113 protein-coding genes, 1 rRNA gene and 1 pseudogene (1 of these 115 running past the window's edge) are annotated in these 114,533 nt (G+C 68.6%); 48 read left to right on the top strand and 67 right to left on the bottom strand.

Going from position 1 to position 114,533, the window contains the following annotated elements:
• Positions 1–712, top strand: the 3' portion of a protein-coding gene (locus GV790_RS09540; protein ID WP_163812703.1) for a phosphatase PAP2 family protein. The gene continues 650 nt to the left of window position 1, outside the view; 712 of the gene's 1,362 nt are visible here — the last part of the coding sequence; its start codon lies off the left edge, out of view; its stop codon occupies positions 710–712.
• A 33-nt stretch (positions 713–745) separates the two neighbouring features.
• Here the strand turns inward: GV790_RS09540 and GV790_RS09535 are convergent, their stop codons facing one another.
• Complete coding sequence (locus GV790_RS09535) at positions 746–1,699, bottom strand: DNA polymerase domain-containing protein (protein WP_163812701.1); 954 nt, start codon at positions 1,697–1,699, stop codon at positions 746–748.
• 389 nt (positions 1,700–2,088) lie between these two features.
• Between GV790_RS09535 and GV790_RS09530 the strand changes: the two genes are divergently transcribed.
• A complete protein-coding gene (locus GV790_RS09530) occupies positions 2,089–2,448 on the top strand; it encodes an MmcQ/YjbR family DNA-binding protein (protein WP_163812700.1) in 360 nt (119 codons plus the stop codon).
• A 137-nt stretch (positions 2,449–2,585) separates the two neighbouring features.
• Entirely contained in the window at positions 2,586–3,503 is a 918-nt protein-coding gene (locus GV790_RS09525; RefSeq protein WP_163812698.1) for an alpha/beta hydrolase, read from the top strand.
• Positions 3,504–3,613: 110 nt separating this feature from the next.
• Here the strand turns inward: GV790_RS09525 and GV790_RS09520 are convergent, their stop codons facing one another.
• On the bottom strand, positions 3,614–4,612 hold the full coding sequence (locus GV790_RS09520) for a HEAT repeat domain-containing protein (RefSeq protein ID WP_163812696.1): 999 nt from the start codon (positions 4,610–4,612) through the stop codon (positions 3,614–3,616).
• A 14-nt stretch (positions 4,613–4,626) separates the two neighbouring features.
• Positions 4,627–5,289, bottom strand: a complete 663-nt coding sequence (locus GV790_RS09515; RefSeq protein WP_375139381.1) for a HEAT repeat domain-containing protein — start codon at positions 5,287–5,289, stop codon at positions 4,627–4,629.
• A gap of 149 nt (positions 5,290–5,438) precedes the next feature.
• On the opposite strand from GV790_RS09515, the gene GV790_RS09510 reads away from it, so the two are divergent.
• Entirely contained in the window at positions 5,439–5,849 is a 411-nt protein-coding gene (locus tag GV790_RS09510; protein ID WP_163812692.1) for a hypothetical protein, read from the top strand.
• Between the two features lie 457 nt (positions 5,850–6,306).
• Positions 6,307–7,440: pseudogene (locus GV790_RS09505) on the top strand (transcription termination factor Rho, short form); the annotation flags it as partial.
• 210 nt (positions 7,441–7,650) lie between these two features.
• Here GV790_RS09505 and GV790_RS09500 read toward each other — a convergent pair.
• The 4 genes from GV790_RS09500 to GV790_RS09485 all read right to left on the bottom strand — a co-directional run bounded on the left by GV790_RS09500 (position 7,651) and on the right by GV790_RS09485 (position 10,988).
• Positions 7,651–8,565 carry an alpha/beta hydrolase family esterase gene (locus GV790_RS09500; protein ID WP_163812687.1) on the bottom strand — a complete coding sequence of 305 codons (915 nt, stop codon included), beginning with the start codon at positions 8,563–8,565 and terminating at the stop codon, positions 7,651–7,653.
• A gap of 245 nt (positions 8,566–8,810) precedes the next feature.
• A complete protein-coding gene (locus tag GV790_RS09495; RefSeq protein ID WP_163812685.1) occupies positions 8,811–9,662 on the bottom strand; it encodes an LLM class F420-dependent oxidoreductase in 852 nt (283 codons plus the stop codon).
• Between the two features lie 30 nt (positions 9,663–9,692).
• Complete coding sequence (locus GV790_RS09490) at positions 9,693–10,568, bottom strand: SDR family NAD(P)-dependent oxidoreductase (protein WP_228805911.1); 876 nt, start codon at positions 10,566–10,568, stop codon at positions 9,693–9,695.
• A gap of 195 nt (positions 10,569–10,763) precedes the next feature.
• Positions 10,764–10,988, bottom strand: a complete 225-nt coding sequence (locus GV790_RS09485; protein WP_163812683.1) for a hypothetical protein — start codon at positions 10,986–10,988, stop codon at positions 10,764–10,766.
• Positions 10,989–11,533: 545 nt separating this feature from the next.
• Here GV790_RS09485 and GV790_RS09480 point away from each other — a divergent pair.
• Both GV790_RS09480 and GV790_RS09475 read left to right on the top strand, forming a co-directional pair.
• Positions 11,534–12,016 carry a LysR family transcriptional regulator substrate-binding protein gene (locus GV790_RS09480; RefSeq protein WP_306042921.1) on the top strand — a complete coding sequence of 161 codons (483 nt, stop codon included), beginning with the start codon at positions 11,534–11,536 and terminating at the stop codon, positions 12,014–12,016.
• A gap of 6 nt (positions 12,017–12,022) precedes the next feature.
• The gene (locus GV790_RS09475) at positions 12,023–12,658 is read left to right on the top strand and encodes a DUF1345 domain-containing protein (RefSeq protein ID WP_163812681.1); all 636 of its coding nucleotides are present in this window, start codon (positions 12,023–12,025) and stop codon (positions 12,656–12,658) included.
• Between the two features lie 15 nt (positions 12,659–12,673).
• Here the strand turns inward: GV790_RS09475 and GV790_RS09470 are convergent, their stop codons facing one another.
• The 5 genes from GV790_RS09470 to GV790_RS09450 all read right to left on the bottom strand — a co-directional run bounded on the left by GV790_RS09470 (position 12,674) and on the right by GV790_RS09450 (position 18,620).
• Positions 12,674–13,171 carry a hypothetical protein gene (locus GV790_RS09470; RefSeq protein ID WP_163812679.1) on the bottom strand — a complete coding sequence of 166 codons (498 nt, stop codon included), beginning with the start codon at positions 13,169–13,171 and terminating at the stop codon, positions 12,674–12,676.
• Between the two features lie 184 nt (positions 13,172–13,355).
• Positions 13,356–14,168 (bottom strand): MerR family transcriptional regulator, encoded by an 813-nt coding sequence (locus GV790_RS09465; protein WP_280213398.1) that lies wholly within the window; start codon positions 14,166–14,168, stop codon positions 13,356–13,358.
• Between the two features lie 29 nt (positions 14,169–14,197).
• Positions 14,198–14,698 carry a VOC family protein gene (locus GV790_RS09460; protein WP_163812675.1) on the bottom strand — a complete coding sequence of 167 codons (501 nt, stop codon included), beginning with the start codon at positions 14,696–14,698 and terminating at the stop codon, positions 14,198–14,200.
• Positions 14,699–14,743: 45 nt separating this feature from the next.
• Entirely contained in the window at positions 14,744–17,896 is a 3,153-nt protein-coding gene (locus tag GV790_RS09455; RefSeq protein WP_163812673.1) for an acetyl-CoA carboxylase family protein, read from the bottom strand.
• 79 nt (positions 17,897–17,975) lie between these two features.
• The gene (locus tag GV790_RS09450) at positions 17,976–18,620 is read right to left on the bottom strand and encodes a DUF1579 family protein (RefSeq protein WP_218586392.1); all 645 of its coding nucleotides are present in this window, start codon (positions 18,618–18,620) and stop codon (positions 17,976–17,978) included.
• Between the two features lie 496 nt (positions 18,621–19,116).
• On the opposite strand from GV790_RS09450, the gene GV790_RS09445 reads away from it, so the two are divergent.
• From GV790_RS09445 to GV790_RS09430, 4 genes are all read left to right on the top strand, one after another.
• Positions 19,117–19,824 (top strand): cyclase family protein, encoded by a 708-nt coding sequence (locus tag GV790_RS09445; RefSeq protein WP_163812939.1) that lies wholly within the window; start codon positions 19,117–19,119, stop codon positions 19,822–19,824.
• Between the two features lie 102 nt (positions 19,825–19,926).
• Positions 19,927–20,073: a DUF1059 domain-containing protein gene (locus GV790_RS09440; RefSeq protein ID WP_104361371.1), complete on the top strand. Its 147-nt coding sequence runs from the start codon at positions 19,927–19,929 to the stop codon at positions 20,071–20,073.
• Positions 20,074–20,198: 125 nt separating this feature from the next.
• Positions 20,199–20,621, top strand: coding sequence for a YciI family protein (locus GV790_RS09435; RefSeq protein WP_163812670.1), 423 nt, complete (start codon positions 20,199–20,201; stop codon positions 20,619–20,621).
• A gap of 15 nt (positions 20,622–20,636) precedes the next feature.
• On the top strand, positions 20,637–21,923 hold the full coding sequence (locus tag GV790_RS09430) for an RNA polymerase sigma factor (protein ID WP_163812667.1): 1,287 nt from the start codon (positions 20,637–20,639) through the stop codon (positions 21,921–21,923).
• Between the two features lie 105 nt (positions 21,924–22,028).
• Here the strand turns inward: GV790_RS09430 and GV790_RS09425 are convergent, their stop codons facing one another.
• Positions 22,029–22,916, bottom strand: coding sequence for a LysR family transcriptional regulator (locus GV790_RS09425; RefSeq protein WP_163812665.1), 888 nt, complete (start codon positions 22,914–22,916; stop codon positions 22,029–22,031).
• Between the two features lie 70 nt (positions 22,917–22,986).
• Here GV790_RS09425 and dapA point away from each other — a divergent pair, with 70 nt between their 5' ends.
• From dapA to GV790_RS09410, 3 genes are all read left to right on the top strand, one after another.
• Positions 22,987–23,883 carry a 4-hydroxy-tetrahydrodipicolinate synthase gene (gene dapA, locus GV790_RS09420; protein WP_163812663.1) on the top strand — a complete coding sequence of 299 codons (897 nt, stop codon included), beginning with the start codon at positions 22,987–22,989 and terminating at the stop codon, positions 23,881–23,883.
• A gap of 40 nt (positions 23,884–23,923) precedes the next feature.
• Positions 23,924–24,631, top strand: coding sequence for a TetR/AcrR family transcriptional regulator (locus GV790_RS09415; RefSeq protein ID WP_163812660.1), 708 nt, complete (start codon positions 23,924–23,926; stop codon positions 24,629–24,631).
• A 179-nt stretch (positions 24,632–24,810) separates the two neighbouring features.
• Positions 24,811–25,791 (top strand): AurF N-oxygenase family protein, encoded by a 981-nt coding sequence (locus GV790_RS09410; RefSeq protein WP_163812658.1) that lies wholly within the window; start codon positions 24,811–24,813, stop codon positions 25,789–25,791.
• Between the two features lie 13 nt (positions 25,792–25,804).
• Here GV790_RS09410 and GV790_RS09405 read toward each other — a convergent pair whose 3' ends face one another.
• Positions 25,805–26,776 carry a pirin family protein gene (locus GV790_RS09405; RefSeq protein ID WP_163812656.1) on the bottom strand — a complete coding sequence of 324 codons (972 nt, stop codon included), beginning with the start codon at positions 26,774–26,776 and terminating at the stop codon, positions 25,805–25,807.
• Between the two features lie 222 nt (positions 26,777–26,998).
• Entirely contained in the window at positions 26,999–28,051 is a 1,053-nt protein-coding gene (locus GV790_RS09400; protein WP_163812654.1) for an alpha/beta hydrolase, read from the bottom strand.
• Positions 28,052–28,278: 227 nt separating this feature from the next.
• Here GV790_RS09400 and GV790_RS09395 point away from each other — a divergent pair, with 227 nt between their 5' ends.
• Positions 28,279–29,784: an FAD-dependent oxidoreductase gene (locus tag GV790_RS09395; protein WP_280213782.1), complete on the top strand. Its 1,506-nt coding sequence runs from the start codon at positions 28,279–28,281 to the stop codon at positions 29,782–29,784.
• Positions 29,694–30,557, top strand: coding sequence for an SRPBCC family protein (locus GV790_RS09390; RefSeq protein WP_306042884.1), 864 nt, complete (start codon positions 29,694–29,696; stop codon positions 30,555–30,557). Before GV790_RS09395 ends, GV790_RS09390 begins: the two co-directional genes overlap by 91 nt.
• On the opposite strand, the gene GV790_RS09385 is transcribed toward GV790_RS09390, so the two are convergent.
• Positions 30,503–30,952, bottom strand: coding sequence for a hypothetical protein (locus tag GV790_RS09385; protein ID WP_163812648.1), 450 nt, complete (start codon positions 30,950–30,952; stop codon positions 30,503–30,505). The two genes, GV790_RS09390 and GV790_RS09385, sit on opposite strands and share 55 nt — an antisense overlap.
• Before the next feature lie 88 nt (positions 30,953–31,040).
• Positions 31,041–31,487, bottom strand: coding sequence for a MarR family winged helix-turn-helix transcriptional regulator (locus tag GV790_RS09380; protein ID WP_163812646.1), 447 nt, complete (start codon positions 31,485–31,487; stop codon positions 31,041–31,043).
• 69 nt (positions 31,488–31,556) lie between these two features.
• Here GV790_RS09380 and GV790_RS09375 point away from each other — a divergent pair, with 69 nt between their 5' ends.
• Positions 31,557–32,027, top strand: coding sequence for an NUDIX hydrolase (locus tag GV790_RS09375; protein WP_163812644.1), 471 nt, complete (start codon positions 31,557–31,559; stop codon positions 32,025–32,027).
• A gap of 4 nt (positions 32,028–32,031) precedes the next feature.
• Here GV790_RS09375 and GV790_RS09370 read toward each other — a convergent pair whose 3' ends face one another.
• The 4 genes from GV790_RS09370 to GV790_RS09355 form a co-directional block, all read right to left on the bottom strand.
• Positions 32,032–33,015, bottom strand: coding sequence for an NAD(P)H-dependent flavin oxidoreductase (locus tag GV790_RS09370; protein ID WP_163812642.1), 984 nt, complete (start codon positions 33,013–33,015; stop codon positions 32,032–32,034).
• A gap of 198 nt (positions 33,016–33,213) precedes the next feature.
• Entirely contained in the window at positions 33,214–34,440 is a 1,227-nt protein-coding gene (locus GV790_RS09365; protein WP_163812640.1) for a cytochrome P450, read from the bottom strand.
• A gap of 148 nt (positions 34,441–34,588) precedes the next feature.
• Positions 34,589–35,527, bottom strand: coding sequence for a serine hydrolase (locus GV790_RS09360; RefSeq protein ID WP_163812638.1), 939 nt, complete (start codon positions 35,525–35,527; stop codon positions 34,589–34,591).
• Positions 35,524–36,408 (bottom strand): LysR family transcriptional regulator, encoded by an 885-nt coding sequence (locus tag GV790_RS09355; RefSeq protein WP_175585839.1) that lies wholly within the window; start codon positions 36,406–36,408, stop codon positions 35,524–35,526. Before GV790_RS09355 ends, GV790_RS09360 begins: the two co-directional genes overlap by 4 nt.
• A gap of 229 nt (positions 36,409–36,637) precedes the next feature.
• On the opposite strand from GV790_RS09355, the gene bla reads away from it, so the two are divergent.
• Positions 36,638–37,501, top strand: coding sequence for a class A beta-lactamase (gene bla / locus GV790_RS09350; protein WP_178127749.1), 864 nt, complete (start codon positions 36,638–36,640; stop codon positions 37,499–37,501).
• Between the two features lie 125 nt (positions 37,502–37,626).
• Here bla and GV790_RS09345 read toward each other — a convergent pair whose 3' ends face one another.
• Positions 37,627–38,133, bottom strand: a complete 507-nt coding sequence (locus tag GV790_RS09345) for a nuclear transport factor 2 family protein (RefSeq protein WP_163812634.1) — start codon at positions 38,131–38,133, stop codon at positions 37,627–37,629.
• A gap of 200 nt (positions 38,134–38,333) precedes the next feature.
• Between GV790_RS09345 and GV790_RS09340 the strand changes: the two genes are divergently transcribed.
• Positions 38,334–40,028 (top strand): alkaline phosphatase D family protein, encoded by a 1,695-nt coding sequence (locus tag GV790_RS09340; protein WP_163812632.1) that lies wholly within the window; start codon positions 38,334–38,336, stop codon positions 40,026–40,028.
• A gap of 46 nt (positions 40,029–40,074) precedes the next feature.
• Here GV790_RS09340 and GV790_RS09335 read toward each other — a convergent pair whose 3' ends face one another.
• The 4 genes from GV790_RS09335 to GV790_RS09320 all read right to left on the bottom strand — a co-directional run bounded on the left by GV790_RS09335 (position 40,075) and on the right by GV790_RS09320 (position 46,300).
• Complete coding sequence (locus tag GV790_RS09335) at positions 40,075–41,184, bottom strand: mechanosensitive ion channel family protein (RefSeq protein ID WP_163812629.1); 1,110 nt, start codon at positions 41,182–41,184, stop codon at positions 40,075–40,077.
• Positions 41,185–41,310: 126 nt separating this feature from the next.
• The gene (locus GV790_RS09330; RefSeq protein WP_163812627.1) at positions 41,311–43,770 is read right to left on the bottom strand and encodes an ATP-dependent Clp protease ATP-binding subunit; all 2,460 of its coding nucleotides are present in this window, start codon (positions 43,768–43,770) and stop codon (positions 41,311–41,313) included.
• Between the two features lie 333 nt (positions 43,771–44,103).
• Positions 44,104–44,955: an SDR family oxidoreductase gene (locus GV790_RS09325; RefSeq protein ID WP_163812624.1), complete on the bottom strand. Its 852-nt coding sequence runs from the start codon at positions 44,953–44,955 to the stop codon at positions 44,104–44,106.
• Between the two features lie 133 nt (positions 44,956–45,088).
• The gene (locus tag GV790_RS09320) at positions 45,089–46,300 is read right to left on the bottom strand and encodes a pyridoxal phosphate-dependent aminotransferase (RefSeq protein ID WP_163812935.1); all 1,212 of its coding nucleotides are present in this window, start codon (positions 46,298–46,300) and stop codon (positions 45,089–45,091) included.
• A gap of 92 nt (positions 46,301–46,392) precedes the next feature.
• Here GV790_RS09320 and GV790_RS09315 point away from each other — a divergent pair, with 92 nt between their 5' ends.
• Positions 46,393–46,974: a winged helix-turn-helix transcriptional regulator gene (locus GV790_RS09315; RefSeq protein WP_163812622.1), complete on the top strand. Its 582-nt coding sequence runs from the start codon at positions 46,393–46,395 to the stop codon at positions 46,972–46,974.
• 419 nt (positions 46,975–47,393) lie between these two features.
• Complete coding sequence (locus GV790_RS09310) at positions 47,394–48,392, top strand: alpha/beta hydrolase (protein ID WP_163812620.1); 999 nt, start codon at positions 47,394–47,396, stop codon at positions 48,390–48,392.
• A 27-nt stretch (positions 48,393–48,419) separates the two neighbouring features.
• Here the strand turns inward: GV790_RS09310 and GV790_RS31740 are convergent, their stop codons facing one another.
• Positions 48,420–49,178: an AraC family transcriptional regulator gene (locus tag GV790_RS31740; RefSeq protein WP_163812618.1), complete on the bottom strand. Its 759-nt coding sequence runs from the start codon at positions 49,176–49,178 to the stop codon at positions 48,420–48,422.
• 137 nt (positions 49,179–49,315) lie between these two features.
• On the opposite strand from GV790_RS31740, the gene GV790_RS09300 reads away from it, so the two are divergent.
• Positions 49,316–50,191 (top strand): NAD(P)H-binding protein, encoded by an 876-nt coding sequence (locus tag GV790_RS09300; RefSeq protein WP_218586391.1) that lies wholly within the window; start codon positions 49,316–49,318, stop codon positions 50,189–50,191.
• Between the two features lie 168 nt (positions 50,192–50,359).
• On the opposite strand, the gene GV790_RS09295 is transcribed toward GV790_RS09300, so the two are convergent.
• The gene (locus tag GV790_RS09295) at positions 50,360–50,875 is read right to left on the bottom strand and encodes a cupin domain-containing protein (RefSeq protein ID WP_218586390.1); all 516 of its coding nucleotides are present in this window, start codon (positions 50,873–50,875) and stop codon (positions 50,360–50,362) included.
• Here GV790_RS09295 and GV790_RS09290 point away from each other — a divergent pair.
• Positions 50,869–51,360, top strand: coding sequence for a MarR family winged helix-turn-helix transcriptional regulator (locus tag GV790_RS09290; RefSeq protein ID WP_163812614.1), 492 nt, complete (start codon positions 50,869–50,871; stop codon positions 51,358–51,360). The genes GV790_RS09295 and GV790_RS09290 overlap by 7 nt on opposite strands.
• Positions 51,361–51,680: 320 nt before the next feature.
• Positions 51,681–52,451 carry a polysaccharide deacetylase family protein gene (locus GV790_RS09285; protein ID WP_256673153.1) on the top strand — a complete coding sequence of 257 codons (771 nt, stop codon included), beginning with the start codon at positions 51,681–51,683 and terminating at the stop codon, positions 52,449–52,451.
• A gap of 103 nt (positions 52,452–52,554) precedes the next feature.
• On the opposite strand, the gene GV790_RS09280 is transcribed toward GV790_RS09285, so the two are convergent.
• Positions 52,555–54,021 carry an AAA family ATPase gene (locus tag GV790_RS09280; RefSeq protein WP_163812609.1) on the bottom strand — a complete coding sequence of 489 codons (1,467 nt, stop codon included), beginning with the start codon at positions 54,019–54,021 and terminating at the stop codon, positions 52,555–52,557.
• 638 nt (positions 54,022–54,659) lie between these two features.
• On the opposite strand from GV790_RS09280, the gene GV790_RS09275 reads away from it, so the two are divergent.
• On the top strand, positions 54,660–54,935 hold the full coding sequence (locus GV790_RS09275) for a hypothetical protein (protein WP_163812607.1): 276 nt from the start codon (positions 54,660–54,662) through the stop codon (positions 54,933–54,935).
• A 332-nt stretch (positions 54,936–55,267) separates the two neighbouring features.
• Here the strand turns inward: GV790_RS09275 and GV790_RS09270 are convergent, their stop codons facing one another.
• The 5 genes from GV790_RS09270 to GV790_RS09255 form a co-directional block, all read right to left on the bottom strand.
• Positions 55,268–56,686, bottom strand: a complete 1,419-nt coding sequence (locus tag GV790_RS09270; protein ID WP_175585838.1) for an outer membrane protein assembly factor BamB family protein — start codon at positions 56,684–56,686, stop codon at positions 55,268–55,270.
• Positions 56,686–58,011 carry a hypothetical protein gene (locus GV790_RS09265; RefSeq protein WP_163812605.1) on the bottom strand — a complete coding sequence of 442 codons (1,326 nt, stop codon included), beginning with the start codon at positions 58,009–58,011 and terminating at the stop codon, positions 56,686–56,688. Before GV790_RS09265 ends, GV790_RS09270 begins: the two co-directional genes overlap by 1 nt.
• A gap of 188 nt (positions 58,012–58,199) precedes the next feature.
• Positions 58,200–58,334 (bottom strand): hypothetical protein, encoded by a 135-nt coding sequence (locus GV790_RS31030; protein WP_256673152.1) that lies wholly within the window; start codon positions 58,332–58,334, stop codon positions 58,200–58,202.
• A gap of 18 nt (positions 58,335–58,352) precedes the next feature.
• Complete coding sequence (locus GV790_RS09260) at positions 58,353–59,600, bottom strand: RNA polymerase sigma factor (protein WP_163812604.1); 1,248 nt, start codon at positions 59,598–59,600, stop codon at positions 58,353–58,355.
• On the bottom strand, positions 59,597–59,989 hold the full coding sequence (locus GV790_RS09255; protein WP_163812602.1) for a YciI family protein: 393 nt from the start codon (positions 59,987–59,989) through the stop codon (positions 59,597–59,599). The genes GV790_RS09260 and GV790_RS09255 overlap by 4 nt, the downstream gene beginning before the upstream one ends.
• A gap of 224 nt (positions 59,990–60,213) precedes the next feature.
• Between GV790_RS09255 and GV790_RS09250 the strand changes: the two genes are divergently transcribed.
• Positions 60,214–61,239, top strand: coding sequence for a hypothetical protein (locus GV790_RS09250; protein ID WP_163812600.1), 1,026 nt, complete (start codon positions 60,214–60,216; stop codon positions 61,237–61,239).
• A gap of 105 nt (positions 61,240–61,344) precedes the next feature.
• Here GV790_RS09250 and GV790_RS09245 read toward each other — a convergent pair whose 3' ends face one another.
• Positions 61,345–61,905 carry a PadR family transcriptional regulator gene (locus GV790_RS09245; RefSeq protein WP_163812598.1) on the bottom strand — a complete coding sequence of 187 codons (561 nt, stop codon included), beginning with the start codon at positions 61,903–61,905 and terminating at the stop codon, positions 61,345–61,347.
• A 64-nt stretch (positions 61,906–61,969) separates the two neighbouring features.
• Here GV790_RS09245 and GV790_RS09240 point away from each other — a divergent pair, with 64 nt between their 5' ends.
• The gene (locus tag GV790_RS09240; RefSeq protein WP_163812596.1) at positions 61,970–62,767 is read left to right on the top strand and encodes a class I SAM-dependent methyltransferase; all 798 of its coding nucleotides are present in this window, start codon (positions 61,970–61,972) and stop codon (positions 62,765–62,767) included.
• Here GV790_RS09240 and GV790_RS09235 read toward each other — a convergent pair.
• The 3 genes from GV790_RS09235 to GV790_RS09225 form a co-directional block, all read right to left on the bottom strand.
• Positions 62,764–63,114: a hypothetical protein gene (locus GV790_RS09235; protein ID WP_163812594.1), complete on the bottom strand. Its 351-nt coding sequence runs from the start codon at positions 63,112–63,114 to the stop codon at positions 62,764–62,766. The genes GV790_RS09240 and GV790_RS09235 overlap by 4 nt on opposite strands.
• Before the next feature lie 19 nt (positions 63,115–63,133).
• Positions 63,134–63,595 (bottom strand): ArsR/SmtB family transcription factor, encoded by a 462-nt coding sequence (locus GV790_RS09230; protein ID WP_280211015.1) that lies wholly within the window; start codon positions 63,593–63,595, stop codon positions 63,134–63,136.
• Between the two features lie 200 nt (positions 63,596–63,795).
• On the bottom strand, positions 63,796–65,412 hold the full coding sequence (locus GV790_RS09225) for a hypothetical protein (RefSeq protein ID WP_163812592.1): 1,617 nt from the start codon (positions 65,410–65,412) through the stop codon (positions 63,796–63,798).
• 309 nt (positions 65,413–65,721) lie between these two features.
• On the opposite strand from GV790_RS09225, the gene GV790_RS09220 reads away from it, so the two are divergent.
• Positions 65,722–68,262 (top strand): MFS transporter, encoded by a 2,541-nt coding sequence (locus GV790_RS09220; RefSeq protein WP_163812589.1) that lies wholly within the window; start codon positions 65,722–65,724, stop codon positions 68,260–68,262.
• A gap of 38 nt (positions 68,263–68,300) precedes the next feature.
• On the opposite strand, the gene GV790_RS09215 is transcribed toward GV790_RS09220, so the two are convergent.
• Complete coding sequence (locus GV790_RS09215) at positions 68,301–70,280, bottom strand: heavy metal translocating P-type ATPase (protein WP_163812926.1); 1,980 nt, start codon at positions 70,278–70,280, stop codon at positions 68,301–68,303.
• Positions 70,281–70,391: 111 nt separating this feature from the next.
• Here GV790_RS09215 and GV790_RS09210 point away from each other — a divergent pair, with 111 nt between their 5' ends.
• The 9 genes from GV790_RS09210 to GV790_RS09170 all read left to right on the top strand — a co-directional run bounded on the left by GV790_RS09210 (position 70,392) and on the right by GV790_RS09170 (position 75,357).
• On the top strand, positions 70,392–70,979 hold the full coding sequence (locus GV790_RS09210) for a hypothetical protein (protein ID WP_163812588.1): 588 nt from the start codon (positions 70,392–70,394) through the stop codon (positions 70,977–70,979).
• Between the two features lie 16 nt (positions 70,980–70,995).
• Positions 70,996–71,217 (top strand): DUF6480 family protein, encoded by a 222-nt coding sequence (locus GV790_RS09205; protein ID WP_014350467.1) that lies wholly within the window; start codon positions 70,996–70,998, stop codon positions 71,215–71,217.
• Positions 71,218–71,262: 45 nt separating this feature from the next.
• The gene (locus GV790_RS09200; protein WP_163812586.1) at positions 71,263–71,826 is read left to right on the top strand and encodes a nucleotidyltransferase family protein; all 564 of its coding nucleotides are present in this window, start codon (positions 71,263–71,265) and stop codon (positions 71,824–71,826) included.
• Entirely contained in the window at positions 71,826–72,098 is a 273-nt protein-coding gene (locus GV790_RS09195) for a BON domain-containing protein (RefSeq protein ID WP_163812584.1), read from the top strand. Before GV790_RS09200 ends, GV790_RS09195 begins: the two co-directional genes overlap by 1 nt.
• A gap of 35 nt (positions 72,099–72,133) precedes the next feature.
• Positions 72,134–72,886 carry a metallophosphoesterase family protein gene (locus GV790_RS09190; protein ID WP_163812582.1) on the top strand — a complete coding sequence of 251 codons (753 nt, stop codon included), beginning with the start codon at positions 72,134–72,136 and terminating at the stop codon, positions 72,884–72,886.
• A gap of 45 nt (positions 72,887–72,931) precedes the next feature.
• Entirely contained in the window at positions 72,932–73,900 is a 969-nt protein-coding gene (locus GV790_RS09185; protein ID WP_163812579.1) for a TIGR03557 family F420-dependent LLM class oxidoreductase, read from the top strand.
• A gap of 90 nt (positions 73,901–73,990) precedes the next feature.
• Positions 73,991–74,323: a DUF6766 family protein gene (locus GV790_RS09180; protein WP_014350462.1), complete on the top strand. Its 333-nt coding sequence runs from the start codon at positions 73,991–73,993 to the stop codon at positions 74,321–74,323.
• 56 nt (positions 74,324–74,379) lie between these two features.
• A complete protein-coding gene (locus GV790_RS09175) occupies positions 74,380–74,706 on the top strand; it encodes a plasmid stabilization protein (protein ID WP_163812577.1) in 327 nt (108 codons plus the stop codon).
• Between the two features lie 9 nt (positions 74,707–74,715).
• The gene (locus GV790_RS09170) at positions 74,716–75,357 is read left to right on the top strand and encodes a UdgX family uracil-DNA binding protein (protein ID WP_163812575.1); all 642 of its coding nucleotides are present in this window, start codon (positions 74,716–74,718) and stop codon (positions 75,355–75,357) included.
• A gap of 267 nt (positions 75,358–75,624) precedes the next feature.
• On the opposite strand, the gene GV790_RS09165 is transcribed toward GV790_RS09170, so the two are convergent.
• The 6 genes from GV790_RS09165 to mbp1 form a co-directional block, all read right to left on the bottom strand.
• Positions 75,625–76,437, bottom strand: a complete 813-nt coding sequence (locus GV790_RS09165; protein WP_163812573.1) for an RNA polymerase sigma factor SigF — start codon at positions 76,435–76,437, stop codon at positions 75,625–75,627.
• The gene (locus GV790_RS09160; protein WP_163812571.1) at positions 76,427–76,861 is read right to left on the bottom strand and encodes an anti-sigma factor; all 435 of its coding nucleotides are present in this window, start codon (positions 76,859–76,861) and stop codon (positions 76,427–76,429) included. The genes GV790_RS09165 and GV790_RS09160 overlap by 11 nt, the downstream gene beginning before the upstream one ends.
• 79 nt (positions 76,862–76,940) lie before the next feature.
• Positions 76,941–77,636 carry a PAS and ANTAR domain-containing protein gene (locus GV790_RS09155; protein ID WP_280213826.1) on the bottom strand — a complete coding sequence of 232 codons (696 nt, stop codon included), beginning with the start codon at positions 77,634–77,636 and terminating at the stop codon, positions 76,941–76,943.
• A 93-nt stretch (positions 77,637–77,729) separates the two neighbouring features.
• Positions 77,730–78,140: an STAS domain-containing protein gene (locus GV790_RS09150; RefSeq protein ID WP_163812567.1), complete on the bottom strand. Its 411-nt coding sequence runs from the start codon at positions 78,138–78,140 to the stop codon at positions 77,730–77,732.
• Positions 78,141–78,341: 201 nt separating this feature from the next.
• Entirely contained in the window at positions 78,342–80,435 is a 2,094-nt protein-coding gene (locus tag GV790_RS09145) for a catalase (protein ID WP_163812924.1), read from the bottom strand.
• A 208-nt stretch (positions 80,436–80,643) separates the two neighbouring features.
• Positions 80,644–80,886 carry a microaggregate-binding protein 1 gene (gene mbp1, locus GV790_RS09140; protein ID WP_163812565.1) on the bottom strand — a complete coding sequence of 81 codons (243 nt, stop codon included), beginning with the start codon at positions 80,884–80,886 and terminating at the stop codon, positions 80,644–80,646.
• 199 nt (positions 80,887–81,085) lie between these two features.
• Between mbp1 and GV790_RS09135 the strand changes: the two genes are divergently transcribed.
• A complete protein-coding gene (locus GV790_RS09135; protein ID WP_163812922.1) occupies positions 81,086–81,316 on the top strand; it encodes a hypothetical protein in 231 nt (76 codons plus the stop codon).
• Between the two features lie 5 nt (positions 81,317–81,321).
• Positions 81,322–81,555, top strand: coding sequence for a hypothetical protein (locus tag GV790_RS09130; protein WP_163812563.1), 234 nt, complete (start codon positions 81,322–81,324; stop codon positions 81,553–81,555).
• Positions 81,556–81,568: 13 nt separating this feature from the next.
• Here GV790_RS09130 and GV790_RS09125 read toward each other — a convergent pair whose 3' ends face one another.
• Positions 81,569–83,035 (bottom strand): aminotransferase class I/II-fold pyridoxal phosphate-dependent enzyme, encoded by a 1,467-nt coding sequence (locus tag GV790_RS09125; RefSeq protein WP_163812561.1) that lies wholly within the window; start codon positions 83,033–83,035, stop codon positions 81,569–81,571.
• A 72-nt stretch (positions 83,036–83,107) separates the two neighbouring features.
• Between GV790_RS09125 and GV790_RS09120 the strand changes: the two genes are divergently transcribed.
• Positions 83,108–84,217, top strand: a complete 1,110-nt coding sequence (locus tag GV790_RS09120) for a glutamate--cysteine ligase 2 (protein ID WP_163812559.1) — start codon at positions 83,108–83,110, stop codon at positions 84,215–84,217.
• Between the two features lie 47 nt (positions 84,218–84,264).
• Here the strand turns inward: GV790_RS09120 and ptsP are convergent, their stop codons facing one another.
• Positions 84,265–85,950 carry a phosphoenolpyruvate--protein phosphotransferase gene (gene ptsP, locus GV790_RS09115; RefSeq protein ID WP_163812557.1) on the bottom strand — a complete coding sequence of 562 codons (1,686 nt, stop codon included), beginning with the start codon at positions 85,948–85,950 and terminating at the stop codon, positions 84,265–84,267.
• A gap of 143 nt (positions 85,951–86,093) precedes the next feature.
• Between ptsP and GV790_RS09110 the strand changes: the two genes are divergently transcribed.
• The 4 genes from GV790_RS09110 to GV790_RS09095 all read left to right on the top strand — a co-directional run bounded on the left by GV790_RS09110 (position 86,094) and on the right by GV790_RS09095 (position 90,299).
• Entirely contained in the window at positions 86,094–86,861 is a 768-nt protein-coding gene (locus GV790_RS09110; RefSeq protein ID WP_163812555.1) for a DeoR/GlpR family DNA-binding transcription regulator, read from the top strand.
• Positions 86,858–87,805 carry a 1-phosphofructokinase family hexose kinase gene (locus tag GV790_RS09105; RefSeq protein WP_163812553.1) on the top strand — a complete coding sequence of 316 codons (948 nt, stop codon included), beginning with the start codon at positions 86,858–86,860 and terminating at the stop codon, positions 87,803–87,805. The genes GV790_RS09110 and GV790_RS09105 overlap by 4 nt, the downstream gene beginning before the upstream one ends.
• A 13-nt stretch (positions 87,806–87,818) precedes the next feature.
• Positions 87,819–89,972: a PTS fructose transporter subunit IIABC gene (locus tag GV790_RS09100; RefSeq protein ID WP_163812551.1), complete on the top strand. Its 2,154-nt coding sequence runs from the start codon at positions 87,819–87,821 to the stop codon at positions 89,970–89,972.
• 69 nt (positions 89,973–90,041) lie between these two features.
• On the top strand, positions 90,042–90,299 hold the full coding sequence (locus tag GV790_RS09095; RefSeq protein ID WP_163812549.1) for an HPr family phosphocarrier protein: 258 nt from the start codon (positions 90,042–90,044) through the stop codon (positions 90,297–90,299).
• A gap of 58 nt (positions 90,300–90,357) precedes the next feature.
• On the opposite strand, the gene der is transcribed toward GV790_RS09095, so the two are convergent.
• The 12 genes from der to steA form a co-directional block, all read right to left on the bottom strand.
• Positions 90,358–91,770 (bottom strand): ribosome biogenesis GTPase Der, encoded by a 1,413-nt coding sequence (der, locus tag GV790_RS09090; protein ID WP_163812547.1) that lies wholly within the window; start codon positions 91,768–91,770, stop codon positions 90,358–90,360.
• The gene (gene cmk / locus GV790_RS09085; protein WP_163812920.1) at positions 91,767–92,444 is read right to left on the bottom strand and encodes a (d)CMP kinase; all 678 of its coding nucleotides are present in this window, start codon (positions 92,442–92,444) and stop codon (positions 91,767–91,769) included. Before cmk ends, der begins: the two co-directional genes overlap by 4 nt.
• A gap of 65 nt (positions 92,445–92,509) precedes the next feature.
• Positions 92,510–93,625: a pseudouridine synthase gene (locus GV790_RS09080; RefSeq protein ID WP_163812545.1), complete on the bottom strand. Its 1,116-nt coding sequence runs from the start codon at positions 93,623–93,625 to the stop codon at positions 92,510–92,512.
• A 9-nt stretch (positions 93,626–93,634) separates the two neighbouring features.
• Positions 93,635–94,291, bottom strand: a complete 657-nt coding sequence (scpB, locus tag GV790_RS09075; RefSeq protein WP_163812543.1) for an SMC-Scp complex subunit ScpB — start codon at positions 94,289–94,291, stop codon at positions 93,635–93,637.
• Positions 94,288–95,160: a segregation and condensation protein A gene (locus GV790_RS09070; protein WP_163812918.1), complete on the bottom strand. Its 873-nt coding sequence runs from the start codon at positions 95,158–95,160 to the stop codon at positions 94,288–94,290. Before GV790_RS09070 ends, scpB begins: the two co-directional genes overlap by 4 nt.
• 158 nt (positions 95,161–95,318) lie before the next feature.
• Positions 95,319–96,269, bottom strand: a complete 951-nt coding sequence (locus GV790_RS09065) for a ParA family protein (protein WP_228807037.1) — start codon at positions 96,267–96,269, stop codon at positions 95,319–95,321.
• 326 nt (positions 96,270–96,595) lie between these two features.
• On the bottom strand, positions 96,596–97,525 hold the full coding sequence (xerD, locus tag GV790_RS09060; protein WP_163812541.1) for a site-specific tyrosine recombinase XerD: 930 nt from the start codon (positions 97,523–97,525) through the stop codon (positions 96,596–96,598).
• Between the two features lie 12 nt (positions 97,526–97,537).
• Positions 97,538–98,191, bottom strand: coding sequence for an NUDIX domain-containing protein (locus GV790_RS09055; protein WP_163812538.1), 654 nt, complete (start codon positions 98,189–98,191; stop codon positions 97,538–97,540).
• Positions 98,192–99,916, bottom strand: coding sequence for a CTP synthase (locus GV790_RS09050; protein WP_051016407.1), 1,725 nt, complete (start codon positions 99,914–99,916; stop codon positions 98,192–98,194).
• Between the two features lie 207 nt (positions 99,917–100,123).
• Positions 100,124–100,987, bottom strand: coding sequence for a hypothetical protein (locus GV790_RS09045; RefSeq protein ID WP_163812536.1), 864 nt, complete (start codon positions 100,985–100,987; stop codon positions 100,124–100,126).
• Positions 100,988–101,225: 238 nt separating this feature from the next.
• A complete protein-coding gene (locus GV790_RS09040; protein WP_163812533.1) occupies positions 101,226–102,170 on the bottom strand; it encodes a copper transporter in 945 nt (314 codons plus the stop codon).
• Positions 102,167–103,381: a putative cytokinetic ring protein SteA gene (gene steA / locus GV790_RS09035; RefSeq protein WP_163812531.1), complete on the bottom strand. Its 1,215-nt coding sequence runs from the start codon at positions 103,379–103,381 to the stop codon at positions 102,167–102,169. The genes GV790_RS09040 and steA overlap by 4 nt, the downstream gene beginning before the upstream one ends.
• 178 nt (positions 103,382–103,559) lie before the next feature.
• Between steA and GV790_RS09030 the strand changes: the two genes are divergently transcribed.
• The 3 genes from GV790_RS09030 (at position 103,560) to GV790_RS09020 (ending at position 105,916) form a co-directional block, all read left to right on the top strand.
• Entirely contained in the window at positions 103,560–104,906 is a 1,347-nt protein-coding gene (locus tag GV790_RS09030; protein ID WP_163812529.1) for a GntP family permease, read from the top strand.
• On the top strand, positions 104,864–105,403 hold the full coding sequence (locus GV790_RS09025) for a gluconokinase (RefSeq protein WP_163812527.1): 540 nt from the start codon (positions 104,864–104,866) through the stop codon (positions 105,401–105,403). Before GV790_RS09030 ends, GV790_RS09025 begins: the two co-directional genes overlap by 43 nt.
• A 93-nt stretch (positions 105,404–105,496) precedes the next feature.
• The gene (locus GV790_RS09020; RefSeq protein ID WP_163812525.1) at positions 105,497–105,916 is read left to right on the top strand and encodes an SRPBCC family protein; all 420 of its coding nucleotides are present in this window, start codon (positions 105,497–105,499) and stop codon (positions 105,914–105,916) included.
• Positions 105,917–106,063: 147 nt separating this feature from the next.
• Here GV790_RS09020 and recN read toward each other — a convergent pair whose 3' ends face one another.
• Genes recN through GV790_RS08995 form a run of 5 tightly spaced genes read right to left on the bottom strand, consistent with a single transcriptional unit; the run spans position 106,064 to position 110,769 of the window.
• Positions 106,064–107,836 (bottom strand): DNA repair protein RecN, encoded by a 1,773-nt coding sequence (gene recN, locus GV790_RS09015; protein ID WP_163812523.1) that lies wholly within the window; start codon positions 107,834–107,836, stop codon positions 106,064–106,066.
• Positions 107,814–108,785 (bottom strand): NAD kinase, encoded by a 972-nt coding sequence (locus tag GV790_RS09010; protein WP_375139380.1) that lies wholly within the window; start codon positions 108,783–108,785, stop codon positions 107,814–107,816. Before GV790_RS09010 ends, recN begins: the two co-directional genes overlap by 23 nt.
• Complete coding sequence (locus GV790_RS09005) at positions 108,782–109,603, bottom strand: TlyA family RNA methyltransferase (protein ID WP_163812521.1); 822 nt, start codon at positions 109,601–109,603, stop codon at positions 108,782–108,784. Before GV790_RS09005 ends, GV790_RS09010 begins: the two co-directional genes overlap by 4 nt.
• A 1-nt stretch (position 109,604) precedes the next feature.
• Positions 109,605–109,880 carry a hypothetical protein gene (locus GV790_RS09000; RefSeq protein ID WP_163812519.1) on the bottom strand — a complete coding sequence of 92 codons (276 nt, stop codon included), beginning with the start codon at positions 109,878–109,880 and terminating at the stop codon, positions 109,605–109,607.
• Positions 109,881–109,893: 13 nt separating this feature from the next.
• A complete protein-coding gene (locus GV790_RS08995) occupies positions 109,894–110,769 on the bottom strand; it encodes an HAD-IIA family hydrolase (protein ID WP_178127732.1) in 876 nt (291 codons plus the stop codon).
• 189 nt (positions 110,770–110,958) lie between these two features.
• Here GV790_RS08995 and GV790_RS08990 point away from each other — a divergent pair, with 189 nt between their 5' ends.
• Positions 110,959–111,564 (top strand): SDR family oxidoreductase, encoded by a 606-nt coding sequence (locus tag GV790_RS08990; protein ID WP_163812517.1) that lies wholly within the window; start codon positions 110,959–110,961, stop codon positions 111,562–111,564.
• A 14-nt stretch (positions 111,565–111,578) separates the two neighbouring features.
• On the opposite strand, the gene GV790_RS08985 is transcribed toward GV790_RS08990, so the two are convergent.
• From GV790_RS08985 to rrf, 3 genes are all read right to left on the bottom strand, one after another.
• Positions 111,579–112,505 (bottom strand): tetratricopeptide repeat protein, encoded by a 927-nt coding sequence (locus tag GV790_RS08985; RefSeq protein WP_163812515.1) that lies wholly within the window; start codon positions 112,503–112,505, stop codon positions 111,579–111,581.
• Between the two features lie 380 nt (positions 112,506–112,885).
• Positions 112,886–114,361 (bottom strand): hypothetical protein, encoded by a 1,476-nt coding sequence (locus GV790_RS30725; protein WP_218586389.1) that lies wholly within the window; start codon positions 114,359–114,361, stop codon positions 112,886–112,888.
• A gap of 58 nt (positions 114,362–114,419) precedes the next feature.
• A 5S ribosomal RNA gene (rrf, locus tag GV790_RS08980) occupies positions 114,420–114,533 on the bottom strand; the annotation flags it as partial.

The following is a 114,533-nucleotide window of genomic DNA, read 5'->3' as shown; positions in this document are numbered from 1 at the left end:
GCTTCCGGTGGCCGCCATCGTCGTCGCCGTCTGGCAGTTACGCGGCGTGACCACAGGTAGGTGGCCGCAGCACCACCTGGTGCGGACATTCTTGGCGATCGGTCTCATCGGCCCGATCTTCTACGTGATCTTCCCGGTCGTCGGGCCCGTGCTCGCGTTCGGACCATGGGGAAACGGCATGGAACTCGCCGACGTCTGGCCGAATACCGTTCCCGCGCTCCCCATCTCGGTCGAATCGATGCCGTTCGACGCCATCACACCGCGTAACTGCATGCCGTCGCTGCATACCGCATGGGCACTCGCCCTGTTCATCCATTCACGTCGCGGACCTGTCTGGTTGCGCTGGGGTGGCGCCTTCTGGCTGGTATGCACCCTCACCGCGACCCTCGGCCTCGGCGCCCACTACGGCCTCGACCTCGTGGCCGGCGCCGCATTCTGCCTGACCATCGAGTCCGCCCTGCGCGACCCCGGCCGAGGCTGGGACCGTCAGCGCGTGCTGGTGGTGGCGATGGGAACAGCCACTTTCGCCGCAGTGCTGCTGTGCATCCGCTACTTCGCGATGCCGATGGCGACCCACCCGCTCCCCTTCGGTATCGCGATCCTTGGCGCGCTCACCGCATTGTCGATCGTGTTCTACCGAACCTGGTTCGCTCCGCAACGTCCGGAGGTCGTTGCAGGCGAGGCGGAGCAGGACGCACTCGAGCGTCGTTGAAGCGAACTGCCATCGAGGCCACCCATCGCCAGGTCATTCCTGCCGTCGGGCCCGCGCCCGTCGCTTACCCTCGTGCATGGCCTGCACTCGGGCCACCGGGATCGTGTGGCCCTCGTCGATCAGGTCTTGTGGAAGTTCCTGCGGGGCAGGCATTTCCGACTGCCATGGGTCGGTGTCGCCGATCAGGGCGGGGACGGTGCGGAGCGTGAAATCCGCCGGTGTCACGTTGTCCAGTTCCGACCACGGCAGCGGGAAGGAGACGGTGACGCCGGGGCGGATGCGCGGGCTGTATGCCGCGGCCACGGTGGCGCCGCCGGATCGGGTGGCGTCGAGGAAGACCTTGCCGTGGCGGTCCTCGCGGATGAAGGCGGTGGTGGCGATCGAGGGGTCGATGCGTTCGGCGCGGGCCGCGACCGCCCGCGTGGCCGCGGCGGCGTCCTCGACATCGATACCCGCCACGACCGGCACGAAGACGTGCAGCCCCTTGGAACCGCTCGTCTTCACCGCGCCCGCCAGCCCGTCGGCGGCCAGCGCCTCCCGGATCAGGCGGGCACCGGCTACCGCGTCGGCGAAGGTCTGGCCCGGTGCGGGATCGAGATCTAGCACCAGGTGCGTGGGTTCGGGCGCGGACTCGGCGTAATACAAGGTCGGATGGTATTCGACCGCGCGCTGATTGCCGAACCAGATCAACGTCCGCAGATCGTCGCACAGCGCGTAGCTGATCTCGCGCCGCGAACTCTCCGCCCACACGGTCGTTCGCGCCACCCACTCCGGCGTGTATTTCGGGAGATTCTTCTGCATGAACGGCTCCTGCCCCGGCCGCACTCGCACCACCGAGAGTGGCCGCCCGCGAAGCACTCGGAGTAGCCGCTCACCGGCGAACTCCAGGTAGTTCAGCAGATCGCCCTTGCTCGCGTCGGCCCGATCGAACAAGGGTTGATCGAGGTTGGACAGTTCGACACCGTGACGCGTCAGATCTCCCGTCATCGCTCCACACTCCCCCGCCACCGGCCGGCCGTCAACGAAGCCGCGCCGACCCCACCCGTTCGACGCCACCGCTGTGCGGCGCACCGTGTTGCGGGAACTCGAACCCGAGCACGTCATCCTCGGTTGCGTGTTGACGACGGCCTGGCCGGACAAATGCCGGCTAGCCGACTCAGGCGGATACTTATCCGGGAGCACTAGGCCACGGGATGCGTGGCCACCGATCCACACACCTCATGGCCGACGGGCGCACCGATCCACCGTCGGCTGGGCCTGACCTCGACGGCGCACCGCGGGTCTCTCGATATGGTCATCGACAGGGAGAGCCCGGTGTGCCGCGGGTAAGGACGGCCTGCTGTGATCGCTCCCGACTGCCGAAGGAAGGCCCGAGCATGGCACTACTCGACGACGTTCGGCCGCTGGGCACCGAGCTCGAGCGGTCGTACGAGGTGTATGTGCGCGGCAGGTTGAAGTTCCGCGTCGGGCAGATCGTTTATGTCGCGTTCTCCCTGGATGAGACGGAGATGGGCTTCGCGTTCCCGAAGGAGGAGCGGGCGGCCCTCGTCGCGAGCGAACCGCACAAGTTCCAGCTGCCGTCTGCGGCGGACATGCGGTTCAACTGGGTGCACGCCGATCTCGCCGCCCTGGACCGAGCCGAGGCGCGCGAGCTGGTCGTGGACGCTTGGCGCATGGTGGTCCCCCAGAAGGTTTCTCGCGCCTATGATCTCGCGCATCCCGACGGTCCGGGGTGACAGTGAGCATGCACGCGCGGTACATGCGCCTCGGACTGGGGCGGGACGAGGTGTGGCCGAAGCTATCGCGCGCGCGAATGGCCGGGTCGCCGCTTCGGGGCCGATGGATCGCGTCGGCTCGAGTACCGTGAGTGTTCATGCGACTCGCACTAGACCATCTGATCGATCCCCGCCTGCGGCCTCTCGTCGACGAGTCGCGTGGGTTCTACGAAAACCGAACCCCGGGACGAGGGCCGAGGAATGTCGAGGAGCTTCGTGAGGTCCGGGCCGGTGCCGGTGGCCATCCTTCAGTGGATCCACCAGCGGTCGACGAGGTGGTGGAGGCCGAAGGGCGCTCGGTGCCGGTGCGGATTCATCTGCCCGTGAGCGCGACGGTGAACGGAGTGTTCTTGGAGTTCCATGGGGGCGGGTTCTACATGGGGTCGGCCGCCGGCAGCGATGTGCGGAATCGGCGGCTCGCGGATGCGCTGGGGATCGCGGTGGTGAGCGTGGATTACCGGCTCGCCCCGGAGAATCCGTGGCCGGCCGCGCCCGATGATGGCGAAACCGCCGCGCTGTGGCTGGTGGAGCACGCCGAACGGCGCTTCGGCACCGAGAAGCTCGCGGTGGGCGGGTTCTCGGCGGGATCGACGCTGGCGATGACGACGCTGTTGCGGCTGCGCGAGCGCGGGATCGACGCATTCGACTGTGCCGTATTGCAATTCGGGACGTACGATCTGAGCGCCCAGACACCGGCGGGGCGGCTGATCGCGGACGAGTACTTCCTCGAGGCCTATGCGGGGGCGGCGCCGGACCGCACCCATCCTGATATCTCGCCGATCTACGCCGAACCAGCCGGTCTGCCGCCCATTCTCATGGTTGTCGGCGAGCAGGACATTCTGCTGCACGATAATCTCGCCATGGCAGCCCGGCTGTCGGCGTCCGGGGCCGAGGTCGACCTGCGTATCTATCCCGGTGCACCGCACGGGTTCACCGGACATCCGACGCCGATGGCGCAGGCCGCGCTGGACGATATCGAGGCGTGGCTCGGCAGTCGACTCGACCGAGCAGCCTGACACCGGCGACAACAGGCGGGGCACGTCATCCGGGGCGGGTGTGGTCGAGGACTTCGCAAGGCGTTACACCCTCGGAGGCCGCGGGGGCGCGAGCTCCCGGTGCCAGCGACTCATTCTTCCGGGCCGGACGTTCCCCGCAGGACGGCGACGGCCGTTGCGGCGACCCACCCATCGTCGTCCCCGCTCAATTCGGTCAGCGCCTGACGGGCGGCGGGCGCGGGGATCTCGCCCAGCGCCTGCGTGATCCGCAGACGCGTCGGCCGGTCGTCGGTGTCGAGGCGGTGTCGCAGGGCGGCGACGATGTCGTCGGCCGCGGTTGCCGCCAGCACGCCGAGCGTCTCGGCCGCCTCGACGTCGGCGCGGCCTTCGGTCACCATCTCCAGCAGGCGCGGCATCGCCTCGGTGATGTGACGGGAACCGAGAACCACGGCGGCACGGTCCCGGACCGCCACATCGGGATCGCCCAGCGCGCGGCGCAGGACGGCCGTGGCCTCGGCGGTCGGCACGTCCGCGATCGCGGCCACCGCACGGCGCCGGACCTCGGGTTTCGGCGAATCCAACCCTGCGGCGAGATCGTCGAGGCCGGCACCGGCTGCCCGCGCCAACGACCAGCGCAGGGCGCCCGCAACGTTGAGGTCCTCCTCCGACAGTGCTGCCGCTACCAGCGCGTCGACCGGTAACGTCGCGCCCTCGTACTGGGCCAGCACCGCTTGTTGCCGGTCGGCCCCCGATTCCGACTCCAGGGCATGCAGCAGGGTGACGACGCTCAGCACCGCCTCCCACTGCTCGGGTGCGGCCGCGTCCACGCGCTCGAGTTTCCTGAGCAGATCCTGCTCGGCCGCGATCCTGGCGCGGGTGCGCCGGACCAGCTGCTCGACCATGTCTCCGGGCGTGAAGCCGGGATCGTCGAGGGCGCGTTTGGCTTCGGTCAGCGACAACCCGAGGGTGCGCAGGCATTCGACATGGAAGAGGCGACGGATGTCGTCGGCGGAGTACTCGCGGTAGCCGCTCGCGGTGCGCACCGATGGCGTCACCAACCCCAGCGCGTCGTAGTGACGCAACATCCGGGTGCTGACGCCGGAGCGCCGCGAGACCTCACCGATCAACATGCCGTCGCCTCCTGTCATGCGTTCTGGCCCAGCGCGGCGGCGCGCTTGGCCAGCTCGACCGACGACGCGAACCCGCTGTCGGGGTCGAGCCGCAACTGTTCGCTCGCCTCGGCGTGGGCGCGCACGTGCGGGTCGGGATGCGTCATCGCCGCGGCCAAGGCGGGTGCGGCGGCGTCGCCGAGCGCGGCGAAAGCGCGGCTGAGACTCAACCACATCTGGTGGTCGCCGCGGCCCAGAGCAGCTGCCAGGTCGTAGGCCAGTCCGCTCTCCGCGCCGGACGGAACCAGCACCGCGGCCGCGCGCCAGGCACTCACCGCCACGTCGTCGTGCTCGTCGTGCAGCAGGGCCGACACCACCGGCCAAGCACTCGGATCGCCGATCTTGGACAGGGTGTGCAGCGCCTGGCTGCGGGCCTGCGGGGTCTCGGAATCGAGCTCGGCGAGCAGCAGCGGCAGCGTGAGCTCGGCAGGCAGGCGGCACAATGCCCAGGTCAGCATGTCCCGGACGAAGAAGTCCGGTTCGATCGCGCACCGATCGATGAGGATCCGGGCCAGCCGTGGATCGCCGACTGTGCCGGCCGACAGCGCCGCTCGCAGTCGAACCGACGAATCGGGGGCGGCGAGGGCATCGACGAGGCGGACATCCACCTCATGGTTGGTTGTGTTCACGACAACCACCTCCTTCGCCGAATCACTCAAGTCCTTGTCACAGTGTCAAGGTCAAGGCGGGAAGTCACGCGCCGCCCTGGCGCGCCGCGGTCCGATCGTCACCGGCACCGAGTCGACTCCGCCGAGGCGGGTACTCCCTGGTCGAAAGGAGGTTCGCCATGAGCACTTCCCCGTCGGGCCGCCGGATGTCACGCACATGGCTCGCCGCGGTGATCGCCGCGGCCGCCGTGCTGGGTGCGTGTTCCGACGATTCCGGTGACGAACCGGCGTCTCAGCCCCCACCACAACCGTCCGTCGAGGAGGTCGGCCCGGTCGCCGCCGGTTATCTGTGCGACATGCTGCTCGTCGACACCGCCACCTGGCGGGAGCACCCGGATGTCGGGCTGATCTCTTTCGAGGGTCACGTCCGGACCTGGGCCGCCGAATACCAGAACTTCGAGGGCGCCATCATCCGGGACCATTCCTTCATCGACGCCGTGACGATCCACTACTGCCCCGACGTGCGCGACCAGACGCTGGAAGCCCTCCGCCTGGACAGCTTGTCCTCCGGGCTCATCGGCTACACCTGAGCGCATGCGCGAACCGCTCGCCGTCATGGCGGAGCGAGTGATATCGGTGTGGCCGATGACTCGGTGATTGGCTCCGACAGCCGCGCCACGCCGTCGTAAGTCGCCGAGGCCGGACCGGTGACCGTCGTGATATCCGGTCATGACCACGGCCGCCCAAGAGCGCGCGATATCCGTGGGCTACTGGGCCTCGGCGCGGCGAATGCGACGCCGGGAACAATCGGGCAGCCTTGCGTGTTATCACGATCAGCGCTACGGTAGGCGCGTCTCCATCTTGTGGATGCAGGTGACTGGTCCCTCCCACAAGAGTTCGATTCATCTCCACGGATTCGTATCCCGTGCCCTCGGCATCATGGCCCTCCGAACAGGGCCGGCCGCGCGCTCCATTCAGCGCGATTGCGCAGGCGATTCTCGTACCGGCCTGCCTCCACCGATCCACTCCTCTAGGAGAAAACCCATGCAGAACAACCATATTCAGGAACCCGAAGCTCAACACGCAGCGGTCTCCGGAATCCTCGACATCACCGATAAACATGCCACGCTGCGCGTCGACGGCTACCTGCCCGGACCGGGCGACGTCCACGTGCCTGCGCGCCTGATCCGCGAATACGGGCTCCGCCCCGGCGATACCGTCATCGGCGTCGCCGGTTCCAGCGACGGTGTGAAACTCGCACCACTGATCCGCATCGACGCCGTCAACGGCCTACCGCCCGGCAAGGCCAGGTCTCGGCCGCACTTCGGCGACCTCGTCCCGATCTACCCGCGAGACCGGCTGCGACTGGAGACGGAGGCACACGAAATGACCACGCGTGCCACCGATCTCGTCATGCCGATCGGCAAAGGACAGCGCGCCATGATCGTCGCCCCGCCGAAGGCAGGCAAAACCTCTGTCCTGCAATCCATCGCCCACGGTATCGCCAAGAATCATCCGGAATGCCACCTGATGCTCGTGCTGGTCGGCGAACGCCCGGAGGAGGTGACCGACCTCTCGCGCGCCGTGCCCGCCGAGGTCGCCGCCGCCACCTTCGACCAGCCCGCCCGCGAACACATCGCACTCGCCCAACTGGCCATCGAACACGCCAAACGCCTGGTCGAAATGGGCCGCGACGTCGTCGTGCTACTGGATTCGCTGACCCGCCTCGCCCGGGCCTACAACCTGGCGGCCACCGGTTCCGGCCGAATCCTCTCCGGCGGCGTCGACGCCGGCGCGCTCGCACCACCGAAAAAATTCCTCGGCGCGGCCCGCAACATCGAGAACGGCGGATCCTTGACCATCATCGCCACCGCACTTGTCGAAACCGGATCCCTCGCCGACACCGTCATCTTCGAGGAATACAAGGGCACCGGCAATGCCGAACTGAAACTCGACCGCCACCTCGCCGACCGCCGCACCTTCCCCGCCATCGACATCGACCGCTCCAGCACCCGCAAGGAAGAACTCCTGCTCACCCCCGAAGAACTCACCGCCACCCACTCACTGCGCAAAACGCTCGCCACCCGAGAACCCCAGCAAGCCCTGGAACTGCTGCTCACCGGGCTCAGGCAGACCGACTCGAATGCCGAATTCCTCCACCAGATCCGCACTTCCAGTTGATCCGCGCCGCGGGTGACGACCGCCCGGCCGGGCAAGGCGAGAAGGCAACGCGGCCCCGCCTCCCGCGGTGCGACTCCCCTGGCGGCCGCCGCAGCCACGTCGCCGCGCACGGTACGTCCCGACGCCACCGCGACGACGACTGCCCTGCGCCGGAACACCGAGGTGGCGGTCGTCGGCGCGAACAGCGACGCACCGGCGACCGCCGCTCCCCTACGGAAGCCGGTTCCCGTCGAACAACTGCCACATGCGGTTGCGCACGGACGCTCCGGCGGGATCGGCGGGCCAGTCGTGGGCCTTGCTCACGTCGTCCGGACCGTCGTAGAGGCGGTAGACGACTTCGGTTCCCGCCGCACAGTCGAAGCGCTGGCCGCGCAGCACGCCCGCGCCGGATTCGGTGTGCTCGGCGCCGCAGTCGTTCATCATCAGCCAGTGGTCGCGGTGTTGTTCGGCGAGCCACTGCCAGATGATCGGGTCGTTGTCGTTGACCATGACGGCGTAGGAGATCGGGCGCGAGGCCGGGCAGTCGGCGGCGTCCCATGCGCCTTTCGCGCCGGCCCAGACCGCGGCCGAGGCGATCCACGCGGCGCCTTCGCAGGCCATCCGGGTGGTCATCTGGCCGCCGTTGGAGTGGCCGACGACATGGACGCGGTCAGGGGCGACGCAGTAGGTACCCGCGATGTGTTCGGCGACGCTGCGGAGATAGGCGACGTCCGGGCCGACGTTGCGCGCGAACTCCCACGCCCATTTGCCCGCACCGCCGTCGGGTTTGCTGCCGCGCGGGTAGGCGACGATGACCTTGTTGGTCTTGGCGAACCCGGTCCAGCCGGACTCGCCCTCGAATTTGGCCGGATTGCTCTGGCCACCGTGCAGGGCGATGATCAGCGGCGCGGGGCCGGTGAGGCCCGCCGGAACGAACAACCGGTAGGTGCGAACCGCGCCGGTCGAGTCGGCGAGGTCCACTTCCTTGGCTTCGTTACCGGTCGGTGTGGTGGAACAGGACGGACCGGGCGGCGGCAGCGGCCCCGGACCCGCCGCGTGGGCCGGCGGACCGGTGAGGGTGACCGCGAGCATCGCTCCGGCGGCGGCCACGACCAGTCTGCCGATTCTCGATGTCCATGACTGCATAGTCGAACTCCCTTGCGCAGCCGAGTTTTTCCCGACTACAACACAATCACACCCGACGGCCACGCAAGACCACAATGTCGGCGGCAGGTGGACACCGGCTCCCCCTCGGCACACAACGTCCGCGAGCGCCCGTCATTGCGTCGGTGCCCTCGTCCGGGAGACGACACGGAGCCGGAGGTGCCGACGCGATGAGCCCGCAGCCGCCCGAACCGGACGACTCGCCCGGTCGGACGGCGCAATGCCTGCTAGCGCTGCCCCTGGAGTTTCCCGGCGAGCTGTTCGATGAACGCGCGCACCTCGTCGGTGTCCGCGTCCGGTAGCGAGAACACCACCTCGGCAACGCCGATATCGCGCCAGTGGCTCAGCGTGCCGGGGTCGGGTTCGTCGGCGAGCACGACGACGCGTGGGTCACCGGTGCGGCCGGCGTCGCGCCACATCTTCGCCAATTGCCGCACGCCCGAGTCGATATCGCGCTCGATAGGTGTGGTGATCCAGCCATCGGCCGAGCGCACGATCCACGCGAAGGTCTTCTCGGTGCCCGCGGCCCCGACCAGAATGGGCGGGCGCGGCCGTTGTTTCGGCTTCGGCCAGGCCCAGCTGGGCCCGAAGCCGACGTATTCGCCGTCATAGGCCGCCTCGTCCTCGGTCCACAGCGCGCCCATCGCCTCCAGGTATTCGCGCAGCACGGTGCGCCGCTTGTTCGGCGGCACACCGTGATCGGCGAGTTCTTCGAGATTCCAGCCGTAGCCCACACCGAAGACCACTCGGCCGCCGGACAAGTGATCCAGCGTCGCGACGGTCTTGGCGAGGGCGATCGGATCGTGTTCGAGCGGCAGCGCCACCGAGGTGCCGAGACCGATCCGGGTGGTGACGGCGGCAGCCGTGCCCAGCGCGACCCACGGGTCGAGAGTGCGCATATAGCGGTCGTCGGGCAGGGTTTCGTCGCCGGTGGCGGGGTGGTCGGAGGTGCGGGCCACCGGAATATGGGTGTGTTCGGGGACGTAGAAGGTGTCGAAACCGTGGTCCTCGGCCGATTTCGCCGCGTCGGCGGGCGAGATTCCGCGATCGCTGGTGAACAGCGACAGACCGAACTTCATGATGCTCCTACCGGTCGGGTTGATCGTGGCTCAGTCGATGACCGCGTCGGAGAACACCGGCGGATCGCCGAGGAACGGGCGGTGCGACGGTGGCCGTTGCCCTTCGGTGTCCGTGACGCCGAGATCCTGCGCGATCTCGGCGCCGATGAGCACCTGGCCGCTGCGCTTCATCAATTCCGGGTCGCGAGCCAGCGCGTCGATGACGCGGCCGGTGAACTCCGGCGATTCGGCGGTGGCGGCCAGACCCTCGTAGGCCCCCGGGTCGGCGGCGAAACCGGCAAGCGTACGTTCGGTCTTCAGCAAGCCCATCCAGATGGAGACCACCGCGACATTCCACGGCCGGAAATCGACGGCCATATCGTGGGCCATCTTGTCCACCGCCGCCTTGCCCGCGCCGTACGCCGGGCCGTGCATGTAGCAGGTGCCACCGAACGACGAGGTGTTCACCACCAGTCCCGCGCCGTTGGCGACCAGCAGCGGCGCCGCGTAATAGCTGGTGACGTAGCTCGAGCGCATACCGACGTCGAGCAGGTCGAGCAGGGTCAGCGGTTTCTCCCAGAACGGGCCCTTGTCGGTCAGGCCGTCGGGCACCGTGAGGGCATTGTTGACCAGGATGTCCAGCCGCCCGTGCTGATCGCGCAGGTCGGCGAAGAATGCCTCGACCTGCGCGTCGTCACCGTGGTCGAGCACCACGGGCACGCCACGGCCGCCGCGCCGGGTGATCTCCTCGGCGGTCGCGAACACGGTGCCGGGCAGCGGTGCCTCGCCCTCGGTGCGAGTGCGACCGGTGACGTACACCGTGGCCCCGGTCTCGCCCAGTGCCAACGCGATTCCTTTACCCGCGCCGCGACTGGCACCGGTCACCACCACGATCCGATCCGAATTCAGGCCCACCATCGACTCCATCCGCCGCCGGAGAAACCACATCCGAGTATGCGGTCCACGTCTCATGCACTGAACCGTGCCTGCCCGGCATGGCGGGTACCGCGTCCCGCTGGGCGGGAGGTGGAACGTCTCCTCGGCGCCTGCGCAGCTGCTATCACTGTGCGGCGACGGACCTTCGGCCCGGTCGGTTTCCGGTCGGCCCGCGGCGGTTCGCCCCTACCCTGTACCTCCGGCCTCCGATTCGGTCGATTCGGTATCGGTGACCGAGAGTGGATCGACGTCGATGTACGGGCCGACGAGCTCCCCCGACGACGGTGCGGCACCGAGCATTTCGGTCAACCTGACCGGCTCGCCGGTCCAGCCGTCGGCATACACCGGCGCCCAGGATCCGTCCGACCATTGCACCCAGCTCTGCGGCTCGGGTTCATCAGGGGCCGTCATGAGAGCGTCGCCAGATACAGACGGGCAGCGCGCAACCGCGGACAGGTGTCGAAGCCGCATCCGAGACGTTCATGGATACCGACGATTCCGCGCGCGTGCCGCTCGGTGAGCAGAATGGGCACCTCATGGCAGTGTTCGTACGCGGGATCGTCGGCTGAGCGGTGCGTAGCGGTGCTGTCGGAATTGTTCTCCGGTGGCTCTACCCCCTGCACTGATCACCACCCGGCAGGTCGGCCGCGTGATCGGAACCAGCTGTAGCCGAGGTCGGCATGTTCGTAACGGCCTCTCCCGCACGGACATCGAGCGCACGTCCGAGCGTTGTCGTCGAGAAACTCACGAGCGGATCGGCCGCCGTCGGCGATGGCATACTGGAGCCCATCGCCTCCGCCGACCGGGCGCGTCCCCCTCAGGGGCCGCAAGAGCACAACATCGACTAGCGTTCGCTCAAGAGTAACTGAGTATGCCGCGATTCGGGAGAGTTCCTGCAAATAGTGGCTAATGATGGATTGCCAGAAGATTGCCATGGCTAGCGCGGAGTCACCGCACTGCGCACCGGCCTGACCGGGGACCTGGGGATCAGCGCGATACCGGAGGCGTCGAGCACCGTCGCGCCGCTCACCGACCCGTTCTGCACCCGACATCCGCTGGTTCGGGTGCGCTCGGAGACCAGTCTCCGGTCCTCGGACATCGTCGACCGAATTCGCCGCTTCGAACTCGACGCCGGGATCGTCTATCCGCACGGCCTCGACATCGGTGATCTCACCGTCGCCCCGCTCTACCAGGAGCGGCTTGTTCTGGCATCGGGCGCTGAGCTGCTCGCCGGGCGCACCGACGCGATCACCTGGGCAGAAGCACTGGACATGCCGATGTACCTGCTGTATCGCACTGGTCACCCACGCCGACGAACCGAGGTCGGTGCTGACCCGGGCGCTGACCGAGACCGTGGGTTCGGCGGGAATCGAGGACGCGCTGCGGCGGATTCCCTGACCCGGTTCCGACTGAACCGACCGGACTCATCAGTACAGTGATCGAGCATGAGGGCTCGGCTTCTGCGCTCGGCTGTCGGTCGGCTCATCGCCTCGGCGCTGGTCGGCGTCGTGATCGGCGCGCTCGTCGGAGTGCTGACCGAATGGCCGCTCGGGGTCCTCGCCGGTATCGCCACGGCGGATACGCTGTTCGTCATCGGCGGATGGTTCGCCCTGTGGCCGATGACGGCCGAGCAGACGCGGGCGAACGCGCGCCGCGAAGACTTCCAGCCCGTCATCGAGGAACTGGCGGTGGTCGGCGCGGCCTCGAGCGGGCTGATCGGGATCGTGGTGATTTTAGCGCTCGGCAGTTCCGGAGCGGGTGAAGCGGCAGCCGCCCTCGCCTTGGGCGGGGTGTTCATGGCGTGGGCGGCGCTGCACCTGATGTATGCGGCCCGCTACGCCTACCTGTTCTACGAATCACCCACCGGCGGTATCGATTTCAACTCCGATGAGGCACCGGCCTACCGCGATTTCTTCTACTTCAGCTACAACCTCGGCATGACCTACCAGGTCTCCGACACCGACGTCGCCAGCTCGCGGATCCGCGCCATCACCCTGCGCCACAATCTGCTGTCCTACGCCTTCGGCACCGTCATCCTCGCGACGACGATCAACCTCGTCATGGATATCGCCACCGGATGATCGCCCGGCGGCGGCTCAGGCAGCGGTACCGGCGCGCAGCAAGGCCAGGGCCGCGTCGGGTACGAGCTCGCGCGGCAGGATTTCGCGACGCTGATCGGTGTAGCCGAGCACCACGAGTTGTTCCGTGCGAACGTCGACGGACTCGACCTCGTCGTATCGGTGGCTGTCGGCGTCGCCGTCGACGCCGGTGGTGAAGAAGTCCTCGAAGTATCGGGCGCGGATCACGGCGCCGGATCGGGCGTGCAGGGTCGTGGTGCGCAGGGCCGGGCCCAGCGGGAGGGCCAGCGCCATGAACGTCATGAGCACCGAGAGGAACACCGGCAGATACAGACCGCCGACCGGCGCGACGACCACCCAGATCCCGAGCCAGATGATGACGAGCGCGACCAGGACGGGCCGGCCGATCGCCGACCGGAGAAAGCTCAGCACCATCCGCCGCGACATCGCACCGTCCACGACCTGCTCCAGGTCGAGCCACGGCGTGCGGGTCGGCACCGGCTGCTGCGCGTCCATGTCATCCTCCGTATCAATGCACCCAGGACCCTACCGACACCAGGAACCGGGACAAAACGGGCATCACTCCCCCACCCCGCCGCCGCCGAGCGCAGGCCGTCGCGCCATGACGCGACCGTCCGGATCGTCCGCGATCCCGCAGACACCCACGGCCCGTCCAGCTGGACGACCGGACCGGCCCCGCTCATTCCCAGGTCGCCGTCGCGGGATCGACACCGTGGTGGCGCGCATTCGCATCAATGATCTCTCGCAACCACACCGTCAAGCCGGGCGCCAACCCGTCGTAGAACTCGGTATATCCCGTCTCGGCGACATACCTGCGTCCCAGGCAGACCTGCATCGCATGGGTGCAATCGAAATAGGCCCCGATCGAGGCCCGATGACGTTCGGCCAGCGCATCGGCTTCCGCGCTGCCGGGCCGTACGCCCCGGCGGCAGGCCGCGGCCAGGTCCGCGTTGAGCGCGTGGACGGAGTCGGCGATCTGCTGCCAGTGCTCGGGCCCGCGATCGGCGGCCCGCTCGGCGTACTGCGCCCACTGCTCGGTGTCACCCCACCGTTCGCGGGCCCGGCCGACCCACTCGGGCCGCCAGTGCCTGCCGAACATCGCGACCTGCTCCTGGGCCGACAGCAGGATGCCGGAGTCCCTGGCCTCGATCATGCGGTCGAGCGCCGCGCCCATCCGTTCCAGCTCAGCGATGCGTTCGCGCAGGTCGTCGCGTTGGCGGCGCAGCGCGTCCAGCGCGTCGGCCGACGGCGCGTCGAGCAGTCCGGCGATCTCGGCGAGCGGCACGCCGAGCTCCCGGTAGACCAGCACGCGGTGCAGCCGGGTGAGATCCGCACCGGTATAGAGCCGGTAACCGCCGTCGGTGCGGGCGGAGGGGCTGACCAAGCCGATCGCATCCCAGTGGTGCAGGGCGCGGACGGTGACGCCCGCCCGCGCCGCGACCGCACCAACGGTGAGTCCTGCCTCGACGTCGTGAGCTCCCGGATCGGCCACACCGCCCAGTGTCCCAGCGCCGCCGCGCCTCACTCGCGGGTGATGCCGATCTCGCGCAGGTGCTCGGCCTCGGCGCTGTCCGGGTCCCAGGGCCGCGCCGCCGTCATGATGACGCGGGTGTTCTCCGGCGTGCGGACCTCCACCTCCACCGAGTTCCACGGCATCTGCCTGGGCCCGGTGGTCGAACCGGGGGCGAGCTGTTCGCAGGCCGCGGCGATCTCGTCGAGCTGGCCGAGCACGCAGGAGAAGCTGACGGTCGGTCCTGCCGCGTCGCCTGCCCGCTCGCCTGGCACGAGCAGCACATCCTGGAAGGCCCATCGGCGCAAGTGGGTGACGCGCCCTGGCGCGGTGAAGAAGTCCATGAAGCCGAGGCCGCGGACCCAGAAGTCCACCGATGCCGCCATATCGGGCGTCGGGGCGATGACGAACATGGGCATCCCGTAGATGCCGCGGTACAACTCGGGTGGTTCGGCGTCGGGTCCGGGGACGGGAACGGGGCTGATCTCGAAGGCGTCGTAGCGGTCGGTCATGACGTCATCGTCGAGCCTGACGCTACGTGAGGGTCAAGTCGCGGTTCAGAGCGTGCTGATCCAGCGGCGGGTGTCGGCGGGATCGATGACGTCGTCGAGCTCGAGCAGGGTGGCGGCATTGAGCGCCTTGCCGTTGGCGTAGGCGAGTTCGACGAGGTTGTCGAAGGTTTCCCGGCGCTGCTCGGGATCCTCGATCGCGGCCAGTTCCTTGGCGAAGCCGAGCCGCACCGCCCCTTCCAGGCCCATGCCGCCGATCTCGCCGGTGGGCCAGGCGACCACGAATCGCGGCGCCCGGAACGATCCGGCGGCCATCGCCTGTGCACCGAGCCCGTATCCCTTGCGCAGGATGACGGTGCCGAAGGGGACGGTGAGGGCGGCGGCATCGATGAACAGGCGCGCGAACCGCGTCACCACTCCCTCCTTCTCGATCTCCGGCCCGACCATGAAACCCGGTGTGTCGCAGAGGGACACGATCGGCAGGCGGTGGGTGCCGCAGAGCCGCAGGAATGCGCTGAGCTTGTCGGCCGCGGCGGCGTCGATGGCACCGCCGAGGTGGTGGCAGTCGTTGGCGATGACGCCGAACGGCTTGCCCTCCACGCGCATGAGGGCGGTGACCATGCCGACTCCCCAGTCGCGGCGCAGTTCCAGGACCGAGCCGAGGTCGGCGATCGCCTCGATCGCCGCGCGAATGTCGAAGGCACGCAACCTGTTCTCGGGCACGATGTGCCGGGCCAGACGCGGGTCCGGCGCTTCCCACTCCTCGATCGCGCCTTGGAAGTACGCCAGGTACTGCCGCGCCACCGCGACTGCCTCGGCGTCGTTCGCCGCGACGATGTGCACGACGCCGTTGCGGCGCTGCACCTCGATAGGTCCGATGTCCTCTGGCTTGTAGACGCCGAGCCCGCCGCCTTCGATCATGGCCGGACCACCCATGCCGATATTCGCGTCCGGGGTGGCGATGACGACATCGCACATCCCCAGCAGCGCGGCGTTTCCGGCGAAGCAGCGTCCGGACACGATGCCGATCAAGGGCACTCGTCCCGAGAGCGCGCCCATGGCGCGGAAGGTGGTGACGTCCAGGCCGGACACCCCGGCGTAGTCGGTGTCGCCGGGGCGTCCGCCGCCGCCTTCGGTGAAGAACACCACGGGCAGTTCGCGTTCGCGGGCGAGTTCCAGCATGCGGTCGGTCTTGGCATGGTTGCGCATGCCCTGAGTGCCTGCCAGGACGGTGTAGTCGTAGGACATCACCACCGCGCGCGAGTGCTCCGGTCCGAATCGGTCGGCGTTGATGGTGGCGATGCCGGCGACGAGCCCGTCGGCGGGAGTGTTCGCGATGAGGTCTTCGATGCTGCGACGGCGGCTCTGCGCGGCGACCGCCAATCCGCCGTATTCGACGAAGCTGTCGGCGTCGACCAGGTCGGCGATGTTCTCCCGGGCGGTGCGACGGCCGAGGCGATGCCGTTTCGCGACGGCGTCGGGGCGGGCATCATCGCGCAGCGTGTCGTGCCGCAGCCGCACTTCGGCGAGGTCGTCGCGCACCTGATCGAGGTCGATGACGGCCGCCTCCTCGCCGGTGCCGTCACGGTCGGCGTCGGTGACGATCAGCAGCACGGCATGCGGGTCGACCACATCGCCGGCGGCCACGGCGGGCCGCTGCACGCGCAGCGCACGCTCGGCGCGCACCACATGCTGCATTTTCATCGCCTCCAGCACCGCCACCTCGGCGCCGGCGGGCAGCACGGCGCCCGGCGCGGCCACCGATGTCACGGTGGCGCCCATCGGCGAGCGAACCACCCACTCGTCCGCACCGAGATCGAGAGCCTCCTGCTGCTGATCCGGGCCGGCGTGTGATGCGTAATCGGCTGCACGAGTGAGCAATTCGCCGGTGGTGCGTTCGAACCATCCGGTCGATACCGGCCCGTCCAGGGTGTCGAGGACCGCGCGCAGCAACGCGATATTGGTATCGACGCCGGAGATGGTCGTCTCGGCGAGCGCGTCGCGGCAGCGGCGCATGGCGCTGTCCAATGCCGGGCCGCGCGCGATCACCTTCGCCAGCAACGAATCGAATCGGGTGCCGTGCCGCATGCCGGCGTGGACGGCGGTGTCGACTCGGACGCCGGCGCCGGTCGGCGGGCCGAACTGGGTGATGGTGCCGCTGGTCGGCAGCAGATCGCCGTCCACTCCGACGAGTTCGGCGTTGACGCGCGCCTGCACCGCGTAGCCGCGCGCCGGATGACCGAGGTCGAGTTCGGTCAGCGTGCGGCCCAGCGCCAGGTCGAACTGGATGCCGACGAGATCGGTGCCGATGATCTCCTCGGTGACGGTGTGCTCGACCTGGAGCCGCGGGTTCACCTCGAGGAACCATCCGTCCTCCCCCGCGACGAGGAATTCCACCGTGATCACGCCCCGGCAGCCCACTGATTCGGCGATCCGCACCGCATCGCGATGCAGCCGTTCCCGCAGGGTGGGCGCGAGCGCCGGTGCGGGCGCGATCTCGATGAGTTTCTGATGACGGCGCTGCACACTGCAATCCCGGTCACCGAGCGCGACAGCGTGCGTTCCGTCGGCGACGACCTGCACCTCGACATGCCGGGCGTCGGCGATGAGCGCCTCGGCGTAGAGCGTGGCGTCGCCGAAGGCGTTGCGCGCCTCGGACCGGCAGCGTTCATAGGCCACCGCGACCTCGTCGGCCGCGAACACCATCCGCATCCCGCGCCCGCCCCCGCCCGCGGCGGCCTTCACCATCACACCGTCCGGATGCTTCGCCAGCAGGTCCGCGATCTCGGCTGGGCCGGCCGCCTGCGTCGCGGGCAGCACCGGCACGCCCGCCCGCTCCGCTGCCGCGCGTGCCGCCACCTTGTCACCGAAGGTGCGCAGCACCGCCGCGTCCGGGCCGACGAAGATCAACCCCGCCTCGGCGCAGGCCAGCGCCAGATCCGCACTCTCGCTGAGGAATCCATACCCCGGGTGCACGAGCGCACCCGGCCCGGCGGCACCGGCCGCCGCGACGACGGCGCCGACGTCGAGATAAGCCGCCGCTCCTTCGCCGGCCAACCGCACCGCCTCATCGGCCAGCCGCACAGCCGCCGATTCCGATTCCGCACCGGTGTGCAGCACGTGCGTGCGATATCCGCGCTCCCGGGCGGTCCGCACGATACGAACGGCGATCTCGCCCCGGTTCGCCACGACGATATCCATGACACCGGATAGTCGTTAATCTTGACGTCAATGTCAATTATTCGTCTTCGTGCCGCGACCCTGGGGACGAGCGCGCAGTTCACGCCCGACGGGTCAAGATGACGCGGTCGGCGAGGCGCTCGGGCAGGCCCGTGGGTGCGAAGAAGATTTCCATGACCACTCGATCCGATGATTCGATCCGGAGCTCGGTGCGCATCGCCGTCGGCTTACCCGTGTTCTCCGCGCCGAGAACACCGGGGTCGGTGAATTCGCCCGACATCGTGATGACCTCGCCGCCCGCGCTGCCCTTATCGCTGCGGTAGGCCATCGTCATGGGCGTAATGCTGTCGACCGTGGTCCATTCGTAGCGATCGTCGAGCGGGGAATAGCCGAGCAGGCCCATCCGGAAGTAGGGCTTGCCGCTGAGAATCCCGGACACTTCCTCCTGAAGGAAGTTGCCGCCGGTCTCGGCGATCCAATGCCACCGCGAGACCAGGTCGCCGCGCAGCGGCGCATCAGGGGTTCCGCCGGCCACATACGTGTATTTGTCGGCCCGCCACTCCCCGGCCAGCACGTTCAGCCTGGCATGGCCGGCGTCCTGGTGCTCGGGCATGTTCGTCGCGACGACAGACGTTGCCGGGGCGGAGGATGCCTGTCCGGCGTCGGGCGATCCGCATGCCGTGCCGAGCACCGCCACCGCGACCAGTGTGGCGGTGAACAGCCGGCGGAACTTGTTCGATATCACGGTGTTTCCTGTCCTGCTCGACCACCGGTTCGACGGAACGAGCGCCTCGAGTCGCCGGGCTCGGCGACGGCCGTCACCGATCTTGCGCGCCCCGGGACACACCGTCCAATACCCGTTCTGAGAACCGATGGTTATCGGTCTGCGGTTGATGAGCCGTCCGAACGAGTAGTCCACTACGCGTGATTCGCGCCGACGCTGGATGCACCGTGGATCCGGCCGCCCAATCGGCGGCGCCGAGACGGCCCGCGGAACCGTCTCGGCGCCGGACTCTCGGTGTTCCCGGCTCGAACGGCAATGTCCGCGCACCCGCGGCCGAGCCATGGACCACCGAGACCCCAGGCCTCGACGCCGGCCACGGCTTCGGCGATCGTCACCGGAAGACCGGCGACGCAATCGACGATGACCAGGCCGGCGTCGAGGTCCGGGCGCATCATGGTCCGGTGAGTACGGTGCTGGTGTGCCGCTGGTTCGGTGGGTCGATGCGGTCGGAGGTGCGATGAATCCGTTCGGGCGGCTGGTGAATCTGTCGCATGTGCATGATCCGGCGACCACACCGGTGTATCCCGGTGATCCTGCCTTCGAGGTCGATACGGTGGCGACGATTGCCTCGGATGGTTATTACCTGCGGCATGTGCGGCAGGGTGAGCACACGGGGACCCATTGGGGCGCGCCGATCCATTTCGACCCCGCGGGTGCGGCCGCCGATGAACTGGACCTCGACGATCTGCTGTTGCCTGCGGTCAGGATCGATGTGCGCGCCGAGTGCGCGCGTGACCGGGACCATGCGATCACGGCCGCGGAGCTGCGCGGCTGGGAGCGGCGGCACGGGCGGATACCCGACGGTGCGGCGGTGATCGCCTGGACCGGTTGGGACGGGAAATGGGGCACCCCCGACTTCGCCGGCACCGGGACCGACGCCGGCCATATGCCCGGTTTCGCGGTCGACGCCGTCGAATGGCTGCTCGAGACCGGGCGGCTCGGGCGGCGCGGCGCTCTCGGCATCGATACCTTCGGGCCCGACCTCGGCACCGACCACGAGTACACGGTGTCGAAGCTGCTCTACCGCGAGCATCGGATCAGCCTGGAATGCCTGGCCAACCTGGCCGCGCTCCCGGCCACCGGGGCGTGGGTGCTGGTGGGTGGGCCGATCTACCGTGGAGGTTCCGGCTCGCCGGCAACCGTTTTCGGCATCATTCCGCCGTAAGCCCACCGGAAGTGAAACCGATTTACTAAATCCCGTTCACATATAGCGGCCGCCGTGGTTCACTCGACACAACCGTGTTCCATGAGGACGAAGGGCACTCGCGTGAAGACCAGACTGAACTGCCCCTGCGGCGAACACATCACCGGCACCGACGAGGACGACCTCGTCGCCAAGACCCAGGCCCACCTCGCCGCCGAGCACCCCGGCCACGACTACACGCGCGACGAGATCCTCTTCATCGCGTACTGACCTGCGCGAACAGCGCCGGAAAAATTCTCGGAAAAATTTCACGGTCGTGTCGATCGGTTGCACCTCCCGTTCGACCTACGAATGAGAGGGTCACAACGACCCGGACCACACCGAGGAGACAGACCATGAAATACATGCTGATCATGCGGGCCACCGACGAGACCTTCGAGGCCTTCCAGAACGCCGACTTCACCGAAATCATGGAGTCGATGGGCAAGTTCAACGACGAGATGATCCGGGCCGGCGTGCTGGTCGCCGCCGAGGGTCTCGATCCCGACCCGGAATCAGGCGTCGTGGTGGATTATTCGTCGGAGACCCCGGTGGTCACCGACGGTCCGTACGGTGAGACCAAGGAGTTGTTCGGCGGCTTCTGGATTCTCAATGTGGCCTCGCGGGAAGAGGCGATCGAGTGGGCCAAGCGGGCGCCGATGGCGGGCCCGGGCTCCAAGTGCGAGATCCGCCGGGTCACCACTATCGATGAATTCCCGCAGGACAACGTGTGGATCGAGAAGGAACGGGCGTGGCGCGAGGCCACCGGTCAGCTCTGAGCTAGCACGCCGAGGATGGTCGAGCACACCGGCCGTGAGGCCGTAGCCGCCGTCTGGCGGATCGAGTCCGCGCGGATCGTCGGTGCGCTGGCGCGCTACACCGGCGATTTCGCGCTGGCCGAAGATCTCGCCCAGGAGGCGTTCGCCGAGGCGCTGGTGACCTGGCCGCGGGAGGGCGTGCCGCAGCAGCCCGCCGGCTGGTTGCTCACCGTCGGTAAGCGGCGCGCGATCGACGCCTTCCGCCGCCGCGCGCTGCGCGACGACAAGTACGCCGTCCTCGCCCATGGTTTGGGCGAGGGCGGCGTCGTCGCGGGCAGCCCGCCCACCGACCCGATGCGTGCGGCCGATGACGTGTTGTGGGACCCGGACCAGATCGACGACGATCTGCTGGCGCTGATGTTCGTCTCCTGCCATCCGGTCTTGTCGCGCGAGGCGCGAATCGCACTCACGTTGCGCGTGGTGGGCGGTCTGACCAGCGACGAGATCGCCCGCGCCTTCCTGGTGCCGACCGCGACCGTGCAGGCGCGCATCACCCGCGCCAAAAAGACACTCGCCGCGGCGCGGGTGCCTTTCGAAGTGCCGGCGTCGGCCGAGCGCGGCGCCCGGCTCGGTTCGGTGCTGAGCGTGATCTATGTGATCTTCACCGAGGGCTCTTCGGCCAGTTCCGGCACCGCGTGGATGCGGCTGGACCTGGCCGGTGAAGCGCTGCGGCTGGCGCGGGTGCTGGCTCGACTCATGCCCGAAGAACCCGAGACGCACAGCCTGCTGGCGCTGCTCGAACTGACCGCGGCGCGCTTTCCCGCCCGCACCGACGCCGACGGCCGGCCGGTGCTGCTGGAGCAGCAAGACCGGCGCCGCTGGGATCGTTCGGCGATCCGGCGGGGACGGGCCGCGCTGGCCCGCACCGAACAACTCGGACGCGGCCTGGGCGCCTACGGTTTACAGGCCGCGATCGCCGAATGTCATGCCGTCGCACCCTCGGTGGAGGAAACGAACTGGGAGCGCATCGTGCTGCTGTACGAAGCGCTCGGCCGGCTGGCACCGTCACCGGTGGTGGAGTTGAACCGGGCGGTGGCGGTGTCGATGGCGGACGGTCCGGCCGCCGCGTTACCGATCGTCGACGAGCTGGCGGCGGGCGGGGCGTTCACGAATTCGCATCTGCTGCCCAGTGTGCGGGGCGAGCTGTTCATCCGCCTCGGCCGCCGGGAGGAAGCCCGCGCCGAACTGGAAACGGCGATGCAGCTGTGTGGCAACGACCAGGAACGGGCGGTCCTGCACCACAAGCTCGCCGATCTCGGCTGATGAGTCCGGGCACGCCAGGTACTGCGCTCACCGGGTGACGCCCGCCGCCGGTGACCCATCGGAGCACGGCCACCGACGAGCATAGGGTCGTCGCAACGCCCCCGGCTAGGGCAGCGCCTGCGGGAATTCCCCTGCCGCACAGTCGTGCAGGGCGGCGCGGGCCGCGCTCACCATGGGATGGGCGCGGGTACCACGACGGTAGGCCAATCGAGTATGGCGCCGAGTCGGCAGCGGAGTCAGTACCACGCCCTCGGGTGGGGTGCTGGCACCGAGTTCGGGGACCAGGCTGACCCCGCGACCGGCGGCCACGAGGGCGAGCACGGCGCTGAAATCGTCGATGTGGTGGCGGATTCGCGGCGTGAAGCCAGCGGCTTCGCACACCCGGATCGTCATCGTGTGGCACAGGGTGCCCGGCGTGCCCGCGATCCAGGCGGATCCGCGGTGGGCGTCGAGCGGATCGTCGCCGCGTGCGGCCAGGTAGATCGTTTCCGCGAGCAGCGGGTCGGTCTCCAACGCGGCGTCCGGCGCGACGGGCACGTGGTCGTATTCCTGCACCAGGGCGAGGTCCACCGATTCGCTGCGCAGCGCGGCCGGGGCGGTGGCCGGATCGAGCTCTGTGACAATCAGCTCCAGCCCCGGATGTGCGCCGGTGAGGGCGATCAAGGCGGGCGCGAGGATCGTCGGAACAGCGGTGGGGAAGGCGCCGATGCGCAGGGTGCCGGTGAGTTCTGCGCTCGCACTGGTCAGGTCGGCCGCCGCCCGCTCGAGGGTGGCGAGGATGGTTTCGGTGTGGTCGACCAGGGTCAGCGCGGCCGGAGTCAGGGTGACCCGGCGGCCGGTCCGTTCCAGCAGCGGCACGCCCGCCTCGCGCTCGAGGGCGCTCAACTGCTGCGAGACCGCCGAGGGCGTGTAGTTCAGCGCCTCGGCGACGGCGGCGATCGTCTGCCGGTGGGCCAGTTCCCGCAGCAGCCGAAGCTTCCGAACATCGAGCATCAGCTCAGCTTACGCTCGGCAATAGAAATGTGAACTGGACCTGAAGGTAGGACGCGCGCACGCTGGGCCCATGACCCTGACCGGACTGTTCGTCCCGCTCATCACGCCCTTCACCACCGACGGCGAGCTCGCGCTCGACGCCCTCGAGCGGCACGCCCATCGGGTGCTCGACGACGGCGCCACCGGCATCGTCGCACTCGGCACCACCGCCGAACCCGCCACCCTGAGCGCCGAGGAACATCACCGAGTGCTCGATGTCTGCCTGCGGGTGTGCAGCGAACGCGGCGCGCCGCTGATCGCCGGCGCCGGCACGAACTCGACCACCGGTTCTCTCGCGGCGCTGCATGCCCTGGACGAGCGGATCACCGCCGCGCTGACCGTCGTCCCCTATTACACCCGGCCGTCGGAAGCCGGGGTGCTGGCGCATTTCCGAAGGCTGGCGGCGGGACCGGTGCCACTGATCGTCTACAATATTCCGTATCGCACCAGCCGCACCCTCGGCCTCGACACCGTGCTCGAACTGGCCGATATCCCGGGCATCGCCGGGTTCAAGCACGCCGTCGGCGCGATCGATGACACCACCATCGCGATGATGGGCAAGCTTCCGGCCGAGGTGTCCGTGCTGGCCGGTGACGACCTGTACGCCGCGCCCCTGCTGGCGCTCGGCGCCCACGGCGCGATCCTCGCCTGCGCCAACCTCGCGACGTCGGCCTACGCCGAACTGGTCCGTGGCTGGCGCGACGGCCCGATCGATGCGGCCAGAATCCTCGGACATCGACTGTCCGAGGTGGCCGAAGCTGTTTTCGCGGAACCGAATCCGGTCGTCATCAAATCCGTCCTTGCCGCGCAAGGACACATTCCCAGCTCGACCGTCCGGCTGCCACTGCTGCCCGCTTCCGCGGCGGCGACGGCGGCCGCGCTCCGCGCACTCGACGCGGTCGACACCCGGTGCGGGCTGCGCGGCTGATCCGGCGTATTTCCCGCCGCGCACGCCGAGGTGGGATGCTGTGACCATGGTGTCGCAGCAGACGGACGTCGGTGGTGGACGGTGGGGTGACCACAATTCCGAACGCAGGCGCGCCGTCATGGAGGCATTGATCGCCCTGATCGAGGAGTCCGATCCCGGCGCCGATATCCCGTTGCAGCTCATCGCCGAACGCGCCGGAATCCGCCGGTCGGTGATCTATCGGCATTTCACCGATCGCAAGGACCTCGACGCCAAGACCCGTGAATACGTCGTCGAGTCCAACATCGACCGGGTCATGCCGACGCTGGACCTGGACGACACCCTGCACGACACCCTCGAGCGGATCATCGGCACCTACGTGCAGCTGGTGTCGGCGCGGCCGCGGCTGCATCTGTGGGTCGAGCACGGGCCGGGCAGCCACGATCCGGCCGGGCTGGCCGTCGTCGGCGGCACCAAACTCGCTGTCTCCCAGCGCATCACCGACCTGTTCCTGATGGCGACGGCCATTTTGGGCATCGAGGAGCCCGGGCTCGATGTGGCCGCCTACTCGGTGGTCTCGATGGTCGACGGCGCGGTGACGCGGTGGCTGCAGACCGACTCGCCCGGCTTGAACGCCGAGGAAATGGCGCGGCTGCTCACGCAATCGCTGTGGTTCCTCATCGACGGGCACGCGCGCCTGCGTGGTGTGGCGGTGGATCCGGATCTGCCGCTGCGCGAGCTGCTGGTGCGGGCCACCGCCGACGCCTGATTCGCACCGCCGCCGCACCTGAGATCGTGGCCGGTCAGCCGGTCCGAGCCGCTGCCGCGCGCCGCGACACTGTGTGTGACACTCCGTCACGCTCACCTCTTGCCCGTCGCCGGCAGGCGCTGTACCGTCGACAGTATGAGCGTGACACGCTGTCACAGTCATCCGACGAGGAGTGCAGGATGAAGTCGACGCCCCTTGGCACCGATCCCGATATCGATCACTACGCCGACGTCCTGGCAACGCTGTCGCACGGCTCGGTGACCCGCCGTTTCGACCCGTATATCGATATCGATTGGGACGACCCCGAATTCACGATCCGCTCCGACGACGATCGGTGGATTCTGCCCGCCTCCGACCCGTTCGGCGCGCATCCTTGGTACCGGGCCCTGCCCCGCGAGCGCCAGATCTCTATCGGCATGTGGCGTCAGGCCAATGTCGCCAAGGTCGGCCTCCAGTTCGAGAACCTACTGATCCGCGGGCTCATGCAACACGTCTTCGCCCTGCCCAACGGCTCCCCCGAATTCCGTTATTGCACCCACGAAGCCATCGAAGAGTGCAACCACACGATGATGTTCCAGGAGTTGGTGAACCGCATCGGCGTGGAAGTCGGCGGGATGCGTGCCTGGGTGCGGATGATCGGTCCGGCGATTCCGCTGGTGGCCTCGATCTTCCCGGAATGGTTCTTCACCATGGTGCTGGCCGGCGAGGAGCCGATCGACCACGCCCAGAAGACCATCCTCCGGGCGAACACGAACCCGCACCCGCTGCTCGAGCGGGTGATGTCGATCCACGTGGCCGAGGAGGCCCGCCACATCAGCTTCGCCCATGAATATCTGCGCCATGCGGTACCGAAGCTCGGCCCGGTGCGCCGGTTCGTGCTTTCGCTGCTGTTCGCGCCGACCATGCGGATCGCCTGCGACCTGATCGCCGTACCGACCCGCGAGTTCCGCAAGGAATGCGGTGTACCGAGACGCGTGGTGCACGAGGTCTTCTGGGGCAGCCCGGAGTCACGCAAGGTGCTGCGCGGCTATTTCGCCGACGTCCGCATGCTCGCCGACGAGCTCGGCCTGATGAATCCGGTGGCCCGGCCGCTGTGGAAGCTGTGCCGGATCGACGGGCCCGCCTCGCGCTATCGCAGCGAGCCCGCCCGCGCCGCGTGAGGCGCGGCCCGCGTCAGTGCGGGCGGTGCGGCATCAGCGCGTTCTCGGGAACCACGCCCAGCTTGCCGGACTGAAAATCCTCGATGGCCTGGATCAGTTCGGCGCGGGTGTTCATCACGAACGGACCGTAGTGCGCGACCGGTTCCCGGATCGGCCTGCCGCCGAGCAGCAGCACCTCGAGTGCGGGACGGTTCGAATCCTGCGCGGTGTCCGCCGCGATGGTGATTCGGTCGCCTGTGCCGAGCACCACCAGCTGGCCCTGCTCGACCGGCCGGCCCTCGGCGCCGACGGTGCCGCGCCCCGACAGCACGTAGACCAGGGCGTTGTAGTCGGGCTGCCAGGGCGTCGACAGCTGGGCGCCGGGAGCGATGGTCGCGTGCGCGAAGGTGATGGGGGTATGGGTCGAGCCGGGCCCGTCATGACCGTCGATGGAACCCGCGATCACCCGGACCAGGGCACCGCCGTCGGCGGAGGACAGCAACCGCACCTGTCCGCCCTCGAGGCTCTGATACTTCGGCGGAAGGAACTTGTCTTTCGCGGGCAGATTCACCCACAGTTGCAGGCCGTGGAACAGGCCACCGGAATCGACCAGTTCCGCGGGCGGGGTCTCGATGTGCAGGACACCCGAGCCGGCCGTCATCCACTGGGTGGCGCCGTCTTCGATCAGCCCGCCGCCACCGTGGGAATCCTGGTGCTGGAAGCGTCCGTCGATCATGTAGGTGACGGTTTCGAATCCGCGATGCGGATGCCAGTCGGTGCCCTTGGGCTCCCCCGGCTCGTATTCGACCTCCCCCATCTGATCCATATGGATGAACGGGTCGAGCTCGGCGGTCGGCACCCCGGCGAAGGCCCGGACCACCGGGAAGCCTTCGCCTTCGTAACCGCGCGGGCCGGTGGTCACCGAGCGCACCGGACGTTCGGTGGCCTCGGGGCCGGCGGACGCGATCCGGGGCAGGGTCAGCGTATCGGCCGTGACAGCAGGCATTGCGTCTCCATTCTCTGCCACAACCCCGGTGTGCACCAGGGCGTGGGCGGCGCTGCTCGGTATCGGATCGAACTGGTTAAACTTTTAACCACCTTCGTGCGCGGTTTCTTCCCCGCGTGCCACCTGGGCGGTCTTCCCGCACGTCACAGCCCCGAAACGCAGCACCGGCGAAGCGATCCATGATCGCTTCGCCAGTGGATGCGCGAGGTCGGCCGCGCTACCTCAGCCGATGGATGACGACAGCGCGGGCAGCATCCGGAAGACCTGGTCCTGCCAGTTGTTCCAGGCATGGATGCCATAGGCGGGGAAATCGAAGGTGGCGTTGCGCGCACCGAGGGTGGCCATGCGGACCTGGAAGGCGCGCGTGTTCACCAGTGCGAGCGCCTCCAGCGCCATGCCGTTGAGAGTGCCGACGCTCGGGGCGTCGGTGGCGGTGGGCAGGCCGCTGGCGGCGGAAACCCAGAGCCGGGTGTTGTTGCCGATCAGTCGCGGCGCGAACACGAACGGGTCCATGCGCAGCCACTTCGGATCCCACGGTGCGGCCATGGAGTCGACGTTGTAGCCGCCGGCGTCGATCATCGCGACGCGGATCGCCTCGCGCATACCGGGGGCGGAGATATTGAGGTAGCCGGAGAACGAACCGGCGAAGCTGAACTGATCGGGGTGGTAGGCGGCCAGGGTGAGCGCGGCGCTGCCGCCCATCGACAGCCCGAACACGCCGTTGCGGTCGGGGTTGAAACCGAGCCGGTCACGCAGGGCGTAGCGCAGTTCCCGAGTAAGGAAGGTCTCCCAGCGGTAGGTGTAGTCCTTGCCGGGGCCACCGGAGAAGATGTTCAGGCCGCCGGATCCACTGGAGGATCCGGCCGCACCGGGCGGCACGCCGAGGAAGCTCGACGGGGCATTCCAGTCGATATAGAAGCTGGACTGGCCGCCGACCGGCATGACGACGTTGATGTTCCACTTCGTCAGCTCCCTGGCCACCTCGGTTTCGATCTCCCAGCCGTTGAGATCTTCCCGCGCGCGCATGCCGTCCAGGGCGTAGACCACCCGATCGGTGTTGCCGTCGGCGGCCCGGAACACCCGCGACTTGATCGGACCCATGCTCGAATCGACCCAGAAGTCGAATCCGGCGGGGTTGAACGCCGCCGAAGCGCTGGGCGCACCGACGAGGACGGCGCCTGCCGCCATGAGCAGGGCGACCAACGGTGCGAGCAGAGCCCGGCCGAGGCCGGAGCGGGAGGATTCGGGCCGGGGGCCTTGGCGGCGAAACCGCATCGATGAACCTTTCTCGACGTCACAGGGGTATCCACGCGGCCATCGGTCCGCGGCCCCCGACACCGCCGGACCGACCGGCCACATGAGTCGTCCCTCTGTCGGCTCCGGAACCCGTTCCGTTACCTTGCTGTGACATTTGCCTCGCAGCCCTGCACCACCCCATGACCGCCGCAGGCGCGTTTGAGCACGTCCGGACGGGGAAGCCGCCGAGTGTGAGCCTGCGAGTCGTGAACGAATCGTTCTGGATGGAAACCAGCGAACCCACCGCGTACCCCGCGCTGGACCGCGATGCCGAGGTCGACGTCGCCGTGGTCGGCGCGGGGATCGCCGGCTTGAGCACCGCCTGGGAGTTGCTCGGCACCGGTCGCTCGGTCGCGGTGGTCGAGGCCGGCCGAATCGCCGCGGGCGTCACCGGCTACACCACCGCGAAGGTAACCGCCCTGCACACGCTCATCTACCAGCGCCTCACGAAGTCGTTCGGCGAGCCCGCCGCTCGCCTCTACGCCGCCTCGCAACAGGACGCGCTCGGCCGGATCGCGCAAATCGTCGACGAACTCGGCATCGATTGCCAGCTCGAGCAGTGCCCGGCCTACACCTACGCCGAATCCGCCGACGGCGTGGCCGCGATCCGCCGCGAAGTCGATGCCGCCGTGGCAGCCGGCCTGCCCGCGCAGTTCGTCACCGAGACCGACCTGCCGTTCCCGGTGGCGGGCGCCGTCCGGGTCGAGCAGCAGGCACAGTTCCATCCGCGCCGCTATCTGCTCGGGCTGGCCAGGGCGATCACCGAACGCGGCGGGATGATCTACGAGAACAGCCGGGTGGTGAACCTGAACGAAGGCCGCGCGCCGGTCCTCACGGTCGAGTCGGGTGCCCGGCTGACCGCCGCGGACGTCGTCGTCGCCACCCACTATCCGGTCTTCGACCGATCGCTGCTGTTTCCCCGCTTGACGCCGCATCGCGAACTGGTCGTCGCCGCGAGCATCCCCGAAGACCAGGCGCCACAGGGGTGCTACATCACGCCCCAGGGCACCACCCGCTCGGTGCGCACGGCCCCGCTGCCGGACGGGCAGCGCCTGCTCATCGTCACCGGCGAGAAATTCACCCCCGGACAAGGTGGAGTCCGCCGCCGATTCGACGTCCTCACCGACTGGACGAGCCGGCACTTTCCCGCCGCCGAGATCCGCTATCACTGGGCGGCGCAAGACAATTCGACCACCGACGACCTGCCCTTCATCGGCAGGCTGCATCCGCTGAGCACGCACGCCTACGTGGCCACCGGGTTCAACTCCTGGGGCATGAGCAACGGCGTGGTGGCCGCCCGGGTCCTGACCGGACGCATCACCGGTGACCGATTGCCCTGGACCGACCTGTACGAACCCACCCGGATACACCCGATCACCGAGGCCGTCCCGTTCGTGCGCGCGCAGACCGAGGTCGCCAAGCATTTCGTCGGCGACCGGCTGCGTACCGTGCGCACCGGCTCGGTCGCCGATATCGCGCCGAGCACCGGCGCCGTCCTCCGGGTGGCGGGCTCGCCGTGCGCGGTCTACCGCGACGAGGACGGCGAACTGCATGCGGTGTCGGCGACCTGCACCCATCTCGGCTGCCTGGTCGCCTTCAACGATGCCGAGCGCACCTGGGAATGCCCGTGCCACGGTTCCCGATTCACCGTCGACGGTGCCGTCGTCCAGGGTCCCGCTACCCGCCCGCTCGAACGCGAGCAGATCGATTAGGGACGACCCGCCACGAGCGTGCCGCCGGAAACGTCAATTGCACCTGCACGGTACAAATGTTCTTGCATTCGCACAATCGCATTCGGAAGTTTCGAATTCGGCACGCGCAGTTCATAATCCACCTGAATGAAATATGGCGAGTCCGGCTCCCCATACCCATACGATGCTGTAACCTTCAACTCCCAGTCGATGGAGAGGCAATAGCCGTGGCCCTGGCCCGCAGTAGCGCTTCGTGTGCGGTGAACGCGACAAGAGAAAAAGTGTGGGCGTTGATCTCGCGCCCGGACCAACTGAAGACATGGGTGCCCAATCACGACTTCTGGATCGGCGAGGTACCAGCGACATTCACGCTCGGCGTCACGGTTCGCGCGCAGGCAACCATCACCAGCATCATCCACGAACTCGATCTCACCGTCACCGAATGCCTCCCGCCCGAACGACTGGAACTCAGCGGTATCGGCCTCACCGGCAACCATTTCACCTATTCGATTTCCCTTGCCGAGGCCAGGAACTCACCGACGGTGGTCACCCTCGAAACGCGCTACACCGGTGCCCCGCGCCACGACACCGACTATTCCGCGATCATGCCGATCGTCGCCGATGAGATGAACCGCAGCGCAAAACTTCTCGCTGCCCAATTCCCGGCGGGCGACGTCCGTGGTTACCGAACGGGCCCGGCCCCCGCCTCCGCGCCGCGGGTTCTCCCCGAGGACGACGATCAGGTGGGCCGCACGATCATGAGCACGACCACCACGGTCCACAGCAGGTTGTAGATTCCGGCCAGCATCGACAGCGTCCGCAGACGGCGTCCGTCATCCGGTGCCCGCAATGCCTCGCGCTGCATCGGGTAGATCTGCGCGCCGAGCAGGCCGCCGGCGACCGCGGTGAGGATCATGGCCGCGGTGATCCACCCCTCCCCCATGCGTCCCTGCACCGCCGCGAGCACGATGCCGACCGCCGGGACGATGATCGCGCAGGCGGCGTAGCCGCCGGTGATGCGGTGTAAAGCGCTCGCTACCGCCGGATTGCGCTCCGCGGAGGCCGCGCTACTCTGCGCCGCCCCGGCGGCGACGGGCGCGTAGCGCGGGAACAGGCTCGTCGCGATGGCCGAACCACCGACGAACACGATGCCCGCGAGAATATGCACCGACAACAACACATGCTGCACCGACCGACTCCATCCTTCAGACTGATTGAAGCATAACCGCAGCCTTCAACCTGTCTGAAGCTAGGGTGGCGCAACTCACCCCGGATGGCTACGACGACATGGCCTCGGCGAAGGCCGCCAGAATGGCCGCGCCGACCTTGCGCTGAATCGGATCGGCTTCCGGGCCGAACATCCGCTCGTCCACGGTGGCCACCGCCGTCCGCGCCTGCGCAAGCAGCCGTTTGCCCTTGGCGGTGAGCTCGATCGTCGACGCCGACCCGGCGCGGGCCGTGCGATCGCGCACCAAGCCCGCACCGACCAGCGCCTTCACCGCGGTGTGCACGCTCTGCACGCTGATGCCCGACATGCGCGCCAACTCACTGAACGACGCACCGGGCACACCCGAAATATGGCCGAGCAGACCGAGTCTGCCGACGGTGAGATCCCATGGCGCGAGCGCGGCGTTGAGCTCGGTCTCCACCCGGCGCGCGAGTGTCAGCACCAGGATGGAGGCACTGGTCACGGGTGGGTCGGGCCGGTCGTTCTCGGATGTCACCGACCCATCTTCGCGCACGCCGGGTCGGGGCCGGGGCACGGCGTACCGGCATTTCGCTACCCTGCGTGGATGACCGAGCGATTCCGGCTGGTGCCCGCCGTGTACGTGCTGTTCCGGCGGAACACCGCCGACGGGGAGGAAGTGCTGCTGCAATTGCGGCACAACACCGGCTTCATGGACGGATTCTGGGCGCATGCGGCCGCCGGGCACGTCGAGCTGGGCGAATCGGTGTTCACCGCGGGCGCGCGCGAAGCCGCCGAAGAACTCGGCGTCGGCGTCGACCCGTCGGAACTGTTGCCGCTCACCGTCCTTCACCGCCGCTACGGCGACGGCGCCGCAGACATCGATCACCGCGTCGATTTCTTCCTCGAATGCCGCACCTGGTCCGGTGAGCCCCGGCTGATGGAACCGGACAAGGCCGCCGATCTGCGCTGGTGGCCGATCGAAAAGCTGCCCGAACCGCTGGTCGAGCACGAGGCGTTCGTGATCGAGGGCTGCCGCACCGGCGAGCTACCACGACTGGCCGCGATGGGGTTCTGACGCCTCAGCCCGGGGTGGCGTCGGATTCGACGATGGTGGACCGGGCGGTGAGATACCGCGCGGCCGCGGTGCAGATGTCGTCGAAAACCTCGGCGACCGGCTGACTGCTGGTGACCAGGCCGATGCCCTGGCCGGCGTCGATCGGCTCGATTCGTGGGTCGTCGGCGTCGACGGCGGCGGCCAGTTCGGCACGGGCGCGCCGGTCGGCGGCCAACGCGGCTTCGGCGCCGTCCCATCGGTCGGTGAAGTCGTTGCGCAGCACTCGCGCCGGATATCTGTCCGGCCACGGCAGGCCCTGGCCGATATCGAAGACGCGGGTGGTGATGGTGTCGGTCGCGTCGGCGCGCAGCAGTGCCGCTCGCGCGCGTTCGGTGGTGAGCGCTTCCGGGCACACCGCCAGCCGGGTGCCGAGCCAGGCTCCGGACGCGCCCGCGCCGAGGACCGCCGCCAGCGCATGCCCGGTCGCGATGCCGCCGGCCGCCAGCACCGGCACCTGGACGGCCTCGCAGACGATCTCGAGCAGCGGCAGGGTGGCCAGCGTGGGCTCGCCGTGGCCGCCGCCCTCGGCTCCCCTGGCCACGATGACGTCGATGCCCGCGGCCTCGGCCCGCAAGGCCTGCTCACGGTCGTAGACCTGGGTGGCCGCGCGAATCCCGGCGGCATGCACCCGCTCGACCCAGGACAGGTCGGTGGTGAAACTGATCGAGATCAGCACCGGACGCGCGGCGAGGGCGGTGTCGAACAGATCGGGTTCGCGGGCCAGCACCCAGTCGATCATCCCGATGCCGAACGGCCCCGGATCCGGCCCGAGCTCGTCCAGTTCGGCCGTCAGCCGTGCCGCCGACCCCGCGCTGCCCATCCCGATCATGCCGAGTCCACCGGCCGCGGTGACCGCGGCGGCCAGCCTGCCGCCGGCCACGCCGCCCATGGGCGCGTTCACGATCGGGACCCGCAGGCCCATCTCGCGTGACCACGCTGTCGACAACATTCGGGTTCCACCTCCACTGTTTCCGGTCCGGGGCCGGGCCGGCTCCCTCGTGACAGTAACGCGCACGCGGCCCGGCCCTCCCGCCCGGCTGATGGCGGCACGCCGCGACCGGCTCGGCACACACACGAACGCGGCACCGCCCATCGAACGGTGCCGCGTCGTGCTCGATCGCGCGTCGTGCTTATGCGTGCCCGGTGCTCACTCGTAGGCGACTTCCCAGCGCTTGATGCCGTTGAGCCACCCCGAGCGCAGCCGCACCGGCTCGGACAGCTCCCGCAGGTTGGGCATGACATCGGCGATGGCGTTGAACATCAGGTCGATCTCGAGCCGGGCCAGGTTGGCACCCACGCAGAAGTGGGTGCCGGTGCCGCCGAAGCCGACGTGCGGGTTGGGGTTGCGCAGGACGTTGAACTGGAACGGATCCTCGAACGACGCCGGATCGAAGTTGGCCGCGCTGTAGAACATGCCGATGCGCTGGCCCTTCTTGATCTGCTGACCGCCGAGTTCGGTATCGACCGTCGCGGTGCGCTGGAACGCGGTGACCGGGGTGGCCCAGCGGACGATCTCGTCGGGCGCGGTGCGCGGACGCTGCTCCTTGTAGAGCTCCCACTGGTCGGGGTTGTCGACGAAGGCCTTCATGCCGTGGGTGATGGCATTGCGGGTGGTCTCGTTGCCCGCCACCGCGAGCAGGATGACGAACCAGGCGAATTCGTCGGAGCCGAGCGCTTCACCGTCGAGGTCGGCGTTGACCAGTGTGGTCACGATGTCGTCCATCGGACACTTGCGCTTCTCCTCGGCCAGGTTCCAGGCGTACCCCATGACCTCGGCGGTGGCCATCTTGTGATCGCCCTCGAAGTCCGGGTCGTCGTAGGAGATCATCTGGTTGGTCCAGTCGAAGATCTTGCCGCGATCTTCCTGCGGTACGCCGATCAACTCGGCGATGGCCTGCAGCGGCAGCTCGCAGGCGATCTGCTGGACGAAATCGCCGCGGCCCTCCTTCTTGGCCTCGTGCACGATGCGCTCGGCGCGCTCGGTGAGGGCCTCGCGCAGGCTGTTGACCGCGCGCGGGGTGAAGCCCTTGGAGACGATCCGGCGCATCTTGGTGTGGTTCGGCGGATCCATGTTGAGCATGAGCATCCGCAGCATTTCGATCTCTTCGCGGGCGATATCGCCGTTGAAGCGGATGATCGCGGTGTTCTCCTCCGAGGAGAACACCTCGGGGTTCTTCGAGATCTCCTTGATGTCGTCGAGCTTGGTGACCACCCAGTAGCCGCCGTCGTCGAACCCGCTACGGCCCTTCTCCTGCGGGCACCACCACACCGGTGCCACCCGGCGCAGCTCGGCGAATTCCTCGATCGGCAAGCGCTGGGCGTACAGGTCGGGGTCGGTGAAATCGAACCCGGCGGGGATGGACGGTGCGGCCACGAGTACCTCCTTGCGGCCTGCTCCGGTGCAGACCTCACAGCGTTGTGTAGAACACGTTCCACCCCGATTAGACCATAAGAACGGAGTCGGTGAACAGGATTTAGTAATACCTGTTTATCAGACTTCCCGTGACGCCCGCCGGTGCGCGTCAGTCCTGCGTGAGCGGGTGCCGCAGCGCGGTGACGGCGATGCGGGCGGCTTCGGCGATCGCGGCGTCGACCACGGCCAGCTGCGGATCGGCCCGCGCCGCCCGGGTGAACACCGCAACCGCCACCGGATACTCGGCGGGAAACTCCACGACGGCGACCTCGTTGCGGATGACGCCGATGGTGCCGGTCTTGCCCGCAACGCTGACCCCGCGATGCGGAAACGCCGCGGCGATGCGGTGCGGCCACACCTGCTTGCCCATCACCGAACGCACGAACCCGGTTTGCTCCGGCGACAGTACGCCGCCCTCCCAGACCAGGTGCAGAAACCGGGTCATCTCCTCCGGGGTGGTGGCACTGGCGTACGAGGGGTCGTAGGCCGAGACCGACCAGGCCTCGTCGTTGTCGGCGAGCGCGGCGAAGGCCTCGGCGGTGCTGTGGGTATCGGTATCGCGGACCAGGCTGCGGTGCACATCGGCGGTGCCGCCGACGATCCGGGTCTCGGTGAGCCCCAGTTCGTCCAGCAGGTCTTCCACCGCACCGAGTCCGATCTCGCCGAGCAGGACGTCGGCGGCGGCATTGTCGGAGACCGTCATCATCGAGGTGGCCAGATCGCGCCTGCTCATCGTTACCGGATCGTGCAGTGCGGCAAGGCCGGTGGGGCCGGGTGTGCAGTCGGCGGGATCGACGGTGAGCTGCGCGCGCGGATCGATCAGCCCGGCGTCGACCCGGCGGCAGAACGCTACGAACAGCACGAGTTTGTAGACCGAGGCGGTGACCACCCGGTCACGGCCGTCGACCGAGATCTCGGCCGCGCTTCCGCAGCGGCGGGCGTGCAACCATCCGGTGCAGCCCGCGTCGGCGAAGACCGCGCGGATCCGGTCGGTGACGCCGTCCGCGTCCGCACCGAGCTGCCGCGTGTCGTAGCGGATGCGGCTCATCGCAAGCGCTCCCGGTACAGCACGCGGTCGAGGGCATCGGCGTGCGGCTGGGCGTCGGGGCGGTGGACCACGCGCACCCGCAGCGCAAGGGCCTGCGGGGCCATGGTCAGCCAGGTCACGCCAGGAGTGGGTGTCGGCGCCATTGCCGTGAGCCCGAAACTGGTGCCGGCAGCGACCGCGGCCAGGACGGCGCGATCATCGCGGGCGGTGCCGAGATGTACGTCGAGCCCGCGTTCACGCAGCAGGTCGAGCGTCGTGTCGAATGCGGGTGGATTGCCCGCGCGCGGCGGGTGCACGAACATCAGGTCGGCGAGCATACGGAAGGTGGGACGTTCGGCGGCGGCGCTGCGATGATCCGAGGGCACCACCAGCCATCGCGGCAGCTTGACCACCGGCCCGGCCTCGACGCCGTCGACCAGGGCCGGATGCTCGATCACCGCCACATCGCACAGGCCCGCCCGCAGATCGCCGAGCAGATCGGCGGTCGCCCCCACGGTGGTGGCAACGGTCGCGCCGGAACCGGCCGATCCGCGCAACGCGGTCACGCAGGCGGTCACCAGCGGATCCGGTACGGCAGCCGCCACGCCCCAGTGGACGTCGCCGCGGGCGTGGGCGATGCGCTGCGATTCGGCCAGCAGCCGTTCGGCGTCGTCGACCAGCAGCCGGGAGCGTGGCAGCAGCTGACGTCCGGCGGAGGTGAGCACCGCGCCCTGTGGGGTGCGGTGCACGAGTTCGACGCCGAGGAATTGTTCGAGCCGCCGCAGCCCCTGCGAAAGCGGCGGCTGGGTCATCTCCAACGCGGCCGCCGCCCTCCCGAAATGCCCCTCGTCCGCGACGGCGACGAAGAAGCGGAGGTGGCGGATCAGGTCCATGGCGGTCATTGAACCAGCCGGCCGTCAGGTCCCCGCCGCGTCGCGTCGCGACGCCGCGCATCTGCGCCCGGACAGGGCCGGTGAACTGCGGTGATATCGAGTGCGACTGGCCACTGCCGATACCCGCTATTGGCCGCGAGGAGCGCAGCGATGATGTTGTTCAGCGGTGACTTTCCCAGCTCCCTCCCACCGCCGCCGACGTCTGCTCGCCACCGTCCTGGCGATCTCCGCGCTGACGATGAGCGCGGCCTGCGACTCCGGCTCCGGTTCCGGTTCCCCGAACGCATCACCCACCGGCGCGGCGACCACCTCGGCGGTAGCCGATCCCCGATTCGCCGCACTGGAAACGACCGCGGGGGCCCGACTGGGCGTGTTCGCCGTCGACACCGGCTCCGAGCGCACCGTTGCCTACCGGCAGGACGAGCGTTTCCCGATGGCATCCACCTTCAAGGGCCTGGCCTGCGGCGCACTCCTGCGCGAGCATCCCTTGTCGACCGGTTATTTCGACCAGGTGATCCATTTCTCCGCCGCGGAACTGGTCGAGTACTCGCCGGTGACCGAAACCCGCGTCGAGTCCGGCATGACCGTCGCCGAACTGTGCCACGCCGCCATCACCGTCTCCGACAACACGGCAGGCAATCAGCTGCTGAAGCTCCTCGGCGGACCCCAGGGTTTCACCGCGTTCCTGCGCTCCCTCGGCGACGAGACCTCCCGGCTGGACCGCTGGGAGACCGAGCTGAACACCGCGATTCCCGGCGATGAACGCGACACCACCACCCCGGCGGCGCTGGCCGCCGATTACCGCGCGCTCGTCGTCGGCGATGTGCTCGGCGAACCCGAGCGCGCTCAGTTGACGTCGTGGTTGGTCGCCAACACCACCGGCGGCAGCCGGATCCGCGCGGGACTGCCCGCGGACTGGACCGTCGGCGACAAGACCGGATCCCCGGCCTACGGGTCGGCGCTCGATGTCGCCGTAGCCTGGCCGCCCGGACGCGCGCCGATCGTCATCGCGGTGCTGTCGACGAAGTCCGAGCAGGACGCCGAACCCGACAACGGGCTGCTCGCCGACGCCACCCGGGCGGTCGTCGACGCGCTCGGATAGGGCTCGACCGCGCCGGGTGCATCGGGCACGGTCACTCGGCTCGTCCACCGCCACCCGCGACTGCCGTGGCGACGACTCGGGCCGTCGCCACGGCACCGCGGCGACGGTGGCGGGCCAGGTGAGGCCTACTGGGTGATCCGGCAGGAATCGTCGATCGGCCGGGTGATCGACCAGATCCGGTCGAATCGGCAGGTCGCGATCTTCCAGGCACCGTCCTCGATGACGTATTCATCGGTGTATTCGCCGGTGGAGACGGTTTCGGTCTTGTCGATCAGGTTCACCTGCCGGAATTGCAGGGTCCAGCGGCCCGCGGCGGTGGTGTCGTCGATGATCGTGATGTCGGGGTGCAGACCGTGATGCATATCGAGGATGACGTGCTTGCCGTCGACCTGTTTCAGGGCGATGGATTCGAACACCACCGCCATGCCGTCCGCGTCGAAGGCGCCGAGCTCGCCGTAGTCGAGTGCCGAGCCGGAGGCGATGAAGCAGTCGCGGAAGCCCTTCGGGTCCTTGGCATCACAGGCCCGGAAATACCGGTGCTTGAGCGCTTTGATCGACTCGACGGCCTCCATCCGGGCCAGGCGGGCCGCCAGATCGGCGTCCAGTGTTTCCGGCGACGGTGATACGGACATCGGTGTCCTCCTTGTCGGCTGCTCGGCCACGGCCGAGACGCACTACCTGCGTGGGGTGAACCTAGCCGGGCCCACCGCGTGCGGACAGTGCCTGTCCCGGAGAGCGGACGACATCGTGCCACCAGGCCCGGCCGCCGGGCCGATGCGTCGGGCGGCCTGCCGCATACCCGCGCCGGGCGGATCAGGGCATGCTGGACGGCATGGATCTGTCTCGTCGGCAGCTGCTGCGTCTCGGCGCCGCCGGAACCGCGACGGTGCTGGCCGGAGCCGCGGCGGCGAGCAGCGCCCGCTTCCGCGCGCCGCGCTGGCTCGGTGATCCGTTCTCCCTCGGTGTCGCCTCCGGCGATCCGACCCCCGACGGCGTGGTGCTGTGGACCCGGCTGGCACCGGATCCGCTCGCCCCCGACGGACTGGGCGGCACGGCGCTGGCACCGGCGAGCGTGGACTACGAAGTCGCCGAGGACGACCAGTTCCGCCGCGTGGTCACCCGCGGGACGGCAGTGGCCGCGCGCGAGCTCGGGCACAGTGTGCACCCGGAGATCCGCGGTTTGGCACCGGATCGCTGGTACTTCTACCGATTCCGCGCGGGTTCGGCCATTTCCCCGGTCGGTCGAACCCGTACCGCGCCCGCGCCAGGACAGCAGGTGCGGCGCATGCGGTTCGCGTTCGCGTCGTGCCAGTCGTGGAGCTCTGGCTACTACACCGCCTACGACCACATGAGCGCCGAAGACCTCGACCTGGTGGTGCATCTGGGCGACTACATCTACGAGAAGTCCTGGCGGCTCGGCCGCGAGGGCGCGACCATCCCGCCGCAGTTGCGCGATGAGGCCTACGATCTGGCCGGCTACCGATTGCTGTATGCCCAAGCCAAATCCGAGCAGCCGTTACAGGCCGCGCACGCTGCGTTCCCGTGGCTGGTGACCATGGACGATCACGAGGTCGACAACAATTGGGCCGCCGACTCCCCCGGGCTCGGCATCGATATCTACCGCATCCCCGCGCTGTTCCGCAGCCGCCGGGCGGCCGCGTTCCAGGCGCTCTACGAGCATCTGCCGCTGCGCCTGGCGCAGATGCCCTCGGGACCGGATATGCGCCTGCACCGTCGCTACGGATTCGGTGATCTCGCCGAGTTCACCATGATCGACACCCGGCAGTACCGGGATCGGCAGGTCTGCGGGGACGGCGGCCTCAGTACCGGATGCACCGCCCGATTCGATGCCGGCCGCAGCATTCTCGGGCAGCCGCAACGCGATTGGCTGATCGACGGATTCGGCCGGTCGCCGGCGCGGTGGCAGATCCTCGGCAACCAGGTTGCGATGAGCCAGAGCGACTACGACCCGGGTCCGGATCTGGATCTGGGCACCGATGCGTGGGATGGCTACGTCGCCGAGCGAGCGGCGGTGCTGGGAGCCGCCGCCGACCAGGGGGTGCGCAACCTCGTCGTCATCACCGGAGATCGGCACGAGAACTACGCGGCCGATCTGCGCCGCGACCCCGCCGATCCCGCGACGCCGGTGGTGGCCGCCGAATTCACCGGCACCTCGATCAGCACCGGCGGTGACGGCGCCGACCTTCCGCACCGCGGGCGTCTGCTGCTCGACGCGAACCCGGATATGAAGTTCTACAACGGGCAGCGCGGATATGTCCGGGTCGAACTCGATCAGCACCTGTGGCGCAGCGACTTCCGGGTGCTGCCGTATGTCCGGCGGCCCGGCGCGCCGATCGACACCCGGGCCGCCTACGTGCTGGAAGATGGCCGCCCTGGCGTCGTCGAGGCGTGGCGGCCGGATGCCGATACGGCCGGACGCCGCATCGCCGGCGCGGAACAGACGAGGACCGATGGGAATCGCGCCGCCGAGCCGTCACCGTCCGGCGAGCACGGCGGGCCGCCGTGAAGCGGGCGGGCCCGATGCGCGATGTACTCGGGCGCCGCGTGACAGCTCAGCCGCGGTAGCCGTCCTTGTCCGTGCCCGCCCACACGCTCCCGGCTCCGGCCAGTGCCGGTATCCGCTCGTCGTCGGGTCCGGCGATGGTGGTCGAGATCTTCGGCAGGGCGTACGGGTGGTGGCGGCCGAGCCAGTCGAGCAGCTCCTCGCGCACCGCGCACCGCAACGTCCACACGTCATCGGAATCGGCGGCCGACATCGCCGCGCGCACCACGATATTGGTCGGGGTCGAGTCGGTGACCAGCAGATTCCACGAGCGGCCGTCCCAATCGGGCCGCTGCTTCAGATACTCGTGCAGGTGTTCGCGCAGCAGCGGCACCGGCGTGCTGTGATCCAGGTGCAGGAACACCGTTCCGGTGAGCTCGGAACCGCCGCGCGACCAGTTCTCGTACGGCTTGCTGTTGAAATAGGACACCGGCATCGTCAGCCTGCGATCGTCCCAGATCCGCACCGTCAGGAACGCGAGGGTGATCTCCTCGACGGTGCCCATCTCGCCTTCCACCACGACCGTGTCGCCGATCTTCACCGAATCGCCGAACGCGATCTGCAAGCCGGCCATCAGGTTGCTCAACGTCGACTGCGCGGCCACACCGGCGATGATGCCGATCACACCGGCCGAGGCCAGCAGCGAGGTGCCGAGCGTGCGCAGGCCGGGAAAGAGCAGCAGGATCGCCACCGCGGCCGTGGTCACCACCAGCACCGAGGTCACGATGCGGCGCACCAGCGCGAGCTGGGTGCGTAATTGCCGCACCCGCGCCACATCACGGGTGCGCTGGGCGTAACGGCTCAACGTGTTGTCGGCCACCGCGTCGGCGGCCCGGATCACCAGCCAGACCGCGGCCATGATCGCCATGGTGGCCAGCACATTGCGGATCACCGCGTCCTGGCGTAATTCCAGCTCCGCCAACGGGTAGGTCGCGTGCAACGCCACCGCACCGAGCAAGACCTGCAACGGCATCCGCACCCGCCGCAGCAGCAGCGGCAGCCGGGTATCCGGGCGTTTGCGCGCGTAGAACCGCATCAGCCGATCGAAGAGCAGACCGGCAACCACGGTGAGCGCGAGGGTCCCGCAGAAGACGATGAGCGGCCGTAATACATCCTCCAAGGCGAAAGCTCCTTGTCGTTGGTCGTTCACAACGTCCAACGCACAGGCTACCGATGACGCACGGCGACGCCAGCTCGGGCGGCGACCGCGAGCGAGCGCGGCCTGCTCACCAGCGACGAAGCGCGACTACGGCGCTGCCTCCACCGTTTTCGCGCCACGGCGCTCGACCGCGGCCAATTGCAGGCCGCCGCCGTCGGCGTCCAAGCGCACGGTGTCGCCGGGCTTCAGATCACCGTCGAGCAGCAAACGCGAGAGCTTGTTGTCCACCTCTTTCTGCACGGTGCGGCGCAGCGGGCGCGCGCCGAATTCGGGTTGGTAGCCGTGTTCGGCCAGCCAGTCGACCGCCGGATCGGTGACGTCGAGGTCGATGTCCTGGGCGTGCAACAGCCTGCGGGTGCCATCGAGCACCAGGTCGACGATGCGATGGATCTGGGCCTGATCGAGCCGGTGGAAGACGATGGTGTCGTCGATCCGGTTGAGGAATTCGGGCCGGAAGTGGGATCGCAGCCGCTCGTTCAATGTCGGGGTGATGGAGTCCAGATCACCGTCCGGTGCGGACAGGATGAGGTCGGAGCCGATATTGCTGGTCATGATGACGATGGTGTTCTTGAAGTCCACCGTGCGGCCTTTGGAATCGGTCACCCGCCCGTCGTCGAGCAGTTGCAGCAGCACATTGAACACATCCGGATGCGCCTTCTCGATCTCGTCGAACAGGATCACCGAGTACGGCTGACGGCGAACCTTGTCGGTGAGCTGGGCCGCGTCGTCGTAGCCCACGTATCCGGGCGGGGCGCCGACCAGCCGCGAGACGGTGTGCTTTTCCTGGAACTCGCTCATATCGAAGCGGATGAGCCGGTCCTCGTCGCCGAAGACGGCCTCGGCCAGCGCCTTGGCCAGCTCGGTCTTGCCGACGCCGGTGGGGCCGAGGAACAGGAACGACCCGATCGGCCGGTTGGGGTCCTTGAGCCCGGCCCGCGCCCGGCGCACCGCTTCGGCGACCGCGACGATGGCTTCGTCCTGGCCGATCACCCGCTTGTGCAACACGTCCTCGAGTCCGAGCAGTCGCTGACGTTCCTCGGTGGTCAGTTCGGATACCGGGATCCCGGTCTGGCGGGAGATCACCTCGGCGATATCGGTGACGGTGACCTGCGGTTCCTCGGTGTGCCCGGCGTCGGCGAGTTGTTCTTCGGCGACGGCGATCTCGGATTTGAGCTCCTTGGCCTTCTCGTAATCCTCGGCGGCGACGGCGGCGTCCTTCTCCCGGCGCAGCCGCGCCACCTCCTCCTCCCGTTCGCGCACGTCGGGATCGGGTGTGCGGGTCCGCAACCGCACCCGCGCGCCGGCCTGATCGATCATGTCGATGGCCTTGTCGGGCATGAACCGGTCGGTGAGATAGCGGTCCGACAGTTCGGCGGCGGCGACCAGCGATTCGTCGGTGTAGTGCACCTGGTGATGCTCTTCGTAGACGTCGGCGAGTCCGCGCAGGATCTCGATGGTGTCGGCCACCGACGGTTCGGACACCATCACCGGCTGGAAGCGGCGCTCCAGTGCGGCGTCCTTTTCGATGTGGCGGCGGTATTCGTCGATGGTGGTGGCGCCGATGGCGTGCAGTTCGCCGCGCGCGAGGGCCGGTTTGAGCAGGTTGCCCGCGTCCATCGACCCTTCCGAGCCGCTGCCCGCGCCGACGATGGTGTGCAGCTCGTCGATGAAGACCACCAGTTCGTCGGAGTGCGCGCGCACTTCGTCGAGGATCTTGGTCAGCCGTTCTTCGAACTCACCGCGGTATTTGCTGCCCGCGACCAGTGAGCCGACATCGAGGGCGACGACGCGGCGGTCGGCGAGGGTGCTCGGTACGTCTCCGTTGACGATGCGCTGGGCCAGCCCTTCCACGATGGCTGTCTTACCGACCCCGGGATCGCCGATGAGCACCGGATTGTTCTTGCGCCGCCGCGACAGGATCTCGACGGTCTGCTCGATCTCTTCGGCTCGCCCGACCACCGGGTCCACCTTGCCCGCCCTTGCCTCGGCGGTCAGGTCGCGACCGTATTCGTCGAGGGTCGGGGTCTCGCTGGTCGTGCGCTGCCCCTCGGTGCCAGGCAGTTGCGCGCCCGCCATGGCCTGCGCGGCGGGGGTCTCGGTTTCGGCGATGCCGAGCAGGATGTGTTCGGGGCCGATGTAGCTGCTGCCGGCTTCGGCGGCGCTGCGCTGGGCATTGCGCATGGCACGTTTGGCCGCGGGGCTGAGCGCGATGGCGCCGTTGCCGTTACCGTTGCCGCTGCGGTGACCGGCAACGGCGTCGCGCATCTTCATGCTGAGCTCGTCGGGGTCGTGGCCGATCTCGGCGAGGATGCCGCGGGTGGGCTCGACCAGGGTCGCCGCGTACAGCAGGTGCTCGGGGGTGACTTCCGGACTGCGCCAGTCCTTGGCCGCGGCCTGTGCCGTCGCGACGAGTTGTTTGGCGTTATCGCTGAGCAGCCGGCCCAGGTCGGTGCGTTGCACCGGCGGCCTTGCCGCCATTCCGGGTCCGAAAAAGCGCTGGAAGATGTCGTCGAACGAACTCATCGAACTGGGCCAGGACTCGGTCATGGTCACATCCCATCTCGGCGTTACCGACTGCGGTCATCCGCGCCGGCGGGCCGTGGCCGGCGCCTGCTGCAACGCGACACTCCTTTCGGCTCGCACGTACCTCGTGCCCGAGGGAATCGGCGATGTACCCGGCGCGCTCCGGTCCGCCGCACGACTCCGCGGTGGCGGCGGGCGATCACTGCGCCCGACGGTGCCCACCTACCCGGTGGGAAACTCTCGGCGACCGCGATCCGCAGGTATTCGCCCACCTGTGCCAGTGCTTCGGCAACCGGGGGCCAGCTTACGCGGTTCACGCTCCGCGCGTGGCTATCCGGGAGCAACCCGGGGCGTAGCTCAGTCCGCGCGCTGCGCGGTTTCGGCCAGGAGTTCCGCGAAATCCTTGGCGGGACGACCGGTGATCCGTGGCACGGTATCGGTGACGACGTCCAGTTCGCCGGTGGCCATGGCCTGATACGAGCTCACCCAGCCGGCGACCTCCCAGTCCTCGGCGCCGTAACCGGCACGGCTCGCATACGCCTCGTCGAGCGATTCGGACTGGTAGGTGACGGTGCGGCCGGTCGCCTCGCTGATCATGGCGGCGGCCTCGGTCAGGGTGATCGCGCGCGGGCCGGTGACGTCGTAGGTGTGGCCGTCGTGGCCGGTGCCGGTGAGCACTGCCGCCGCCACGTCGGCGACATCGTCGCGCGCGACGGCGCCGATCCGGCCGTCACCGGCTGGGCCGCGGATGACCCCGTCCGTACCGGCCAGCAGGGGAAGCATGTCCTGGTAGAAATTGTCCCGCAGGAAGGTGAAATCCAGCCCGCTGGAGCGGATTTCCTGCTCGGTCCACCAGTGGTCGCGGCCGAAGGTGAAGGTGCATTCGGGTGCGGCGCCGACGAAGGAGATGTAGACGATGCGGCGCACGCCCGCGTCGACCGCCGCGCCCACCACGGCCCGCTGCTGATCGGCCCGCTCACGCGACTCGCTCGCCGAGACGAACAGGAAGGTGCGCACACCCTCGAGCGCCGCGCGCACGCTCGCCGGATCGGCGTAATCCGCGGCGATGAAATGCGCGCCGGGTAACCGCGGCGCTCGCGCGGCATTGCGGCCGAGCAGTCGCTGCTCGATGCCCGCGGACGCCAGCCTGCGCGCCACCCGTCCCCCGATCGCCCCCGTCGCCCCACTGACTGCGATCAGTTCGCTCATGGGTCGATCGTATGAGCGGGAGGTAGCCGGCACCGGGCTCGGCACGCCGGTCGCGATCGGTGGACAGTGAACATCACGGCGACGGGCGAGTCGGTGCGCGGCGGGCGCTCGTCGACCAGGTACTCCTACTGCCCTACTGCCGGTAGGTCGCCAGGAACCGTCCGATGCGTTCGATGATGGCCTCGAGGTCGTCGGCGTGCGGGAGGGTGACGATGCGGAAGTGATCCGGACGCGGCCAATTGAATCCGGTGCCCTGCACGATGTGCAGCTTCTCCTGCAGCAGCAGATCCAGCACCAGCTTCTCGTCGTCGACGATCGGATAGACGTCCAGGTCGATTTTGGGGAAGGCGTAGAGCGCGCCCTGTGGCTTCACGCACGAAATGCCCGGGATGGCGTTGAGCGCCTCCCACGCGCGATCGCGCTGCTCCCGCAGCCGGCCGCCGGGCAGGGTGAGATCGTAGATGCTCTGATGTCCGCCGAGCGCGGCCTGGATCACCTGCTGGCCGGGAACATTCGCGCACAGGCGCAGACCGGCGAGCATGGTCAGCCCCTCCAGGTAGTTCGCGGCGTGCTGGGTGGGGCCCGACACCACCATCCAGCCGGACCGGAAACCGGCGCAGCGGTAGCCCTTGGACAGGCCCGAGAAGGTCAGGCACAGTAGATCGGGCGCCAAGGCGGCGGTCGCGGTGTGGGTGCCGCCGTCGTAGTAGATCTTGTCGTAGATCTCGTCGGAGAACACGATCAGATTGTGGCGGCGAGCCACTTCGAGAATGTCGCGCAGCACGTCCTGCGAATACACCGCGCCGGTGGGGTTGTTCGGGTTGATGATGACGATCGCGCGGGTCCGTTCGGTGATCTTGGACTCGATATCGGCGACGTCGGGGAACCAGTCGGCGGATTCGTCACACATGTAGTGCACCGGCCTGCCGCCGTTGAGCGCGGTGGCGGCGGTCCACAGCGGGAAATCCGGTGCGGGAACCAGCACTTCGTCGCCGTTTTCCAGCAGCGCCGTCATGGCCATCATGATCAGTTCGGAGACGCCGTTGCCGAGGAATACCTCCTCGACGCCGACATCGGGCAGCCCGAGCGTCTGGTAGTACTGCACGACCGCCCGCCGAGCCGACAGCAGACCCTTGGAGCTCGAGTACCCACTCGAATTCGGCAGTGTCCGCACGATGTCCTGCAAGATCTCCTCGGGCGCTTCGAAGCCGAACGGCAGCGGGTTGCCGGTATTGAGCTTGACGACGTGATGTCCCTCGGCTTCCAACCGCGCGGCATGCTCGGCCACCGGGCCACGAATCTCGTACGACACTCCCGACAACTTGCTCGACTGCTTGACCTGCATGGACATCCTCTTCTCGATACGGCTGCCGCTACTGTACTTGGAAATCCCAAGTATGCACTTTGATTTTCCAAGTCCTGCGTTAGAGTGGCCGAGTGCCACGCCGAAGTTACGACCATCACTGTGCGGTGAGCCGCGCGCTCGAGGTTGTCGGGGACCGCTGGAATCTGCTGGTCGTCCGGGAACTCACCGCGGGCCCGCGCCGCTACAGCGACCTGTTCGCCGATCTGCCCGGCATCAGCACCGATGTGCTCGCCGCCCGGCTCAAAGACCTCGAACGCGACGGGATTCTCACCCGGCGCCGGGTAGGACCGCGCGCGACCACGGCCATGTACGAACTCACCGACGCCGGGGCGCGGCTGCGGCCGGTACTGGAAGCGCTCTCGGTGTGGGGCACTCCGCTGTTGGGTGAGCGCCGCAGCACCGACGCCGTCCGCGCGCACTGGTTCGCGCTGCCGCTCGGACGCGCTGTCGCCGAACATCTTCCGGCCGGGACGGTCACCGTGCACATCGGCGAGACGACGTTCCACTACGTGATCACCGACACCGGCCTCACCCATCACGACGGTGCGGCCGAGGATCCGGATCTCGAGGTGCGGCTGGATCTGGAAGCGGTCACCGAGATCGTCAGGGGCACTCGTACGCTGGGCGATGTGCTGGCGCAGAGTCGTGCCTGAGAGGCGCAGGACGCCGAGCCGCCCGAGGCCTTGACCGGTATTTCCCGAGGCGGCGGAGCCGGTGCTCGCGGGTGGCGTAGGCACGCTGCGGCCGGCGAGCGGCAGGCCGATGTGCCGTTGAGTCCCGCGGCGTCCATGGTGATCGGCAAACGTCGCCGCGTCAGCGCGTCAAGAAGCGCTGGCTGCCTGCCTGCCGAAGGCCGGGTTTCCCGCTGCCGGGCGAAGTGATGGCGCTGCGCCGCACCGGTCTTGTGATCCGGCCCAGCGGATTGGCCGCGACCCTGGCGAGGTTCCCAACAAATCCCCGATCCTCGGACGCCGCAACCCCGCTCCCCTACCGTCGACCCCAGCTACAGGCTGGATTTCGGAGGTGTCCGGTGGGCAACGGCTGCGCGCGAGGTCGCGTCCGGCTGCGCGTGATGAGCGTGCTGGCATCCGTGGCCGCCCTCTGCGCCGCCGCGGATCCGGCCATCGCGATCGGCGCACCCGAGTCCGTGCCGATTCCGGACGGAACACAGCAGGCCCCCGATGGTTCGCGGATCGTCAGCATCGCCGAGGGCGCCGACCGGATGCTCGACCTGCGCGTGCACTCCACCGCGATGGACACCGACATCACCGTGAAAGTGCGGCCGGCGCCACGCACTTCCGAACCCGCACCGGTGCTGTATCTGCTCAACGGCGCCGACGGTGGCGCCGACCGGCACTGGGCCAACTCGACCGATATCGTCGACTTCTTCGCCGACGAACAGGTGACCCTCGTCGTCCCGATGGGCGGGCGCGGCAGCTATTTCGCCGACTGGCGCGCCGTCGACCCGGTGCTGGGCAAGCAACGATGGACCACCTTCCTCACCGAGGAATTGCCACCCATCATCGACAGCGCGTTCAAGGGCATCGGAAAGAACGCCATCGCAGGCATCTCCATGGCGGGGACCGCGGTCTTCCAGCTGGCGTTGGCCGCGCCCGAGCTCTACCGCGCCGTCGGCTCCTACAGCGGCTGCGTGCAGACCAGCGACCTCACCGGCCGCGCCCTGATCACCGCGGTGGTCGCCAGTAACGGCGGCAACCCGGCCAACATGTGGGGCGCGGGCCGCGAGGTGTGGGCCGCCAAAGACCCCTACCTGCACGCCGCCGACCTCCGCGGCACCGCCATCTACGTCTCCACCGGCACCGGACTCCCCGGCCCCCTCGACAACCTCACCAGCGCAGGCGACCCTCTCGGCCTCGCCTACCAACTGCTCTTCGGAGCCCCTCTCGAACAGGTCACCAACATCTGCACCCACCAGCTCCGCGACCGCTTGCGCGACTTGCAGATTCCCGCCACCTTCGACTTCCGCGACACCGGGACCCACTCGTGGGGGTATTGGGAGCAGGATCTGCATCGGTCCTGGGAGTTGTTCCGTACGGCGTTGAACGAGTGACCGCTGTCGAGCGGAGCGCCCCAGCCCCTACCGGTTCGGACTCCGGCAAGCGGTCGGCGCGGGCAGCTCGCCTCGGAAGAAGGTGGCCGGTGGTACGCCCATCAATGACCGGAAGTCGGCGGACAGATGTGATTGGTCGTAGTAGCCCGCGGCGACGGCCACCTCTGACCATGGCGAAGCACCAGTCTGCGCGAGAACGCCGCGCACTCGGCAGATCCGCTCGAAGTGCTTGGGCGACACACCGATACCCGTCGCGAAGAGATTGCGCAGCTGGCGCTCGCTCACCGTGAGCTCCGCAGCGAGATCCGGTATCGCCGGGGCTGCGCCGCTGCCGATCACCTCGACGGCGTCCCGCAGCAGGCGACGATGGGAACGCTGCGTATCCGTCTCCGAAACATATTGCGGAAGAGCTTCTTCCAGAAACGACAGCACGTCCACTGCCGGCCGATGTGCCAACTCGTTGGCGAGTACACCTACCGCACCGGGCATATCAGCGAGGGCGAATACGCCGTCGGCGAGTTCCGCGGCGCGAACACCGAGCAACTGCTGAGTAGTGCCCGGAGCCAATCGAATACGCAGGCAGCCGCCGGGCTTGTCGGGCATCGAATACGACGCGCGAGTCTGCGGCCCCACCACGAACGCCTCGCTGCGCCCCGCAGTCTCGGTTCGCAGCACCACCGACGTCAAGGCGTGCGGGGTATAGACGAACGCCCCGTTCAGGTCGGTGACCGTCGGAATCCGCCCCAGGTCGATCAGCCACGGCCGCAATGACTCCGGCACCGGCACACTCGACTCCAGCAGGTCGAGGTTCCGCGCGAGTGTCGCTGCTCTGGTCACCCGACCACACTAGCCCGATTCCCTACGCGGCGAGTGTGCCGAATATTCCTATAGTTCCAGGTCATCGAGCCGTCACGATGGTCAGCATGATTCTCGTAACCGGCGCGACCGGCACCATCGGCAGTGAGATCCTGCGGCAATTGGCCGCACGCGGCGACAAGGCCCGTGCGGTGACACGCGACCCCGACCGTGCCACCGTCCCGGCCGGCATAGAGGTGGTGCGCGGCGACTACACCGATCCCGCGTCCATGTCCGCGGCGATGACCGGGACCCACGCCGTCTTCCTCGTCGGCGTACTCGGCCCCGACGATATCGATACCGACCGCGCCCTCATCGCCACCGCGGTATCCGCCGGAGTGCAGCGCATCGTGAAGCTCTCCGCGATAGGCACCGGCGATCCCGCGCTCGGCCGGGTCGGCACCTGGCATCTACCCGGCGAGCAGGCGGTCCGCGACAGCGGCCTGGAGTGGACCATCTTGCGCCCCAGCTCCTTTGCTTCCAACACGCTGCGCTGGGCCGATGCCCTGCGTGCCGGGCAGCCGGCACCGAACCTCACCGGTACGGCCACGCAGGGCATCATCGATCCACGCGATATCGCCGCGGTGGCCGTCGAAGCTCTGACGGCAGACGGACATTCCGGACGTACCTACACCCTCACCGGCGCCGAACTGCTCAGCGTCCCGGACCAGGCCGCGATTCTCGGTGCAGCGCTCGGCCGCGAGGTCCTCGTCGCCGACATTCCGGAGCACACCGCCCGCCGGCACATGCAGGAGGCCGGCATGACCAGCGAGTACATCGATGGCGTACTCGCCGGTCAACGTTATGTACTCGAGGGCCGCAATGCCGTCGTCACCGACGATGTCCGCCAGGTCCTCGGCCGGGCGCCGCGTACTTACGCGGAGTGGGCCGCCGATCACGCATCCGCATTTACCGCTGCCGGCAACAGGAGTGCGGTGAGCTAGCCGAAGACATACGGGTCGGCGGTCGACCATCCTCGACACGCTGCGCGAATTCGGGGTACCCGCAACACTGCCCCCAGCCTCTCGGTGGCTGACCGCGAATCCGGCGATCGCCGCCGCGGTGGCCGTCGACCCGTTGCCCGCACGACCCGGTGACACAGCGGATGCTGCCTACACGCACTCCGCAGGCACCGGACCCAGCATCTCGATGCCGTGTTCATGGGCCAGGGCGAGGACCTGGTCGAGATCCGGTTGCTCCGAGCCGGCCGCGAGTGCGGCGGCGGCCCGGGTGAACCGCTCCATGACGCCTCCGGGCGTGTGTACAGCGAAAGCAACTGCGTCGGAGGATGTTTCGTTGCGAATCGTGTGCGGCGTCCCGCCCGCGAGCGGAACGACCTCCCCCACTCCGGCCCGCCGCCGGACGACGCCGTCCGGCTCACCGATGTAGAAGGTGAACTCACCAGCGAGGACGTAATAGACCTCACTGGGTTCGTGACGGTGCATGACGGGCGGGCCACCACCGGGCGGCATCGTGATCTCCACAGCGAAGAGATCTCCCCGGGTCTGGGCGCAGGTCGCCAGCACCGCGATCCGGTCGGTTCCGAGCTGCCAGCATTCAACGTTCGAGCGATCGACAGGTAGCATGTCCATATCGTCAACGATAGACAGGAGGCCTGTCGATGTCAACGACTCGGCCCATCACGGACGGCAGTCCGCGGCCCTCGAATACCGCGGTGCTGTTACGCGATGCGTTCACCGTGCTCAACGATCTGGCCCTGGCCCGCCTCGCGGCGGCGGGCCACGAGGCGATCCGGGCCGCACATGGCGTGGTGTTCCAGCACCTCGACGACACCGGCACCACGGTCAGCGCCTTGGCCGAGCGAGCGCAGATGACCAAACAGGCGATGGCCGAACTCGTCGCCCACCTCGAAGCCCACGCCTACGTCACCCGAGAGCCCGATCCCAGCGACCGCCGCGCGAAACTCGTCGTCCCCACCGACCGGGGCAAACAGGTGATCGCCATCGCCCAATCCACCGTGCCCGCCGTCGAGGAAGCCTTGGCGAGGCTCCTCGGCGCCGACGACCTCCGCGAGTTGCGCGCGAATCTCGAAGCGATCATCGAGTCCGCCGACTCGCTTGCGCGCGAGGTCTTCGCCGCGCGGGCTCGGTAGGCCGCCCTCATGGGGGCCGCACCGCAGTCGAATGCTCGGCAATGACGAGACCCCCAATGCTGGGATGGCCGCCCCGATGTGGGTGCCTGGTCCCGCTCAGTTCTTCCCGTGGCACACGGTAATCTCGCGCTGCCCGGAACACCCCTCGGAGGGCCGGGGCGGTGTCACTCGCCTGCCGGGAAAGGTCGTGCACGACAGGCCGACCGGGGCGTGTGTGTATCGGAAGTGGCTCGACATCACAGGGAGGAATGGTGCGGGTTCAGCGGCGGTTTTCGGGTGGATCGGCGGGGTTCACGGTCGGTCGACGCCGGTTTCTCGCATTGGGTGCGCTCGCACCGATCGCACTCGGCGCGGCGCAGGCGGAGGGGCGGCCACGCAGCGACACCGGCCCGGCTCACGCGTTCGAACCGCACCGATTCGCCGGGCGCGCTCCGCGGCACTGGGGCACCCATATCCACGGCATTCAGACGCACGTCGCGACCGTGCCCGGCCGCCGCACCCTGGCACTGACCTTCGACGGCTGCGGCGGGCCATCCGGGTCGTCGGTCGACCATCGGCTCCTCGATACGCTGCGCGAATTCGGTGTCCCGGCAACTCTTTTCCTCAACCACCGGTGGCTGACCGCTAACCCGGCCGTCGCCGCGGCTCTCGCCGCCGATCCACTGTTCCGGCTGGAGAATCACGGCACCGGCCATCTGCCGTTGTCGGTGAACGGCGCCGCCGCCTACGGAATCCCGGGCACCGCGGATCCGGCGGGCGTGGTGAACGAGATCGAGACCAACCGCCGCTACCTGCGCGACACACTCGGCGTGACGAGCACCTGGTTCCGCGCCGGCACCGCCCACTACGACGATGTCGCGGTCGAGATCGCCGGCCTCCTCGGCGTCCGCCTCGCCGGCTTCGCCGTCAACGCCGACTACGGCGCGACCGCCTCCCCCGACACCGTCGCCACCCACATCCGTCACGCACCCGACGGGGCCATCATCCTCGCCCACCTCAACCACCCCGCGTCGGGCACGGCGGCGGGGGTGCGCGCGGCATTGAGCACACTGCTGGCCGAGGGCACGAACCTCACCCACCTGGAGATGTGAGCCCACGAGTCCCACGACTGCGCACTGGCCGTGTTCGACGTGACGGCGGCAACCTTCCACATCCGCGCCGCCTCACCACCGCCGGCGATTCGCACCAGCCGACCTACCCGTAGAGATCGGTGAGTCCGATCAAGGTGAGATCCGGCTCTGCCGCAGCGACCCGCATCGCGTTGTCGTTGAATCCGGCGCCGCTGAACAGGATCAGCCGAGTGTTACTGGTGTCGTAGCGGCCGGCTCGTTCGATGAGATCGCGGATGTGCCGGAGCCGGTCGATGTGCGCTTGCCCCATGGTGTCGTTCCATTTCGCCTCGCCGATGGCCAGCAGCGGCGGCTTCCTGCCGTCGTCGAGTCCGATGACCGCGACATCGACCTCATGACTGGTCCGACCGGTGGCATCGGGGACAACGCCGTGTCCGACTCGTGCGGGCAAACCCCCGAACAATTCCGGATCGGCGTGGTGCAGCGCCCATTCCCGGCAGATCTGTTCGAAGTGCGGGCCCAGCACATTAGCCGTGAAACGGCGTTGGCTCGCCTGCCACACGCGGCGCGCACTACCGGGACGCTCCAACTGATCCCACACCGGCCGCATGATGGCGTGATAGAAACCGATCAGTGGCTCGGTGATCCGGTAGGCGGATCTGTTCTGCCGGAACACATCCGCATCTCGATGCAGCAGGCCGACATCTGCGAGCACGTTGATCGGGTGGGTGAGGTCAGCGGCTTTGCGTTCGAGGTAGCCGGCGATTCCACCGCGCGTGGCGTTTCCATTGGCCACCGCGCCGAGCACAGACAGATACAGCGCCGTATCACGCAGGTCCGGCTCTTCGGCCAGCAGATAACGGGGTTCCCGGAACAGCGGCGTCTCCGGGTTCAGCACTGTGCGCTCGACCCACGAGTCGAAGTCGGCGGCATCGGCTGGGACGTCGCCGCGGGCGAACTCGCGACGATAGGCCGGTGTGCCTCCGACGATGGCATTGACCCGGACCGCCAGTCGCGGATCGGTGATACCCCAGAACTCTGCCGCCAGCTGGTAGTCGAGCGGACGTACCAGCAGCTCCAGCCCCGCTCTGCCCCGCAGCGGTGCGCTGCCCGACAGCAACTTGCCCATGAACGACAATGCAGACCCGCACAGCAACAGCCTGGTCCGCGATGTGGTGCGCTGGTCCCGCAGCGGGCGGAACGCCTCCTGAATGATCGACGGTAGTTCCGGATCGGCCTTGGCCAGATACGGAAATTCGTCGATCACCACCGGGACCGGCCCGTCGGCCCCCAAGCCGAGCAAGGTGTCGATCACCTCGTCCCAGCGCGCGAAGTGAAACGGACTCGCCGGGCGAATATGGTCGGTCAACGCCGCACTGATCCGCCGCAACGACTCGGAGTCCGCAGCCTCCGTCGCCCCGAAGTAGAACCCGCCGGCCGCTTTGCATACCGCCTCGAGCAGGAACGTCTTGCCCTGCCGCCGCCGCCCGGAGACCACGCCGAGGGTTGCGCCGGGCTGCTCATCGGCGACGAATCGCGACAGCGCCGCCCACTCGTGATCCCGGTCGAACATGTCCAATGGTTTATCCATGCCCGCTCCAGGTTTGTAGAAGTACAGTTTTACTAACTATACCTTTACAAATTATGGAGAACGGGATCGACCCAGCTCAACACACCTTTTGAACCCGGGCGCACCGCGAACCCCCATCCAGCTGTGTCATGACGGCCATCGAACAGAGCGATCCACCGCGATACCCGCTCAGCCTGGTTCTTGCCCTCGAGGTAGGCGGTCGTTCGCGGACTGTCAGGTGCTCACGCCCATCCGCTCGCGCCGCCGCTCCAGTACGGCCACCACAACAGCCGCGGCGCCGAATGGCAGATAGTAGATCCAGGTCGCGAACATCGTATCGGTAGCGCCCACAGCGAGAATCGGACCAACGATAAGGGTTGCGGCCACGAGCCAGGTCGACCAGGGAAAAGGGCGGTATGCCGGGAGGGCACACAGCACTACCGGAATCGTAAGGACCACCACGAGGGCAAACCCGTATCGAGCGAATACGGAGGCGGTGCAGGTGGCGTCGACATTCACTACCTCGCATGAGGAAATGTGATGCAGAGGCTGGGAACCGACTACCCAAACGAGCGGGGATTCGGGCGCGGAGCAGTGGCGTCGTACGGGATATCGATGCCTGGCTGGCCGGGCAGATGCGAACCGTGCGGTGCGGGCCGGTGAAAGGCACCGAATCGCTCGGGTCGGTGGTGGCGCGATTAGCGGAAGCGCAGGTGGTGGCGTGCTGGGAATTGACGCGGCTGCCGGCCGCCGATGATCGCGTGCATCGAGCGTGGGTTCAACTGGCCGAGCTTCGCGACGGTTATGACGACCTGGTAGCGGTGGTGGCATCAGGGCGTATCGAGCTGCCTCGGTCGTGGCGTGGAATCGACGACGCCGAACGCGAATTCAACGATCCGGACTATCGAAACCACGCCCGACGGGAGCGACTGTGACCCACATCCCCACAGCATCTACGTCCAAGCCGACGGCCGACTGGCCGAGCACATGTGCCGGGTGCATTTGCTCGACCTCACCCCCGCACGTGCGCGGCAGCTACTCGACCTGCACCGGCGCCACCGCCCCGACGATTGCATGGTCCACCTCGCGGCAGCAGTCCTGCTATTCGCCGGGGACGGCGATTAGCGCACGGATGGCAGCAACCGCCGATCCGGAATGGAGCAGGCCGAGCAGGTCGACCAGCAGGAAACGTCACCAGTGGAAAGACCCTCAATGACCGGGCCGCAATTGCCGCCGTTGACATCGGTTGCCGCAGGACCGGCAATCGCTAATCGAGAGGACGCAGGCCGAGCATTGTGCGCGGTGTGGCGAAGAGGTATCGGCCCGGCCCGCGGGCGGTGAATTCGCCGCTGCCGACGAGGGCGTCGCCGTCGCTGTTGATGGCGAGAAATGGCGCTTCCCAAACGGTTTCGCCGGTGCGCGGTTCGATTGCCCAGAGGCCGGTTGAGTCGGTGAGGACAGCGACGGTGCCGTCCCATCCTTGGATCGTTCCGTAACGGTCATCCGCGGCGCGCCAGAGGCGTTGTCCATTACGGAGATCGAGGCCGGTCATGGTTGTGGTTGTGGGATCGCGGAGGATGGCGGTGTCGCCGAGGATGGCGATGGCTGTGCCTCGGTCGAGGAGGGCGATGTGAGGGCCTCGGGTATCCGTGGCCTGGTCCTGGGGTGGAGTGGAGAGCAGGTCGGGGCTGGTCCAGCGGAGGGTGCCGTCGCGACGGTCGTAGGCGGCATCGCCCAGCAACACGGGGATGGTGGCGTCGGCGGGACGGTCGGGGTTCACCTCATGTGAGCCGGGAGTACTGGTGGTGGCCAGGACGCGGCCGGTGCGGTCCAGCAGGTCGGTTCCGGTGACCCGGTAGCCATCGCATTCGGTGTTGACGCGCACGACCAGAGCATCGAATGTCGGTGTGGTGCGGGAACATCCATCCAGTTGAGCGGTCCATGTGGTTTCCCCGGTGCGCAGGTCGAACGCCACCATATCGATGCCGAGGGTGAACAGGCCTTGGCCGTGGGAAACGTCGAGCGCATTCCACGGGAGGTCTTCCCACAACGTCCCCATGGCGAACTGGCGCGTCCAAAGGGCGTCCGGGTCGGCAAGCGTGCCCGAATGCACGCGAACATCATCGGATTCGACGTTGCCCTCGGCGATGAAGAGACGGTCGTCAACGGCGGCCATGCTGAAAATCTGCCAATCGACCGTAGTGCGGGTGACGGTTCCGTCGGCGATATCGATACCGATGAGCGCGGTATTGTCGACCGAGTAGCCGGTGTAGCACACCAGCGACCCGTCGACGGGCACGTCGGCGCAACCGCCGAGGCCGGCCGCGGGCGCCTCCCAGCGCTTCTCCCCCGTCTCGGCGTCGAATCCGTACAGCTTCGGCTCACGCAATGCCGAATCTTCGGCAATGCCGATCACCGCCACCACCGCGTCGCCTGCCTCCACGAAACCCGCACCGGCGAAATCGAATTCGGTGCCGCCGACGGGATCACGGAATTCGGCCGACGACTGCCCATAAATGGCAGCGGCGTCGACCGACCACGCCAGGCCCGGCGCCGCGTCGTTCGTACCGGTGATCTTGCGGGTGCCGTCCTCCGGCTGCATCAGCACCGCAACCGCTCCAGCGCTGGTGAGAACAGCCGCGACGGCCGCGAGGACCAAATTGCGCACTCCCGGTGCCAATGCCATTACGAGACCTCCAGGCCGGGAACCAGAGCGATGGCTTCCAGTTGCGCCGTGGACAAAGGTTGCGCGGGTTCACCCGCGATGGAGCTCACCTCCACTCGAGTACCGGACGTGCGCGTCACCGTGACACTGCGCGACATCGTCGGCGTCATCACCCCGGACGCATCGGTAGTGCTGTAGCGCGATTCCCGGCTGTCCACGACCGTCCCGTCGGGCAGCTCACGCCGGCTGAGCCGATCCGCACCATCGGCCTCGGACACGGCCTGCTCAGTCGTGATCGTGATGGTCAGCCGCGATTGACTGCCCTCCGGCCCCACCACGACCGACTGACACACCCCGCCATCGCCGAATCCCCCCGGACGCAACTCACCCAGCGGGCGATCCAGTGTCACGCCGTCGAGCCGGATACGGGCCAGTGCCGCACCCATCCGTCGAGCGGTGGCTTTATCGATCTCGGGCGATTCGCCATCGGTGGAACAGGATTCGGGCGGATTCGGCGTTCCCGGCGGAACAGGTGCGGTGATCCGCACGCCGGGCGCGGAGACCAGCGCGACGAGTTCATCAATGCTCATCGGCACCGTGCCGGTGGGATCGCCATTGGTCGGCGCATCCGTGACATACGCGCCGACCACGGTGCCATCCGGCGCATATGCGGTAGCGCTGCGGGAGAGCGTGCGCACACCGTCGGTCTCGGACCAGGTGTCGTGCGTATCGACGATCGTGCCGTCGGCGAGGACGCGGCGCTCATCGAGCGCGCCCGCGACGCACGGCGGGATCGGGTCGCCGGATTGCCGGACCGTCACCGACAGCCATCCCGCGCCATCACCGCGCCGCAGCGACGCGGTCGCGTCTGTGAAGGGCTCGATTTCGGAGTCCGGTTCGCCGGTGATGGGCTGAAAGATCAGCGATTCGCCGACCGGTGCGAAATCGAGGACGACCCCCTCGGGCAGGGCCTCGCGTAGGGCCGTCGACATCGCCATGGCCTTCTTGCCGTCGAACCACGGGTACGCCGGATTGTCGTAGCCGAACTCTTGCGTCGCCACCCAGCCGAACAGCCCACCCTCGCCGGGTGGCTCGACCACCGCACAGCCGGGAATCTGCGTCGGATACGTCACCGGCGGCGTCACATAGGTGTGCTGCTCGGTCGGCTGCGGTGCGGCGCTGGTCGTGGTCGGCGGCGCCGTCGTCAACTCGGTCTGCGGTTCGTGCAGCAACCCGCCGACGATCACCCCGCCTGCCACGATCGCCACGCACACCAGCCCCGTCGTCCAACCGCTGACCGCGCGCGACGGCGTAGGCGCCGGGTCATCCCGCGTGGTATCCCGCACCGCGGCTCCTTCCGATCCCGGCCATTAGATCAGGCGGTGCCCGCCGATGACCAGGCCGAGTTCACCGACCATCGGCGACAGTGCCGAAGTCACCGGCAGTACCGGCGGCGAGCGGACCGTGCGGGCGATGCGGGCGCCTTTCGCCCAACGCCCGGGCGCCCGCACTGGGCACGGGCGGCCGGGCAGGCTCAGGCGAGTGCCTTGGCCTCGAGGCGCTCGAACTCGTCGGCGGTGATAACACCCTCGTCGGCAAGCCTTTTGGCATCCGCGATCTGAGCGGCAGGGCTGGTTTCTGACGTTTCCTTGATCAAGCTGTCGGTCACCGCCGTACGCAGCCGCGTTCAGTTCGATTCGCCTGTCACACGTCGCATCCGCGCATTGAGATAGCGCTGTTCGGGCAGGCTTGTGGTCAGCCGCGCGGCTTCGGCATAGCTCTCCATCGCACCGACGCGGTCGCCGGTCATTTCCAGCAGATGGGCGCGGACCGCGTGGGTGCGGTGGTGGCGGCGCATGGCCCGGTCGTCCAGTAGCGGATCGATCAGGGCGAGCCCCTGTTCCGGGCCGAAGGCCATGGCCACGGCGACGGCGCGGTTGAGGGTGACGGCCGGGCTGGGGGCGATGCGGTCCAGCATGGTGTAGAGGACGCAGATCTGGGGCCAATCGGTGGACTCCCAAGTGGGCGCTTCGGCATGGACCGCGGCGATCGCGGCCTGGAGCTGGTAGCGGCCGACGTGGCCGCGGGGCAGGATCGTTTCCAGGATGCGGACGCCTTCGGCGATCAGCTCGGAATCCCAACGGGTGCGGTCTTGTTCGGCGAGCGGGACGAGATCGCCGTGATCGCTGCGGGTAGCCGCGCGGGCGTGGGTGAGCAGCATGAGGGCGAGGGCGCCGGCTACCTCGTCGTGGTCGGGCACCACGCGGTGCAGTTGGCGGGTGAGGCGGATGGCTTCGCCCGCCAGGCCCGGATCCAGCAGTGCGGTGCCGCCGGTTCGGGTGTGGCCCTCGGTGAACATGAGGTGGCAGACGTCGAGTACGGCCGCGATCCGAGCCGGAAGCTCGGTTGCCGCGGGCAAGTCGAAAGTGGCTTGCGCGGCGCGTAATCCGGTTCGTGCACGAGAGAGGCGTTGTGCCATCGTGCGCTCGGGCACCAGGTAGGCGGCGGCGATCTCGGCGGTGGTCAGGCCGGCGACGGCATGCAGCGTCAACGCGACCTGGGAGGGGCGGCTCAAGCTCGGATTGCAGCAGAGCAGGAACAGGCGCAGGGTGTCATCGCCGGTGGCCGGTGGATCGGCGTCGGCCGCAGGCGCGAGGTCGTCCTCGGCGCGGCGCGCGTGGGCGACCGATCCCTCACGTTCGATGCGCGCGAGATCGGCGCGCTGACGGTCGATCAGCCTTCGCGACGCCACCCGGATCAACCAGCCGCGCGGGTTGTCCGGCACCCCGTCGCGCGCCCACTGCACGGCCGCGGCCTCGGCGGCCTCCTGTGCGGCGTCTTCGCAATCGCCGAGATCGCCGTGCCTGCGCAGCAGGGCGGTGAGCACGTGCGGCGCCTCGCGACGCCACACCTGCCCCACCGCCTCCGTGCTCACTGGTCCTCGCCACCCGGCCACATGGTTGGACGCAGCTCGACCGTTTCGCCGGGACCCGCGAACTGAGCGGCGAGCTGCTCGGCGCGTTCGTGGCTGTCGACGTCGATCAGGAAGAAGCCGGCCAGATGCTCCTTCGATTCCGAATACGGCCCGTCGGTCGGCAGGGGCTTGCCGTCGTCCCAGCGGTACAGCCGAGCGGACTCCGGCGCCCCGAGCGCCTCACCGCCGACCAGTTCGCCCCTGTCCTGCATCTCGGTGAGCAGCCGCTCGAAATCGGCGTTGATCCGCTCCCGCTCCTGCTCGGGCAAGGCCTGGAACTCGGGCAGGAAATCGCCGGTGGGATGCCCCCACGGCTGCGGATTCGAATGAATCAGGATCACGTACTTCATCGATGCTCCTCGGTCTGGTGCGGTGACGGACCGGTCCGGGTCCATCCTCACCCGGAACGTCGGAGCCGGGGGCACGCGAATCGACATCCCGGCCGAAATTTTTCGCCGGTCCGCTCGGTGTGATCGGGATCACTGAACGGCGCGTTGCTAGATACCCCTAGGGGGTATAGGTTTGTGGCAACGGACGAACAAGCCACAGACGACGAGCGGTAAGGACGACGATCATGAGCACCACTGCCCACACCAACCATTCGGCACACACCACCCATCCCGGACCGGATGGTCATGCCACGGCTCACGCCGACCATGCGGGCCACGACGCCGCCGCACTGACGGCCCACACCGGGCACGCCGATCATGGTGATCACGCAGCCCACGGCGGTCATGGAGCGCACGGCGATCACGCAGCCCACACCAACCGAGCAGCGCACGCCGACCACGCAGCGCACGCCGACTACGCCGGCCATGCGGCCCACGCCGGTCACGCAGCCCACGCCGGCCATGCAGACCACTCAGCTCACGGCGCATCAGAATTCCCTGGCGGTCTCCTGATCACCCAGGACGGCTACACCCTCGAACTCGCCGACACGATCATCCAGCCGGGCGAGGTCGATTTCCGGTTCCGGATCATTGGCCCGGACGGCCGGCCGGTCACCGACTACACCCCGATCCATGACAAGCAACTGCATCTGATCGTCGTGCCGCGCGAGCTGACCGGGTTCTGGCATGTGCATCCGGAACTGTCGGCGGACGGCACCTGGTCGGTGCGGTTGAACCTGCCGGACGCGGGCGCATATCGGGTGTTCACCGACATTTCGCCACAGGCGCTCGGAAAGACCATCACGCTGGGCGCGGATCTGGCGGTGGCCGGCGAGTACGCGCCTCGGCCGGTTCCGGAGGCGGCCCGGAAGTACCAGGTGGACGGCTACGAGGTCGAGCTCGCGGGCGATCTCACCACCGGCGCGGGCAGCCTGCTCACCCTCACCGTGCGCAAGGACGGTGCCCCGGTCACCGATCTGCAGCCCTACCTCGCCGCATTCGGTCACCTCGTGATCATCCGGGCCGGCGATCTGGCCTACGTCCACGTCCACCCGAACGGTGAACCGGGGGACGGCGTCACCGCCCCCGGCCCGGACATCTCGTTCCACACCGCGGTCCCTGGCCCCGGCACCTACCGGCTGTTCCTCGACTTCGAGCACGGCGACACGGTCCGCACCGCGGCGTTCACCGTGCGCACCCCGCAAGGCTGATCCGAGCAGATGCTCCTGTGGACGGCGGTCGCCAACCTCCGACTACGCATCCGACGTGGGGCGCTCAGACATCTGAGCGCCCCACGTCCGCGCGAATACCCTGCGCTACTTGCTGTTCCGAGTCGTCGGCCCTTCGGAATCGGCGGCCAGCTCCTCCCAGAAATCCACGTACGCCTGCTCATGCCCGATACCGAGCTGGAGGATCCGGGCTCGCGCGACGGCGCGCACATCGCCTCCGGTGTGATCGATGGCGTCGTAGAGCTTGCGGTAGTGATCGAGCCAGCGGCGATGCTCCGCGGACTGGTGGCGGGCCAAGCCGACGACATCGTCCGGATCGCCGAGGTCGACGAAGAAGAGTTTGAGCTGGGCCGGGTCCCTGGTTTCGGCGGGCGGGGTCGCGGGATCGGCGAGCCACTCGCGTAGGCGCTCGCGGCCCTTGCCGGTCAGGTGGAAGACCCGCCGCCTGCGCCCTCCTTCTTCGGCTTCCTCACGCAGCAGACCCTGTTCGGCCAAACGCACCGGGATCCGATAGAGCTGGGCGTGCGGAATCGGCCAGAAGTAGTCGACGCTCTCCTCGATGCGGGCCTTCAGGTCATAGGGGGTGAGCGGGCCGTGGCGGGCGATCAAGCCCAGCACGATGTGGTCCTGCGCTCCGAGATCCGCCATGTCGGGCGCCGGTTCTACTCTCCGGATGAGCTCGAGGATGCGGCGCGGGATTAGCATCGAAGATATGAACCTCGGCGGTTCGGCGGGTGCGGGGTGGCGTGGCGAGGAGTACTCGGCAGCCGCCGAGCATCATCGCGCGGTCGACGACTGGTTTCTGGCCCGCCATCCGCCTCGGGCGTGGGACACGGTGGTCGATCTCGGGTGCGGTACCGGGGAATTCACCGCGAAGATCAGCGCATCGGTTCCCGACGGACTGGTCATCGGAATCGATCAGGACCCGTCCATGCTCGCCACCGCTCGGCGTCGGGCCGGCGCCAACCTGGAGTTCCTCACCGCTTCGGCCACGGATTTCGACGGCCTGATCCCGCCGGGGACGGTCGATCTCGTGGTGAGCCGCGCGATGTTGCACTGGCTGCCGATCTCGGCCTACCCGCGGGTCTTCGCCGCGGTGCACCGGGTGCTGCGTCCCGATGGCTGGTATCACTCCGAGTCTGCCGCGGCGGGGAACGCGCCAGGGGTGATCGGCCTGCTCGAGCGCGTCGCCCGCGCCCATGACCTGCGCCCGCCCGAACCGTTCCCGGAGCCGGCGCCCGTGGCCGAATTGCTCGCCGCGGCCGGATTCGTCATCCCCGACGACGGCGTGCGCGCGGTGCCGCAGCGTCGCCCGTTCACCCGCGACGAGCTGGCCGCCATGCTGCGCACCACCGCGGCGGTCGCACTCACCCGGCAGGCTCCCGCGGCCGCACACGCGCGCCTGGCCGAGGAACTCGCCGACGCCGTCGACGAATTGCGCGCCCCGGACGGCACCTACGACCAGACCTTCGTCCGGCTGGAGATCCTGGTCCACACACCGGTCCCCTAGCCTGCGGGCTCGATCCGACGAATTGTGCGCGCCACGAGGAATGCGGCGCACGTCAGGTAGATCGCGGCGATGACGAGGTCGAGGATCCCGGCGCCGAATTGCGCACGGTGGAATCGGTCGAGCGCGGCGACGGTGATGACGCCGGAACCGAAGAAGAATCCCGCGGTCAACGCGGGCAGCGCGATTCGAGCGGGCAGGAAGGCCGCGATCAGCAGCACCAGCGAGAAGACGAAATCCGGTGCGGCGAAGATGTTGTCGGTGCGATAGGTGGTATCGAAGGTCAACTGGGCGATGAGCCAGGCGCTGACCGGGACGGCGGCGATCCGGGCGAACATGATCGTCGGCATGATGGACTCCTGAGGCAGCTCAGCGGTCGGGTTCGGACATCGACAGGATCGAGTCGACCAGACCCGGGAACCGGGTGCCGAGTTCGTCCAGTCGCAGCGTGTTCATGCGCTGACGGCCGACGTCGAACTGACGGATGATGCCGGCTTTGCGCAGGGCCTTGAAGTGGTGGCTGAGGGTGGAGGCGGCGACGCCGAGATCGAAGGTGCCGCACGGTCTGTCGCCGTCGGCGAGCAGGGCGCGCACGATCCGGCGACGGGTCGGGTCGGCCAGTGCGTGCAGCACATCATCGATCGCGACCTCCTCGATCGCGGGGTGGTCGGCGGACTTCCAACGTCCCAGCGGCACCGCAGCTCCGTCTCTTCGACACCTATCGAATAATGACAGCGTAGCCGCGTTCTTTTCGCCTGTCATCGAAAAGTGCGGGACAAACTTCGCGTCCCATGCGACTTCCGCCACCAGATCCACCTGATCGGGCTGCACATCCGCATGCTCATGAGCACGCACGCGAGATCGTCGGCGCGCTCATGCGCGAACGCGACGCGCTGCGCGAGGCCTGCGTCTATCCGCCGGGGGCGCCGTCCGTCCACGAACTGGCGACGGGCCAGCGGAGTGGCCGCCCTGGCCGAGCGCGCAACGATCGGCAGACTTCGCCCTGCGACCCTGACGCCGAGGGCAGGCGGTCAGCGCTGCTTGCTGGTCCTGGCGCGACGACGTGCGGCCTGCATCTCGGCGAGTTCGCGTTCCAGCTCTTCGGCGATGCGGAACTGGCCGGTGTCGTAGATGCTGGTGGCCTGCACGACCTCGTGCAGCGCGGGTTCGGCCTCGGACGCCTTGCTCTTGGCTTTGCGCCCACGCAGCGCACCGATCTTCGGGCTGTCCGAGGAGGCGACGGCGCTGAACGCCGGGGCCGGTTCGGGCCGGTCGATGCTCACCGTGGGCTCGGCCGGCTTCGGCGCCGCGGCCGAGCGGAAGGCCGTCGAGGTCGAGCGCGACTCCGGCGCCGGAGTCTTCGCGGCGGGCTTCGACACCGGCTGGGCAGCACCGTTCGACGAGGCGCCCACCTTCGCGCTCGACGTGGTGGCAGCGCCGTTCACCGGCTCGCTCGTCTTCACCGAACGCTGCTCGGCCGTTCGCGCACCATCGGACACGCCGGCAGCAGCCTTGCTCTCGGCCGCGACACCATTGGTGCCGGCACGCGTCGCCGAGGCCGGCGCCTTCTCGGCAGAACCGAGGAACACATCGTCGTCGAACGACACCGGGATCTTCGGCGTCGCCGGCTTGCCCGAGCTACGGAAAGCCGCCTTCGGCGCGGGCTCTGCGGCAGGCTCCTGCTCGAGCACCTCGGTCTCGGCCTCGGCGGCCTCACCCTCGATCTCCGGCTCCGCCGCCTCGGCCGGAACCTCCTCCCGCACCGCGGGTTCGGGATCCATCGACGCGGGCTGCTGCAACGCGTAATCGGGCGCGCTCAACCGGAAACTGTTGATGTCGGGCAGCCGATTGCGGATCTGCTCGGCCGGATCCGGCAATTCCCTGACCTGCTCGGTCGCCCGCGCGATGGCAAGACCGTACCGGGCGCTGACGGCGTCGTGGATGAGCAACGCGACGCCGATCATCACCGGAGCCACGGCGTGCACGGCAGCCTCGTACCACTGCGCGTCACGCACATACGGGTAGGTGTTCAGGCTGACAGTCAGGGCCAGCAGGGCGATTTCGGCGGCGGCGACCTTCTGGCGGTTGTCGACCACACCCCATTCGGCGACCTTGTTGGTGCCGATCATGATGATGATGAGGCAGACGCTGATCATCGCCTCGATCAGATAGCTGAACCAGTACAGCGGGTCGCCGGGCCCGCCGGGGGCGATGTTGTGCTGCACATTGACCGCCGACCACAACATGCCCGCCGCCACCACACCGGCCAGTGCGCGCAGCGACCACGAGCGGTGACGGTAGAGCGAGGCCAGTTTGGCGTGCGGACTGGATTCGCGCTGCTGGTTGGCGATTGCCTTGCGGGCTAACAAGAGATCTCGAATGTCGGCCTTCTCGATTTCTTCGGTGGTCTGCCTGGCACGGTCGGCGGCGGCGGCCGCCGCCTGGGCCTGTTTCCAGCGTTGTGCCCGGTCCTGGACGCGAATGCGCTCGGCGAGTTCGCGTTCGGCGCGCAGTTCTTCTTCCGACAGGGCGTCGGTGAGCGCCGGATCGAACTGGTAGGCCAGCCGGCCGCGGGCTTTCTCGACCCGCTGCGCCAGCTGTGAGACCTCGTCCTCGACGGGCTGCGCGATGGGGTGCTCGATGGTCACATCGACTCCCTGCGGCACGGATCGGAAGGCGGGCAGACGATCACACGTGGCTGTGGCACCCCACATTCATAGTCGATGCACCGTTGTCGGCGAAACCATTGATTCCCATCGACGGTGCGCACAAGCCCGCGCGAACCCGGTGACGGCCGACACATCCGGCAACTGTATAGTTGGCCGACGCAACTAGTTGCTGTTGCTAAACAATTCTGCTGGGGCGCACAGCCTGATCACGCGCCGCCCATCCGGTCGACGGCCGCGCCGCAGCGCGCGCTCCCCAGCCACGGCTACCAGACCAGAATCAGGGCTCACATGACCACATCGACCACCCGGGCGGACGCGGGGCCCCCGGAGACCGGCGAGAGCACCACCCTGTCACATCGGCAGGTGCTGACGATTCTCTCCGGCCTGTTGCTCGGCATGTTCCTGGCCGCGCTGGACCAGAACATCGTGAGCGTCGCGATCGTCAAGATCGCCAACAGCTTGCACGGCTTCGACGAACAGGCGTGGGCCACCACCGCCTATCTGATCACCGCGACCATCACCACACCGCTGTACGGCAAACTCGCCGACATCTACGGCCGCAAACCGTTCTATCTCATCGCGATCGGGCTGTTCGTCATCGGTTCGGTGGCCTGCACCTTCGCCACCTCGATGTATCAACTCGCCGCGTTCCGCGCGTTCCAGGGCCTCGGCGCGGGCGGGCTGATGTCGCTGGCGTTCACCATCATCGGCGACATCGTGCCTGCCCGCGAACGGGTGCGCTACCAGGGCTATTTCATGATCGTCTTCGGTGGCGCGACGGTGCTCGGCCCGGTGCTCGGCGGCTTCTTCTCCGATTACGACATCCTCGGCGGTATCGAGGGGTGGCGCTGGGTGTTCCTGGTGAACGTGCCGGTCGGGGTGCTGGCGATGATCGTGGTGGCGAAGGTGCTCAATGTTCCGCATCAACGGCAGAACCACCGCATCGACTGGCTCGGCGCGATAGCCCTGGCGATCTGTGTGGTGCCGCTGCTGATCGTGGCCGAACAGGGCAGGCATTGGGGCTGGGATTCGCACAAGGCGCTGACCTGCTACGGCATCGGCGCGGCCGGGCTGCTGCTGTTCGTGCTGATCGAGTTCCTGATGAAGGACGCGGCGCTGATCCCGCTGCGGTTGTTCAAGAACTCGACGTTCAGCGTCACCATCGCGGGCGGATTCATCGTCGGTGTGGCGATGTTCGGCGCGATCACCATGGTGCCGCAGTACTTCCAGGTGGTGCGCGGGTATTCGCCCACCAAAGCGGGGCTGCTGATGCTGCCACTGGTGCTCGGCATCATGATCGGTTCCGGTGTGGCCGGGCAGATCACCAAACGCACCGGCCGCTACAAGATCCTGCCGGTGGCGGGCACCTTCATCATCGCGGTGGGCGCCGTGCTGTACGCGCAGGTGCATTACGACAGCGCACTGTGGCAGCCGCTGGTCTACGGCGGCGTCATCGGGCTCGGGCTCGGCGCCTGCATGCAGACGCTGATCATCGCCGCGCAGAACGCGGGCCCGCGGTCGGATATGGGTGTGTCGACGGCATCGGCGACGTTCTTCCGGCAGATGGGCGGCACCCTCGGCGTCGCGATCTTCCTGACCATCCTGTTCAATCTGCTGCCGCGCAAGATCACCGACGCGTTCGGCGGCACGCTGCCGCCCGGCTTCGACGCCGCCGCCCTCGGCGACCTGCAGAGCAACACCAGTGTGATCGCCACGCTGCCGCCGGAGGTGCGGGCGCCGATCCTGACCGGCTTCACCGACTCCATGCAGGGCGTGTTCTATGCCGCGGCCGCAGTGGCGTTGCTGGCGTGCGTGGTGCTGATGTTCATGAAGGAGATCCCGCTCCAGGACGCACCGATACCGGCGACCGCACCGGATGCGGCCTCGACCGACAAGGCAGCCGCTTCGTCCTGGGACGAGGATCAGGTGTGGGAAGGCGCCGCGCAGGCGCTGTCGGAGCCCGAGCCGGTGCTGGCCGCCGCGGCCAGGCACGCGGAGTCCAACGGTCACGGCGCGCCCGAGGCCAGCGTGACCGCCGCATTCGCGCCCCGCGGCGACTTTGGCGAGCACGTCGCGATCGCCGGTCGGGTCCATCGCGAGGACGGGCAGCCGGTCCCCGACGCGGCGCTCACCCTGATCGATCCGAAGGGCCGTCAGGCCGCGCGCGCCACCGGTGATGCGCATGGCGCATTCGCCTTCCCGACCGCGGACGCGGGCAGCTATGTGCTGATCGCGTCGGCGAGCGGGCATCAGCCCACCGCGGTCAATGTGACCGTCGGACCGCAGCCGCAGCGACTCGATCTGACGCTGCTCGGGTCCGGGCGGCTGTCCGGTGTGGTGCGTTCGGCCGGCAGCGGAGATCCGCTGACCGGTGCGACCGTGACATTGACCGATCAGCGGGGCGAGGTGGTAGCCGCGGCGGTGACCGGCGCGGACGGCAGCTATGTGTGCGAAGGCGTGGTCGCTGGCTCCTACACGCTGGTGGCAGTAGCCGACCATATGCGCCCGGACGCCAGCACCCTCGCGGTGCCCGACACCGGTGTGCTGCGCCACGATATCGAGCTGACGCCGATGGCGGTGCTGGTCGGCACGGCCGAAACCGAGGACGGCCGCACCGTTGCCGACGCCCAGATCACCGTGCTCGACGCCACCGGCGAACTGACCGCCACCACCCGCACCGATGAGCACGGACGGTACGTGGTGCCGGATCTTCCGGTCGGCCGGTACACGATCGTCGCGCGCGGATATCCGGCGGTCTCCGGGCAGGTGATGGTGTCCGGCGGTGAGGTGTCGCACGACGTGCGACTCGGTTACGACACCGGCGACTGAGCTGCGGCCGGGCCGCGGTGGCCACGATCGGCTGTTGCCTATCGAGCGGCCGGAAGTTCCTGCGGGGCCGGGGAATCGGCGCGCGCCCCGTCGGACCCGAGCACTGCTGCCGGGCGCAGATCCAGCCGGCGCAGCAGCTGGGCGTTGATCGCGACGACCACCGTGGACGCCGACATCAGCAGCGCACCCACTTCCATCGGCAGGGTGAACCCCCACGGCGCCAGCACGCCGGCGGCCAGCGGCACCGAGACCAAGTTGTATCCCGCTGCCCAGCTGAGGTTTTGGATCATCTTGCGATAGGTGGCGCGCGAAAGTGTCATCACCGACAGCACCGAGCGCGGGTCGTCACCGGCCAGCACCACGCCGGCCGAGGCGATGGCCACGTCGGTGCCGGCGCCGATGGCCAGGCCCACATCGGCCTGCGCCAGCGCTGGTGCGTCGTTGACGCCGTCGCCCACCATGGCGACGGCGCGGCCCGCCGCTTGCAGCGACGTCACCTTGGCGCCCTTGTCCTGCGGCAACACACCGGCGAAGACCTCGTCGATACCCAGCTGCCGGGCCACCGCATGCGCGACCGGGGCGGCGTCACCGGTGATCATGGCGACGTGCACACCGCGCTCGTGCAGAGCGGCGACGGCCTGGTGCGATTCCGGGCGGATCTCATCGGCCAGGGCGAGCGCGCCGATCACCGCGTCGTCGCGGATGACGTGCAGCACCGTGGCGCCCTGTGCCGCCCACGCAGCGGTTTCCGGCAGTTCGGACAGGCCGTGTTCGCCGAGCATGCCCGGCCCGCCGACGCCGACCTTCGCGCCGTCGACGCGCGCGGTGACGCCGACACCGTTGCGGGCGGCGAAATCCGTCGCGGCCGGAACGCGGTCGCCGCGCTGTTCGGCCGCGGTGACGATCGCGCGCCCCAGCGGATGTTCGCTGTCGCCTTCGACGGCAGCGGCCAGTACCAGGACCTGATCGGCGTCGTATCCGTCGCCGCCCGCGATATCGACCACCGCGGGTTCGCCCTTGGTGAGCGTGCCCGTCTTGTCGAAGAGCACGGCGTCGACGGTGCGCATCGCCTCCAGCGAACGACGATCGGTGATGAGTACCCCCGCCTTGGCCGCTCGTTCGGTCGCGATCGACACCACCAGCGGAATGGCCAGCCCCAGTGCGTGCGGGCAGGCGATCACCAGGACCGTGATGGTGCGGGTGACGGCGGCGTCGGGTTCGCCGAGGGCAAGCCACACCGTCGCGGTGATCACCGCGGCTCCCGCGGCGAACCAGAACAGCCAGCCCGCGGCCCGGTCGGCGAGCACCTGTGCTCGTGACGACGAGTTCTGCGCCTCGCTGACCAGACGCCGGATGCCTGCCAGCGCGGTATCGTCACCGACCGCGGTGATCCGGACCCGCAACGCGGAATCGGTGCTGACGGTGCCCGCGACGACCCGATCGCCCGGCGCGCGCCGTACGGCGACCGATTCGCCGGTGATCATGGATTCGTCGACGTCGGCGCTGCCGGATTCGACCACCCCGTCGGCGGGCACCCGGCCGCCCGGGCGCACCACCACCAGGTCGCCTTCGGACAACTCGGAGACCGCGACGGTGGTGATGTCGTCGCCGTCGACCCGTTCGGCCTCGTCGGGCAGCAGCGCCGCCAGCGATTCCAGCGCACTCGACGCCTGCCCCAGCGACCGCATCTCGATCCAGTGCCCGAGCAGCATGATCACGATCAGCAGCGCCAGCTCCCACCAGAAATCGAGCTCATGGGAGACGAGGCCGAGCACCGCGGCCCACGACGCGAAGAACGCCACCGTGATGGCCAGCGCGATCAGCAGCATCATGCCCGGCTGTCGCGCCCGGATCTCGCCCGCCGCGCCGGCGAGGAACGGCCGCCCGCCCCAGACATACATGACCGTCCCCAGCACCGGCGAAATCCAGGTGACCGGCCCATTGTGCGGCAGCTCGTACCCCAGCAGATCCGCGAACATCGCATTCGCACCGACCACCGGCACCGCCAGCACCAGCATGTACCAGAACAGCCGCCGGAACTGTGCCACATGATCCCCGTGGCCGGCGTGGCCGGCTTGTCCGTGCCCGGCATGCCCAGCGTGGCCGTGCCCGCTGTGTCTTGTGTCGCTGTGACCGGCGTGACCGGCGGCCTCGTGCCCTCCATGAGCCGCATGGCCGTGCCCACCACGCCCAGTATGCGGGCCATGACCGGCATCGCCGCGCCCGTCATTTCCACCGCCTGCGTGCTCGCCCTGGCCGCCGTCATCACCGTGCCCGCGCCGTCGGTGACCGCCGTGGTCCTCCCGATAGCCCCCGTGCTTCTCATGGCCCTCACCGTGGGCAGGTGCGCCTCCAGCGGCCGCGCCGCGGGCCGGACCGCTGCTCGGCAGCTCAGCGCTCTCGTCGGTGCGTGGGGTCGGTTCTTGGTTCGATTCGTGATCGGGGCCCATATCCCCGACGGTACCCATCCGGGGTATTTCTCACAGCCGGTCCGGTCGAGTCGGTCGCTCCTCGGCGCACAGGAGCGAGGTCGGCCTGCGGTCGGCGCGAACAACCGCGCTCTGCCGATTGGTCGGGACCGCACCGGGTACGCGGCAATCATGGAGCTACTCGTGATCCTCGCAATTCCCATCGCGGTCGCGGCGGTGATCATCTACCGCAAGACGACCGGAAAACATCCGAATGAGCCGTTGACCCCGGACAACGACGGTGAGTAGGCCTGTCATGACGTCTATGGACCCCGATCCGTCCCGCACTCCCGATCTCGAACCCGGCGGCGGGGTCGCGCCGGGCGCGACACCGCCGGATACGCCGCAGACCTCCGGTCTGTCGGCGCCCGAACCCGACACCCGCCATCATTTCCCGTTCACCGGCATCGCGGCGATTCTGGTGACGGTCCTGGTCGTGGCCGTGTTCCTGGTGGTGGCGGTGGCGCTGGTGATCTCGCTCGGGTGAGCGCGGCCCGCGATTGAGCACCGTGAACCCGGGTAGGCCCCGAACATGGCACCGACGATCGACCAGCTGCTGCACGCGCTCACCCGCGCGGCGAACGCATTGACCGAGGCCGGGATACCGTTCGCGGTGGCCGGCGGCTGTGCGGTGTACGCACGCGGCGGGCCCGCCTCCGACCATGATGTGGACCTGTTCGTCCGGCCCGCCGATATCGGCGAGGTGCGCAGCGTGCTGGCTCGTACGGGCCTGCGAGTGGCCGACGCGGCCGAGGACTGGCTGACCAAGGCCTACGACGGCGACACCCTCATCGACGTCGTCCACCGCCCCAACGACCGCGCCGTCACCGACGAGATGCTGGCGCGGGCCGAGGTGATGCCGGTGGGCCCGACCCGGGCGCCGGTCATCTCCGGCACCGATCTGATGGTCGACAAGCTGCTCGTCTTCAGCGCGCACCGGCTCGATCTCAGCCCGCTGCTGCGCATCGCCCGCGATCTGCGCGAACAGGTGGATTGGCGGTCGGTGCGCGCCCAGACCGAACATTCGCCCTACGCCAAAGCGTTCCTCGGGCTCATCGACGATCTCGGGATCGCCGACACCGGAAGAGGCAACTGATGCCAGTGACCCAGGATCCCGGATCCACTCCGCCGCAGTATCTGGTCGCCCGGTTGCGCCGCGCGCTGGCCGAGGATCCGCGCACCGCCGAACTGGGTGTGCAGATCCATATCCGCGGCGGTGTCGTCGTCCTCGACGGCGAAGTCACCAGCGCCGAACGAAAACAGCGGCTCGAAGACGCGGTGCGCGAACTCGTGCCAGAGGCCCGCATCCACAACGAGGTCCGGGTGGGCACGGCGAACCAGCCGGGGCCGAGCGAGGAGTTGCGCTGACGGCACGGCCCATCGAGCGGAAGGAGTTGGCAGGCATGCGGATCGCGGCGGTCGGAGACATTCATCTGGGGACCGATTCACGCGGATTGCTGCGCCCGGCGCTACAGCAGCTGCCCGAGCGCGCCGATGTGCTGCTGCTGGCCGGTGATCTCACCAAACACGGGACCGTGGACGAGGGCCGCGTCGTCGCCGACGAATTCGCGGATCTGCCGGTGCCGGTGATCGCCGTGCTCGGCAATCACGACTATCACAGCGACGCGCAGGACGAGATCACCGATCTGCTCGGCGGGCACAACATCACGGTGCTGGAAGGATCCGCCACGACCGTGGAGATCGACGGCTCGACGCTCGCCGTCGCGGGCACCATCGGCTTCGGCGGCGGCTTCGCGGGCAAATGCGCCAGTGTGTTCGGTGAGCGGATGATGCGCGATTTCGCCGGACGCGCAGTGGCCCTGGCCGATTCGCTGCGGGTGGCGCTGGCCGGCTGCGACGCCGACGTCACCGTGGCGTTGACCCACTACTCCCCCGTCACCGATACCCTGCACGGCGAACCACCCGAGATCTATCCGTTCCTCGGTTCCTATCTGCTCGGCGAGGCGATCGATGACGCGGGAGCGGACCTGGCCCTGCACGGGCATGCGCACGCCGGACGTGAACACGGCACCACCCCGGGCGGGATCCGGGTCCGCAATGTCGCGCAGCCGGTGATCCGGGCCGCGTACACCATCTACGACCTGCGGTCGGCGCCCGAGCCGGCGCGCGTGGGCCGCCCGGGCGCGGTGCGCTGAGGACCTGTTCGCCCACGACCCAGGCACCAACGACAGGAGGCAACCATGCAGATCGGGTACAAACTGGCGGCCGAAGCGTTCGGCCCCGAGGAGCTGATCCGGCAAGCGGTGCAGGCCGAGGCCGCGGGCTTCGACTTCGTGGAGATGAGCGACCACTTCCATCCGTGGCTGGACAACCAGGGCCATTCCTGCTTCGCCTGGACCGCGCTCGGCGCCATCGCCGCCCGCACCGAGCGGATCGGTCTCGCCACCGGCGTCACCTGCCCGATCATCCGGTATCACCCGGCGATCGTGGCGCAGGCCGCGGCCACGCTCGCGCTGATCTCGCAGGGCCGGTTCACCCTCGGCATCGGCTCCGGTGAGCGGCTCAACGAGCATGTGGTCGCGCGGGAGTTCCCGCCGATCGCGGTGCGTCAGGACATGCTGCGCGAGGCGCTGGAGATCATCCGGTTGCTGTGGCGTGGCGGCTACCAGTCCTATGACGGGCGGTATCTGTCGATCTCCGATGCCAGGGTCTTCGATCTGCCCGAGAGCCCACCGCCCATCGCGGTGGCCGCGGGAGGACCCGACGCCGCCCGGATCGCCGGCGAATTGGGCGACGGCCTGTTCGCCACCGAGCCCGAGGCGCGCATCGTCGAGGACTATCGCGCCGCGGGCGGGACGGGGCCGCGCTACGCCGAGGTCGGCATGGCGTGGGCGCCCGATGAGCAGAGCGCTGCCGAAGCCGCGCATGAAACGTCGCGCTGGGCGGTGACCGGCTGGAAGGTGATGAGCGAGTTGCCGAATCCGGTGAACTTCGCGGCGGCGACCACGACCGTGCGCGTCGAGGACATCCGCGAGGCGATGGCCTGCGGGCCCGATCCGGCCCGCTATCTGGCGGCGGCGCAGAACTACGTCGATGCCGGGTACGACCATCTGGTGATGCAGAACGCCGGCCCCGATCCGGACGGGTTCATCGACTTCTATCAGCGAGAACTGGACAAACCGATGCGTGAGCTCACCGCACGGACCTGAGCGCGGCTCCCAGCCTCGAGGCACGGGTCGGCCGGCCAGCGCCGGTACGGTGACCTGCGTATCCGCGGCCGTGCCGGGTATCGCTGCGATATGACCCACTTCAGACGTTGGGGCGCGGTGTATCTGCTGGTGCTGTTGTTCGCGGGCTCGTGGGCCGCGCAGTTCGTCACCCAGCTCAGCGATTACCGCAGCACCCAGGAAGCGCTCGGGCAGCCCTTCGAATGGGGCGGCTACCTGCACAATTTCTTTGCCAGCACCTTCGAGAACTGGCAGAGCGAGTGGCTGCAGCTGATTTTCCAGGCGATTCTGCTGCTCGGCGCCAAGCATTGGCTGTTCGCCGTCGATGCCGAAGATCTCGAACGAATCGAGAACAAGATCGATGCGGTCAACGCCACGCTGGCCCGCACCGGACCGGTTGTCTGAGCCGTTGATTGTTCACGCGCGAGGCGGGTACCCGTCCCGCAGACAGGAGGTGTGTCATGCCGAAGGAATGGACCGACAAACAGGAACGGCAGTACGAGCACATCAAGGATTCGGCCAAGGATCGTGGTGCGGGCACCAAGCGCGCCAAGGAGATCGCGGCCCGCACGGTCAACAAGAACCGCGCCCAATCCGGTCAGTCCAAGACCGCGAGCCGCTCCTCCACCCGTGATGTCTCGCCGCAGCATCGTGGCGGCAAGCGTTCGCACAGTGGCTCGAAGGGCCCGACCCGCGACCAGCTGTACAACGAGGCCAGACAGCGCAACATCAAGGGCAGGTCGAAGATGTCCAAGGCGCAGTTGGCCAAGGCCCTCGGCCGGTCGTAGGGCTCACCGATGAGCACCACCGCGCCGCGCGCTGCGCAGAAGCCGCCCGGTGCCGCCGAGTTCGTGCCGCCCGACGCGGATCTCGAGCAGTTACGCGAGGCGGCGGCGGGCTGCCGCGGCTGCGAGCTGTACCGCGAGGCCACCCAGACCGTCTTCGGTGAGGGCCCGTCCGCCGCACGGGTGGTGATGGTCGGCGAACAACCCGGTGATCAGGAGGACCGCGCGGGCCATCCGTTCGTCGGCCCGGCGGGCCGGCTGCTCGATCGTGCCCTGGCCGAGGCCGGTTTCGACCGCGATGAGGTGTATGTGACCAACGCGGTCAAGCATTTCAAGTTCGTCGAACGCGGCAAACGCCGCATCCACAAACAACCGAGCCGCACCGAGGTGGTGGCCTGTTCGGCGTGGCTCACCGCCGAACTCGACCTGGTGGCACCGGATCTGGTCGTGTGCCTGGGCTCGGTGGCCGCCAAGGCGGTGCTCGGCCCCTCGACCACGGTGGGAGAGTTGCGCGGCGTCGTGCTCGATCGTCCCGGCTATCAGGTGACGGCGACGGTGCATCCGTCGGCGGTGCTGCGCTCCACCGACCGCAAGGCCGCCTACGCCGAGTTCGTCGGCGATCTGGCCCGCATCCACGACATGGCACTGCCTTGATCACCGATGATCACCGACCAGACCCCTCCCGGCAGACCCGCGAGACGAAGGAGCCGGCGTGCGAACCGACCAGCTGACCCAACCGATTCCCCCGCACGAACCCGATCCGGTGCCCCCTGCCCCGCCACCGGCTCCGATTCCCGAACCCGAGCCGGTGCCGCCTGCCCCGCGACCGGGCGATCCGCCGACGCCGCCGATCCCGCCGCCACCGGACCCGGGCCCGTCACCTGATCCGATGCCACCGACCCCGGTGTGAGCCGGCCACATTCAGTCGCGCAACGCCTGCTCGCGCACCCAGTCCAGGGTGCGCGACAGGATGCGGGATACGTGCATCTGGGAGACGCCGAGCTGTTCGGCGATCTGATTCTGGGTCATCGATTCGAAAAACCGCATGCGCAGCACCTGCTGCTCTCGTTCGGGTAGCTCGGCGATATACGGCTGAACCGCAAGATAGTCCTCGACGTATTGGTAGGACGGCTCCTCCACGCCGAGCGATTCGGTGAGCGGCAGCGGCGCGTTTTCGGAATCATCGCCGCCGGTCACCGTGTCGATCGAGGAGCTCTGGTAGGCGTTGCCCGCGATCAAGGCCTGCGTCACCTCGACCAGGTCGACGCCGAGTTCCTCGGCCAGTTCTCTGGCCCGCGGCATCCGGCCCAATCGCTGCGAGAGTTTGTCGGTGGCGGGTCCGATGGTGAGCTGAATCTCCTTGACCCGCCGCGGAACTCGCACCGACCAGGTGTTGTCGCGGAAGTACCGGCGGACCTCGCCCATGATCGTCGGGACAGCGAAGGACAGGAACGACGATCCACGCGCGGGATCGAACCGGTCGATCGCATGCAGCAGGCCCACCCGCGCCACCTGCAGCAGGTCTTCGAACATTTCGCCGCGCCCGGCGAACTTGCGCGCGATGTGTTCGGCCAGCGGCAGGCAGCGGTCGATGATCTCCTCGCGCATCCGGTCGTGGCGAGGATCGTCACCGGGGATTGCGGCGAGTTTGTCCAGCAGCGGCTCGATGTGGTCGTAGCTGTCCTCGCCGGAATGGCGGCGGGCCTGACGAGGCCGCTGCCGCTCAGCCGCCATCGGAGCCCCCGCGCACCCACGTGAAGCGCGCCGTGGTGGGGTATCCGCCTGCGTTCTGGTCGAAGGGATGTTGCTCGGTGCTGATCGACTCGGTCAGGGTGCGCACGATGTGCCAGCCGAAGCTGTGCCGTTCGCCCACCGCTTCGGTGGCCGCCACCGACGTCACCGCGACGGTCATCCGATTTTCGCCATAGCTGAAATCGCAGGTGAGTTCCGAGCCGGGGACGGCGTCCAGAATCAGCGAGGTCGCCACCTCGTCGAGCGCGAGGCGGATGTCGGTGACCTCGTCCAGGGCGAAGTCCGCGATCAACGAGACGGTTTCGGTCAGGGCGCGCAACATCAGCAGCTGGCCCAGTTCCGCGGGCACACGCACACCCACCGTCGTCGTGGGGTCCGCGGTTATGCGGGAAACATGCTCGGTCATGCGCACCACCTTGTCCGCCCTGATCGGGTGTCATCTGCTCGCTTACCCGGCATCATCCGCGCGAAACGCGCGGCGCGGACTATCCGGGGATGCGTTGATGCACGGTGAGCAGCAGATGATCGAACTCCGAACGCAGCCGCGTCGGCGCGTTGCGCAGCGTGGGCAGCTCGGCGATCAATTGCGCGGCCAGCGCCCGCACCTTGACGTTGGTTTCCTGCGAACGCCAGGTCAGTACCCGGAACGCCTGGTCGGCGCTGATGCCGTACACCAGCATCAGCACGCCTTTGGCCTGCTCGATGATCGCGCGCGCGGACAGCAGTTCCGGCAGCGCGTCGTCCAGTGTTTCCCTGCGCTGTTCCTCGAGGGTCTCGGTGACGTCGATGTAGTAGCCGGCCGTGCCGACTACTCCGCCGCCGTCGTCGGTCATGGTGTCGGCGACGACGATCACATGGTGGGTGCGGCCCTCGATATCGATGATGCGGTGCTTGCTACAGAACGGTTCCCCGTCGGTGAGGGCGTGGTCGAGCAGGTCGGCCACGTAGCCGCGGTCGTCGGGGTGTTTGTGGTCGAGCAGCAGCTCGGTCGTCGGGGTCACAGCACCCGGCTCGTAGCCGTGCATCCGAGCCACCTCGTCGGACCATTCCCAGCGTTGCTCGTCGAACCAGAACCGGAAACCGCCGACGTCTTCGACGCAGCTGGTTTCGGCGAGATGTTCGAACGCCTCGGTGTCATCGGTGCCGATTCCGCTCGCGGAGACCGATCCATTGTCCGTCACCGCTCGATTATCGACTGTGGAGTCCACACATGCCATCAATTCGGCGGGCGAGGATGCCGCCGCAGGTCGGCGGTGGTGGTGGGATCGCACAGGTCAGCCGCCGAGCGCTGCCTGCATGGTGGGGTAATAGCGGAACAGGGGGCGGACTCCGGTCACCTCGAGCACTCGCTCGACTTCCTTGCGGCCGCACACCAGGCGCAGGTCGAGCCCACGCGCGGCCGCATCGGACTTCGCGCAGACCAGCAACGCGGCCGACCGGATGCTCATGAAGCCGGCGGCCCGTAGATCGAGAACGACGATCGAGCGGTCGGTGTGCATGCACCTGCACAGCAGGTCGTAGAAGTCGTCGTAGAGTGCGGCATCGAGTTCGCCTTCCACCCGGGCGACGGCGCAACCGCGGCGAATACCATCTTGCTGGGTCAACCGCCGGATATCGCGACCGTGCTGGGGCCTGGCCAGCCGGTGTAGTTCTTCGGCGTGTTGATGTTCGGTCACCAACGACATCGAATCCTCCTGTTGGACAGGGGCTTCCGATTCGTCTCCGTACCCGCGAGCGGGGACGGAGCGACGGCCGAAATGGCGAGCTCGACGACGGAGAGACAACCACCGCTACCGAACTACGAACATTCTGGCCGTGGAACCGGGGTCGGCTGGAGTCTCAACCTGGACCCCATTCTGGCATGCGAACCTGCCCCTGTCACCCGATCAGGCGGGAACTCGATCCGTGACGCGCTGCCAGAGGCGATGCCCGGCCAGCGCCTCGGCGAAGGCGGCGACGAATCCGTCCGGGATGCTCGCGCCCTCGGCCGCGGCGACCACCACACCGTCCACGGCGAAGTCGGTCTCACCGGGGTTCAACTCACCGGGCAGGCCGGCGGCCCGCAGCACCTGCGTGCCCGCGCCGACCGCACCGACCGGTTTGGCGTGCTTGAACGCCTCCAGCACGAAGTGCACCGCCGGGCCGGATTCGGCGAGCGTCCCCGCGGAGTCACCCCCACCGGCGACGATCACACCGTCGTAGAGCACCGAGGCCATCGTCGGAAGGGCGCGATCCACCAGCACCGGATCGCCGGAGCCGTCGGCCCGCAGCCGCCCGCCGTGCGGGGCCAGCACTTCGGCCGTCGCGCCCCGTTCGGCCAGCGCGGATCGGAGGATGTCGATGCCGGTCGAGTCGGCGCCGTCGGCGGCCAGGATCGCGATCTTGCGGGTGGCGATGGTGTCGGGTGCGAGGTTCAACTGCGACAGGGCAGGTGAGACCTGCACGTCGTCGACGCTTTCGCCGTCGGGGATCGGCAGCCCGAGTTCGACCGCGACCCGGCTCGCCAAACCGGGATCGATGCGCACCAGGTGGTCGAGCACCCGGGAGCGGATCTCCACTCGCCGGACCTTGCCGAGTTCGAAGCCGAAGGCCGCCACGATGTGCTCGGCCTCCGGCGGCGACATGCTGCGCCAGAACATCCGCGGCTGCCGGTAGTACTCCTTGAAGCTTTCCGCACGGATCCGCTGGGTCTCACCGTCGACCCGGCGGGTGTAGTGCCGGAAGACGTCGGCATCGGCCAGCGCCGGGCAGCCGCCGCCGATGGTGTTCTTGGTGTAGAACGCTTCCCCGCGCGGTACCGCGTGCTGGCCGTACCCGTCCTGCTGATGGTTGCGCACATCGGCCAGCGGGCGGTTGACCGGCAGTTGCGCGAAGTTCGGGCCGCCGAGCCGGATCAGCTGGGTGTCCAGGTAGGAGAAGTTGCGCATCTGCAACAGCGGGTCGTTGGTGAAATCGATGCCGGGCACCAGATTGGCGGTGTGGAAGGCGACCTGCTCGGTTTCGGCGAAGAAGTTGTCGGGGTTGCGGTTGAGCACCATCTCCCCCACCGGGCGCACCGGGACCTGCTCCTCCGGGATGATCTTGGTGGAGTCGAGCAGATCGAAGTCGAAATCGAACTCCTTGTCCTCTGGCACCAACTGCACACCCAGTTCCCAGCTGGGGAAATCGCCGGCCTCGATGGCGTCCCACAGGTCGCGCCGGTTGAAGTCGGGGTCGCGGCCCGCGACCTGCTGGCATTCATCCCACAGCAGCGAATGCACGCCGAGGCGCGGCTTCCAATGGAACTTCACGAACGTGCCCTTCCCCTCCGCGTTCACGAAACGGAAGGTGTGCACGCCGAAGCCCTGCATCATCCGGTAGCTGCGCGGCAGCGCCCGGTCCGACATCAGCCACATGATCGCGTGCAACGACTCGGGCTGTTCGGCGACGAAATCCCACAGGGTGTCGTGTGCGGACTGCGCCTGCGGAATCTCGTTGTGCGGCTCGGGTTTCACCGCGTGCACGAAGTCGGGGAACTTGATGCCGTCCTGGATGAAGAACACCGGGAAGTTGTTGCCGACCAGGTCGTAGTTGCCCTGCTCGGTATAGAACTTGGTGGCGAAACCACGCACGTCGCGCACCGTGTCGGCCGAGCCACGCGAGCCTGCGACGGTGGAGAACCGCACGAACACCGGCGTACGCACCTGAGGTTCGGTGAGGAATTTCGCGACCGTGTAATCGGCGAGCCAGCTGTCATAGGGCCGGAAGAAGCCGTAGGCGCCTGCGCCGCGGGCGTGCACCACCCGCTCGGGGATGCGTTCGTGATCGAAATGGGTGACCTTTTCCCTGGCGTGGAAATCGTCGAGCAGAGTGGGGCCGCGCTCACCGGCCGCGAGCGCGTCGTCGGTGTGGTCCACGCGCACGCCCTGCTGGGTGGTCAGGTAGCCGCGGTCACGGTCCTGTCTGACCGGCTGCAACTGTTCGCTCTTGGCGTCCTCGATCGGTGACGTCTCGGTCGGCTGTTCGGTGCGTTCGTCCACGGTGGGCCCTCCAGGCTGGTCGAGGCAAACCCTGTCGTGGGGCGGCTTCCCCCGTGAACGCGCACTAAACCGCCGCACGATTCGAAAAACCTGTCCGCAGACGACAGCGGTTGCCGGGCACAGTGCCACGGCAACCGCTGTTCGTTACCACCGATTCGGATCGGACGGCTTACTCGCCTTGATGCGAACGCTGTCGCGCCTCGTCGAGATCGGCTTCACGACGCTGCTTTTCGGCTTCGGCCTCCTTCTTGGCGGCCTCGCGCTGAGAATCGGCCTTCTCTTGCTGCGCCCGGCCTTCATCGCGCAGCTCATCGTTGCCGAGTACCGTCCCTGCGGCCTCCTTGGCCTTGCCTTTGACACCTTCGACGACGCCTTCAACGCCCTCGCGGGGACCGCTGTTGGACTCCGACACGATTGTCACCTCCGTGTGATCGGTTCCTGCTGGACAGTCGCCGCATACCCGGTATGAGCGGGCTCAATCCGAGGGTGTCCGCCATCACGGCCCCGGTGTTTGTTCTGCCGGGCGCCGGGTAGCGCCTCGGTGACGGCGAAATGCGCCGTCGAGGTCATCACCGATGACGATCACAACCGCCCAGGAGGTGCGGAAAACAATGGCCATCGAACAGGAAACCGGGCACATCACCGGAACAAAGGACAAGGACTACAACCTCATCTGGTTCGCCGAGGCGTCGATGAGCAACGCGCTGCGGATGGAGGTCTACAGCCAGGACGCCGAACGCGCCGGCGACACCGAGCTGGCCGAATTCTTCCGTCGCGCCCAGGGCGAGAGCCGTAAGGGCGCCGAGCAGGCCAAGGCTCTGCTCGCCAAGCGTTTGAGTTGATCACCATGGCGATCTGCGATACCTGCGGCAACGACTACGACAAGAGCTTCACGGTCAGTCGGGACGGGCAGTCGTGGACGTTCGACAGTTTCGAATGCGCCGCGAGCCGGCTGGCACCCGCCTGCGCGCACTGCGGGTGCCGAGTGCTCGGGCACGGCGTCGAGGCCGGCCAGCAGGTCTACTGCTGTGCGCATTGCGCCCGCCGGGCCGGCCACGACGCGCTCGTCGATCACGTGTAATGCCGGTGGCCGGTCAGCGTCGTGAGACGACGCGGATGGTGCACAGCGACTGGTCGGCGGCATCGGGGACGTTCATTCCGGCCGCCACCCCGGAACGGAGATAGTCCACCACCGCGTCGTCGATCAGTTCGCCCGGTACCACCACCGGAATGCCCGGTGGGTACGGGGTGAGCTGCTCGGCGGCGATCCGGCCTGCCGCCTCGTCGGCGGGCACCGATTCCTGCGGGCCGAAGAACGCATCGCGCGGCAACATGACCGTGTCGAGCTGGATCTCCGATGGTGACGGCAGCCGGATCGGCGGCGCCGCGTCGGCCGGATCGAGCTGCTCACGCCAGGCCCGTATCCCCTCCACCAGTGCGTCGATGCTGGTGTCGTCATCGGCCATGGACAGTGTCGCCAGGATTCTGCGGTGATCGCTGAGACCGAGGTCGAGCAGGCGATGTTCGCGCAGCCAGTCCGCGGCCTGATACCCCGTGGCGCCGGTGTTCTCGATGTCCATCAGCACCTGCAACCGGTCCAGATCATGGGAGGCCTGATGGCCGAGCAGCACGTCGTCGAGCACCTCGATACCGGGGATCCGATCCAGTTCGCGGCGCGCGCGTTCGGCGACTCGCAGTGCGGCGCCGAGCAATTCGTGGCCCTCCTGCACCATCTGCCTGCGCCAGCCGTCCAGTGCCGAATAGATCAGCACGTTGGGGCTCGTGGTCATCAGCAGGTCCGCGCAGGCACTCAGCAGCGAACGGTCGATGAGATCGCCTTGCACGTGGAACACCGAGCCCTGTTCGAAGCCCATGCCCATCTTGTGCACGCTCACCACGCAGACGTCGGCGCCCACGTCCATCGCCCAGGTCGGCAGGTCGGGATGGAAGGGCAGGTGCGCGCCCCACGCCTCGTCCACGATCAGCGGCTTGCCCCGTTCGTGACAGACCTCGACGATGCCGGCCAGATCGGCGCAGGTGCCGTACGGGCTCGGGCTGACGACGAGCGCGCCCGCCGCGTCGGGATGGCGTTCCCAAGCCTCACGCACCTGCTGCGGGGACGGCGGATGCGACATATGCCGTTCGGCATCCCAGCGGGGCGTGATCCAGCGTGGTTGCACCCCGGAGAACACCAGCCCGGCCACGATCGACTTGTGGCTGTCCCTGGCGACCAGCAGCCCGCCGTCTTTGCCGCCGGCCACCGCCATCATCGCCGCCTTCACCGACAGCGAACTGCCGCAGGTGGAGAAGAAGGTCGTCTCGGCGCCGACCGCGTCGGCCATCAGCGCTTCGGCATCGGCCAGATATCCCCCGCGCATCAGCCGATCGTCGAGGCCCGGCCCGGCGAGCACGTCGGAGCGGAAGGCGTCGATACCGATGGTCTCGGCGACCCTCTTGTCGATACCGCGCCCCTGCCGGTGGCCGGGCGGTGTGTACCCGTATCTGCCCGCGCGCCGGTACTCGGCCAGCGCATCGAGCAAAGGTGCTCGTGCATGATCCATGTTGGCTGGCCTACCCGATCGGCCGGGAATTATGTCGGCGCGGGCCGCGAGGGAGGCGAGTAACCTACGAGAATGGACGCGGCCTCATCGACAGTCGGCGTTGAAGAGGAATTTCTCCTGGCGGATCCGGACAGCGGCGCACCGGCGGCGAAAAACGTCGAGGTGGCCCAGTCCGCGAAGGACATCGGTATCGATCTGCAACTGGAACTGACCCGCTGCCAAGTGGAGACGTGCACCGGCGTGCACACCCACACCGGAGAATTGCTCGCCGAATTGCGTACGCTGCGCGGCGGGGTGGCCGCCTGTGCCCGCGAACACGACACCCGCCTGCTCGCGGTCGCGATTCCGCCGACGGTCCCCGAGGCATTCCCGGTCACCGACACCCCGCGCTACCAGCGGATCGCCCGCAATTTCGGGATGCTCGCCCATGAACAGGGCCTGTGCGGCTGCCATATCCACGTCGGGATTCCCGATCGGGAAACGGCCATCCAGGTCAGCAATTTCCTGCGGCCGTCGCTGCCGATCTTCCTGGCGCTCACCGCCAATTCCTCGATCTATCGCGGCTCCGATACCGGCTACGCCAGTTGGCGCAGCGTGCTGTGGCGGCGCTGGCCCAGCGCCGGGCCGCCGCCGTATTTCGCCGATGCCGACGGCTACGACGCGATGGTTGACATGATGTTGTCCAGCGGCAGCATTCTGGACAAGAAAATGGTCTATTGGGATATCCGGCCCTCGATCACCTTTCCCACCGTCGAGGTACGGGTCAGCGATGTGCCGGCGACGGTAACCGAGACGGCCATGCTCGCCACCCTGGTACGGGCCACCGTGATGACCGCTCGCGCCGACCTCGACCGCGGCCGTACCGCGCCGATGGTGTCGGCGGAGGTGCTGCGAGCCGCGTACTGGAAGGCCGCTCGCTCGGGGCTCGACGGCGACGGCGTCGACCCGATCGACTGCCGGGTGGCGCCCATGCGCACGCTGCTCGGTGAGCTGCTCGATCGGATCGACCCAGCGCTGACGGCACTGGGCGCCGGCGACTTCGTCCACGAGACGATCGGGGTGGTGCTCGAGCGCGGGAACGGGGCACACCGTCAGCGCGAGGCCTTCCACGCGCGCGGCGAGATCACCGATGTCCTCACGGTATTACAGGACGCCACGCTCGAAGGGTGCGTGTCGGCGTAGCCGGATGGCAGCGCATCGGTCGGCGCCGGCGAGCGTATTCCCTGAGTTCAGTGCAGGATTCGCCGCGCACGCTCCCGCGCGTCATGCGGGTCGGTCGCGTCGAGCACGGCGGCGGCCGCGGCCTCGCACTCGGCCAGTGTGACCGCCGACAGCTGGGCCCCGACACCGGCGACCGCGGGCGCGGCCGCGGACAGCGAGGTGACACCGAGCCCGGCCAGCACGCACGCCAGCAGCGGGTCGGCGGCGGCTTCACCACACACGCCCACCGGTTTCCCCGCCTGGCTGCCCGCGGCGGCGGTCCGGGCGACCAGGGCCAGCACGGCCGGCTGCCAGGGATCGGTGAGCGCCGCGAGATCCGGCGACATCCGGTCGGCGGCCATCGTGTACTGCGCGAGATCATTGGTGCCGATCGACACGAAATCGACCTCGGCCAGGATGGCCTCGGCCAGCAGCGCCGCGGCGGGCACCTCGATCATCACCCCGGCGATCAACCCCCGGTCGCGGACCTTGCTCGCGAACGCGCGCGCTTCACCGACGGTGGCGATCATCGGGGCCATCACCATGGGTGGCGTGGCGCGGCCGGTGGCCGCGGCGGCGATGGCGTCGAGCTGACGGTCCAGGATGCCGCTGTCGCGGGCGGCGATGCGGATTCCGCGCACACCCAGCGCCGGGTTGGCTTCCTCGGGGTGATCGGCGAAACGCAGGGGCTTATCGGAGCCTGCGTCCAGGGTTCGGATCACCACTTTCGCGGCGGGATAGGCGTCGAGCACCTCGCGGTAGATTCCGGCCTGCTCCTGCACGGATGGTTCGGAATCGCGGTCGAGGAAACACAATTCGGTGCGGAACAGGCCGATGCCCTCGGCCGGCGTCTCGGTCGCCGCCCGCGCGCCTGCGCCGTCCTGGACGTTGGCGAGAATGTCCACGCGGTGGCCGTCGCTGGTGGCGCCGGGACCGGTCCAGCGCGCGTTTCTGGTGGCCGTCGTGCGGTAGTCGGCGACAGCGGCCAGCGCGCGAGCCGGCTCCGGGTCGACGGTGACGGTGCCCGCCGCGCCGTCGATCAGCAGCTCGGTGCCGGCTTCGACCTCGTCCAGGCCGGTCACCGCGACCACGCAGGGGATACCGAGCTGACGGGCGATGATCGCGGTGTGGCTGGTCGCGCCGCCGAGCGAGGTGGCAAGCCCGACGATGCTGGTGGGGTCCAAGCCCGCGGTATCGGCAGGCGCCAGGTCGCGCGCGATGAGGATGGACGGACGATCCGGTGTGGGGACGCCGGGCTCGGGCAGCCCGAGTATTTCGGCCACCACCCGATCGCACACATCGCGCAGATCGGTGACTCGTTCGGCCATCACCCCACCGACCTTGGTGAACATCGCCGCGAACTGTTCGGTGGCGGCGGCGGCCGCGGCAGGCGCGGCGACGCCGGTGGCGATCAGCTTCTCGGCCGCGCCGAGCCAACCGCGATCGGTGGCCATGGCGGCGTTCGCCGAGAGTACCTCGGCCGCGGCCCCGCTCGCCGCACTCGACCGGGCCCGCAGCCGCTGCGCGACCGTCTCCGCGGCCGAGTGCAGGGCGGTGATCTCCGATGCCCGATCGGACTCGGCGATCGTGTCCGATCGGGCATCCGTTGCCACCCGCGGATTGGGGCGAACCGCGGGCGCGGCCGCCACGCCAGGCACCGCCGGTGTTCCGCGCAGAACCGATTCAACGGCTTCTACCTGCTGCGATCGGGTCATTTGCGGTCTCCTTCGCACCGAAATCGGACTGTGGTGTTCATATCAGCCATCGAGTGGATGTGATCCAGACTACTCCAAACCATTGACAAAGCAACACACTCAGACGTAAAACAACATAAACCAACATTCGCAGGAGGATCGGGATGTACGCAGAGGAGCGGCAGCAGGCCATCGCCACCCTGGTGGGGCAGCGCGGTCGCGTTTCGGTGACCGATCTGTCCGAGCAGTACGGCGTCACCAGTGAAACCGTGCGGCGCGACCTCGCGGTGCTGGACCGGATGGGTCTGGTGCGCCGGGTGCACGGCGGCGCCGTCCCTGCCGCCGCCCTCACCGCGATCGAACTGGGCACCTCCGAACGCGAGACCACGCACACCGCCGAAAAGGAACGCATCGCCAAGGCCGCCGTGGAATTCCTGCCACCCACCGGCGGCAGTGTGCTCTTCGACGCGGGCACCACCACCGCACGAGTCGCGGCGCTGCTGCCTGCCGACCGCGAGCTGGTCGGGGTGACGAACTCGCTGCCGGTGGCGACCAGGCTCAGCGGCCATGCCTGCGTGCAGTTGCATCTGCTCGGCGGGCGGGTGCGTGGGGTCACCCAGGCCGCCGTCGGCGCGGAGACGCTGCGCGTGCTGGCCGGGATGCGGGTCGATACCGCATTCATCGGCACCAACGCGCTCACCCCGGCCCACGGTCTGTCCACCCCGGACGTCGACGAGGCGGCGGTCAAGCGGGCCATGGTGGCCAGTGCCCATCGCGTGGTGGTGGTCGCCGATTCGTCCAAGATCGGCCGCGAGGATTTCGTACGCTTCGCCGGCATCGACGAGATCGACGTGCTGGTCACCGATTCCGGTATTCCGGCCTCGGTGCGCAACGAACTCACCGGCAGCGGCATCGAGGTGGTGGCGGCGTGATCGTCACACTCACCGCGAATCCGAGTATCGACCGCACCGTCACCCTGGCCGAACCGCTGCTGCGCGGGGCGGTGCACCGGGCATGCGGCGTCGCCACCCATCCGGGCGGCAAGGGCGTCAACGTTTCCCGGGTGGTCGCCGCCGCTGGCGTGCCCACCGTCGCCGTCCTGCCCGGCAACGCCGACGATCCGCTGCTGCGCGCGCTCACCGAGGCCGGGATCGAGCATCGCAGCGTGCCGACCGCCGGTTCGGCGCGGATCAACCTCACCGTCGCCGAGGCCGACGGCACCACCACCAAGATCAACGAGCCCGGCCACCCACTGAGCACCGCCGCGCTGGACGCGCTGGCCGCGCTCCTGAGTGAGCTCGCGGCAGCAGCCGATTGGGTGGTGCTCTCGGGTTCGCTACCGCCTGCCGTACCCGCCGACTGGTACGTCGAGCTGATCCGCCGAATGCCCGGCACCCGGGTCGCCGTCGACACCTCCGACGCGCCACTGCTCGCCCTCGCGGACGGAACGTCGGTGGCGCCACAGCTGATCAAACCCAATACCGACGAACTCGCCCAGCTGACGGGCACTTCCGCCGGCACGCTGGAAGAACCCCTGGTGGCCGCGCGCGCCGCCGCCGGACTCCTCGACCGCGGCTTCGGCGCGGTGCTGGCGACGCTCGGCGCCGCGGGCGCGGTCCTGGTCACCGCCGACGGCGCCTGGCATGCCGCCGCACCCGCCATCCGTCCGCGCAGCACCGTCGGTGCAGGCGATTCCGCCCTCGCGGGCTACCTGCTCGCCGATCTGGCCGGCGCCGCACCCGCCGACCGGCTACGCCGCGCCGTCGCCTACGGCAGCGCGGCTACCGCACTGCCCGGCACCGGCCTGCCCGGTCCCCACCACACCGACCCCGACGCCGTGTCCGTCACGGCGCTGGACCTCCTCCCCCATTCCTGAAGGGCGCACCGCGATGGCCGATTCGATCATCACCCCGGAAACGATCACGCTCGACGCCGATCTCGGCGCCTCGAAACAGGATGTGATCGCCGCCCTCGCACAGCGGATCACCGATGCCGGACGCGCCGAGGACGCGGCCGCGCTCACCGCCGCGGCGCTGGCCAGGGAGGAGCAGTCGGCCACCGGGCTGCCGAACGGCCTCGCCATCCCGCACTGCCGGGCCGCCACCGTCCTGCGGCCCTCCCTCGGTTTCGCGCGCCTGGCACCGAAGGTCGATTTCGGCGCCCCCGACGGCCCCGCCGATCTCGTGTTCCTGATCGCGGCACCGGAGGGCGCGGGTGCCGAACATATGAAGCTGTTGTCGAGCCTGGCGCGAGCACTGGTGAAACCGGAGTTCGTCGGCAGTCTGCGCGCGGCGGACAGCGCTGATGCTGTTGTCGCACTGGTGGATTCGGTGCTCGCTCCGCCGACAGGCAGCACGGCCACCGACCCCGCAGGAGCGGCGGCCGGCGCAGGGGCCACCTCTTCGGTCGGCGCCGTAGCTCCGCCAGGATCGTCTGCGGGTAGCGGGACCGCCGGCGTCGACAACGGCGCAGCCACCGGCGCATCCGACAGCACGAATGCCACCGCGGCACCGGCGATTCCCACTGCCACCGAAGAAGTTCCGGCCGAACAGGCTGCTGGATCGGTCGGCGCCGCCACTCGCTCGATCGTCGCCGTCACCGCCTGCCCCACCGGCATCGCACACACCTACATGGCCGCCGACGCGCTGGTGGCCTCGGGTGAGCGGGCCGGGGTGCGGGTCCAGGTAGAAACCCAGGGGTCCAGCGGCACCACCCCGCTCTCGGCCGCCACCATCGCCGCCGCCGACGCCGTCATCCTGGCCACCGATGTCGGGGTGAAGGGCCGGGAGCGGTTCGCGGGCAAGCCCATTGTGGAATCCGGGGTGAAGCGAGCCATCAACGAGCCCGACGTGATGATCGCCGATGCGCTGCGCGTGGCCCGCGATCCCGCCGCGGCCGCCGCGACGACAACCGCGGCACCGGAACCCGAGCCCGCCGCACTGGGCTGGGGTACCCGGTTACGCCAGATCCTGCTCACCGGCGTCAGCTACATGATTCCGTTCGTCGCGGCGGGCGGGCTGCTGATCGCACTCGGTTTCCTGGTCGGCGGCTACGAGATCGCCGACAACGCGTCCTCGATCGTGCTGGACAATTCGCTCACCTCGCTACCGCCGGGCGGACTGGCCACCTATCTGGGTGCGGTGCTGTATCAGCTGGGTTCGCTCGCGTTCGGCTTCCTGGTACCTGCCCTGGCCGGCTACATCGCCTTCGCCATCGCCGACCGGCCCGGTCTGGCACCGGGTTTCACCGCGGGCGCGGTGGCACTCTTCGTCGGGGCGGGGTTCCTCGGCGGCCTGGTCGGTGGTCTGATCGCCGGGTTCGCGGCACTGTGGGTGAGCCGGATTCCGGTGCCGCAGTGGGCGCGTGGGTTGATGCCGGTGGTGATGATCCCGCTGTTCGCCTCGCTCATCGTCGGGCTGCTCATGCTCACCGTGCTCGGCAAACCGCTGGCGGTGGTGACCGAGAGCCTGACCGATTGGCTCAACGGACTGTCGGGGACCTCGGCCGTCGCGCTCGGCGTCATCCTCGGCCTGATGATGTGCTTCGACCTGGGCGGCCCGGTCAACAAGGCCGCGTACTCGTTCGCCGCGGCGGGCCTGTCGGTGACCGATCCGGCGACGCTGAAGATCATGGCCGCGGTCATGGCGGCGGGCATGGTGCCGCCGCTGGCCATGGCGCTGGCCTCGACCGTGCTGCGGCCGGGCCTGTTCACTCCCGCCGAACGCGAGAACGGCAAGGCCGCCTGGCTGCTGGGCGCCTCGTTCATCTCCGAAGGCGCCATCCCGTTCGCGGCCGCCGACCCACTGCGGGTGATCCCGTCGATGATGGCCGGCGGCGCGGTCACCGGGGCGCTGGTGATGGCGACCGGGGTGACGCTGAGCGCACCGCATGGCGGCATCTTCGTCTTCTTCGCCGTCGGGCAGATCGCCTGGTATCTGGTCGCCATCGCGGCCGGCACCGTCACCGCCTCGGTCTGCGTCACGGCCGCCAAGTCCTTCGGCCGGGCCCGGACGAGCACCGATACCGCACTCGTGGCCGCCTGAGCACCCGAAAGCCGCACCGCGCACCCCGTCCACGCTGCACACTCGTATCCACCCCACCAAGGAGAAGAAATGCCGAGTACCACCGTCACCGTCGGTTCCTCGATCGGCCTGCACGCCCGCCCCGCCGCGTTGATCGCCGAGGCCGTTGCCGCGGCAGGCGTCCCGGTCACCCTGGCCCTGCCCGGTGGTGAGCCCGTGGATGCGGGCTCGTCGCTGATGATCATGACCCTCGGCGCCACCTGCGGCACCGAGGTCGTGGTCAGCAGCGATGATCAGCCGACGCTGGACAAGATCGTCGGCATGGTCGCCAGCGATCTCGACGCTTGAGCCGGCAGCCTCGACCGAGCAATGGCGCGGCCCGTCCCGGTGCGGACGGGCCGCGGCACTACTTCCGTGGCCGCTTCTCGCGCACTCGCACCGAGATCCGCACCGGCGAACCGGCGAAACCGAACTCCTCACGCAGCCTGCGCTCCAGGAAGCGGCGGTAGCCCGCCTCCAGGAAGCCGGTGGTGAACAGCACGAACGTCGGCGGACGTGTGGTCGCCTGGGTGGCGAACAGGATGCGCGGCAGCCGCCCGCCGCGCATCGGCGGCGGCGTCGCGGCGACGACTTCCTTGAGCCAGTTGTTCAACCGGCCCGTCGGAATCCGCTTGTCCCAGGATTCCAGCGCCGTCTCCATCGCGGGCACCAGCTTCTGCACCGCGCGGCCGGTGTGCGCGGAGATATTGACCCGCTGCGCCCACGGCACCCGCACCAGCTCGCGGTCGATCTCCTTCTCCAACTGCAAGCGGCGGTCCTCGTCGACCAGATCCCACTTGTTGAACGCCAGCACCAGCGCGCGACCGGAATCGGCGACCAGGCTGATCACCCGCAGGTCCTGTTCGGTGATCGGCTGGGAGGCATCGATCAGCATGATCGCCACCTCGGAGGCCTCCAGCGCCGACTTGGTGCGCAGCGAGGCGTAGAACTCGGTACCGCTGGCGGTGGACACCTTGCGGCGCAAACCCGCGGTATCGACGAACTTCCAGATCTTGCCGCCCAATTCGACCAGGGTGTCGACCGGGTCGACGGTGGTTCCGGCGACGTCGTGCACCACCGACCGTTCGTCGCCTGCCAGCTTGTTCAGCAGGCTCGACTTGCCGACGTTCGGCTTGCCGACCAACGCCACGCGGCGCGGGCCGGTCCCGCCGGTGCCCTCACGCGGGGTTTCCGGCAGCACCTCGAGCACGTCGTCGAGCAGATCGCCGGTGCCGCGGCCATGGGCGGCCGACACCATGCGCGGCTCACCGAGTCCGAGCGACCACAGCGTGGCGGCATCGGCCTCCACCCGCTGATCGTCGACCTTGTTGGCGACCAGGATGACCGGCGTCTTGGACCGGCGCAGCACCTTCACCGCGGCCTCGTCGGTCGCGGTGGCGCCGACGGTGGCGTCGACGACGAGCAGGATCGCGTCGGCGGTGTTCATCGCCAATTCGGCCTGCCTGGCCACCGACTGCTGCAGCCCCTTGGCATCGGGTTCCCAGCCGCCGGTGTCCTGCACCAGGAATCGGCGCCCGGCCCAGTTCGCCTCGTAGGAGACGCGGTCGCGGGTCACGCCGGGAATGTCTTCCACCACGGCCTCTCGGCGGCCGAGGATCCGGTTGACCAGCGTCGACTTGCCGACGTTCGGCCGTCCGACGACGGCGAGTGTCGGCATCGCGATATGTTCGCCCGCCTCCAGGTCACCGTCGAGATCGGTGATCTCCCATTCGGATTCGTCGCTCCATACGCCGTCGCCGGCGAGCACGTCCTCGGTCATTTGGCCTCTCCCGTCGTGCGCACCGAAACCTGCTGCGCGACAACGCGGTACAGCTCGTCGATGACCTCGTCCATGCTCAGTTCGCTGGTGTCGACCAGCACCGCGTCCGCGGCCGGACGCAGCGGGGACACCTTGCGGGTGGAATCGAGGGTGTCGCGGCGCTGCACGTCGGCCAGCACCGCGGCGTAGTCGTCACCCCGGCCCTCGGCGATGTTCTGCTGATTGCGCCGCTGGGCCCGCGCCTCGGCGGAAGCGGTCAGATAGATCTTGGCGTCGGCGTCGGTCAGCACGACGGTGCCGATATCGCGGCCCTCGACCACGATCCGGCCGGCCGATACCGCGATCTCACGCTGCAGGGCGACCAGTGCCTCGCGCACCTCGGGCACCGCCGACACCGCCGACACCGCCTTGGTGACCGCGTCGCCGCGGATCTCCGCGGAGACGTCGGCGCCGTCGAGCTGGATCAGCTCATGGCTGGGGTCGGTGCCGATGGTCAGCGGCAGGTCCACCACCGCGGCCGCGATGGCGGCCGGATCGCCGAGGTCGACGCCCGCACGCAGCACGCGCAGCGTCGCCACCCGGTACATGGCGCCGGTGTCGAGATAGCGGGCGCCCAGACGTGCGGCGAGCCGGCGCGACACGCTGGACTTGCCGGTCCCCGACGGCCCGTCCATCGCCACCACCAGCGACGAGGACCCCGACAGCTGTTCGGGCACCTCGACCGCGCTGTCCACACTGTTCACAACGACACCGCCTCGTAGAGTTTGCCGATTTCATCGCGACCCAGCACCCGGAGGGTGCCCGGTCGTTGATCGCCCAGCGCCACCGGGCCGATATCGGTGCGCACCAGCCGCGTCACCGGATGGCCGACCGCGTCCAGCAGCCGGCGCACGATGTGCTTGCGCCCTTCGTGCAACACGATCTTGACCAGCGAACGTCCCTCGCCGATATCGAGCACCTGGAAGCGGTCGACCTTGGCGGGGCCGTCCTCCAGTTCGACGCCGTCGCGCAGCTGCTTGCCGACCGCGCGATGCACCTCACCGTTGACGGTGGCCAGGTAGGTCTTGGACACCTCGAACGAGGGATGCATCAGCCGGTGCGCCAGATCGCCGTCGTTGGTGAGCAGCAGCAGGCCCTCGGTGTCGGCGTCCAGGCGTCCGACGTGGAACAACCGCTGCCCGGCCGCGATGCGTTCGGCGACGATATCGCCCACGCAGGGCCTGCCCAGATCGTCCGACATCGTCGACTGCCAGCCCTTGGGCTTGTTCAGCGCCAGGTGCACCAGCTCCTCGCGCACCACCACGCGGGTGCCGTCCACCCGGATCACGGCGTGCTGCGGGTCGATGCGCAGGCCCTGCTCGCGCACGATCATGCCGTCGACCTCGACGCGACCCTGCGCGATCATGTCCTCGGCGGCGCGCCGGGACGCGACCCCGGCCTTGGCCAGCACCTTCTGCAAACGCTCGCCCTCACCCCAAGGCAGTTTGGTGTGCGCGCCCGGAGCCGGCTCGACGTGCTGGCGCTTGGCGGGCTTGGCATTGCTCAGCTGCGGCGTCGAGGCGGTCTGACGCTGCGGCTTGGCGGATTTGTTCTTGCGGGGCGGCTGCGCGCGGTCGGGCCTGCGGGCCGCGCCCTGCGCGCCGCGCTGCGACGGGGCCGCGGAGCCGCCGCGCTGGGCGCCTGCCGATCCACTGGTGCCGCGCCGGGGGTCCGCACCCGTCGCGGCGCCCCGCGGGGTGACCCCGCGCTGGGCCGCACGCGCATCACGGGAGCCGATCGGGCGGCCACCCCTCGGGTGCTGGTCGTTACGTTTCCTACGGTCCGGTGTGCCATCTCGGCGAGCGGGTGTATTCACGTTGTCCTGTCAATCCTCGGTGCCGAGGTCCAGATCGTCCTCGGCGGGTTTCTTCAGCCTGGTGTAGCGGGGGTCCGTCTCCAGGCTCTCGTTGATCTCATCGATCAGGTCGACGCCCGGTAGCAGGGGCGCCAGTGGTGGCAGATCGCTCAGTGACGCCAGCCCGACCCGTTCCAGGAACAGTTCGGTCGTGCGGTAGAGCGTCCCGTTGGTCTCCGGGTCGACGCCTGCTTCGGCGATCAACCCTCTGGCCAGCAGGGTGCGCATGACGCCGTCGACGTTCACGCCGCGCACCGCGCTGACCCTGGTCCGGGTCACCGGCTGGCGGTATGCCACCACCGCCAGCGTTTCCAAGGCGGCCCTGGTCAGTTTCGACCGGGCGCCGTCGAGCAGCAGCCGTTCGACATACGGTGCGTACTCGCTGCGAGTATAGAAGCGCCACCCGTCACCGGCGAAACGCAGATCGATCCCGGAGCGCCGCGCCGACAGCTCGGCCGACATCTCGCGCAGGGTGCGCTCGACCCGCTCGGCACTGTCGTCGAGGGCCGCTGCCAGCTGTTCTACCGGGGCGGGAGTGTCGACGATGAGCAGAATCGCCTCGAGCGCCGAGCGGAATTCGTCGTCGTCGAGGGGTTCGGGGGTGAACTCTGCCACTGCCTCGGTCATCCGTAGTCCTCTTCGATGGTCACCACGTTATCTGCTTGCCCGTCCTCGGGTTGATCGCCGATCCAGCTCACCGCCAGCGGGCCGAGCGGATCGGGCTGATCGAACTCGATGCTCTTGCCGCGATAGAGCTCCAGCAAGGCGAGGAAGCGCGCGACGATTTCGATCGGCGCACCGCAGTCGGCGACCAGTTCGGCGAAGGTCGTCCACCCGCCCGCACCGCGCTCCTCGAGACGTTCGAGCACGATCGCGGCCTGTTCGGCGACCGAGACGGCGTGCGCGTGCAAATGGTCGAGACCCACCGTCGGCACGGGCCGCGGCCGGAACGCCGCCGCCGCGATCTCGGCGAACCCGGCGGCGTCCACACCGAGGGTCACCTCTGGCAGCAGATCGGTGAAGCGGTCCTCGAGCCCCACGGCGCGCGGGTACCGGCGCAGCGCCGCCGCCTCCAGCTCCCCGAGCAGTTCGGCGACCTGCTTGAAGGCCCGGTACTGCAGCAGCCGGGCGAAGAGCAGGTCGCGCGCCTCGAGCAGTTCCAGATCCTCGGCGTCGGTCATCTCCCCCGACGGCAGCAGCCGCGCCGCCTTCAGATCCAGCAGGGTGGCGGCCACCACCAGGAACTCGGTGGTCTGATCGAGGATCTTGTCCGCACGCAGCCCCGACTGCTCGGCCAGGTCCGCCGTCAACGCCTTGGTGTAGGCGATGAACTCGTCGGTCACCTTGTGCAACGCCACCTCGGTGACGTCGAGACGACGCTGACTGATCAGGGTCAGCAGCAGATCGAAGGGGCCCTCGAAGTTGCTCAGCCGCAGATGGAATCCGGACGGGCGCTCGGGCTCGGTGCCTGTGGCCGACCCGGGCTCGGCGCCCACGGTCGAGCCGGGCTCCGAGCCCGCATTCGAGCCAGGTTCGGTGCCCGCACTCGAGCCGGGCTCGGTGCTCACAGCCGAGCCGGGTTCGCTGCTCGCGGTCGAATCGGTGGAGCCTGGGTTATCGGTGCTGGTCGACAGTGCTGGCTCGGACGCTCCGGTCACCGGCCGGACCGGTGGATGACTTCCCGCGCCATCGCCCGATAGGCTTCCGCGCCACCGGATTTCGGGGCCCACGTGGTGATCGGCTCGCCCGCGACGCTGGCATCGGGGAAGCGCACGGTGCGCGAGATCGCGGTGTCGTACACCAGATCCCCGAACACCTCCACCACGCGGGACATGACCTGCCGCGAATGGAGCAGTCGCGCATCGAACATGGTGACGACGATGCCGTAGAGGCTCAGACGCGGATTGAGCCGATCGCGCACCTTCTCCACGGTGTCGTTGAGCAGGGCGAGCCCGCGCAGCGAGAAGTACTCACATTCCATCGGGATGATCACACCGTCGGAGCAGGCCAGCGCGTTCACCGTGAGCAGTCCGAGCGAGGGCTGGCAGTCGATGAGGATGTAGTCGTAGCGCGAGCGCACCGATTCCAGGGCCCGCCCGAGGGTCTGCTCCCGGCCGACCTCGTTGACCAGCTGGATCTCCGCCGCCGACAGATCGATATTGCTCGGCAGCAGATCCATGTTCTCGACCCTGGTCTGCATCAGCACGTCGTCGATGGAGACCTTCGAACCGACCAGCAGGTTGTGCACGGTGAGGTCGAGGTCGTGGTGGGCCACGCCGAGCCCGGCCGAGAGCGCGCCCTGCGGATCGAGATCGACCAGCAGCACCTTGCGCCCGTATTCGGCCAGCGCCGCACCGAGATTGATGGTGGAGGTGGTCTTGCCGACCCCGCCCTTCTGATTGCACATGGCGATGATCAGGGCCTCACCGCCGGGTGCCACGGCGGGCGGTTCGGGAACCAGACGCAACGGACGTCCGGTGGGGCCGAGCTCGACATCGTCGGGCACCGGCGCCGCTTCCACGGCGTTTCCCCACACCGAGGGGGTTCCGGTGTCGGCGTCGAGTCCCGCGCCGGCGTCCGTAAGCGGCTCCGTCCCAGCACCCATCGGCGGCTCTGCCGCTCCGGCTGTCGTCACGATCCGCTGCTCCTTATACGTTCCTGCCCGTTCCCCGCCGAGCGTAGCGAGGCCGATCAGTGCACGACCTCACTTTCGGATGGTCCAGCTCTCGGTAGACGCTACCGCTAGTTCGTCCCCGAGTGCCGCGAGTCCGACCGGCGTGTTCGCGACGCCACGCCGCGTCACGGATAACAAAACGCTACCTGTTCGTTGTCATTGCCATTGCGGAGCACTGTCGAACCGGTGACCTTTCCCGCCGGACCGGCCCTCGGCGCCTGGTCGAAGCCGCCAGGAGCGGGTGAATCCGGCGGCGCTCATGTCGCGCGCGGATGGGCAGTCGCCCAGACCTCGCGCAGGGTCTTGACGGTCACCAGGGTGTAGATCTGCGTGGTGGTGACCGAGGCGTGGCCGAGTAGTTCTTGGACAACGCGCACGTCGGCGCCGCCGTCGAGCAGATGCGTGGCAAACGAATGCCGCAGCGTGTGCGGGGAGACGCTGGCACCGATCCCCGAACGTTCGGCCGCGCTCTGCAATACCTGCCACGCGCTCTGCCGCGACAGCCGCCCACCGCGTGCGTTCAGGAACAACGCACCCGCGTTGCCGCGCCCACGCGCCGCGAGCACCGGACGCCCACGCACCAGATAGGCATCCACGGCCGCCAGCGCCGGACGCCCGATCGGCACGATGCGCTGTTTACCGCCCTTACCGCGCAACACCACCGCACGCTCGGGCATATCGAGATCGTCGACATCGAGCCCGACCATCTCCGAGATCCGGGCCCCGGTGGAATACAACAGTTCCAGCAGCGCCCGGTCCCGCAGTCCGCGCGCCACCCCCTCACCGCTGGTGCCGCAATCACCGCCCGCCGCTTCCAGCAGCTTCAGCACCTCGTCATAGGGCAACGCCTTGGGCAGCCTGCGCCCAGGGGCCGGCGGTTTCACCGCATGCGCCACGTCGGTGCTGGTCATGCCCTCGGCGGTGGCGAACCGGTGCAGGCCACGGACGGCGATCAGCGCCCGGGCCACCGATCCCGCAGCCAGCGGCGGATGCCCGGCGCCGCCGGAACGCAGCGCCATGGCGAACTCGGCGACATCGCCTTCCGCGACGGCGTCGAGATCGCCGATGCCGCGACCGGCCAGGAAGGCCCGGTACCGCTCCAGATCACGCCGATAGGCGGACAGGGTGTTGCGTGCGGCGCCCCGCTCGACGGCCAGATGGTCGAGGTAGGCGTCCACCTCCCGCACCGTGGCGGCCCGTCAGTCCTGCGCCCGGCGTGCTTGCCTGCCCAGCAGCGCCGTCGGCTGCCCGGGCCATGGCACGTCCGCCGGGCGCGGGGCCAGTCCCTGCGCCCGTGCCGCCGACACCGCGAGCACACCGGCCACGGCGGTGGCGTTGACGATCTCGCCGGCCAGCGCGGCCCGCACCGCCTGCTCCAGCGGCATCCGCACCAACTCCAGATCGGCTTCCTCGTGCTCGGGTTCGGGGCGCTCGGTGTCATAGAGCCCACGGGCCAGATACACCCGCAGCGCCTCGTCGGTGAAACCCGGCGACAACGCCACATCCACCAGTACCGACCACTCGCGTGCGGCCAGGCCCGTCTCCTCGGCCAACTCACGTTTGGCCGCTTCGAGCGGGTCCTCGCCGTCGATGTCGAGCAACCCGGCGGGAAGTTCGAGCAGCCGGATGCCCAGCGGATGACGGTACTGGCGGATCAGCACGATGTTGTCGTCGTCGTCCAGCGCGGCCACGGCGACGGCGCCGTGATGCTCGACCACTTCCCGTTCGACGACCCGGCCGTCCGGCATGGCCACCTGATCCAGCCGCAACGCCAGGATCGCGCCGGAATACACCGTCCGGCTGGACACGGTCTCGAAGTCGTGGCTACCCGGCACGGTGGAATTGTCGCTCATCTACGAGGCCTGATCACCCGCATTGGCCAATTCCTCACCGGGAATGTCGACCGGAAGCCGTTCGGCCGCCTTGTATTTCAAGGCTGCCGCGATCAGCGCCGCGAACAGCGGATGCGGCCGGGTCGGGCGCGACTTGAGTTCGGGATGGGCCTGGGTGGCGACGAAGAACGGGTGCTTGTCGGCGGGCAGCTCGACGAACTCGACCAAATGCCCGTCGGGTGAGGTGCCGCTGAACTTCAGCCCGCTCTTGGCAATCTTGTCGCGGTAGGCGTTGTTCACCTCGTAGCGATGACGGTGCCGCTCGGAGACCTCGGTGGTGCCGTAGGCCTGCGCCACCACCGAACCCTTTGCCAGCACCGCCGGGTAGGCGCCCAGGCGCATGGTGCCGCCCAGATCGGCTTCCCCGGCCACGGCCTGCTCCTGGTCGGCCATGGTGGAGATGACCGGGTGGGTGGTGTCGGGCTCGAACTCGGCGGAGTTGGCGTCGGTGAGCCCCACCGACCGCGCCGCCTCGATCACCATGCACTGCAAGCCGAGGCACAACCCGAGCAGCGGCAGTCCGCGGGTGCGGGCGTAGCGAATGGCGCCGACCTTGCCCTCGATCCCGCGGATGCCGAAGCCGCCGGGGATCAGCACCGCGTCCACGTCACGCAGCGCGGCCTGCGCTCCGGCCGGGGTCTCACAGTCGTCGGACTGCACCCAGCGGATCTGCACCTTGGCCCGCGAGGCGAATCCGCCCGCGCGCAGCGCCTCGGTGACCGACAGGTAGGCATCGGGCAGATCGACGTACTTGCCGACCAGCGCGACCTCAACGGTTTCGCGCGGGGAATGCACCCGGTCGAGCAGATCGCCCCACACCGTCCAGTCCACATCGCGGAACGGCAGACCGAGCTTGCGCACCACATAGGCGTCCAGGCCCTCGCGGTGCAGCACCTTCGGGATGTCGTAGATCGAGGGGGCGTCCGGGGTGGAGATGCAGGCGTCGACCTCGACGTCGCACATCAGCGCGATCTTGCTCTTGAGCGACTGCGGGACCTCGCGGTCGCAGCGCAGGATCAGCGCGTCGGGCTGGATACCGATATTGCGCAGCGCGGCCACCGAATGCTGGGTGGGCTTGGTCTTGAGTTCCCCCGACGGCGCCAGGTACGGCACCAGCGAGACGTGCAGGAAGAAGACGTTGTCGCGGCCGACGTCGTGGCGGATCTGCCGAGCGGCTTCCAGGAACGGCTGCGATTCGATGTCGCCGACGGTGCCACCGATCTCGGTGATCACCACATCCGGTTCCTGACCTTGCAGGTCCGGGCCGCGCATGGCCAGGATGCGCGCCTTGATCTCGTCGGTGATGTGCGGGATCACCTGCACCGTGTCGCCGAGGTATTCGCCGCGGCGCTCCTTGGCGATGACCGACGAATAGATCTGCCCTGTCGTCACATTCGCGTCCCTGGACAGATCCCGGTCCAGGAAGCGTTCGTAGTGTCCGACGTCGAGGTCGGTTTCGGCACCGTCCTCGGTCACGAACACCTCTCCGTGCTGGAACGGATTCATGGTGCCCGGATCGACGTTCAAGTACGGGTCGAGCTTCTGCATCGTGACCCGCAGTCCCCGCGCGGTCAGCAGTTGACCGAGGCTGGAGGCGGTAAGACCCTTACCGAGTGAGGAGGCGACACCACCGCTGACGAAGATGTGTTTGGTGGCAGTTCGCGCCTGAATCCGTGTTTGACCCACGGGTCTTCACGGTAACACGAAACCCCCGGTCCTCTGTACGCCACGCCCGGTTTGCCACCCGATCGCTCGCACTCGCTCATACCACCCTCTTGCCGCTGCGACCCAGCTCACGCCCTGCCCCATCTCGGCATGGCCCGGATGCTGCCGACAGCACGGGTGGTCGTGCCGTCGTTCGGATCGTCTCGGCTTCGGGAGGTATGACCATTCTCAGCCCACGATGATGCTCCACTTTCCGAACTGTCCGGGAGGGAAGTCCTTCAGGTTCACGTAGTCACCGGCGGTATCGAGCTCGCCGGAGGCGCCGGCCCCCTGGAGATGCGAATCGGAATGACCGCTGTTGTAGAAAAAGAGCCGATCATCGTCGACGGAAACAACGTGGGTCCAATGCCCGAATTGCCCGGGAGGAAAGTCCTTCAGGTTGACATAGTCGCCAGAGCTAGCTATCTCACCGGACGCAGCCCACGGTTGCTGGTACCCGTTGTAGAAGAAGAGCCGGTTGCCACCGGCGGGCGCGATCATCCACCACGGGCCGAAGTGCCCCGCCGGGAAATCCATCAGGTTGACATACTCACCCGAGTCGTCGATCTCGGCGGTGACAGCTCCCCGAGTCTGAACGTTGTAGAAGAAGAGTCTGTTCCGGCCAACCGGAACGATGTGGGTCCACTTTCCGAATTTTCCGGGTGGGAAGTCCTTCAGGTTGACGTAGTCGCCGGTGGCATCGAGTTTCCCGACCGCGCCGGCCCCGGTAACCGCTGTGTAGAAAAAGAGCCGGCCATCGCCCAGCGGCACCACCGCCCACTGACCGAATTGTCCCGCGGGAAAGTCTCTCAGGTTGACATAGTTACCCGCGGCATCGATCTCTCCCGAAGCGGACTGTGTCGTTTGATAGTTGTGGAAGAAGAGCCGCTGACCGTCGGCGGGCACAATAAAGTGCCACTGTCCGAATTGACCGGCTGGATAGTCCTTCAGGTTGACGTAGTTACCCGAGGCATCCAGTTTCCCTGATGCGGCAGCTCCGGAGTGACTGTAGAAGAACATGACGACCCCTTCTTCGATGGTGTAAATCGCCACTGCTGTTCGATTCGGTCCAGCCAGATCGGTCGCGATTGGCGCCGCAAGCTCGCCCGGAGGTAGCAAGCCTCTTCGGCGACGCCACCAGGAGCCATGACCTCCGCACTGCCATCGAACCCGCCATGGCCCGTCCGGTCAATGGGCAGTCAGACCGGGGCATGGCGAGCATGGACAGTCCCGGGACCTGTAGCCGCCGATACAGTCGGTGACCTGCTCGGGCAGGTCAACCGGGTGGCGCTCAGCCCGGCAGGGCGGCGAGGGTCAGGGAGGTCGCGGTGGGGCCGGTGCCGTAGCGGCCGGTGCGCCCGGCCAGTTGCTCGGACAGGGCAAGGGCGGTGGTGACGCGGCCGAGTTCGCGGTCGAGGTTGTCGACGGTGGTGACGGCGGCGGCGAGGGGGGCGTCGTCGCGGACGACGGCGAGCGGGCCCGCGCCTTCGGCGGAGCCCGGGCGACCGGCCAGGACCACGCCCGCGCCGCGAGCACGCAGAGCGCCGGCGAAGCGGGCGGTGTTGGCGCCGCGGCTGTTCTCCCCGGCCTTCGAGCCGTCACCGGTGACGACGACGGCCAGCTGGGCCGGCTGCACGGGGGTGTCGCCGTAGGCCAGGAATCCGCCGCCGCGCAGCGTCTCCAGGGCCAGGCCCAGTTCCTGCGGCGTGCTGCGCGGCTGCCCCGACGCCGGATCGAGCAGCAGCACCAGGCCGAGCAGATCGCCGGCCAGGCTGCCCTGGTCGACGGCACCGGTGCGCAGTTCGGCGCCCGCCGGGATGACATTGGTGAGAGTCGAACGCATCCGGTCGCCCTCGGTGGCGTCGACGAACGCCTCGGTGAACGCGATCCGCCCGGTGACGGCGGCGCCCGCGGTCTGCAACGCGGCCACGACACCGTCCACATCGCCGGGATCGGCGTCGGGGGTGGTGAACACCACGACGCTGCGGTCGGCGAGGGTGCCGCCGAGCAGCCGCGGCGCGGAATGGGCGATGAAGGCATCGGCGCCGTTCATCTGCCCGGTCAAGCGTTGATTCTCTGCGGTGAGGGTATCGACCTGGGCGCGTAGATCGTCCTTGTCGCTGCGCAGACCCGACAGCAGGTCCGAGGCCAGGGTCTGTGATCCGAGCACCACGCCAAGGGCGAGCGCGAGGAAGATCGCCGCGATCGAAATCGCGTGCTGGCGAAGCGAGATCACGCCGCCGTCCCACCCCGTAGGTCACGCGCCCAGAGCACGAACCGGTTCCAGGTGTCGGCGCCCCAATCCAGCATCTCGGTGCCGGAATTCGAGGCCAGCACCACCACGATCACCGCGATCAGCGCGGCCAGCACCACCAGCGCGATCGCGGTGCCGGACACTCGGTTGCGGTACAGGGTGGCCACCGCGGTGGCGTCCATCAGCGTCGAACCGATCTTGAGCCGCGTCAGGAAGGTCGCCGGGTTGCTGTCGCGGCGTCCGCGGTCGAAGAATTCGTCGAGCGAGGCGGCGGCTCCGGCGGTGACGATCAGCGCCGCACCATGGTGGTGGGCCAGCAGCAACGCCAGATCCGTCGGTGCACCGGAGGACGGGAACGTCGTCGCGCCGATGCCCAGATCCTGGATGCGTTCCAGTCCCTTGGCGTGGCCGTCGGTGTCGGCGGGCAGGATCACCTCCGCACCGGATTTCAATGTGGCGGTGGTGATCTCGTCCGGGTCGCCGACGATCAGGTCCGGGCGGTAGCCGCCTTTGGTCAGGGTGTCGGCGCCGCGCCCGACGCCGACCATGATCGGCGCGTACTCCTTGATGAACGGCTTGAGCTTCTTCAGATCCTCCGCGTGCCCCGGACCGTCGCCGACGACGACCACATGCCTGCCGCGCATCTCCAGTTCCAGATCCGGCACGCCGATCCCATCGATGAGCAGCGCCGATTCGGTGCGCACGAATTCGATGGTGTTGCCTGCGAAGGCTTCCAGATGATCGGCGAGGCCGTTGCGGGCCTCGATCATCCGTTCCGCGATGGCGGCCTCGGTGAGTTCGATGGCCTCGACGAGGACTTCCGGCTCCTTCTTGGTGAGCCGGTCGGCGTAGACGACGCCACCGTCGATGCGGATCTTGGCGCCGTCCTTGATCTTGCTGAACGCATCCGAGCTCACCGTGTCCAGCAACAGGATGTCGTTGGCCACCAGCACTTCCGGGCCGAGGTTCGGGTAGCGGCCCGAGATCGACGGCGAGGTGTTGATCACCGCGACCACGCCCGCTTCGACGAGACGGTCAGCGGTGAGCCGATCCAGGTCCATTTCGTCGAGCACGACGATGTCGCCGGGACCGACCCGTTTGAGCAGACGCCGGGTGTTGCGGTCCACGCGGGCTATTCCGGTGCGACCGGGCAGCGTCTCGGTGTTCTTCGACAACAGCGCCAGCATCTTCATGACGCCGATGATGGCCGCAAACCCTCAACCATTGGTGGAGGCGCGCCGCACCTGTTACCACATTCGTCACTGTGATACCACTGCGCACCTCCCGCCACCGGCGAGTCCCCACGCAATCGGCCCGCAACCCCGGACGTGTCTGCCCGGCGAAACGCCGCTGGCCACGTAGGGTACCCGGGTGAGCACCGCGCACCTGGTCATCGCCGCGCTCGCGGGCATCGTCGTCATCGTCGCCGCGATCACCTGGCTGAAGATTCATCCGTTCATCGCACTCACCGTCGGTGCCATCGGTGTCGGCATCGGTGCCGGGTCCGGCGCCGCCGACACCGTCGACAGTTTCGTCTCCGGATTCGGCTCGACGATGGGCAGTGTCGGCATCCTGATCGGCTTCGGCGCCATGTTCGGCAAACTGCTGGCAGACTCCGGTGGCGCCACCCGCGTGGTCGACACGTTGCTCAAACTGTCCGGCCCGAAACTGATGCCGTGGACGATGGGTCTGGTCGGTGCCGTCATCGGTCTGCCGATGTTCTTCGAAATCGGCGTCGTGCTGTTGATGCCGGTGATCATCCTGGTGGCCCGCCACTCCGGACTTCCGTTGATGCGCATCGCCATCCCCACGCTGGCGGGCCTGTCGGCCATGCACGGACTTGTGCCGCCGCATCCAGGTCCGCTCGTCGCCGTCGACGCTCTCGACGCCAACCTCGGTCTCACCCTGGCGTTCGGTGTGCTCGTCGCGATCCCGACGGTCGTGGTCGCCGGCCCGCTGTTCGGGACGCTGGCGGCCCGCTGGGTCGATGTTCCGGTCCCGGAGCTGTTCACCGACGAGGACGACAACGACGCCGACGACACGAAGCCCCAGCCACCCTTCCTGGTCGCCATCGGCACCATCCTGCTGCCGGTGCTGCTCATGCTCGGCAAGACCCTCGCCGACGTGATCGCGCCCGAATCCACCTCCGCGGCGAAGACCGTCCTCGACTTCCTCGGCACACCCGTCGTCGCCCTCGGCATCGGCCTGCTGGCCGGCATCGTGCTGCTCGGCTCCACCGCCCGGATGAGCCGCGACGACATCTCCGCGACGATGAACAGTTCGCTACCGCCGATCGCGGGCATCCTGCTGATCGTCGGCGCCGGTGGTGGTTTCAAGCAGGTGCTCGTCGATACCGGCATCGCCGACCTGATCGCCGACGCCATCCAGGACAGCAGCTTGCCGGTGCTGTTCCTGGCCTGGCTGGTCGCGGTGCTCATCCGGGTCGCGACCGGATCGGCTACCGTCGCCACGGTCACCGCTTCCGGAATTCTGGCGCCGGTGGCCGCCGACCTGTCCAACACCCACGTCTCGCTGATGGTGCTGGCGATCGGATCCGGTTCGCTGTTCCTGTCTCATGTCAACGACGCCGGATTCTGGCTGGTGAAAGAGTTTCTCGGGCTGACAGTTGCGCAAAACCTCAAATCGTGGACGGTGATGGAATGCCTGATATCGGTATGCGGTCTGGCCGGAGTGCTGGCGTTGAGCGTGGTCGTGTGACGCCGGTCCTGGTCGTCATGGGTGTGTCGGGGTCCGGTAAGTCGACCGTGGCCCGGCTGCTGGCGGAGAAGCTGGGCTGGGACATGCTCGAGGGCGACGATCTGCACCCCGAGACCAATGTCGCCAAGATGGCCTCGGGCACCCCGCTCACCGATGCCGACCGCTGGCCGTGGCTGCGCCGCATCGCCGACTGGATCGACACCCGCCAGTCCGCCCGCCGCCCCGGCATCGTCACCTGTTCGGCGCTCAAACGCAGCTACCGAGACGTCCTGCGCCGCGACGGCGTGATCTTCGTGCACCTGACCGGCAGCACCGAGCAGATCCGCGATCGCATCGGCCACCGCGCCGGCCACTTCATGCCCGCATCGCTACTGCAATCCCAAGTCGACACCTTGGAACCGCTGGAACCCGACGAGAACGGCATCGTCGTCGAAATCGGGCGCCCGCCTGCCGAAGAGGTCGCCGAGGTGATCTCGCAGTTGCCGCCCGGAAACTGACACCACCTGCCCGCAATTATCCGGGGTGCGCCTTTCGCAATGCCCGGGACTACCCGTATTCTCCGGGTCACAGATATCCGAAGAGGAGACGTCATGGCCAGCACCACCGTCGATACCGTCATCGCCGCACCGCGGGAGACCGTGTACCGGCTGTTCGCCGACCGCGAGAGCATCAGCCCCTACCTGCCCGTCCAGCTCAAGCTGGTCAAGCCGGGCACGACCGAACGCGAAGGTGTCGGCGCGCAGCATCACGTCGGGCTCGGGCCGGTCGGCGTCACCGAGGAGATCACCGCGCTGGTGCCCGGCGAGCGGATGGAATACAAGATCGTCAAGGGCGCGCCGGTCAAGCGGCACGTCGGCATCGTCACCTTCGCCGACGCCCCCGGCGGCACCCGCGTCACTTACACCATGGAGTCCGAGCCGTCGCTGCCCGTGCCCGCCAAGGTGCTGGAGGCCGGCCTGAAAGTGCTGATCTCCCAGTTCATCAACGGAGCGAAGAAGGCCGTGCGCTGAGCTGACCTTCCGACAACGGCCGCGCCCGGAGTGCACCGGGCGCGGCCGTTGCGCATCGATGGGGTCTGGATCGGCTCGACGGGCCGGCCCGGATTCCACGTGCCGATCACGCACCGGCATCGGCCGGGTTTCGGTTCCCGCGCCTGCTCAGCGCGCGGTGGCCCGCTCGGACCGCGCGATCTGCAAGAGTTCTTCGGCGTGCGCACGCCCGGTTTCGGTGTCGTCGAGGCCTGCGAGCATGCGGGCCAATTCGATCACCCGCTCGTCGTTGGTCAGGGCCCGCACGCCGGAATTCACCGCACCCGCACCGTCATCGGATTTGTTGACCACCAGATGCGTATCGGCGAAGGCCGCGACCTGCGGCAGATGGGTCACCACGATCACCTGATGGGTGCGCGCCAAACGGGCAAGCCTGCGCCCGATCTCCACCGCCGCCCGGCCGCCGACGCCGGCGTCGACCTCGTCGAACACCATCGTCGCGCCGTGCTCACTGCCGGCGAGCACCACTTCCAGCGCCAGCATCACCCGGGAGAGCTCACCGCCCGAAGCGCTCTTACTCAGCGGCAGCGACTGCGCACCCGAATGGGCCGACAGCCGGAACTCGACCTCGTCCACACCCGTCGACCCGGCGTGCAGCTCGGTCTCCCCGATGGTCAACGGGGCCGAATCCTGCGGGGCCGCAGGCACCGGCCGCACCACCACCTCGAGCCGCGCCTTACCCATCGCGAGCCCGCCCAGCTCGGCACTCACCGCCTCGGCGAGCTTGCCCGCCGCCTTGGTCCGCGCCGCTGTCAGCTTGCTGGCCGCCGCGCGCACCTTGTCCGCGGCCACCTCGACCTCTTTGGCCAGCGAGGCGAGGGTCTCCTCGGAAACGTCCAGTGATTCCAGCCGGGCCCGCGATTCCTCGGCCCAGGCGATCACCCCGTCGATATCGGGAGCGTATTTGCGGGTGAGCGTTTTGAGTTCGGCCTGGCGGGTGAGCATCGAATCCAGGGCGCCCGGATCGGACGGTAGATCCGACAGGTAGCCGCTCAGTTCGGTGGTCAGGTCGACCACCACCGCGATCGCCTCACCCAGCCGGGGCGCCAAGGCCGCCAAGGCCGGATCCTCGGCCGATTCGAGCCGAGATCGGGCGGTGCCCAGCGCATCCAGCGCGCCGGAGTTGGTCTCGGGGCTGTCGGCCGGGCCGGCCAGCGCATCGTGTGCGGTGGAAGCGGCCTCGCGCAAGGAATCCAGATCGCTGAGCCTGCGGATCTCGGCGACCAGGCGTTCGTCCTCGCCCGGCTCCGGTGCGATGCCGTCGATCTCGGCCAGCGAGTGCTTGAGCCGGTCGGCCTCCAACGCGAGTTCGCGGCTGCGCGCGGTGCGTTCGAGCAGTTCGGTGCGCGCATCCAGCCAGGCCCGGCGATGCTGCTGGTACTTGCGCAGCAGCGGTCCGACGGTGTCGGCGGCGAATTGATCCAGCGCGCTCAGCTGCTGATCCGGCCGCTGCAACCGCAGCTGGTCGTTCTGCCCGTGCACCGTCAGTAGCGGGGCCGTGAAATCCGACAGCACCGAGGCCGGAACGCCGCGCCCGCCCAGATGCGCACGCGAACGCCCATCGCTGCCGACGGTGCGGATGGCGATCACGCTGCCGTCGTCGTCACGTTCGGCGGCAGCGGCCTCCAGCACCTCGGCCACTTCGGCGCGCGCCGCCTCGTTCACCTCGTCGATGGTGAACCGGCCCTCCACCACCGCACGGGACGCGCCCAACCGCACCCGCCCGGCATCCGCGCGCGCACCACTCAGCAGATGCAAACTGGTGACGACCATCGTCTTTCCGGCGCCGGTCTCACCGGTCAGGACCGTCAGACCCTCATGGAATTGCGCGGTCGCCGTGGAGATGACGCCGAGTCCGTCAATCCTGATCTCTGTCAGCACGTGTGCTCTCCGTTCGCCGTCGGCCACGCCAGCCTGTCACGGGCAATTGGAATTTGCGCACCATCCGGTCGGCGAACGGCGCGGAATCCAACCGCACCCACTGCACCGGTTCGGCGCCGCGGACCGCTTCCACTCGACCACCCCTCGGCAGGGCGAGGGTGCGCCTGCCATCCAGGAAAACTATCGCATCGTGGCCCGTCGCAACGGATTCGACCGCGATCCGGGAATCCGGGCTGGTCACCAGCGGACGGGCGAACAGGGCGTGCGCATTACTGGGAATGACCAGCAGCGCTTCCAGCTCCGGCCACACCACCGGCCCGCCGGCGGAAAACGCATAAGCCGTGGACCCGGTGGGCGTGGCGATCAGGATGCCGTCGCAACCGAACGCCGACACCGGCCTGCCGTCCACCTCGAGCACCACTTCCAGCACACCCATCCTGGCGGCGTTCTCGATGCTGGCTTCGTTGAGCGCCCAACCGCTTTCGACCACCTCGTCGTCGACGCGGACCGAGACATCGATCGTCATCCGCTGCTCGACCCGATAGTCGCGGCGCACCACCTGCGCCAGCGCCTCGTCCAGATGTTCGGCCTCGGCTTCGGTCAGGAAACCGATGCGGCCCAGATTGATTCCCAGCACCGGCACCGACGCTGTCCGCGCCAGTTCCGCCCCGCGCAGAAACGTGCCGTCACCGCCGAGGGCCAGCACCATTTCACAGCCGAGGGCGGCATCCGGCTTGTGTTCGACGACGCGCACCGGATAGCCGCCGCCTGCGCTCGAATCCGCCTCGAATCTGGTGCTGTAGGCCTCGTCGGCCAGCACCCGCAGCCCGATGCCAGCGTCGGCGAGGATCTTCGCCACCCGATGCGAGGTCTCGATGATCTCGGCCCGCCCCGGATGCGAGACCAGCAGGATCTCCCGGCCGGCGGCCTCGCCCGTCAGCGCGTTCACTGTGGACCCTCCTCAACCGCGCGTTCGACCAGGGCCGCGACCGCCGCGACGTCGTAGTCGAACGGTCCGTCGTTGCGCAACCACAGGAAGTATTCGACATTTCCCGACGGCCCCGGCAGTGGGCTGGCCACCGCCGCCAGGGTGCGCAGACCCAGTTCGGCCGCGGCCGAGGCCACCGTGCGGACCGCTTCGGCGCGCAGCGCCGGATCACGCACCACACCGCCGGAGCCTACTCTTTCCTTGCCCACCTCGAATTGCGGCTTCACCATCGGCAGTAGGTCGGCACCGGGTGCCGCGCAGGCGGCCAGTGCGGGCAGCACCAGCGCGAGCGAGATGAACGACAGGTCGGTCACCACCAGTTCCACCGGGCCGCCGATAACCTCGGGGGTCAACGTGCGGACATTGGTGCGGTCCAGCACGCGCACCCGTTCGTCGTTCTGCAATCGCCACACCAGCTGGCCGTAGCCGACATCGGCGGCGACCACTTCACTAGCCTGCCGCGACAGCAGCACATCGGTGAATCCCCCGGTGGACGCGCCGGCATCCAGGCAACGTTTCCCGGCGACACGCAAACCGCCCGGTTCGAACGCCTCCAGCGCTCCCAGGAGTTTGTGCGCGCCACGCGACGCCCACGACACCTCGTCCGGCTGTTCCCGCACCAGCAGCGGTGTTCCGGGTTCCACGGCCGTCGCCGGTTTCACCGCGACGGCGCCATTGATGAGGACGCGGCCCGCCCCGATCAGCTCGACCGCGTGTTCTCGCGATCTGGCCAATCCGCGGCGTACCAGTTCGGCGTCCACTCGTGCGCGCCTGGCCACCTCAGATCTTGTCCACCGTCGCCAGCGCCTGCACCAGGACCTCGTGGGCCTGTTCCAGGATGTGCGCCCGCCGGGTGAGGTCGGTGCCGCTGTCCGGATCACCGTCGCCCGCGCCCGCACCGGCGCCGAGTTCGTCCAGCAGCGCATCGATCTCGGTGCGGATGCGGTCGGGATCGGCCGGTTCCGGTCGTCCCTGTGCACCAGGCAGATGCTGACCGGGCAGCGGCGCCCCTGGACGGGGGCCGGGCACAGGCGGACGGGGCGTGGGAGTACTCATCGTGGCGACAACGCTATCGGATTTCGGAACGGGACGCGCGTACCGTCACGGCGCGACCAGGATTGTCGCGCAGGGTGTCGGCGAGATCACCGTCCCCCGCGGGCACCGGCGGCTGATTCAGCGCGTCCAGGGACGTCGCGACGTAAGTGGGCCACAGCTCCTCGGGCCATTCCGCGAGATCGGCCGCGGTGCTGACGCCGGTGAGCACCAGCAACGAATCCAGCTCGACGCGTGCCGCGCCTTCGATGTCGGTATCGAGTCGATCCCCGACCACGAGCGCGTTGCGCGTACCCGCCCGCACCAGCGCGTCTTCGAGCAGCGGGGCATACGGCTTCCCGGCGACGACGGGTTCGCGGTCGGAGGCGGCCCGCAACGCCGCCACCATCGATCCGTTGCCCGGCGCGAGGCCGCGCTCGTTCGGCAAGGTCTTGTCGGTGTTGGCGGCGATCCACAGCGCATCGGCACGCAGGGCGTAGGCGGCTTCGGCGAGGTCGGGCCAGCCGGTCTCGGGCGAATGGCCCTGCACGACGGCCTCCGGCGCCGAGCCGTTGAACCGGCGCACCGGCCGCAGTCCGACCGCGCTCACCTCGGCGGCGAGATCGTCGGTGCCGACGACGAGCACCTGCGCTTGCGGTTCGAGCCGTTCGGCCAACAGCCGCGCGGCGGCTTGTGCACTGGTCACGACGTCCTCGGTACCGGCCTGGAACCCGAGTTCGGTCAGATGCTCGGCCACCACAGCGGGCCCCCGGCTCGCGTTGTTGGTCACGTACACCAGCCGCTGGTCCCCCTCCGACAATGCCGCAGGCGCCCCGTCGATGACGACCTGCCCGCGATAGAGCGTCCCGTCCAGATCCAGCAGCAGCGCGCCGTATCGGTCCCGCACCCGCATCACTTCACTCCCTCGCACCGATTCAGCGTCCACCCGAAATCCTCCCACCCGCAGTGCCCATGCGATCGACCGGCACGGCCTGCGTACCAACGCCGTCCCGTCGCGGAGCAGTGTAGGCAACAGCACCGACATGAGCCGCGAACCGAATCGAGGACAGGATGCGGCCGCAATACCGGCGATCCTGGCCAGATGACCCCATCACCACCTTCTTCCGGGTCCGCTCCACTGCGCGACCGCGGCGCCTTGGTCACCGGCGGATCCCGCGGCATCGGCCGTGCGATCGTCACGCGGCTGGCCGCTGCGGGCGCGGCTGTGGTCTTCACCTACCGCACCTCGGCCGCGGCGGCCGAGGCCCTCGTCGACGAGATCCGGGAACAGGGCGGCCGCGCACACGCCGTTGCCCGCGGCACCCTGCTGACCTTGCAATTCGCCGCGCGCAACCTGCGCGACAACGGCCGCATCATCACCATCTCCACCATCGGCACGCACTGGCCGAGCCCCGGCGAGGCCGCCTATGCCGCGAGCAAGGCAGCGGCCGAGCAGCTGACCCGCGTCGCCTCCCGAGAACTCGGCAGCCGCGGCATCACCGCGAATGTGCTCGCCCTCGGACCGACCGACACCGATCTGCTGCGCTCGACCGCGCCACCGGCCGCACTCGACGCGACCGCGGCCATGCCAGCGCTCGGACGGATCGGCGGCCCCGCCGACATCGCGGGCTTGGTCGCGTTGCTCGCGCACCAGGACAGCGGCTGGATCACCGGGCAGATCATCCGCGCCGACGGCGGCCTCACCTGACCGGTGAGCCGCGCTCAGGCGTCGCCGGTGAGTTCGGCCGCTCGTTCCTCCGCGTCGGTGTCGCCGTCGAGATCTGCCGCCGCGGCGTTGAGGAACCAGGTCAGGCCCTCCTCGGTGCGGCCGGCGGCGACCAGGGCGTCGGCGTAGGCGTAGAACAGGCGGGCGGCGGCCGAGCCGGTGCGTGAGGGGTCCAGATCCGTTGTCTGCAACGTGACGACGGCCTGGTCGTACTGGCCGAGGTCCATGCGAGCGCCTGCGACCACGATCCGCAGTTCGTTGGCTTCGTCGCCGCGCAGAGCCCGCGCTTCCTCGCTGCGGCCCAGCTCGATGGCGCGTTCTGGGCGCCCGAGCCCGCGTTCACAGTCGGCCATCACCGCGAGCAGACCGGAGCCACCGGACATGCGTCGTGCGGTCCGCAGCTCGGAGAGAGCTTCGGCCCATTCACCCGCGTGATAGGCCACCACACCGGCGGTTTCTCGCACCACAGCGATGCGGCCGGCCCGCTGCCGGGCGGCGCGCGCGTGCGCCAGCGCCAGCCCCGGGTCGTCGTCGAGCAGGCGCGCGGCCATCACCAGATGCCTTGCGACGGTCTCGGCATTGCCCTTGTCCAGGCTGAGCAGGTCACGCCGGATCGTGGTGTCGAGGTCGGAGGCCTGAACGTCATCGGGCAGGTCCGGCTCTTCCGGCCGGGGCGGACGGCGATCCATCATCCGGCCGCCGGGCGCCCGGCCACCATCGCCGCCGCGACGCCGATCGCCACCGGGTCCATCGCCACGGCCCTCATCGCGCCGCTTCGGCCCGCGATCGTTCCAGCCGCGGCTGTCTTCGCGCCGGCCACGGTCGCCGTTGTCGGTCACATCGCCCCGCTCTCCGGTCTGCGCGACCACCGAGGGCCGCTGTTCGACGGCATCGTCGCGGTCGTCGGCGCGCGCCCCGGTCACCGCCGTACCCGCGTCGTCGCCGCCGGTCCAGTCTGCCGGTCGATCCGCGTTATCGGCATCGCCACGCCGACCGGACGGTGCGGCGTCAGCAATCAGTTCCGTCGCCGAGACTGGGTCTGCGTCGGAGGTCGACCGCTCGGTGTCATCCGCACCCGTCTCGTCGGTTCGGCGCATAGCAGCGTCGTCCGCCGACGAGCTTCGACGTTCGATGTCGTCCGCTCGGGCAGCGTCTGTCGATTCGACGTGGGACTCGCCTGCACGAGCCGGCTCGTCGCCCGTCCGCTCGGCGGGAGGTTCAGTTTCTCCGCTTGCGGCCGCAGGCACCGACTCGGTCCGGGAAGAGTGGCCAGTGGCCTGCTCGGTAGCAGCGGATCCTGCGCTCAGGTCCTGGTCGTGGTCCGGGCTGGCTGCTGCCTCGATCGGCGCGATGTCGTCACGCTCGGTTCCAGAACGATCGCCCGCATCGGTGTTCGGGAAGGACCGCTGCGACGAACGGTCGTCCTGCCGCCGGAAACCACCGCTGCGCCGGCCCTGGGTGCCCGAGTCGTCCCGCTCGGCATATCCACGCTCGGGGCGTCCGCCCTCGAACTCGCCGCGACGGAATCCACCGCCGCTCCCGCCGCGGGATTCGCCTCCTGAGCGTCGGAATCCGCCCGGACGATCGCCCGAAGTGCTCGGCCGTCCGCTGTCGCCGCGCCGGAAACCACCCTGGTCGGATCCGCGGCGGTCGTCGCGGCCGCCGCGAACGTCATCCGAGGAACGCCGGAACCCGCCCTTGTCCGCACCCCGGTAACGGTCGTTCCCGCCACGATCTCGATCGTCGCGTCCGCCACGAGGCTCTTCCGACGGGCGCCGGAAGCCTCCCCGGTCCGAACGGTAGCGGTCATCTCCGCCGCCGGGGCGGTCGTCACGCCGGGCGCGAGCGTCGTCCGAGGAACGCCGGAAACCGCCCTTGTCCGCACCGCGGTAGCGATCGTCCCCGCCGCTCGCCCGGTCGTCGCGCGGTGCCTGGTCGCCGGAGCGCCGGAACCCACCGGGCCGGTCGCCGAAGTTCGCCCGACCGCCGGGCCGCGAATCGCGGTCCCGATCACCACGGAACCCGGCCCGGTTGCCGCCACGCTCCGATGAACCGGTGGTGTCGTCGTATCGGCGCCGGTCATCGGGCCCGCGTCGCTCGTCCCGATCACCCGACCGGCCGTATCCGCGCCGATCCTGGCCGGACGAGCCCCATTCGCGCCGGTCTCCGCCGCGCCGATCATCTCGATCACCGGATCGGCCGTATCCACCGCGGTTCTGGTCCGATGACGATCCGCGCTCGCTCCGCTCGCCGCCGCGACGGTCGTTCCACGTTCGGTCGCCGGTATCGCGTCGCGGTGCGTCGTCGCGGCGATCCCGCCACTGTGGCCGGCCTTCGGACGAGCTGCCGCGGTCGGATTCACGCCGGTCCCGGTACCCGCCGCGATCGTCGCCGCGGTTCCAGTTGCTGCCACGCTGCTGTGGGCGGCTATTGCTCTCATTGCGCGGTCCGCGCCGAGCCGGCCCGGCTTCGCTGGGTTGCCCGCTGTCGCGTCCACCGCGCGGGAAGCCGCCACGTTCGCCGCCACTTCGGTCGGCGCGGTCGTCACCTCGGCGCGTTCTGCGTTCGTCGTCTCCGCTTCGGCCCCGACCGCCGCGTTCCCCCGAGGTACCGCGGTCGCCCCGATTATCGCCGCGGCCTCCGTATCCGCGCTCGGGGTCGTTGCGGCGGAAGGGTTTCCGACCGTCGTTCTGTTCCGGCACGGTGGTCCCTTTCTGAGTTGCGCGCACAGGTGGCTCGGCCACGAATTCCTGACATCTACTCGACGTTCGCCGAGCATTTCGGCATACAAACGACGATAGGGGACCCAGTGTATGGGTCCCCTATCGTGAAGGATGTTCCGGCGGTGTCCTACTCTCCCACACCCTGTCGAGTGCAGTACCATCGGCGCAGGTGGCCTTAGCTTCCGGGTTCGGAATGGGACCGGGCGTTTCCCCACCGCTATAGCCGCC

This window comes from Nocardia cyriacigeorgica (assembly GCF_010858045.1).
In the GTDB taxonomy this organism is placed as follows: domain Bacteria; phylum Actinomycetota; class Actinomycetes; order Mycobacteriales; family Mycobacteriaceae; genus Nocardia; species Nocardia cyriacigeorgica_E.
Note: the sequence above shows the minus strand (reverse complement) of the source record. Positions and strands in the feature narration are given on the sequence as shown.

Coding starts and splice junctions, on each gene's coding strand:
- GV790_RS09475 (WP_163812681.1), top strand. CDS start 12,023: ATGAGGGCTCGGCTTCTGCGCTCGGCTGTCGGTCGGCTCATCGCCTCG.
- GV790_RS09055 (WP_163812538.1), bottom strand. CDS start 98,191: ATGAGCGACAATTCCACCGTGCCGGGTAGCCACGACTTCGAGACCGTG.
- GV790_RS09120 (WP_163812559.1), top strand. CDS start 83,108: ATGGACGCGGCCTCATCGACAGTCGGCGTTGAAGAGGAATTTCTCCTG.
- GV790_RS09185 (WP_163812579.1), top strand. CDS start 72,932: ATGCAGATCGGGTACAAACTGGCGGCCGAAGCGTTCGGCCCCGAGGAG.
- GV790_RS09165 (WP_163812573.1), bottom strand. CDS start 76,437: ATGGCGGCTGAGCGGCAGCGGCCTCGTCAGGCCCGCCGCCATTCCGGC.
- bla (WP_178127749.1), top strand. CDS start 36,638: ATGAGCGCGGCCTGCGACTCCGGCTCCGGTTCCGGTTCCCCGAACGCA.
- scpB (WP_163812543.1), bottom strand. CDS start 94,291: ATGACCGAGGCAGTGGCAGAGTTCACCCCCGAACCCCTCGACGACGAC.
- GV790_RS09470 (WP_163812679.1), bottom strand. CDS start 13,171: ATGGACGCGCAGCAGCCGGTGCCGACCCGCACGCCGTGGCTCGACCTG.
- GV790_RS09330 (WP_163812627.1), bottom strand. CDS start 43,770: ATGACCGAGTCCTGGCCCAGTTCGATGAGTTCGTTCGACGACATCTTC.
- GV790_RS09345 (WP_163812634.1), bottom strand. CDS start 38,133: ATGTCCGTATCACCGTCGCCGGAAACACTGGACGCCGATCTGGCGGCC.
- GV790_RS09390 (WP_306042884.1), top strand. CDS start 29,694: ATGCCCGTGCCACGGTTCCCGATTCACCGTCGACGGTGCCGTCGTCCA.
- GV790_RS09255 (WP_163812602.1), bottom strand. CDS start 59,989: ATGAAGTACGTGATCCTGATTCATTCGAATCCGCAGCCGTGGGGGCAT.
- cmk (WP_163812920.1), bottom strand. CDS start 92,444: ATGGACGGGCCGTCGGGGACCGGCAAGTCCAGCGTGTCGCGCCGGCTC.
- GV790_RS09405 (WP_163812656.1), bottom strand. CDS start 26,776: ATGCCTGCTGTCACGGCCGATACGCTGACCCTGCCCCGGATCGCGTCC.
- GV790_RS09425 (WP_163812665.1), bottom strand. CDS start 22,916: ATGCTCGATGTTCGGAAGCTTCGGCTGCTGCGGGAACTGGCCCACCGG.
- GV790_RS09460 (WP_163812675.1), bottom strand. CDS start 14,698: ATGACCGACCGCTACGACGCCTTCGAGATCAGCCCCGTTCCCGTCCCC.
- GV790_RS09360 (WP_163812638.1), bottom strand. CDS start 35,527: ATGAGCCGCATCCGCTACGACACGCGGCAGCTCGGTGCGGACGCGGAC.
- dapA (WP_163812663.1), top strand. CDS start 22,987: ATGACCCTGACCGGACTGTTCGTCCCGCTCATCACGCCCTTCACCACC.
- GV790_RS08995 (WP_178127732.1), bottom strand. CDS start 110,769: ATGCGGGTGCGGGACCGATACGGCGCGCTGCTGCTGGATCTGGACGGG.
- GV790_RS09500 (WP_163812687.1), bottom strand. CDS start 8,565: ATGCAGTCATGGACATCGAGAATCGGCAGACTGGTCGTGGCCGCCGCC.
- GV790_RS09205 (WP_014350467.1), top strand. CDS start 70,996: ATGGACCCCGATCCGTCCCGCACTCCCGATCTCGAACCCGGCGGCGGG.
- GV790_RS09530 (WP_163812700.1), top strand. CDS start 2,089: ATGGCACTACTCGACGACGTTCGGCCGCTGGGCACCGAGCTCGAGCGG.
- GV790_RS09125 (WP_163812561.1), bottom strand. CDS start 83,035: ATGGATCATGCACGAGCACCTTTGCTCGATGCGCTGGCCGAGTACCGG.
- steA (WP_163812531.1), bottom strand. CDS start 103,381: ATGAAGATGCTGGCGCTGTTGTCGAAGAACACCGAGACGCTGCCCGGT.
- GV790_RS09110 (WP_163812555.1), top strand. CDS start 86,094: ATGTACGCAGAGGAGCGGCAGCAGGCCATCGCCACCCTGGTGGGGCAG.
- GV790_RS09510 (WP_163812692.1), top strand. CDS start 5,439: ATGAGCACTTCCCCGTCGGGCCGCCGGATGTCACGCACATGGCTCGCC.
- GV790_RS09250 (WP_163812600.1), top strand. CDS start 60,214: ATGAGCACCACTGCCCACACCAACCATTCGGCACACACCACCCATCCC.
- GV790_RS09410 (WP_163812658.1), top strand. CDS start 24,811: ATGAAGTCGACGCCCCTTGGCACCGATCCCGATATCGATCACTACGCC.
- GV790_RS09320 (WP_163812935.1), bottom strand. CDS start 46,300: ATGCAGGTCAAGCAGTCGAGCAAGTTGTCGGGAGTGTCGTACGAGATT.
- GV790_RS09150 (WP_163812567.1), bottom strand. CDS start 78,140: ATGTCGTTGGTGACCGAACATCAACACGCCGAAGAACTACACCGGCTG.
- GV790_RS09455 (WP_163812673.1), bottom strand. CDS start 17,896: ATGGATATCGTCGTGGCGAACCGGGGCGAGATCGCCGTTCGTATCGTG.
- GV790_RS09525 (WP_163812698.1), top strand. CDS start 2,586: ATGCGACTCGCACTAGACCATCTGATCGATCCCCGCCTGCGGCCTCTC.
- GV790_RS09160 (WP_163812571.1), bottom strand. CDS start 76,861: ATGACCGAGCATGTTTCCCGCATAACCGCGGACCCCACGACGACGGTG.
- GV790_RS09435 (WP_163812670.1), top strand. CDS start 20,199: ATGAAATACATGCTGATCATGCGGGCCACCGACGAGACCTTCGAGGCC.
- GV790_RS09180 (WP_014350462.1), top strand. CDS start 73,991: ATGACCCACTTCAGACGTTGGGGCGCGGTGTATCTGCTGGTGCTGTTG.
- GV790_RS09280 (WP_163812609.1), bottom strand. CDS start 54,021: ATGGATAAACCATTGGACATGTTCGACCGGGATCACGAGTGGGCGGCG.
- GV790_RS09490 (WP_228805911.1), bottom strand. CDS start 10,568: ATGGAGTCGATGGTGGGCCTGAATTCGGATCGGATCGTGGTGGTGACC.
- GV790_RS09130 (WP_163812563.1), top strand. CDS start 81,322: ATGGCGATCTGCGATACCTGCGGCAACGACTACGACAAGAGCTTCACG.
- GV790_RS09195 (WP_163812584.1), top strand. CDS start 71,826: ATGCCAGTGACCCAGGATCCCGGATCCACTCCGCCGCAGTATCTGGTC.
- GV790_RS09095 (WP_163812549.1), top strand. CDS start 90,042: ATGCCGAGTACCACCGTCACCGTCGGTTCCTCGATCGGCCTGCACGCC.
- GV790_RS09375 (WP_163812644.1), top strand. CDS start 31,557: ATGACCGAGCGATTCCGGCTGGTGCCCGCCGTGTACGTGCTGTTCCGG.
- GV790_RS30725 (WP_218586389.1), bottom strand. CDS start 114,361: ATGCTCGGCGAACGTCGAGTAGATGTCAGGAATTCGTGGCCGAGCCAC.
- GV790_RS09445 (WP_163812939.1), top strand. CDS start 19,117: ATGAATCCGTTCGGGCGGCTGGTGAATCTGTCGCATGTGCATGATCCG.
- GV790_RS09245 (WP_163812598.1), bottom strand. CDS start 61,905: ATGGCGGATCTCGGAGCGCAGGACCACATCGTGCTGGGCTTGATCGCC.
- GV790_RS09325 (WP_163812624.1), bottom strand. CDS start 44,955: ATGAGCGAACTGATCGCAGTCAGTGGGGCGACGGGGGCGATCGGGGGA.
- der (WP_163812547.1), bottom strand. CDS start 91,770: ATGACCGAGGACGTGCTCGCCGGCGACGGCGTATGGAGCGACGAATCC.
- GV790_RS09175 (WP_163812577.1), top strand. CDS start 74,380: ATGCCGAAGGAATGGACCGACAAACAGGAACGGCAGTACGAGCACATC.
- GV790_RS09240 (WP_163812596.1), top strand. CDS start 61,970: ATGAACCTCGGCGGTTCGGCGGGTGCGGGGTGGCGTGGCGAGGAGTAC.
- GV790_RS09535 (WP_163812701.1), bottom strand. CDS start 1,699: ATGACGGGAGATCTGACGCGTCACGGTGTCGAACTGTCCAACCTCGAT.
- GV790_RS09430 (WP_163812667.1), top strand. CDS start 20,637: ATGGTCGAGCACACCGGCCGTGAGGCCGTAGCCGCCGTCTGGCGGATC.
- GV790_RS09170 (WP_163812575.1), top strand. CDS start 74,716: ATGAGCACCACCGCGCCGCGCGCTGCGCAGAAGCCGCCCGGTGCCGCC.
- GV790_RS08990 (WP_163812517.1), top strand. CDS start 110,959: ATGACCCCATCACCACCTTCTTCCGGGTCCGCTCCACTGCGCGACCGC.
- GV790_RS09190 (WP_163812582.1), top strand. CDS start 72,134: ATGCGGATCGCGGCGGTCGGAGACATTCATCTGGGGACCGATTCACGC.
- GV790_RS09400 (WP_163812654.1), bottom strand. CDS start 28,051: ATGCGGTTTCGCCGCCAAGGCCCCCGGCCCGAATCCTCCCGCTCCGGC.
- ptsP (WP_163812557.1), bottom strand. CDS start 85,950: ATGACCCGATCGCAGCAGGTAGAAGCCGTTGAATCGGTTCTGCGCGGA.
- GV790_RS09025 (WP_163812527.1), top strand. CDS start 104,864: ATGCGGTCTGGCCGGAGTGCTGGCGTTGAGCGTGGTCGTGTGACGCCG.
- GV790_RS09485 (WP_163812683.1), bottom strand. CDS start 10,988: ATGACGGCCCCTGATGAACCCGAGCCGCAGAGCTGGGTGCAATGGTCG.
- GV790_RS09310 (WP_163812620.1), top strand. CDS start 47,394: ATGAGCGTGCTGGCATCCGTGGCCGCCCTCTGCGCCGCCGCGGATCCG.
- GV790_RS09235 (WP_163812594.1), bottom strand. CDS start 63,114: ATGCCGACGATCATGTTCGCCCGGATCGCCGCCGTCCCGGTCAGCGCC.
- GV790_RS09215 (WP_163812926.1), bottom strand. CDS start 70,280: ATGCTGGTGCTGGCGGTGCCGGTGGTCGGTGCGAATGCGATGTTCGCG.
- GV790_RS09290 (WP_163812614.1), top strand. CDS start 50,869: ATGTCAACGACTCGGCCCATCACGGACGGCAGTCCGCGGCCCTCGAAT.
- GV790_RS09495 (WP_163812685.1), bottom strand. CDS start 9,662: ATGAAGTTCGGTCTGTCGCTGTTCACCAGCGATCGCGGAATCTCGCCC.
- GV790_RS09355 (WP_175585839.1), bottom strand. CDS start 36,408: ATGACCGCCATGGACCTGATCCGCCACCTCCGCTTCTTCGTCGCCGTC.
- GV790_RS09220 (WP_163812589.1), top strand. CDS start 65,722: ATGACCACATCGACCACCCGGGCGGACGCGGGGCCCCCGGAGACCGGC.
- GV790_RS09520 (WP_163812696.1), bottom strand. CDS start 4,612: ATGTTGATCGGTGAGGTCTCGCGGCGCTCCGGCGTCAGCACCCGGATG.
- GV790_RS09340 (WP_163812632.1), top strand. CDS start 38,334: ATGGATCTGTCTCGTCGGCAGCTGCTGCGTCTCGGCGCCGCCGGAACC.
- GV790_RS09135 (WP_163812922.1), top strand. CDS start 81,086: ATGGCCATCGAACAGGAAACCGGGCACATCACCGGAACAAAGGACAAG.
- GV790_RS09200 (WP_163812586.1), top strand. CDS start 71,263: ATGGCACCGACGATCGACCAGCTGCTGCACGCGCTCACCCGCGCGGCG.
- GV790_RS09020 (WP_163812525.1), top strand. CDS start 105,497: ATGGCCAGCACCACCGTCGATACCGTCATCGCCGCACCGCGGGAGACC.
- GV790_RS09000 (WP_163812519.1), bottom strand. CDS start 109,880: ATGAGTACTCCCACGCCCCGTCCGCCTGTGCCCGGCCCCCGTCCAGGG.
- GV790_RS09370 (WP_163812642.1), bottom strand. CDS start 33,015: ATGTTGTCGACAGCGTGGTCACGCGAGATGGGCCTGCGGGTCCCGATC.
- GV790_RS09300 (WP_218586391.1), top strand. CDS start 49,316: ATGATTCTCGTAACCGGCGCGACCGGCACCATCGGCAGTGAGATCCTG.
- GV790_RS09100 (WP_163812551.1), top strand. CDS start 87,819: ATGGCCGATTCGATCATCACCCCGGAAACGATCACGCTCGACGCCGAT.
- GV790_RS09270 (WP_175585838.1), bottom strand. CDS start 56,686: ATGGCATTGGCACCGGGAGTGCGCAATTTGGTCCTCGCGGCCGTCGCG.
- GV790_RS09065 (WP_228807037.1), bottom strand. CDS start 96,269: ATGGGTGCTGGGACGGAGCCGCTTACGGACGCCGGCGCGGGACTCGAC.